Annotated in this window: 109 protein-coding genes, 2 tRNA genes, 1 other RNA gene and 21 pseudogenes (1 of these 133 running past the window's edge); 76 read left to right on the top strand and 57 right to left on the bottom strand. The window is 46.7% G+C overall.

What is annotated here, in order from left to right:
• Window positions 1–47 precede the first annotated feature (47 nt).
• Window positions 48–731 carry a cytochrome b/b6 domain-containing protein gene (locus DXE27_RS01165; RefSeq protein ID WP_128112577.1) on the top strand — a complete coding sequence of 228 codons (684 nt, stop codon included), beginning with the start codon at window positions 48–50 and terminating at the stop codon, window positions 729–731.
• Between the two features lie 6 nt (window positions 732–737).
• Here DXE27_RS01165 and DXE27_RS01160 read toward each other — a convergent pair whose 3' ends face one another.
• Complete coding sequence (locus DXE27_RS01160) at window positions 738–1,190, bottom strand: c-type cytochrome (protein ID WP_128112576.1); 453 nt, start codon at window positions 1,188–1,190, stop codon at window positions 738–740.
• Window positions 1,191–1,260: 70 nt separating this feature from the next.
• Entirely contained in the window at window positions 1,261–1,923 is a 663-nt protein-coding gene (locus tag DXE27_RS01155; RefSeq protein ID WP_128112575.1) for a site-2 protease family protein, read from the bottom strand.
• A 240-nt stretch (window positions 1,924–2,163) separates the two neighbouring features.
• Here DXE27_RS01155 and DXE27_RS08910 point away from each other — a divergent pair, with 240 nt between their 5' ends.
• The 3 genes and pseudogenes from DXE27_RS08910 to crcB form a co-directional block, all read left to right on the top strand.
• Window positions 2,164–2,301, top strand: a complete 138-nt coding sequence (locus DXE27_RS08910; protein WP_172457095.1) for a hypothetical protein — start codon at window positions 2,164–2,166, stop codon at window positions 2,299–2,301.
• Window positions 2,302–2,310: 9 nt separating this feature from the next.
• Window positions 2,311–3,090, top strand: a complete 780-nt coding sequence (ygiD, locus tag DXE27_RS01150; RefSeq protein ID WP_128112574.1) for a 4,5-DOPA-extradiol-dioxygenase — start codon at window positions 2,311–2,313, stop codon at window positions 3,088–3,090.
• Window positions 3,091–3,100: 10 nt separating this feature from the next.
• Window positions 3,101–3,455, top strand: a pseudogene (gene crcB, locus DXE27_RS01145) (fluoride efflux transporter CrcB); the annotation flags it as partial.
• A 140-nt stretch (window positions 3,456–3,595) separates the two neighbouring features.
• Here crcB and DXE27_RS01140 read toward each other — a convergent pair.
• The 9 genes and pseudogenes from DXE27_RS01140 to DXE27_RS01115 form a co-directional block, all read right to left on the bottom strand.
• The gene (locus DXE27_RS01140; RefSeq protein ID WP_269459787.1) at window positions 3,596–4,096 is read right to left on the bottom strand and encodes a tripartite tricarboxylate transporter substrate binding protein; all 501 of its coding nucleotides are present in this window, start codon (window positions 4,094–4,096) and stop codon (window positions 3,596–3,598) included.
• A 7-nt stretch (window positions 4,097–4,103) separates the two neighbouring features.
• The gene (locus DXE27_RS09960; protein WP_269459786.1) at window positions 4,104–4,517 is read right to left on the bottom strand and encodes a Bug family tripartite tricarboxylate transporter substrate binding protein; all 414 of its coding nucleotides are present in this window, start codon (window positions 4,515–4,517) and stop codon (window positions 4,104–4,106) included.
• Window positions 4,518–4,525: 8 nt separating this feature from the next.
• Entirely contained in the window at window positions 4,526–4,762 is a 237-nt protein-coding gene (locus tag DXE27_RS09010; RefSeq protein WP_197712273.1) for a hypothetical protein, read from the bottom strand.
• 45 nt (window positions 4,763–4,807) lie between these two features.
• Window positions 4,808–5,068 (bottom strand): chromate transporter, encoded by a 261-nt coding sequence (locus DXE27_RS09005; RefSeq protein WP_197712272.1) that lies wholly within the window; start codon window positions 5,066–5,068, stop codon window positions 4,808–4,810.
• Window positions 5,065–5,604: a chromate transporter gene (locus DXE27_RS01130; protein WP_128112573.1), complete on the bottom strand. Its 540-nt coding sequence runs from the start codon at window positions 5,602–5,604 to the stop codon at window positions 5,065–5,067. The genes DXE27_RS09005 and DXE27_RS01130 overlap by 4 nt, the downstream gene beginning before the upstream one ends.
• Window positions 5,605–5,642: 38 nt before the next feature.
• On the bottom strand, window positions 5,643–5,993 hold the full coding sequence (locus DXE27_RS09955; RefSeq protein ID WP_269459785.1) for an NAD(P)-dependent oxidoreductase: 351 nt from the start codon (window positions 5,991–5,993) through the stop codon (window positions 5,643–5,645).
• Window positions 5,994–6,021: 28 nt separating this feature from the next.
• Complete coding sequence (locus DXE27_RS09950; protein WP_269459784.1) at window positions 6,022–6,621, bottom strand: NAD(P)-dependent oxidoreductase; 600 nt, start codon at window positions 6,619–6,621, stop codon at window positions 6,022–6,024.
• A gap of 23 nt (window positions 6,622–6,644) precedes the next feature.
• Entirely contained in the window at window positions 6,645–8,018 is a 1,374-nt protein-coding gene (locus DXE27_RS01120) for an MmgE/PrpD family protein (protein ID WP_128112572.1), read from the bottom strand.
• Between the two features lie 56 nt (window positions 8,019–8,074).
• Window positions 8,075–8,898 (bottom strand): annotated as a pseudogene (locus tag DXE27_RS01115) (Bug family tripartite tricarboxylate transporter substrate binding protein).
• A gap of 266 nt (window positions 8,899–9,164) precedes the next feature.
• On the opposite strand from DXE27_RS01115, the pseudogene DXE27_RS01110 reads away from it, so the two are divergent.
• A pseudogene (locus DXE27_RS01110) lies at window positions 9,165–9,468 on the top strand (antibiotic biosynthesis monooxygenase family protein).
• Window positions 9,469–9,473: 5 nt separating this feature from the next.
• Here the strand turns inward: DXE27_RS01110 and DXE27_RS01105 are convergent.
• Window positions 9,474–10,253, bottom strand: a complete 780-nt coding sequence (locus DXE27_RS01105; protein WP_128112571.1) for a sulfurtransferase — start codon at window positions 10,251–10,253, stop codon at window positions 9,474–9,476.
• Between the two features lie 162 nt (window positions 10,254–10,415).
• Here DXE27_RS01105 and DXE27_RS01100 point away from each other — a divergent pair, with 162 nt between their 5' ends.
• The 5 genes and pseudogenes from DXE27_RS01100 to DXE27_RS01085 all read left to right on the top strand — a co-directional run bounded on the left by DXE27_RS01100 (window position 10,416) and on the right by DXE27_RS01085 (window position 13,913).
• Window positions 10,416–11,327: a tripartite tricarboxylate transporter substrate binding protein gene (locus DXE27_RS01100; RefSeq protein WP_231969593.1), complete on the top strand. Its 912-nt coding sequence runs from the start codon at window positions 10,416–10,418 to the stop codon at window positions 11,325–11,327.
• Between the two features lie 9 nt (window positions 11,328–11,336).
• Window positions 11,337–11,927, top strand: a complete 591-nt coding sequence (locus DXE27_RS01095; protein ID WP_128112570.1) for a carboxymuconolactone decarboxylase family protein — start codon at window positions 11,337–11,339, stop codon at window positions 11,925–11,927.
• A 66-nt stretch (window positions 11,928–11,993) separates the two neighbouring features.
• The gene (locus DXE27_RS01090) at window positions 11,994–12,671 is read left to right on the top strand and encodes a pirin family protein (protein WP_331852051.1); all 678 of its coding nucleotides are present in this window, start codon (window positions 11,994–11,996) and stop codon (window positions 12,669–12,671) included.
• Window positions 12,668–12,736 carry a hypothetical protein gene (locus tag DXE27_RS10355; protein ID WP_415064455.1) on the top strand — a complete coding sequence of 23 codons (69 nt, stop codon included), beginning with the start codon at window positions 12,668–12,670 and terminating at the stop codon, window positions 12,734–12,736. The genes DXE27_RS01090 and DXE27_RS10355 overlap by 4 nt, the downstream gene beginning before the upstream one ends.
• Window positions 12,737–13,913, top strand: a pseudogene (locus DXE27_RS01085) (50S ribosomal protein L11 methyltransferase). It abuts the gene before it with no gap.
• Window positions 13,914–13,954: 41 nt separating this feature from the next.
• Here DXE27_RS01085 and ssrA read toward each other — a convergent pair.
• The 4 genes from ssrA to ompA form a co-directional block, all read right to left on the bottom strand.
• Window positions 13,955–14,313: a transfer-messenger RNA gene (gene ssrA, locus DXE27_RS01080) on the bottom strand.
• 65 nt (window positions 14,314–14,378) lie between these two features.
• Window positions 14,379–15,074, bottom strand: a complete 696-nt coding sequence (locus DXE27_RS01075) for an HAD family hydrolase (protein WP_128112569.1) — start codon at window positions 15,072–15,074, stop codon at window positions 14,379–14,381.
• Window positions 15,071–15,769, bottom strand: a complete 699-nt coding sequence (gene ubiG / locus DXE27_RS01070; protein WP_128112568.1) for a bifunctional 2-polyprenyl-6-hydroxyphenol methylase/3-demethylubiquinol 3-O-methyltransferase UbiG — start codon at window positions 15,767–15,769, stop codon at window positions 15,071–15,073. The genes DXE27_RS01075 and ubiG overlap by 4 nt, the downstream gene beginning before the upstream one ends.
• Window positions 15,770–15,869: 100 nt before the next feature.
• Window positions 15,870–16,436 carry an outer membrane protein OmpA gene (gene ompA, locus DXE27_RS01065; RefSeq protein WP_128112567.1) on the bottom strand — a complete coding sequence of 189 codons (567 nt, stop codon included), beginning with the start codon at window positions 16,434–16,436 and terminating at the stop codon, window positions 15,870–15,872.
• 166 nt (window positions 16,437–16,602) lie between these two features.
• On the opposite strand from ompA, the gene gyrA reads away from it, so the two are divergent.
• From gyrA to cysM, 17 genes and pseudogenes are all read left to right on the top strand, one after another.
• Window positions 16,603–19,251, top strand: a complete 2,649-nt coding sequence (gene gyrA / locus DXE27_RS01060; RefSeq protein ID WP_128112566.1) for a DNA gyrase subunit A — start codon at window positions 16,603–16,605, stop codon at window positions 19,249–19,251.
• Between the two features lie 25 nt (window positions 19,252–19,276).
• Window positions 19,277–20,374 carry a 3-phosphoserine/phosphohydroxythreonine transaminase gene (gene serC / locus DXE27_RS01055; protein WP_128112565.1) on the top strand — a complete coding sequence of 366 codons (1,098 nt, stop codon included), beginning with the start codon at window positions 19,277–19,279 and terminating at the stop codon, window positions 20,372–20,374.
• On the top strand, window positions 20,374–21,453 hold the full coding sequence (gene pheA, locus DXE27_RS01050) for a prephenate dehydratase (protein WP_128112564.1): 1,080 nt from the start codon (window positions 20,374–20,376) through the stop codon (window positions 21,451–21,453). The genes serC and pheA overlap by 1 nt, the downstream gene beginning before the upstream one ends.
• 55 nt (window positions 21,454–21,508) lie before the next feature.
• On the top strand, window positions 21,509–22,633 hold the full coding sequence (gene hisC / locus DXE27_RS01045) for a histidinol-phosphate transaminase (protein WP_128112563.1): 1,125 nt from the start codon (window positions 21,509–21,511) through the stop codon (window positions 22,631–22,633).
• Window positions 22,633–23,514 carry a prephenate dehydrogenase gene (locus tag DXE27_RS01040; protein WP_128112562.1) on the top strand — a complete coding sequence of 294 codons (882 nt, stop codon included), beginning with the start codon at window positions 22,633–22,635 and terminating at the stop codon, window positions 23,512–23,514. Before hisC ends, DXE27_RS01040 begins: the two co-directional genes overlap by 1 nt.
• Window positions 23,515–23,522: 8 nt before the next feature.
• On the top strand, window positions 23,523–24,842 hold the full coding sequence (aroA, locus tag DXE27_RS01035) for a 3-phosphoshikimate 1-carboxyvinyltransferase (protein WP_128113670.1): 1,320 nt from the start codon (window positions 23,523–23,525) through the stop codon (window positions 24,840–24,842).
• 15 nt (window positions 24,843–24,857) lie between these two features.
• Complete coding sequence (gene cmk / locus DXE27_RS01030) at window positions 24,858–25,520, top strand: (d)CMP kinase (protein ID WP_128112561.1); 663 nt, start codon at window positions 24,858–24,860, stop codon at window positions 25,518–25,520.
• Window positions 25,521–25,653: 133 nt separating this feature from the next.
• Window positions 25,654–27,327 (top strand): 30S ribosomal protein S1, encoded by a 1,674-nt coding sequence (gene rpsA, locus DXE27_RS01025; protein WP_128112560.1) that lies wholly within the window; start codon window positions 25,654–25,656, stop codon window positions 27,325–27,327.
• Between the two features lie 53 nt (window positions 27,328–27,380).
• Window positions 27,381–27,719, top strand: a pseudogene (locus tag DXE27_RS01020) (integration host factor subunit beta); the annotation flags it as partial.
• Window positions 27,720–27,785: 66 nt separating this feature from the next.
• Window positions 27,786–29,009, top strand: a complete 1,224-nt coding sequence (lapB, locus tag DXE27_RS01015; protein WP_128112559.1) for a lipopolysaccharide assembly protein LapB — start codon at window positions 27,786–27,788, stop codon at window positions 29,007–29,009.
• 31 nt (window positions 29,010–29,040) lie between these two features.
• Window positions 29,041–30,405 (top strand): UDP-glucose dehydrogenase family protein, encoded by a 1,365-nt coding sequence (locus tag DXE27_RS01010; protein ID WP_128112558.1) that lies wholly within the window; start codon window positions 29,041–29,043, stop codon window positions 30,403–30,405.
• Between the two features lie 38 nt (window positions 30,406–30,443).
• On the top strand, window positions 30,444–31,373 hold the full coding sequence (gene rfaE1, locus DXE27_RS01005; protein ID WP_128112557.1) for a D-glycero-beta-D-manno-heptose-7-phosphate kinase: 930 nt from the start codon (window positions 30,444–30,446) through the stop codon (window positions 31,371–31,373).
• Window positions 31,370–32,398 carry an ADP-glyceromanno-heptose 6-epimerase gene (gene rfaD / locus DXE27_RS01000; RefSeq protein WP_128112556.1) on the top strand — a complete coding sequence of 343 codons (1,029 nt, stop codon included), beginning with the start codon at window positions 31,370–31,372 and terminating at the stop codon, window positions 32,396–32,398. The genes rfaE1 and rfaD overlap by 4 nt, the downstream gene beginning before the upstream one ends.
• A gap of 21 nt (window positions 32,399–32,419) precedes the next feature.
• On the top strand, window positions 32,420–33,034 hold the full coding sequence (locus DXE27_RS00995; RefSeq protein ID WP_128112555.1) for an alpha/beta hydrolase: 615 nt from the start codon (window positions 32,420–32,422) through the stop codon (window positions 33,032–33,034).
• Window positions 33,035–33,157, top strand: a complete 123-nt coding sequence (locus tag DXE27_RS09945) for a hypothetical protein (protein ID WP_269459783.1) — start codon at window positions 33,035–33,037, stop codon at window positions 33,155–33,157.
• A 134-nt stretch (window positions 33,158–33,291) separates the two neighbouring features.
• Window positions 33,292–33,720, top strand: a complete 429-nt coding sequence (locus DXE27_RS00990) for a ComEA family DNA-binding protein (RefSeq protein ID WP_128112554.1) — start codon at window positions 33,292–33,294, stop codon at window positions 33,718–33,720.
• Window positions 33,721–33,761: 41 nt separating this feature from the next.
• Entirely contained in the window at window positions 33,762–34,673 is a 912-nt protein-coding gene (gene cysM, locus DXE27_RS00985; RefSeq protein ID WP_128112553.1) for a cysteine synthase CysM, read from the top strand.
• Between the two features lie 13 nt (window positions 34,674–34,686).
• On the opposite strand, the gene DXE27_RS00980 is transcribed toward cysM, so the two are convergent.
• A complete protein-coding gene (locus tag DXE27_RS00980; RefSeq protein WP_128112552.1) occupies window positions 34,687–35,934 on the bottom strand; it encodes a lytic murein transglycosylase in 1,248 nt (415 codons plus the stop codon).
• An 85-nt stretch (window positions 35,935–36,019) separates the two neighbouring features.
• On the opposite strand from DXE27_RS00980, the pseudogene DXE27_RS00975 reads away from it, so the two are divergent.
• From DXE27_RS00975 to DXE27_RS00955, 5 genes and pseudogenes are all read left to right on the top strand, one after another.
• Window positions 36,020–36,939, top strand: a pseudogene (locus DXE27_RS00975) (histone deacetylase family protein).
• 59 nt (window positions 36,940–36,998) lie between these two features.
• Window positions 36,999–38,620, top strand: a pseudogene (locus DXE27_RS10350) (acyl-CoA synthetase).
• A 76-nt stretch (window positions 38,621–38,696) separates the two neighbouring features.
• Window positions 38,697–39,446, top strand: coding sequence for an electron transfer flavoprotein subunit beta/FixA family protein (locus DXE27_RS00965; RefSeq protein ID WP_128112551.1), 750 nt, complete (start codon window positions 38,697–38,699; stop codon window positions 39,444–39,446).
• Entirely contained in the window at window positions 39,447–40,382 is a 936-nt protein-coding gene (locus tag DXE27_RS00960) for an electron transfer flavoprotein subunit alpha/FixB family protein (protein WP_128112550.1), read from the top strand.
• A gap of 55 nt (window positions 40,383–40,437) precedes the next feature.
• Window positions 40,438–42,226: pseudogene (locus DXE27_RS00955) on the top strand (acyl-CoA dehydrogenase).
• 56 nt (window positions 42,227–42,282) lie between these two features.
• Here DXE27_RS00955 and DXE27_RS00950 read toward each other — a convergent pair.
• Window positions 42,283–42,627: a hypothetical protein gene (locus tag DXE27_RS00950; protein ID WP_231969590.1), complete on the bottom strand. Its 345-nt coding sequence runs from the start codon at window positions 42,625–42,627 to the stop codon at window positions 42,283–42,285.
• A 142-nt stretch (window positions 42,628–42,769) separates the two neighbouring features.
• Entirely contained in the window at window positions 42,770–43,294 is a 525-nt protein-coding gene (locus tag DXE27_RS00945) for an META domain-containing protein (protein WP_231969589.1), read from the bottom strand.
• A gap of 221 nt (window positions 43,295–43,515) precedes the next feature.
• Here DXE27_RS00945 and rpsP point away from each other — a divergent pair, with 221 nt between their 5' ends.
• The 6 genes from rpsP (at window position 43,516) to DXE27_RS00915 (ending at window position 47,491) form a co-directional block, all read left to right on the top strand.
• The gene (rpsP, locus tag DXE27_RS00940) at window positions 43,516–43,761 is read left to right on the top strand and encodes a 30S ribosomal protein S16 (protein ID WP_128112547.1); all 246 of its coding nucleotides are present in this window, start codon (window positions 43,516–43,518) and stop codon (window positions 43,759–43,761) included.
• 97 nt (window positions 43,762–43,858) lie between these two features.
• Window positions 43,859–44,425, top strand: coding sequence for a ribosome maturation factor RimM (rimM, locus tag DXE27_RS00935; RefSeq protein WP_128112546.1), 567 nt, complete (start codon window positions 43,859–43,861; stop codon window positions 44,423–44,425).
• Between the two features lie 25 nt (window positions 44,426–44,450).
• Window positions 44,451–45,197 (top strand): tRNA (guanosine(37)-N1)-methyltransferase TrmD, encoded by a 747-nt coding sequence (gene trmD / locus DXE27_RS00930; protein WP_128112545.1) that lies wholly within the window; start codon window positions 44,451–44,453, stop codon window positions 45,195–45,197.
• A 139-nt stretch (window positions 45,198–45,336) separates the two neighbouring features.
• Window positions 45,337–45,729: a 50S ribosomal protein L19 gene (gene rplS, locus DXE27_RS00925; protein WP_128112544.1), complete on the top strand. Its 393-nt coding sequence runs from the start codon at window positions 45,337–45,339 to the stop codon at window positions 45,727–45,729.
• 68 nt (window positions 45,730–45,797) lie between these two features.
• Window positions 45,798–46,535: a CoA pyrophosphatase gene (locus DXE27_RS00920; protein ID WP_128112543.1), complete on the top strand. Its 738-nt coding sequence runs from the start codon at window positions 45,798–45,800 to the stop codon at window positions 46,533–46,535.
• Window positions 46,532–47,491 (top strand): CobD/CbiB family protein, encoded by a 960-nt coding sequence (locus tag DXE27_RS00915; RefSeq protein ID WP_128112542.1) that lies wholly within the window; start codon window positions 46,532–46,534, stop codon window positions 47,489–47,491. Before DXE27_RS00920 ends, DXE27_RS00915 begins: the two co-directional genes overlap by 4 nt.
• On the opposite strand, the gene rsgA is transcribed toward DXE27_RS00915, so the two are convergent.
• Both rsgA and DXE27_RS00905 read right to left on the bottom strand, forming a co-directional pair.
• Window positions 47,436–48,449 (bottom strand): ribosome small subunit-dependent GTPase A, encoded by a 1,014-nt coding sequence (rsgA, locus tag DXE27_RS00910; RefSeq protein ID WP_128112541.1) that lies wholly within the window; start codon window positions 48,447–48,449, stop codon window positions 47,436–47,438. The two genes, DXE27_RS00915 and rsgA, sit on opposite strands and share 56 nt — an antisense overlap.
• Before the next feature lie 13 nt (window positions 48,450–48,462).
• A complete protein-coding gene (locus tag DXE27_RS00905; RefSeq protein WP_128112540.1) occupies window positions 48,463–49,713 on the bottom strand; it encodes a M48 family metallopeptidase in 1,251 nt (416 codons plus the stop codon).
• A gap of 15 nt (window positions 49,714–49,728) precedes the next feature.
• Here DXE27_RS00905 and orn point away from each other — a divergent pair, with 15 nt between their 5' ends.
• Entirely contained in the window at window positions 49,729–50,325 is a 597-nt protein-coding gene (orn, locus tag DXE27_RS00900) for an oligoribonuclease (protein WP_128112539.1), read from the top strand.
• Between the two features lie 75 nt (window positions 50,326–50,400).
• On the opposite strand, the pseudogene mog reads toward orn, so the two are convergent.
• Window positions 50,401–51,028, bottom strand: a pseudogene (mog, locus tag DXE27_RS00895) (molybdopterin adenylyltransferase).
• Window positions 51,029–51,099: 71 nt separating this feature from the next.
• Between mog and pmbA the strand changes: the two are divergent.
• Together pmbA and DXE27_RS00885 are read left to right on the top strand one after the other, a co-directional pair.
• Entirely contained in the window at window positions 51,100–52,401 is a 1,302-nt protein-coding gene (gene pmbA, locus DXE27_RS00890) for a metalloprotease PmbA (protein ID WP_415064454.1), read from the top strand.
• Window positions 52,402–52,451: 50 nt separating this feature from the next.
• Complete coding sequence (locus DXE27_RS00885) at window positions 52,452–53,534, top strand: TRAP transporter substrate-binding protein (RefSeq protein ID WP_128112537.1); 1,083 nt, start codon at window positions 52,452–52,454, stop codon at window positions 53,532–53,534.
• A gap of 61 nt (window positions 53,535–53,595) precedes the next feature.
• Here the strand turns inward: DXE27_RS00885 and DXE27_RS00880 are convergent, their stop codons facing one another.
• Entirely contained in the window at window positions 53,596–54,282 is a 687-nt protein-coding gene (locus DXE27_RS00880) for an alpha/beta hydrolase (RefSeq protein WP_231969588.1), read from the bottom strand.
• A 340-nt stretch (window positions 54,283–54,622) separates the two neighbouring features.
• Between DXE27_RS00880 and DXE27_RS00875 the strand changes: the two genes are divergently transcribed.
• Window positions 54,623–55,000 (top strand): hypothetical protein, encoded by a 378-nt coding sequence (locus DXE27_RS00875; RefSeq protein WP_128112535.1) that lies wholly within the window; start codon window positions 54,623–54,625, stop codon window positions 54,998–55,000.
• On the opposite strand, the gene DXE27_RS00870 is transcribed toward DXE27_RS00875, so the two are convergent.
• Entirely contained in the window at window positions 54,997–55,872 is an 876-nt protein-coding gene (locus DXE27_RS00870; protein ID WP_128112534.1) for an HpcH/HpaI aldolase/citrate lyase family protein, read from the bottom strand. The two genes, DXE27_RS00875 and DXE27_RS00870, sit on opposite strands and share 4 nt — an antisense overlap.
• A 182-nt stretch (window positions 55,873–56,054) precedes the next feature.
• Window positions 56,055–56,405 (bottom strand): HNH endonuclease, encoded by a 351-nt coding sequence (locus DXE27_RS00865; RefSeq protein WP_128112533.1) that lies wholly within the window; start codon window positions 56,403–56,405, stop codon window positions 56,055–56,057.
• A 66-nt stretch (window positions 56,406–56,471) separates the two neighbouring features.
• Here DXE27_RS00865 and DXE27_RS00860 point away from each other — a divergent pair, with 66 nt between their 5' ends.
• From DXE27_RS00860 to DXE27_RS00850, 3 genes are read left to right on the top strand one after another with little or no spacing between them, the layout of a single operon-like run.
• Window positions 56,472–56,741 (top strand): TIGR03643 family protein, encoded by a 270-nt coding sequence (locus DXE27_RS00860; protein WP_128112532.1) that lies wholly within the window; start codon window positions 56,472–56,474, stop codon window positions 56,739–56,741.
• Window positions 56,742–56,761: 20 nt separating this feature from the next.
• Window positions 56,762–58,273, top strand: a complete 1,512-nt coding sequence (locus DXE27_RS00855) for a cryptochrome/photolyase family protein (protein ID WP_172457094.1) — start codon at window positions 56,762–56,764, stop codon at window positions 58,271–58,273.
• Window positions 58,274–58,282: 9 nt separating this feature from the next.
• Window positions 58,283–58,408, top strand: coding sequence for a DUF2256 domain-containing protein (locus DXE27_RS00850; protein WP_331852050.1), 126 nt, complete (start codon window positions 58,283–58,285; stop codon window positions 58,406–58,408).
• A 174-nt stretch (window positions 58,409–58,582) separates the two neighbouring features.
• On the opposite strand, the gene DXE27_RS00845 is transcribed toward DXE27_RS00850, so the two are convergent.
• Together DXE27_RS00845 and DXE27_RS10215 are read right to left on the bottom strand one after the other, a co-directional pair.
• Entirely contained in the window at window positions 58,583–59,212 is a 630-nt protein-coding gene (locus DXE27_RS00845; protein ID WP_331852049.1) for a LysR substrate-binding domain-containing protein, read from the bottom strand.
• Window positions 59,169–59,354 (bottom strand): helix-turn-helix domain-containing protein, encoded by a 186-nt coding sequence (locus tag DXE27_RS10215; RefSeq protein WP_331852048.1) that lies wholly within the window; start codon window positions 59,352–59,354, stop codon window positions 59,169–59,171. Before DXE27_RS10215 ends, DXE27_RS00845 begins: the two co-directional genes overlap by 44 nt.
• A 113-nt stretch (window positions 59,355–59,467) precedes the next feature.
• On the opposite strand from DXE27_RS10215, the pseudogene DXE27_RS00840 reads away from it, so the two are divergent.
• From DXE27_RS00840 to DXE27_RS00830, 3 genes and pseudogenes are all read left to right on the top strand, one after another.
• A pseudogene (locus DXE27_RS00840) lies at window positions 59,468–60,647 on the top strand (CaiB/BaiF CoA transferase family protein).
• A 41-nt stretch (window positions 60,648–60,688) separates the two neighbouring features.
• A pseudogene (locus DXE27_RS00835) lies at window positions 60,689–61,629 on the top strand (hydroxymethylglutaryl-CoA lyase).
• 15 nt (window positions 61,630–61,644) lie between these two features.
• A complete protein-coding gene (locus tag DXE27_RS00830; RefSeq protein WP_128113669.1) occupies window positions 61,645–62,037 on the top strand; it encodes a VOC family protein in 393 nt (130 codons plus the stop codon).
• Window positions 62,038–62,062: 25 nt separating this feature from the next.
• Here the strand turns inward: DXE27_RS00830 and DXE27_RS00825 are convergent, their stop codons facing one another.
• The 3 genes from DXE27_RS00825 to DXE27_RS10205 all read right to left on the bottom strand — a co-directional run bounded on the left by DXE27_RS00825 (window position 62,063) and on the right by DXE27_RS10205 (window position 63,972).
• The gene (locus DXE27_RS00825; protein WP_128112531.1) at window positions 62,063–63,028 is read right to left on the bottom strand and encodes a sodium-dependent bicarbonate transport family permease; all 966 of its coding nucleotides are present in this window, start codon (window positions 63,026–63,028) and stop codon (window positions 62,063–62,065) included.
• 62 nt (window positions 63,029–63,090) lie between these two features.
• The gene (locus tag DXE27_RS10210) at window positions 63,091–63,360 is read right to left on the bottom strand and encodes a type 2 periplasmic-binding domain-containing protein (RefSeq protein ID WP_331852047.1); all 270 of its coding nucleotides are present in this window, start codon (window positions 63,358–63,360) and stop codon (window positions 63,091–63,093) included.
• Window positions 63,361–63,522: 162 nt separating this feature from the next.
• On the bottom strand, window positions 63,523–63,972 hold the full coding sequence (locus tag DXE27_RS10205; RefSeq protein WP_331852046.1) for a LysR family transcriptional regulator: 450 nt from the start codon (window positions 63,970–63,972) through the stop codon (window positions 63,523–63,525).
• 113 nt (window positions 63,973–64,085) lie between these two features.
• On the opposite strand from DXE27_RS10205, the pseudogene DXE27_RS08905 reads away from it, so the two are divergent.
• From DXE27_RS08905 to DXE27_RS00775, 14 genes and pseudogenes are all read left to right on the top strand, one after another.
• A pseudogene (locus tag DXE27_RS08905) lies at window positions 64,086–64,745 on the top strand (TerC family protein); the annotation flags it as partial.
• A gap of 63 nt (window positions 64,746–64,808) precedes the next feature.
• Complete coding sequence (locus DXE27_RS09480) at window positions 64,809–65,360, top strand: universal stress protein (protein WP_331852071.1); 552 nt, start codon at window positions 64,809–64,811, stop codon at window positions 65,358–65,360.
• Window positions 65,361–65,517: 157 nt separating this feature from the next.
• On the top strand, window positions 65,518–65,844 hold the full coding sequence (locus DXE27_RS00810; protein ID WP_128112529.1) for a hypothetical protein: 327 nt from the start codon (window positions 65,518–65,520) through the stop codon (window positions 65,842–65,844).
• A 295-nt stretch (window positions 65,845–66,139) separates the two neighbouring features.
• Window positions 66,140–66,457: a hypothetical protein gene (locus tag DXE27_RS08900; RefSeq protein ID WP_172457093.1), complete on the top strand. Its 318-nt coding sequence runs from the start codon at window positions 66,140–66,142 to the stop codon at window positions 66,455–66,457.
• Window positions 66,402–67,349: a TolC family protein gene (locus tag DXE27_RS00805; protein ID WP_172457092.1), complete on the top strand. Its 948-nt coding sequence runs from the start codon at window positions 66,402–66,404 to the stop codon at window positions 67,347–67,349. Before DXE27_RS08900 ends, DXE27_RS00805 begins: the two co-directional genes overlap by 56 nt.
• The gene (locus DXE27_RS09940; protein WP_269459782.1) at window positions 67,346–67,474 is read left to right on the top strand and encodes a hypothetical protein; all 129 of its coding nucleotides are present in this window, start codon (window positions 67,346–67,348) and stop codon (window positions 67,472–67,474) included. Before DXE27_RS00805 ends, DXE27_RS09940 begins: the two co-directional genes overlap by 4 nt.
• 335 nt (window positions 67,475–67,809) lie before the next feature.
• A pseudogene (locus tag DXE27_RS00800) lies at window positions 67,810–68,331 on the top strand (efflux RND transporter periplasmic adaptor subunit); the annotation flags it as partial.
• 13 nt (window positions 68,332–68,344) lie between these two features.
• Window positions 68,345–68,398, top strand: a pseudogene (locus DXE27_RS10345) (hypothetical protein); the annotation flags it as partial.
• A complete protein-coding gene (locus DXE27_RS00795) occupies window positions 68,399–68,698 on the top strand; it encodes an efflux RND transporter periplasmic adaptor subunit (protein ID WP_172457091.1) in 300 nt (99 codons plus the stop codon). It begins immediately after the preceding pseudogene.
• Window positions 68,699–68,700: 2 nt separating this feature from the next.
• Window positions 68,701–71,280: an efflux RND transporter permease subunit gene (locus tag DXE27_RS00790; protein ID WP_269459781.1), complete on the top strand. Its 2,580-nt coding sequence runs from the start codon at window positions 68,701–68,703 to the stop codon at window positions 71,278–71,280.
• 4 nt (window positions 71,281–71,284) lie between these two features.
• Window positions 71,285–71,787 (top strand): annotated as a pseudogene (locus DXE27_RS10340) (efflux RND transporter permease subunit).
• The gene (locus tag DXE27_RS00785; protein WP_197712271.1) at window positions 71,784–72,071 is read left to right on the top strand and encodes a P-II family nitrogen regulator; all 288 of its coding nucleotides are present in this window, start codon (window positions 71,784–71,786) and stop codon (window positions 72,069–72,071) included. The pseudogene DXE27_RS10340 and the gene DXE27_RS00785 overlap by 4 nt, the downstream one beginning before the upstream one ends.
• Window positions 72,072–72,221: 150 nt before the next feature.
• On the top strand, window positions 72,222–73,043 hold the full coding sequence (locus tag DXE27_RS00780) for a tripartite tricarboxylate transporter substrate-binding protein (protein ID WP_128112525.1): 822 nt from the start codon (window positions 72,222–72,224) through the stop codon (window positions 73,041–73,043).
• 18 nt (window positions 73,044–73,061) lie between these two features.
• Window positions 73,062–74,471 carry an NAD-dependent succinate-semialdehyde dehydrogenase gene (locus tag DXE27_RS00775; protein WP_128112524.1) on the top strand — a complete coding sequence of 470 codons (1,410 nt, stop codon included), beginning with the start codon at window positions 73,062–73,064 and terminating at the stop codon, window positions 74,469–74,471.
• Between the two features lie 14 nt (window positions 74,472–74,485).
• On the opposite strand, the gene DXE27_RS00770 is transcribed toward DXE27_RS00775, so the two are convergent.
• Both DXE27_RS00770 and DXE27_RS00765 read right to left on the bottom strand, forming a co-directional pair.
• Window positions 74,486–74,869 (bottom strand): PaaI family thioesterase, encoded by a 384-nt coding sequence (locus tag DXE27_RS00770; RefSeq protein ID WP_128112523.1) that lies wholly within the window; start codon window positions 74,867–74,869, stop codon window positions 74,486–74,488.
• Window positions 74,870–75,153: 284 nt separating this feature from the next.
• On the bottom strand, window positions 75,154–75,387 hold the full coding sequence (locus DXE27_RS00765) for a hypothetical protein (RefSeq protein ID WP_128112522.1): 234 nt from the start codon (window positions 75,385–75,387) through the stop codon (window positions 75,154–75,156).
• A gap of 247 nt (window positions 75,388–75,634) precedes the next feature.
• On the opposite strand from DXE27_RS00765, the gene fabI reads away from it, so the two are divergent.
• From fabI to DXE27_RS00750, 4 genes and pseudogenes are all read left to right on the top strand, one after another.
• Entirely contained in the window at window positions 75,635–76,396 is a 762-nt protein-coding gene (gene fabI, locus DXE27_RS00760) for an enoyl-ACP reductase FabI (RefSeq protein WP_197712270.1), read from the top strand.
• Window positions 76,397–76,406: 10 nt separating this feature from the next.
• Window positions 76,407–77,815 (top strand): annotated as a pseudogene (locus DXE27_RS00755) (bifunctional enoyl-CoA hydratase/phosphate acetyltransferase).
• Between the two features lie 28 nt (window positions 77,816–77,843).
• Window positions 77,844–77,990: a hypothetical protein gene (locus DXE27_RS09475; RefSeq protein WP_231969587.1), complete on the top strand. Its 147-nt coding sequence runs from the start codon at window positions 77,844–77,846 to the stop codon at window positions 77,988–77,990.
• A 31-nt stretch (window positions 77,991–78,021) separates the two neighbouring features.
• Window positions 78,022–79,047 carry an acetate/propionate family kinase gene (locus DXE27_RS00750; RefSeq protein WP_231969586.1) on the top strand — a complete coding sequence of 342 codons (1,026 nt, stop codon included), beginning with the start codon at window positions 78,022–78,024 and terminating at the stop codon, window positions 79,045–79,047.
• A gap of 148 nt (window positions 79,048–79,195) precedes the next feature.
• Here the strand turns inward: DXE27_RS00750 and DXE27_RS00745 are convergent.
• From DXE27_RS00745 to tsaE, 3 genes are all read right to left on the bottom strand, one after another.
• Window positions 79,196–79,271, bottom strand: a tRNA-Lys gene (locus DXE27_RS00745).
• Window positions 79,272–79,363: 92 nt separating this feature from the next.
• Window positions 79,364–80,710 (bottom strand): N-acetylmuramoyl-L-alanine amidase, encoded by a 1,347-nt coding sequence (locus tag DXE27_RS00740; RefSeq protein WP_128113668.1) that lies wholly within the window; start codon window positions 80,708–80,710, stop codon window positions 79,364–79,366.
• Complete coding sequence (tsaE, locus tag DXE27_RS00735) at window positions 80,710–81,231, bottom strand: tRNA (adenosine(37)-N6)-threonylcarbamoyltransferase complex ATPase subunit type 1 TsaE (protein ID WP_128112520.1); 522 nt, start codon at window positions 81,229–81,231, stop codon at window positions 80,710–80,712. Before tsaE ends, DXE27_RS00740 begins: the two co-directional genes overlap by 1 nt.
• 43 nt (window positions 81,232–81,274) lie before the next feature.
• Between tsaE and queG the strand changes: the two genes are divergently transcribed.
• From queG to DXE27_RS00720, 3 genes are read left to right on the top strand one after another with little or no spacing between them, the layout of a single operon-like run.
• The gene (gene queG / locus DXE27_RS00730; protein WP_128112519.1) at window positions 81,275–82,375 is read left to right on the top strand and encodes a tRNA epoxyqueuosine(34) reductase QueG; all 1,101 of its coding nucleotides are present in this window, start codon (window positions 81,275–81,277) and stop codon (window positions 82,373–82,375) included.
• 3 nt (window positions 82,376–82,378) lie between these two features.
• Complete coding sequence (locus DXE27_RS00725; RefSeq protein WP_197712269.1) at window positions 82,379–83,101, top strand: AzlC family ABC transporter permease; 723 nt, start codon at window positions 82,379–82,381, stop codon at window positions 83,099–83,101.
• A gap of 39 nt (window positions 83,102–83,140) precedes the next feature.
• Window positions 83,141–83,419, top strand: coding sequence for a hypothetical protein (locus tag DXE27_RS00720; RefSeq protein WP_197712268.1), 279 nt, complete (start codon window positions 83,141–83,143; stop codon window positions 83,417–83,419).
• 75 nt (window positions 83,420–83,494) lie between these two features.
• On the opposite strand, the gene DXE27_RS09470 is transcribed toward DXE27_RS00720, so the two are convergent.
• The 6 genes and pseudogenes from DXE27_RS09470 to DXE27_RS00710 all read right to left on the bottom strand — a co-directional run bounded on the left by DXE27_RS09470 (window position 83,495) and on the right by DXE27_RS00710 (window position 87,221).
• On the bottom strand, window positions 83,495–84,097 hold the full coding sequence (locus DXE27_RS09470) for a (Fe-S)-binding protein (protein WP_231969585.1): 603 nt from the start codon (window positions 84,095–84,097) through the stop codon (window positions 83,495–83,497).
• A gap of 167 nt (window positions 84,098–84,264) precedes the next feature.
• Window positions 84,265–84,699, bottom strand: a complete 435-nt coding sequence (locus DXE27_RS09465; protein WP_231969584.1) for a hypothetical protein — start codon at window positions 84,697–84,699, stop codon at window positions 84,265–84,267.
• On the bottom strand, window positions 84,665–84,799 hold the full coding sequence (locus tag DXE27_RS09925; protein WP_269459779.1) for a hypothetical protein: 135 nt from the start codon (window positions 84,797–84,799) through the stop codon (window positions 84,665–84,667). The genes DXE27_RS09465 and DXE27_RS09925 overlap by 35 nt, the downstream gene beginning before the upstream one ends.
• Entirely contained in the window at window positions 84,799–85,968 is a 1,170-nt protein-coding gene (locus DXE27_RS09460; protein ID WP_231969583.1) for an FAD-binding oxidoreductase, read from the bottom strand. Before DXE27_RS09460 ends, DXE27_RS09925 begins: the two co-directional genes overlap by 1 nt.
• Window positions 85,955–86,536, bottom strand: a complete 582-nt coding sequence (locus tag DXE27_RS09455; protein ID WP_231969582.1) for an FAD-binding oxidoreductase — start codon at window positions 86,534–86,536, stop codon at window positions 85,955–85,957. The genes DXE27_RS09460 and DXE27_RS09455 overlap by 14 nt, the downstream gene beginning before the upstream one ends.
• Window positions 86,533–87,221 (bottom strand): annotated as a pseudogene (locus DXE27_RS00710) (GntR family transcriptional regulator). Before DXE27_RS00710 ends, DXE27_RS09455 begins: the two are co-directional and overlap by 4 nt.
• Window positions 87,222–87,340: 119 nt before the next feature.
• On the opposite strand from DXE27_RS00710, the pseudogene DXE27_RS00705 reads away from it, so the two are divergent.
• From DXE27_RS00705 to DXE27_RS00695, 3 genes and pseudogenes are all read left to right on the top strand, one after another.
• A pseudogene (locus DXE27_RS00705) lies at window positions 87,341–88,167 on the top strand (pyridoxal-phosphate-dependent aminotransferase family protein); the annotation flags it as partial.
• Between the two features lie 239 nt (window positions 88,168–88,406).
• A complete protein-coding gene (locus DXE27_RS00700; RefSeq protein WP_172457090.1) occupies window positions 88,407–88,811 on the top strand; it encodes a GlcG/HbpS family heme-binding protein in 405 nt (134 codons plus the stop codon).
• Window positions 88,812–88,817: 6 nt separating this feature from the next.
• Entirely contained in the window at window positions 88,818–90,275 is a 1,458-nt protein-coding gene (locus DXE27_RS00695) for a DEAD/DEAH box helicase (RefSeq protein WP_128112517.1), read from the top strand.
• Here the strand turns inward: DXE27_RS00695 and gluQRS are convergent.
• A pseudogene (gene gluQRS, locus DXE27_RS00690) lies at window positions 90,262–91,219 on the bottom strand (tRNA glutamyl-Q(34) synthetase GluQRS). The gene DXE27_RS00695 and the pseudogene gluQRS overlap by 14 nt on opposite strands.
• Window positions 91,220–91,222: 3 nt before the next feature.
• Here gluQRS and dnaE point away from each other — a divergent pair.
• A complete protein-coding gene (dnaE, locus tag DXE27_RS00685; protein WP_128112516.1) occupies window positions 91,223–94,840 on the top strand; it encodes a DNA polymerase III subunit alpha in 3,618 nt (1,205 codons plus the stop codon).
• A 28-nt stretch (window positions 94,841–94,868) separates the two neighbouring features.
• On the opposite strand, the gene DXE27_RS00680 is transcribed toward dnaE, so the two are convergent.
• From DXE27_RS00680 to DXE27_RS00670, 3 genes are read right to left on the bottom strand one after another with little or no spacing between them, the layout of a single operon-like run.
• On the bottom strand, window positions 94,869–96,026 hold the full coding sequence (locus DXE27_RS00680; RefSeq protein ID WP_128112515.1) for a glycosyltransferase family 9 protein: 1,158 nt from the start codon (window positions 96,024–96,026) through the stop codon (window positions 94,869–94,871).
• Between the two features lie 19 nt (window positions 96,027–96,045).
• On the bottom strand, window positions 96,046–96,852 hold the full coding sequence (locus DXE27_RS00675) for a glycosyltransferase family 2 protein (protein WP_231969581.1): 807 nt from the start codon (window positions 96,850–96,852) through the stop codon (window positions 96,046–96,048).
• Entirely contained in the window at window positions 96,822–97,583 is a 762-nt protein-coding gene (locus DXE27_RS00670; protein ID WP_128112513.1) for a glycosyltransferase family 2 protein, read from the bottom strand. Before DXE27_RS00670 ends, DXE27_RS00675 begins: the two co-directional genes overlap by 31 nt.
• Before the next feature lie 10 nt (window positions 97,584–97,593).
• Here DXE27_RS00670 and msbA point away from each other — a divergent pair, with 10 nt between their 5' ends.
• Window positions 97,594–99,357, top strand: a complete 1,764-nt coding sequence (gene msbA / locus DXE27_RS00665) for a lipid A export permease/ATP-binding protein MsbA (protein ID WP_128112512.1) — start codon at window positions 97,594–97,596, stop codon at window positions 99,355–99,357.
• 14 nt (window positions 99,358–99,371) lie between these two features.
• Here msbA and DXE27_RS00660 read toward each other — a convergent pair.
• The 9 genes and pseudogenes from DXE27_RS00660 to DXE27_RS00620 form a co-directional block, all read right to left on the bottom strand.
• Window positions 99,372–99,542 (bottom strand): annotated as a pseudogene (locus tag DXE27_RS00660) (Rne/Rng family ribonuclease); the annotation flags it as partial.
• Between the two features lie 78 nt (window positions 99,543–99,620).
• Complete coding sequence (gene rng, locus DXE27_RS00655; RefSeq protein ID WP_128113667.1) at window positions 99,621–101,075, bottom strand: ribonuclease G; 1,455 nt, start codon at window positions 101,073–101,075, stop codon at window positions 99,621–99,623.
• Window positions 101,076–101,080: 5 nt separating this feature from the next.
• A complete protein-coding gene (locus DXE27_RS00650; protein WP_128112511.1) occupies window positions 101,081–101,698 on the bottom strand; it encodes a Maf family protein in 618 nt (205 codons plus the stop codon).
• On the bottom strand, window positions 101,691–102,134 hold the full coding sequence (rlmH, locus tag DXE27_RS00645; RefSeq protein WP_128112510.1) for a 23S rRNA (pseudouridine(1915)-N(3))-methyltransferase RlmH: 444 nt from the start codon (window positions 102,132–102,134) through the stop codon (window positions 101,691–101,693). Before rlmH ends, DXE27_RS00650 begins: the two co-directional genes overlap by 8 nt.
• Window positions 102,135–102,156: 22 nt before the next feature.
• Window positions 102,157–102,546 (bottom strand): annotated as a pseudogene (gene rsfS / locus DXE27_RS00640) (ribosome silencing factor); the annotation flags it as partial.
• Between the two features lie 47 nt (window positions 102,547–102,593).
• The gene (locus tag DXE27_RS00635; RefSeq protein ID WP_128112508.1) at window positions 102,594–103,283 is read right to left on the bottom strand and encodes a nicotinate-nucleotide adenylyltransferase; all 690 of its coding nucleotides are present in this window, start codon (window positions 103,281–103,283) and stop codon (window positions 102,594–102,596) included.
• The gene (gene hemF, locus DXE27_RS00630) at window positions 103,280–104,191 is read right to left on the bottom strand and encodes an oxygen-dependent coproporphyrinogen oxidase (RefSeq protein ID WP_128113666.1); all 912 of its coding nucleotides are present in this window, start codon (window positions 104,189–104,191) and stop codon (window positions 103,280–103,282) included. The genes DXE27_RS00635 and hemF overlap by 4 nt, the downstream gene beginning before the upstream one ends.
• Before the next feature lie 41 nt (window positions 104,192–104,232).
• Entirely contained in the window at window positions 104,233–105,510 is a 1,278-nt protein-coding gene (gene purD, locus DXE27_RS00625; RefSeq protein ID WP_128112507.1) for a phosphoribosylamine--glycine ligase, read from the bottom strand.
• Between the two features lie 40 nt (window positions 105,511–105,550).
• Window positions 105,551–106,270: a YebC/PmpR family DNA-binding transcriptional regulator gene (locus tag DXE27_RS00620; RefSeq protein ID WP_128112506.1), complete on the bottom strand. Its 720-nt coding sequence runs from the start codon at window positions 106,268–106,270 to the stop codon at window positions 105,551–105,553.
• Window positions 106,271–106,414: 144 nt separating this feature from the next.
• Here DXE27_RS00620 and DXE27_RS00615 point away from each other — a divergent pair.
• Window positions 106,415–106,499 (top strand) — tRNA-Leu (locus DXE27_RS00615).
• 38 nt (window positions 106,500–106,537) lie between these two features.
• On the opposite strand, the gene DXE27_RS00610 is transcribed toward DXE27_RS00615, so the two are convergent.
• The 3 genes from DXE27_RS00610 to lptF all read right to left on the bottom strand — a co-directional run bounded on the left by DXE27_RS00610 (window position 106,538) and on the right by lptF (window position 109,808).
• On the bottom strand, window positions 106,538–107,479 hold the full coding sequence (locus DXE27_RS00610; protein ID WP_128112505.1) for a CysB family HTH-type transcriptional regulator: 942 nt from the start codon (window positions 107,477–107,479) through the stop codon (window positions 106,538–106,540).
• A gap of 62 nt (window positions 107,480–107,541) precedes the next feature.
• Window positions 107,542–108,696 carry an LPS export ABC transporter permease LptG gene (lptG, locus tag DXE27_RS00605; RefSeq protein WP_128112504.1) on the bottom strand — a complete coding sequence of 385 codons (1,155 nt, stop codon included), beginning with the start codon at window positions 108,694–108,696 and terminating at the stop codon, window positions 107,542–107,544.
• The gene (gene lptF, locus DXE27_RS00600; RefSeq protein WP_128112503.1) at window positions 108,693–109,808 is read right to left on the bottom strand and encodes an LPS export ABC transporter permease LptF; all 1,116 of its coding nucleotides are present in this window, start codon (window positions 109,806–109,808) and stop codon (window positions 108,693–108,695) included. The genes lptG and lptF overlap by 4 nt, the downstream gene beginning before the upstream one ends.
• A 149-nt stretch (window positions 109,809–109,957) precedes the next feature.
• Here lptF and DXE27_RS00595 point away from each other — a divergent pair, with 149 nt between their 5' ends.
• Window positions 109,958–111,500: the 5' portion of a leucyl aminopeptidase gene (locus tag DXE27_RS00595; RefSeq protein WP_128112502.1), read on the top strand. 68 nt of this gene lie beyond the right edge of the window; only the first 1,543 of its 1,611 coding nucleotides appear in the window; the start codon lies at window positions 109,958–109,960; the stop codon falls past the right edge of the window.

Genomic DNA, 111,500 nt, shown 5'->3' with positions numbered 1-111,500 from the left:
TTCTTCTTAGTTTAAGGGAGAAGCTGCTTTATCCTTATCCTTAAGGTATGAAAAAAATTATTCGCGTCTGGGATCTGCCAATTCGTCTATTTCACTGGTTACTGGTGCTCTGTATTGTTGGCAGTTTAATTAGCGTTAATCTTGGCGGTAATGCGATTGAATGGCACGCCTATTTTGGTTATAGTGTCTTGACCTTATTGGTATTTCGCATTGTTTGTTGGGGTTTGATTGGATCCAGGCATGCGCGCTTTGCCTCCTTCCTCCCGAATAAAAAAGCAATCCTTGATTATTTGCAGGGAAACTCACCGCGCGTGCTTGGGCATAACCCAATAGGCGCATTGTCTGTTTTTGCTTTGTTGTTTGCTTTAATGGTGCAGGTTGTTACCGGCCTATTTGTAGATGATGAAATTGCTTTTCAAGGGCCTTTGGCAAAATATGTATCAAGCTCGGCAGCTTCATTTCTCTCTGAGATTCATGAGGGTAACCAAGTGGTGATTTATACCTTAGTCACCATTCATATTGCCGCGATTTGGTATTACAAGAAGTTCAAGGGCGAAAATTTAATTAAGCCGATGATCAGTGGCGACAAAGAAATTGACCCAAGCGAAGAGGCAAATTACTTGCCTGCTGACTTGGGTCAAGACTCCAAGGATGGAGCACTACAACGCGGCTTTGCTTTGTTGCTTTTAAGTGTGATCGGGGTAGTGGTGGGTTATTTCATTACGAAGTAAGAATTCTTACTTCTTCTTGAAGTCATCATGGCAGCCTTTGCAGGTTGCGCCTGCTGCACCAAATGATTTCTTGATGCTATCTAAATCACCAGACTGGGCAGCCTTATTAAGATCTACTACAGCTAGTTGCATTTTGTCAGCCGCTGCCTTGAACTTGGCGTTATCAGACCAAATATCAGATTGCGCTTTGCCGCCTTCAGTGCCTGGACCAAAAGCTTGCCATGGCAAAGTGGAAAGCGTTGCAACAACTGCTGCATTCTTGGCTACATCATCCTTGTTGTAAGGGGCCTCGCCTTTAACAACAGCGCCAATTTTTCCAAAAGAATTAGCCATGACGGTGAATGCGCTTTGGCGATACTTAATAGCATCTTCTGAATTTTTAAATTGAGCAAATGCTGAACCAGCACCAATTGCTAAAAAGGTTGCGGTGCTTGCTAAGACTAGTTTCTGTAATTTCATGGATATTCTCCTTCGGCCAATGAGGATTGCTTGGGTTCAGCATATCCCAGAACAACATTTTTTGCTGTACTTAAAAAATCATTCTTAAGGGGCTGGTTAGCAAAAGGATGAGCCATTCAAAGAAGCTCATGAGTGGTTGCATCCAAAGGGTTCCAATCACTCCTGTAAAGACAAGTGCGAGCACAATAAAGAACCCCCATGGTTCCAGTCGGTCAAGAGCGATCGACTGACGGGCTGGCAGAAGGCTGGACAGAATGCGACCGCCATCTAGCGGGGGTAGCGGAAATAGATTGAACACTAATAGACCCAGATTCCAGGTTATACCTGCTTGGGACATGGAAATCAGAAATTTCTCATTCGCTCCAAAACCCACCAAGACGATTAAAAGGGTTAGCCAAATAAGTGCCTGGATGAAATTCGAGCCAGGGCCAGCCAATGCCACCCAAATGGAATCGATTCTGGGGTTTCGGAGTCTGCCAAAGTTCACGGGTACCGGTTTAGCGTAACCCACTAAAAAAAGGGGGGCGGTGAGAAGAAGCACCAAGGGAATGAGGATGGTTCCCACTGGGTCAATGTGTTTTGCAGGGTTTAGGCTGACTCGACCGAGCATATAAGCGGTGTTATCCCCAAATTTTCGGGCAGCAAAACCATGGGCTGCTTCGTGGATCGTGATGGCAAAAATCAGGGGAATCGCATTAATTGCGACGACTTGGATAGAATAGTCGATAATCATGGCAATATGATACCCATAGAAGCTCAAAGTGACTGACGAAAAGAAACCCGATTCAAAAACCCCAGTAAAAGCGGTAGCAGCTAAGCCGCCTGCACGCCCACCCGTCCCAAAAGGACCCTCTGGCCCAGCTGGAAGGCCTCAGGCAGGCTTTGGCGGGGGAAAAGGCATGATGCGCAAGGCTGGTCGCGGGCGATAGTGGATAATTACCCTATTCATTAATGTGTTTACAGAGGATTTAGCATGAACGAATGGCATAACGAATCTAAAGAAGAAGTTAACAAAAAGATCATTACCTTGATCGTGATGTTGGCAGCCGCTACAAGCTTGGCTATTTTGTTTGCATTGGTTGCAGCTCATACAGGTTACGTATTCAGTTAACCAGCATTAATGACTAGCCATCGCCAACCTGCAATATTTGCTGGCCATGGCAGTCCGATGTATGCCATAGAGCCAAACCGTTATACGGCGGCTTGGTCAGCTCTAGGTAAGTCATTAAAGCGCCCTGATGCTATCTTAGTGATCTCGGCACATTGGGTAACTCGAGGTGTATGGGTTACTGCGATGCCAAAACCAAAATCCATTCATGACTTCGGCGGTTTTCCGCAGGCATTATTTGATATTCAGTATCCAGCGCCTGGAAGCCCTGCTTTAGCTGATCGCGTACAGGAGTTATTAAACGTACCGGTAGTGCTCGAAGAAAATGAGTGGGGTATTGACCATGGCGCATGGTCTGTTCTGAAGTATCTTTATCCTGATGCCGATATTCCGGTCGTACAGTTAAGTCTGGATGGCTCAATGTCAGCGCGTGAGCACTATGAGCTAGCCAAGCCGCTACGTCCACTGCGCGATGAAAATATCTTGATTTTATCTAGCGGTAACGTGGTCCATAACCTGCGAACCATTCATTGGCAAGAAGATGCCCAACCTTATCCATGGGCCACAGAGTTTAATCATTTTTTTACCTCAGAAATGCGCGCTAATCACCATGACCCTTTGATTGATTGGGAGGATTTTGGTGATGCAGCACATCTTTCTATTCCGACGGCGGAACATTATTGGCCCGCTTTATATACTCTGGCTTTACAACATGAAGACGAGCATGCAAAAGTCTATATTGATGGAATCGAAATGAGTTCAATCAGCATGTTAGGTTTTTCAATTCAATAGAGAACTGATTATGTGGCTATCTATCTTTGCAATTTTCTTTGGCGCAGGCCTAGGCGCATTATTAAGAGCGGGCTTTAATTTTTTAACGGTTGGGCGCAGCTTCTGTGATTCCGTTGGGAACTCTTGCGTCAAACATGGTCGGCGGTTACCTCATTGCTATTGCTTTCTTCGGAAATAATCCCAATCTCTCACCTGAGTGGAAGCTTTTTGTGATTACTGGTTTTCTGGGCGGCTTAACAACTTTCTCTAGTTTTTCTGCCGAGGTTGTTGGGTTTATGCAGCGCGGTGAACTTAACTGGGCTTTAGGCACAGCATTGCTTCATTTGGTAGGTTCGTTGGTATTAACTTTCCTAGGCATTCTGACTTATACCAGGCGCTCAAATAAAATTGGGGACTTATTAGCCCCCAATTTATTCTCGCAACATTTATTTAGTGCATATCACTTACTCTGGCTTAATGTTTGTCGCCTTAACAACAGCACCCCATTTTTGAGATTCTGATTTGACTAGCGCTGCAAAATCAGCGGGGCTGCCTCCACCAATCTCATTGCCTTGTGAAAGGAAAGCATGAGCTCACGCAACTGAGGATCCTTAAGCGCTTCGTTTGCAGCTGCATTTAATTTGTCAATAATGGCTTTGGGCGTACCTTTTGGTGCAATCAAGCCCTGCCAGTTGAGCACCTCAACCTTTGGATAACCTACTTCTGCAAAACTAGGAACGTTGGGGAGTAAAGGTGAGCGCTTCTTGCTGGTAATCGCAATCGGACGTAATTTATCCGCCTTGATACTAGGCATCGCAGAATACATTTGGTCAAACATCATGGTGACGTTGCCTGCCATAAGGTCAGTTAAGCCTGCTGAACCACTCTTATACGGTACATGAATCATGTTGATCCCCGCATTTTGTTCAAAGATTTCTGCAGAGAGTTGATGGCTACCACCGATGCCGCCGGATGAGAATGTGAGCACTCCAGGTTTGGCTTTAGCTGCATTCACAATATCTTGCACAGTCTTGTTAGGGGGAGTCAGGATTGACCACCAGTACCAAAGGACCTTTTTCAATTAAAACAATCGGTGTTAAATCTGTCTCTGGGTCATAACGCAGGTTTCCAAAGAGTGTTTTATTGACTGCCATAGGAGCAAAGTTACCCATACTAATGGTGTAACCATCTGGAGCGGCTCGAGAAATGTATTCGGTGCCAATATTTCCGCCGGCACCAGGCTTGTTATCAACAATAATCGGCTGCTTCAAGATGACGCTCATCTTTTGCGCGATTTGACGGCTACGAGAATCTGCGCCACCCCCTGCGCCATAAGGAACGATGAAGTTAATAGGCTTGGTGGGATAGGCCCCCTGAGCAATAGAGGCAGAAGAAAAAAGCGTGCCAATACTTAGTAGACAGCAAGAGAGTGATTGAATCAGACGCATACTTATCCTTAAATTCTTAGGTTAGATAAAGAGCCAAAAATTCCCAAAACTCCGCCTATAGCAATGAGATACAGCGGGTGCCAGCGAGTGAATACTGTAACGCCAATAGTACCTAAAGTTAGCGCATAAGCAGCGGCAGTGTGATTAATTTGGAGTGAAATCTGCCAGGCAGCAGAAAGAACCAGTCCAACCGCTAGGGCGCCGGCGGCAAATTGGATGGCTCGTTGTTTTTGAATATCCTGCATCCCTTAGATGGAGCGTTGCAAGAAGTAGATCATGATGGAAGAGGGCTAGGCAATAGCCAGGGTAGCGATAGCGGCGCTGATAACTCCGCCTACCTTCCAGCAGCCAATGAGCGTTACCGTCATCAGATTAGGTCCTGGCGCTGCTTGGGCAATCGCAAAGTAATCCGCAAACGTTTGGCCATTGATCCAGTGCTTTTGGTTGACGGAAAGATCATATAGGGTCGGAAGAAGTGCGTTAATGCCGCCAAATGCAACCAAAGAAAAAGCAGAGAGCTTTAGAAAAAGACTCAGTAGCGTACTAATCATTTCTTCACCTTCTTCCAGGCTAGAAAAAATGCTAGAGGAGATGCAATAAGTACCACCCAGCCTAAACCTAAGTGAAAATACGTAGCCGCAAGAATCGTGAGGAAGATCACTGAAAGCATAGGCGGGTAATTGAATTCAGCGCGCATCATCTTAAAGCCGGTGCTCGCAATTAAACCAACGCCCACAGCTGAAATCCCGCGCAATAATCCTTGAACAACGGGCATATAGCTGTTGTAATGCTCATAAAGTATGCCCAACAGAATTACCAGAGCCACTGGTCCGAGCAGCAGGCCCATCACCGCGGCAAATGCTCCTGGAATGCCTGCGAAACGAGTGCCTACGCAGACGCCAAGGTTAATAATATTGGGGCCCGGTACAATTTGGCAGATGCCGAGCATGGCGCTAAATTCTTCGGCGGTTAACCACTTCTCTTCTTCCACAGGCGTGCGGCGCGCCCAAGGCAGAACACCACCAAAACCAGACATGCCAATTTTGCTAAATCCAAGGAAGAGCTGTTTCGGGGTTAGAGTTTTCAAAGATGGTTAAAAAATGAATTTAAAAAATAGCAAAAAAACTATTGTGGCTTAAATGGATGTGGAGCGGGCTTATTTTCTAGCCAGGCCTCTAAGGTTTCGGTGATGCCTTTAGAAAACGTAGCAAAAATGGGTTCTGCAATAAATCCAAGATGTGGGGTCACCAAAAGATTTTTGGTGTTACGCAAAACGTCTTTCTCTGGAAGCGGCTCAACATCAAATACATCTACTGCGGCTTGACCAGGTCTGCCATCGGCCAATGCATTTTGTAGATCCATCATATTAATTAGCGCAGCACGAGACGTATTGACTAGTATGGAATCGGGGCGCATGAGGGCTAATTGATCGGCGCTGATTAGTCCTTTGGTGCCCGGTCCTGCCACTAAATGCATAGTGACGACTTTAGATGTTTTTAGTAACTCAATCTAAGCTTACTGCCTTTGCGTTCTTGGCAGTAGCGCGCTCAGGCGTCATGCGGGGACTCCAGGCTACAACCTCCATGCCTAGGGCGGCACCAACACGTGCTACGCGACTTCCGATGGCGCCAAGACCCATGATGCCCAGTCTTTCGCCTGATAGCATTGGGAGCAAGGAGAGCTCATCTCGCCATCCTCCAGATGAAATCAGTTTGTTCTCTTCTATCAGGCGCTTTGATGCTCCTAAGATGAGTGCCCAGGTAAGTTCAGCAGTTGTTTCCTTGGAGGGGCCGCCAGGCGTACAGGCCATTGGGATGTTGCGTGAGACTAATGCGGATGCTTCTAGGGTACCGTTACGCTCCCCAGTAAACATCAGAAATTTCAGCTTGGGTAAGCGCGCAATCATGGCCTCGTTAAATGGGGAGCGATCACGAACAATGGCTATTGCATCTGCGTCTTTCACTGCTTCATATAGCGCCTCATCCCTTAAAGGCTCATGATGAATAGTGAGATTAGCCTGCTGATCTAACTTATCCCAATTAGAAATGCGACGTAGGGCACGTTCGTAGTCACCCAGAATAACGATGTTTGGTAGTGAGGCCATAAGTAAAGTGCTTTCGAGTGAAATTAATCTGGAGTGCAAAGACTCAAAATTTTCTTGAGATCAGATGCTTGACCAAGTTTCCACAAGGCAGCAATCAACTGACGTGCTTTCTCTTTGCCAATTACAGGCTCAGCCAAGCTAGTGAACTTCTGTTCCAAATTTGCATCGCTCATTGGGTTCTCAACAGAGCCAATCGCATTCTTCACAAAAATATGCACTTCTTTGTCATTCTTGAGGAATGCTTTGACATCAACTGAGGCTTCGCTAATAGAGGTATCTGTCGTTGCATTCACCTTGGCACGCAATGCCACAACATCTGGACGATTTACGATGTCATCGGCGTACTCTCCTTCACCGGCTTGACCAAACATTAAGCCGACGGCACAGCCGTGATACACGCCGAACTTACCTTCGAGACCATCTTTGGGTGTCTTCTTAACGGTTAATTCGAGAACGAGTGGGTGTACACGTAATTCAATACGCTCAACGTCTTCTGCATTCACGCCTTGCGCGCGTAGTTGGGCGCATGCATCAATTGCTGGGTGAATCACAATGCCGCAAGCAAAAGGTTTGTAGGTATTCAATGAAATCTCAAATGACTTACCAAGATTGCGATCGATTTCAGTCCAATCACATTTCGTAGAAGCAGTTTGCATATACCCACGACCTGCTTCAAGTGCTTTAGGGCTAGCAGTAAAGCCGTGCTTGGCAAGGAGTGCGGAGAGTTGGCCTGCGCGTGCAGCGCCACCTGGATGGAAAGGTTTGGTCATCGTTCCAAACTGCTCACGCATACCAACTGGTTGAGAGGCAGCAATGCCGAGTGCCATAGTAGTTTTTTGTAAATCCAGACCCATCAAGCGTGAACATGCTGCAGCTGAGCCGAGCATGCCAGTGGAGCCAGTGATATGCCAACCACGGTGATAGTGATCGGGGTACATTGCGTTACCAACGCGGCAAGCAACATCAATACCCAAGACGAGCGAGTCAATGATTTGACGGCCATTTGCATGGATGTGCTCTCCCAACGCCAGGATTGCTGAAGCTACAGGGCCAGCTGGATGGATAACTGTCTTTAGATGGGTGTCATCAAAGTCAAAAGTGTGTGAGCTAATGCCGTTAATTAAAGCGGCACCACCCATATCTACCTTGTCCTTGCGTCCCAAGATGCTGGCTTGAGGCGCTGGCTGAAATTCACGAATAGCTGCCAACGAGGATTCAACGCTCTCATGGTTTGCAGCGCCAATAGCGCAACCAAGCCAGTTTAAAAAAGTGCGATGCGCTTCATGATCAACCTCAGGTCTCCATCCTTGGCTTGGATGGGCGGTAACAAACTCAGCTAAAATTTTGGTGACTGATGGTGCATTTAGGCCTGCTGCAGCGGCAATAGCGTGTGACACATCGGCATTCCTATAATTTATGTTGTGTATTTTTAGGTAAATGTAAGACGAAGAATTTATTCAATTTCAATAGTGCGTTCTTTGGCCACTTTGGCCCAGCGTGCGATATCTTCTTTGATGTAGTTAGCAAACTGTGGTGGCGTCATTGGCATTAAGGTCATCGCTTCGCTGGTCATCTTTTCAGAGAACTCAGGTAATGCCAAAACCTTGTTCAACTCCGCATTGAGTTTGGCAACAATTGCTGGGGGTAATGCTGGGGGTAAGTTAGCTGGGCCAACCAATCCATACCACTGTTGACCATCAAAGCCGTTATATCCCAATTCTTTAAAGGTAGGAATGTTTGGCGCTGCTGAACTACGCTTAGCGCCTGTATAATTACCAAGCCTCGCACGCGATTGGTATTGATGTAAGGGAGAGCAGCGAATAGGGTTGGGAACATCGCCTGTGTCTGTCCAGCAAGTAAATCGGTATAGGCGGGGCCAACGCCACGATAAGGAACGTGAACCATAAATATTCCTGCGGCTAGCTTTAATTGCTCCATACCCAAGTGAGTCAGGGTTCCAGGACCCGCTGATCCGTAACTGAGTTTGGCGGGATTCTTTTTGGCGTAATCAACAAACTCTTTAAAGTTTTTAATTGGCAGCTCTGGGTTGATGATCAACACATTTGGTGTTGCATCAATCATGCCAATTGGCGTGAAATCTTTAATCGCGTCATAAGGTAATTTTCGAACCGCTGGATTGGTTCCGTGGGTCCCGACATAGGCAATCATCAGTGTGTAGCCATCAGCAGGTGCTTTTGCGGTAGCTTGAGAGACGATCGCTCCACCACCGCCACCCATGTTTTCAACAATGACTGGTTGGCCAATCGAGCGAGACATTTTTTCAGCAACTGCGCGGGCAATATTATCCAAGCCGCCGCCAGCAGCTACTGGTGCTATCAGTTTGATTGGTTTGACAGGGTAAGCAGGGGTTGGAGTTTGCGCTTGAGCGCTAAACGCTGCAAATAGGAATGATAAAAAAATCGGCACTAGCCGATTGCTTGATTTAGACATGTCTCGAGTCCGTTTATTATTTATATTAATGTGGTGATGCTTCGCCACTTTACTACTATTGATAGAAAATCTTTTTTGACCAAGGAAACCCCATGATTTTGGAACATTGCGACCTAGAAATCGACCCAGCCAAGCAGCAAGAGTTTGAAGAGGCCATTTTGCGGGGCGTAGAGACGGTGATCTCAAAAGCCAAGGGTTTTCGGGGGTACAAGGTAAACACATAGTGTGGAAACCCCTTCCCGCTATTTGTTGCTAATTTACTGGGATACCCTAGAAAACCATACTGTAGATTTTCGGGGTTCAGAAGCCTTTGCAGACTGGCGCGCCATTGTGGGCCCCTTCTTTGTGAAGCCCCCTTTTGTAGAGCATATGACTTTGGTGGGCAAATCCGCTTAGTTTAATTAGCTGGATTTTTCCGCCTTCAGTTTTTTCCGTACAGAAATTTCTACGGGAATCTCATCTAGATTGGGCTCTAATGCTTCGCGCTCGTCAAAGACAAAGCAACTGCCTTTGTAGTGCGCAGAGCCTACTTCCTCAAAGTATTTCAAAATTCCACCTTCTAATTGGTAGCTATGTTGCATGCCAATTTCTCGCATATAGAGACCAGACTTTTCACAGCGAATGCCACCAGTGCAAAAACTCACTAGAGTTTTGTCTGCTAATTCATCTTTGTGGGCGGAGATAGCTGCTGGAAATTCTGTGAACTTTTCAATATTGAAGTGAAGGGCGTTTTCAAAAGTTCCGTAATCGACTTCAAAGGCATTTCGTGTATCAACCATGACCACCGGGCGTCCCAGGTCGTCTGTACCGCGGTCAAGCCACCCTTGTAATTTTTTTGGAGCAATGAAATTCGCGCGACCTTTTTCGGGGCGAATGGCCGGATGATTCATCCGAATAATTTCATTTTTGAGTTTGATGAGCATCTTTTTGAATGGCTGCTCATCCGACCAACTCTCTTTTGCTTGGAGTGGTTTAAAGCGAGGATCTAAGCGAAGCCAGCCTAAAAATCCGCGCAGTTCAACGGTTTTGCCTGCGAGAAACATGTTGATGCCTTCACCAGTGAGCAGAATGGTCCCCTTTAATTGGCGACTATTACATTCGTCTAGCATCTTGGCGCGCAACTCCGGCAGACCATCAAGACTGACGAATAAATAGGCGGCAATATTTAAAATAGACTTCATTGTTTCTCTCACTTAGCAACCCTCACATTATCGAGCAAACAGGCCTAGGGGGTGGTAATCTTGAGGTCTTATTAAAATCCATGCTGTATTTAGCAAAAACGGCCAAAAGAGCCCTATTTTTAGCCTTATTGGCAGTTAGCGGCTGGTGCCCAATCCGCTGGAGTGGGGTCTTCTTGGCCCACTCAAAGGCCGATTCGCTTAATCGCTGTATTCCCCCCTCGTGGCTCTGTAGATCAGGTGGCCCGCGTATTGGCTCCAGCCTTGCAGGCTGAGCCGAAACAAAATGTGATTGTTGAGAACATAGGCCGTGCTTCAGGCTTGATTGGCACCTCAGCCATGACTCGCTCTGATCCGGATGGATATACCTTCGCGGTGGTGTTTGATACTCATGGCGTTAATCCAAGTCTGAAAGACAAGCTTCCGTACGACACCATTAAGGATATTGCCCCTGTCATTTTGGTTGGTACATCACCAATGGTTTTGATTGCGAGCAAGAAGTCTGGCATTACTAGCTTTAAGCAGCTGGTAGATATGTCCAAGACAGGCAAACAATTTAGTTATGGCTCGATTGGTATTGGTAGCTTAGGTCATTTAGCGATGGCGCGCCTTGCTAAACAAGCAGGTTTTGATTGGAATCACATTCCTTATCGCGGTGGTGGCCCTTTGATGCAAGATGCCTTGGGTGGTCAAGTTGAATTGGCTGTAGGTTCAGAGTTTTTGGTAAAGCCACACGTTGATAGCGGCGGCGTCATTCCTTTAGTGATTACTACAGCGAAAAGATCTCCTTCCCTGCCGAATGTCCCAACGATTTCTGAAAGCGGCTTCCCAGGCTTTAGCGCTCCTGCTTGGTGGGCGGTTTTAGCTCCCGGCAAAACACCACCTGCTGTAGTAGATGCAATGAATAAGGCTTTGAATAAGGCCTTAAAAACCTCTGCAGTTGCCGCGAAGTTCAAGTCACAAGGGATTGATATTGTTGGCGGGACACCCGAAGTTGCCCGTGAATTCATAGGCAAGCAAATTGGTGTCTGGGGTAAGTTTGTGATTGAAAACAATATTAAAGAAACTGGTCAATAAAAGGTTGTCATGTCAGAACGTTTAATTTCGTATCAGCCGATGGATTTGGCGGAGCCAGCTGAATTGGTTGCCGCTATTCGCAAAAGACGTGGCGGTCAATTTATCAATCTAGATCGCATGCTGTTGCATAGCGTACCTATCGCAGAGGGCTGGAATCATTTCATCGGCGAGATTCGTAATAATTTATCCTTGGACCCTAAGTTACGTGAACTAGCAATGTGCGGTGTCGCTGTTCTAAATGGGGCGGAGTATGAGTTCTTTCATCATGCACCTCCCTTTAAAAAAGCGGGTGGTACTGAGGAGCAGGTTGAAGGTTTGCGACTCATTGGACGGGAAAATTTCCCCAGAAATCTTTTCTCCCAGGTGGAGAATGATGCCGCGGATTTAACCTTTCAGATGACGCGCAATATTAAGGTGGATCCTGAGCTCATGAAGCGCTTACAAAAGACACTGGGTAATACCGACGCCGTAGAGTTGGTGACAGTCATTGCTGCGTACAACATGGTCTCACGTTTCTTGATTGCTCTGGACGTCAATCCTGAAGACCGACACCATGATCCGCAACATCCAAACGATTATTCCTGGTATTGCCACCTCTGATGGTGCGGGCGTTAAATTACGCCGCAGTATTGGGGGACAAAATCAAGTCAGACTAGATCCTTTTTGATGTTGGATGAATTTTCATCAAATGATCCGAACGATTATGTGGCGGGTTTTCCGGCTCATCCGCATCGGGGCTTTGAAACAGTAACCTACATGCTTGAAGGCCATATGCTGCATGAAGATCATTTGGGCAATCAAGGGCATTTGAAGACTGGCGGTGTGCAGTGGATGACGGCAGGTCGCGGCATCATCCATTCTGAGATGCCGCAGCAAGTCAGTGGTGCTATGCGTGGCTTCCAGTTGTGGATTAACTTACCTGCCAAAGAAAAAATGAAGCCCGCTGGATATCAAGATATCCAAGTGGAAGATATTCCTAAGACGGCTCTGGCTAATGGCGGTTCTGTAAAGGTTATTGCGGGTTCTTATGAGTGTGATGGCAAGGTGATTAATGGACCCATTCAAGGGATCACCACGGCACCGATATTTTTAGATGTGCACTTGCCTCCAAATTCGGAATTCGAGCATCGTATTCCGAAGGAGCTCAATGCATTTGTCTATATTTATGAAGGCAATTTAGAGCTTGGCGGCCCCATGCGTGAAGTGCCTAAGCAGGCTGCCATTGTTTTGGGCGATGGTGATCGGTTAAAGGCTAAGGCGGGCACATTGGGCGCGCAATTTATTGTTCTCGCTGCATTGCCTTTGCATGAGCCTATCGTGCAATATGTGGTCCATTCGTCATGAATACACGCGCTGAGATCGAACAAGCGATTGATGATTATCAAAATAATCGTTTTGTGATTGCCTAGGTGAGTCAAACTAATTTGCTTCAATGGCTTGAGGGTGAGCAAGGACGCTCTGCTCGATGGCGTTCTGAGAATGGTATTGCTCCGCATAAAAAAATTCAGCTAGCTGATGACACCATGACTGCAGATGTTGCATATCGCCTCGCTTGCGAAGGAACTGCAATGCTATACAAGGGCGACTTTCAGAATGCGCGCCAACTCTTGCAGGCCTTAGTCAGAAGAGTAGATAAACCTCCCAAAAAATCCAAAAGGGCTGATCGGGTTGAAAAGGAAAAGGCCAAGAGCGCTTTAGATGTTTTCAATCTACATCGACTCTCACAATCGCAACGTGCTCGTATTTTAGGGATGCTACTTATTCAGATTAATGCTGACCACAGCATCCCCTTAAGGCGTGCTCCCGAGGTTACTCAAGCTTGTCTTGAGGCATACGGAAGTCAGGATGAGTCTTATGTGATTTCTTTACGAGAATTGTTGGGCGTAATCAGCGCCCATGAGTGGCGTAAGAAGGGTGTTCAAGTTCTTACTAGGGATAATGAAGAGGTTCGCATTCATCCTCACTATGGTGTGTTCTCCCCGGTCCGCGGAGAGTATATCGAGCTAGTGCTAAAAACACCTTTGCCCGAGGTGATCAAAAATGAATCTCTTGCATTTGACATTGGCACAGGAACAGGTGTTTTATCGGGGGTGTTGGCAATGCGCGGCATTCAAAAGAATATTGCTACCGATTTAGATGATCGAGCGATTGCTTGTGCGAAGGAAAATGTTGAACGCTTGGGTTTGAAGTCTCAGATAGAAATTCAAAAGACTAATTTGTTTCCAGCAAACAAAGCTGCGCTAATTGTTTGCAATCCCCCTTGGCTACCTACCAGCAAGACCAAGCTCTTCACTGGAGCATGCGGTATATGACCCGGATAGACAGATGCTAAAAGGCTTTTTAGGCAATCTCAAAGATCATCTTTTGCCCAACGGTGAGGGCTGGTTGATTCTTTCTGATTTAGCTGAGCGCTTAGGTTTGCGTACGCGAGAGGCTTTGCTTGATTGGATTGAGCAAGCTGGATTAAAGGTGTTGGGGCGCACTGATACTAAGCCAACACATAACAAAGTATTTGATAAGGCCGATGCATTGCATGCCGCTCGCTCTAAAGAAGTTACTTCATTGTGGCGATTGGGCGTTAAATAAAAAACAAAACCCCTCTAAAAATCAGAGGAGTTTGCTTTTAATGGTGGAGTCGGCGGGAATCGAACCCGCGTCCGCAAATCCTCCACAACAAGTTCTACATACTTAGTCATATCGTTTGATTTAATTAGTTAAGCACGGACTGACACGTTCTTCGCTGACGATTCACTAAATTTTCGAATCATTCCCCGTGACATGAAATGATCTTATCTCTTGTAAATGACCCTGATCTAGCTTGCGCTAGCTGACCCAAGAGAGAATCAGTTCAGGGGCAACCGCAATTAAGCGGCTAGTGCGAAACGTTCGTCGTTTGCAGTTAAAACATTCCCATTGATTTACGAGATAACGGGTCCTCGGTATGCCCTTGATGCTTTGTAATCCACGTCGAAACCATGTCGACCCCGGAGTTCATGCATTGGAACTCCTATTTTAAGGCTCCAAGCCTTAAATTGCTTGATATCTTTTGGTTTATTCCCTATCGGGACTATCGGGAAAGATGATTTGCAGTAAATCAAGGGGGCTATGTGCGATGTAATCGGCTCCCCAGGCCTCTGGAGGCTCTTTACAGCCGCAATATCCATAGGCGGCTGCGACAGTCTTCATACCAGCAACTTTGCCGGCAAGAACGTCTCTAATGTCATCGCCAACGTAGATAGACTGTGTAGGGTCGATATTGGCGGTTCTGGCGGCATGCAGTATGGGTTCAGGATGCGGCTTTGAATATGGGGTGGTATCGCCAGAAACCGTAGAAACGGCACGCTGACGCAGACCCATGAGGTCTGTTAAGGGAATGGTAAAGCGCTCACTTTTGTTGGTAATGATTCCCCACGGGAGCTTTGCAGCATCCATTTGGTCTAGCAAATGATCAATTCCATCAAATAATTTGCTATCCACAAGCAATGCTTTTTCGTAGTTACTAAAAAACTCATCGCGTAAGGCAATGAAATCTGCATGGTCGGGGGCAATTCCAAACGCACCCTCCTCAAGTAGGCCGCCTCGTGCACCGGCTGATGCGTAAGGCCGGAGGAATGTATAGGGCTTAGGAGATAAATTACGCGCTACAAGCAGTTGATTGGTAGCGGCTACCAAATCCGGCGCTGTGTCAGCTAAAGTGCCATCTAAATCGAAAAAGATGCCTTGATAAGGGCTTGATGCATTACTCATGGGTATTGCTTCTTTACGGCAATCATGTAGTTCACATCCACATCATCGCTTAGGCTATAGACCTGAGTGAGTGGGTTGTAACTTAAGCCTTTTATGCCGACCATCTCTAGACCTGCATGACGAGTAAAAGCCATAAGTTCTGAAGGTTTAATAAATTTAGCGTACTCGTGAGTGCCCTTTGGGAGTAATTTGAGAATGTACTCGGCGCCAATAATGGCAAATAAATAGGATTTTGGGCTGCGATTCAGTGTGCTGAAAAATAGTGTGCCACCCGGTTTGCAGAGCTTGGCACAAGCACGCACTACGGATGCGGGATCAGGTACGTGCTCCAACATTTCCATACAAGTCACTACGTCATATTGTTCTGGTTGTTCATCAGCAAGCGCTTCTGCGGAGATAGAGCGGTAAGTGAGATTGGCGCCCACTTCTAATGCATGCAATTCTGCAACCTTGAGCGCCTTTTCGGATAGATCGATGCCAGTTGTTTCTGCGCCTGATTGAGAAATAGATTCCGCCAAGATGCCGCCACCGCAACCAATATCAACAACCTTCTTACCCTCTAGATTGACAAAGGATTTGATCCAGCCCAATCGCAAAGGGTTAATTGCATGCAATGGTTTGAATTCGCTATTAGGATCCCACCAGCGATGGGCGAGGGCGCTAAATTTGGCGATTTCAGATTGGTCGACGTTCATATGGATTGGGCAAACAGATTGCTAATGGAGAAGTTTATGAATATGAATAGCGGAAATAAAAAAGCCCGCTAGAAGCGGGCTTTTTTACAAGTAAAGTGAATTACTTAGCTGCTGTACCAACAACTTCGATGTCAGTACGGCGGTTCTTAGCGCGGCCTTCAGCAGTTGCATTTGATGCAACTGGATTGCTCTTGCCTTTTGATTCTGTGTAGATACGGCTACCGTCAACACCTTTGCTTGTCAGGTAAGTCTTAACTGACTGAGCACGACGCTGACCGAGGGCCATGTTGTATGCATCTGTACCAACGCTGTCAGTGTTACCAACAGCAATGATTACTTCTAGCTTGATTTTCTTCAAGTCAACAGCGATCTTGTCCAAAGTAGCTTTACCTTCTGGTTTCAAGTCAGACTTGTTGAAGTCATAAAGTGTGTCAGCTTGCAAAGTGATTTTGCTTTGGCTAACGCCAGAAGCTGCACCACCAGTCAATGCACCGTCACAACCTTTAGCTGCAGTAGCAGGTGTCCAGCTGTTATCACGCCAGCACAATGCGCCGTCGCCGTTTTTCCAGTTCAAGCCAGAGCTGTTTTCCCAGTTATCAGATGCAATTGCTGCAGTAGCAGAAACAGTGATAACAGAAGCCAGCAACACTTTTAGGGTTTTGTTCATTTTTAGTCCTCAAAAATCTCTTTTTTTAATTAACTTTAAATGTAATTCGCCCTACCTTGATGCAAAAAACTGCAAAGCGACACATCTCAATTTCGTACAAACTGACAGAATCTTAGCATAGGGCCTACCTGTCATCAACCTGTCATCAAAATGATATTATTTCCAGATGGAACAAGCCGCTAAAGAAACACTACCAATATCCCTCGAAGACGAAATGCGGCGGTCCTATTTGGACTACGCAATGAGCGTCATCGTCGGCAGAGCCCTGCCAGACGTGCGTGATGGCCTCAAACCGGTTCACCGCCGGGTCTTATTCGCGATGTATGAATTAAACAACGATTGGAACCGAGCTTACAAAAAATCTGCCCGTATAGTTGGCGATGTAATCGGTAAATACCATCCGCACGGCGATTCTGCGGTGTATGACACCATCGTTCGAATGGCCCAGGATTTCTCTCTGCGCTATATGCTGGTTGACGGGCAGGGCAACTTTGGCTCCGTAGACGGCGATAACGCTGCTGCGATGCGATATACCGAAATCCGCCTACGCAAGATCGCACATGAGCTTTTGGCCGATTTGGACAAGGAAACTGTTGATTTTGGGCCGAATTACGACGGTTCCGAGAAAGAACCCCTGATTTTGCCTGCCAAAGTGCCTAATTTGCTCATAAATGGCAGCTCTGGCATTGCTGTGGGCATGGCGACCAATATTCCTCCCCACAACCTGGATGAGGTGGTTACAGCCTGTTTACACGTGCTTCACAACCCAGAATGCACGATTGATGAGCTCATTGAGATCATCCCAGCCCCCGATTTCCCGACCGCCGGCATCATTTATGGCGTTCAGGGTGTCCGTGAGGGCTATCACACTGGTCGCGGCCGTGTGGTCATGCGAGCTAAGACTCACTTTGAAGATTTGGATAAGGGCGCGCGTCAAGCCATCATCGTTGATGAGTTGCCATATCAAGTGAACAAAAAGAACTTGCTCGAGCGTATCGCCGAGTTAGTGAATGAGAAAAAAGTTGAAGGCATTTCTGACTTGCGTGATGAGTCAGACAAATCCGGTATGCGCGTTGTGATTGAGCTCAAACGCGGTGAGGTGCCTGAAGTTGTTCTGAATAATTTGTACAAGAGCACTCAGCTGCAAGATAACTTCGGTATGAACATGGTGGCCTTGGTAGATAACCAACCACGCTTGTTGAACTTGAAGCAAATGCTTGAGTACTTCTTGCAGCATCGTCGTGAAGTTGTTACACGTCGCACAATTTTTGAATTGCGCAAAGCACGCGATCGCGGTCACGTCTTAGAAGGCTTGGCTGTTGCGTTAGCTAACATCGATGAGTTCATTGCGATTATTAAAGCTGCTGCAAACCCTGTCATTGCTAAGCAGGAGTTGATGGGCAAAGCTTGGGATTCGTCGATGGTGCGCGAGATGTTGGCGCGTGCTGAGACTGATACGCCAGGCGGCCGTAACGCCTATCGCCCAGAAGGATTGTTGCCTGAGTACGGCATGCAAACTACTGGCTTGTATCGACTCTCCGATAGTCAAGCACAAGAAATTTTGCAAATGCGTTTGCAACGTTTGACAGGTCTTGAGCAAGACAAGATTGTTAACGAATACAAAGAAGTAATGGCAGAGATTTCTGACTTGCTTGACTTGTTAGCGAAGCCAGAGCGTGTAACTCAAGTGATTGAAACTGAATTGAAAGAAGTTCAATCTGAATTTGGTATTGCTGGTGGTGATACAGGTCGTCGTTCATTTATTGAAATGAATGCAACCGAACTCTTCACTGAAGATTTGATTACACCGCAAGATTTAGTGGTGACACTCTCAAATACTGGTTATATGAAGAGTCAGCCGCTGAGCGAGTACCGCGCACAAAAACGCGGTGGTCGAGGCAAGCAAGCTGCTGCTACTAAGAACGAAGATTGGATTGAAACACTCTTCGTTGCAAATACGCATGACACAATCCTTTGCTTCTCTGATCGTGGTCGCATGTATTGGCTCAAGGTATGGGAAGTTCCACAAGGCAGCCGCACTTCTCGTGGCAAACCGATCGTCAATATGTTCCCGTTGATTGAAGGCGAGAAGATCACTGTGATTCTCCCAATCAAGGGTTATCAGGACGATCAGTATGTATTTATGGCTACTAGCTTGGGTACTGTGAAGAAGACGCGTTTGTCTGACTTCTCTAACCCACGTAAAGCCGGAATTATTGCGGTTGACTTGAACGAAAACGACTTCTTGGTTGGCGCTGCCATTACTGATGGCCAGCATGATGTGATGTTGTTCTCTGATGCTGGTAAAGCAGTGCGTTTTGACGAGAATGATGTTCGCCCAATGGGCCGTACCACACGTGGTGTGCGCGGTATGAACCTAGGTGAAGGTCATCAAGTGATTGCGATGTTAGTTGCCCCAGCGGAGGCTGCGGAAGGTGTTGAGGCGGCCGTGGTTGATGCAAACGGTATTGCCATTCCAAGCAGTGTGTTGACTGCGACAGAAAACGGTTTCGGTAAACGTACCCCAATCGCTGAATACACCCGTCATGGCCGTGGCACTAAGGGCATGATTGCCATCCAGACTTCAGAGCGCAACGGTAAAATTGTTGCTGCCGCCTTGGTATCTCCGGAAGATCAAATTATGTTGATCACTACTGGTGGTGTCTTGGTGCGCACACGCGTTTCTGAAATTCGTGAGATGGGTCGCGCTACTCAAGGTGTTACTTTGATTAACGTAGATGAAGGTACGCGTTTATCTGGCTTGCAGCGTATTGCTGAAAGCGATTCAGATGACGATACGGCAGGTGACGCTTAAGCGTCACCTCTAGACTAGACACATCATGACTTTTGACCGCCGCATTTTTAATTTCGCTGCGGGGCCTGCTACTTTGCCAGAAGAGGTATTGAAGCAGGCTGCTGATGAAATGCATAATTGGCGCGGGCTCGGTACCAGCGTGATGGAAATTAGCCATCGCAGTAAAGAGTTCATGGAAGTGTATGAGGAGGTCATTCAAGATCTTCGTACGCTTATGAATATCCCTGATACATACGAGATCTTGCTTTTGCAAGGTGGCGGCCTTGGTCAAAATGCTGCTATTTCAATGAATCTCATGCCTTTGGCAAAGAATGGCCCCAAGGCTGATTTTTTGGTAACGGGTATTTGGTCAGAAAAATCATACAAGGAAGCGCAAAAATATGGCACAGCAAATTTAGCTGCATCATCTGCTGCAGAAAAATTTAATACGATTCCTGCTAGATCCACTTGGCAGCTATCAAGTGATGCAGCTTACGTGCATTACTGTGCGAACGAAACTATTGGCGGCGTAGAGTTTCCAGATGTGCCGGATGTCGGCGATATTCCACTGGTTGCTGATATCTCTAGCAACATTCTGTCCAAAGAGATGGATGTGAATCAATGCGCTGTTTGGTTTGGTGGAGCGCAAAAAAATATCGGACCTTCTGGCGTAACTATTGTGATCGTACGCAAAGATCTTATTGGCCACAGCATGGGTATCACACCAACGATTTGGGATTGGTCTGTGCAAGCCAATACGCAGTCCATGATTAATACCCCCCCTACGTTCTCGATATACATGGCGGGCTTAGGCTTTAAGTGGTTACTTCAGCAGGGCGGCGTGAAGTCGATTGAAAAGCGGAATCAAGAAAAAGCAGATTTGCTATACAACTTCTTAGATCAAAGTAGCTTGTATGAGAATCACGTTAGCAAAGAATATCGTTCACGCATGAACGTGACTTTCTTCCTAAAAGATGAGAGTCTGAACGCTGAGTTTTTGGCGCAATCTAATGCTGCCGGTTTGGTTGCTCTGCGCGGTCATAAAGCTGCGGGAGGTATGCGTGCCAGTATTTATAACGCCATGCCTATTGAAGGTGTAAAAGCCTTGGTTGAATTTATGCGCGACTTTGAAAGGCGGGCTTAATGAGTACTGAAGAACAGCACTTGACTCCCTTGCGGGAAAAGATTGATGCTTTGGATACGCAGATTTTAGATTTGCTGACACAGCGCGCAAAAGCTGCGCAAGAAGTTGGTCATGTCAAAGGTGGTTTTGCTTCACCAGTGTTTCGTCCTGAGCGTGAGCGCCAAGTGGTTGCCCGTCTACAAGAAATTAACGCGGGTCCTTTACTTCCAGATGGTATTGCTGCCATTTGGCGTGAAGTGATGTCTGCATGCAGAGCTTTAGAAGCGCGTCAAACGATTGCTTACCTTGGGCCTGTAGGAACATTCTCTGAGCAAGCGGCGCAAACCTATTTCGGCCATTCGATTGCCGGCCTACCTTGCGCAAGCTTAGATGAGGTGTTTAAGGCGGTAGAGAAGGGTGCGGCGCAATTCGGTGTCGTTCCTGTGGAAAACTCTAGCGAAGGCGCAATCTCACGTACCTTGGATTTATTGTTGGATTCTTCCATGCGTATCAGTGGTGAAGTTGTTCTACCGATTCGCCATCATTTGTTGACTAAGAGCGGTAACTTAGACGGTGTGACAACGGTATGTGCGCATGCTCAAGCATTGGCGCAGTGTCAGCAATGGCTGAGCGTGCATGCTCCGCAATTAAAGCGTCAAGCCGTTAGTAGTAATGCAGAAGCGGCACGTATGGCGGCGAGCGACCCGAGTTTGGCTGCAATTGCCGGAGATCCTGCGCAAGAAGCTTATGGCCTACAAGCGGTAGCCGCACAAATTCAAAATGATCCTCACAACCGCACACGTTTCGTTGTTGTTGGTAACTATGCATGCCAATCAACCGGTAAAGATCAAACCTCTTTGGTGCTCTCCGTAGACAATCAACCTGGCGCTGTGCACCGCTTGCTTGCGCCCTTAGCTAAGCATGGCGTCTCCATGAATCGCTTCGAGTCTCGCCCGGCGCGCAAAGGCACTTGGGAATATCACTTTTATATCGACATTGCTGGGCATGCTGATGATGCCAAAGTGGTGAAGGCGCTTGAAGAGCTCAAGGGCGTTGCCGCTTTCTATAAAAATCTTGGTTCTTATCCGCACTGTGCGTGATTGAGTGTGAAAAATAGATTAATCAAATAGCAATTAAAAAATTAGCAAAACTCGAATGACATCCAAATCCAAGATTGGCTTAAAACATATTCATGCAATTGCACCTTACGTTGGTGGGCGTCCCATCAGTGAGGTTGCTCGCGAATATGGCCTTGATGAAAACAAGATTGTGAAGTTGGCGTCCAACGAAAATCCATTGGGTATGCCTAAGTCCGCGAAAGAGGCGATGCTCAAGGCAGCGAGTGATTTGGGCCGATACCCTGACTCCAATGGTTTTGAGCTCAAGAATGTTCTCGCTACGCGCCTGGGGGTGCCAACCGCTTGGATTACCTTGGGTAATGGCAGTAACGATATTTTGGAATTGGCAGCCCGGGCTGTGGCCCAAGCAGGCGATGAGGTTATTTTTTCTAAGCACGCTTTTGCTGTTTACCCTTTGGCAACCCAAGCGGTTGGCGCAAAAGCGATTGAAGTGGCCGCTACTGCAATTTATGGCCATGGCTTACCGGCCATGTTGGCTGCAATTAAAACATCCGGTGATAAAGCTAAATTGGTCTTTGTAGCTAACCCAAATAATCCTACTGGCAGCTACTTAACTGAGAAAGAAATTGAAGATTTCTTGGTGGCAGTTCCATCCAATGTGGTGGTGGTGCTTGATGAAGCTTATAACGAATACCTTACCCCAGAGCAGCGCTACGATGCGATAGCTTGGGTAAAGCGTTTCCCAAATATGATTTTGTCGCGTAGCTTCTCTAAAGCTTATGGTTTAGCGGGGCTTCGTATCGGTTACGGAGTTGCCCAGCCGCATCTAACTGATTTATTGAACCGTATACGTCAACCATTTAATGTAAATAGTCTTGCGCAAGCTGCAGCGATTGCGGCGTTTCAAGACAAGGCATTCTTGCAGCAAGGTTTTGAGTTAAATCGCGCCGGCTATACACAGTTGACCAATGCCTTTGATGGACTTAACTTGAAATACTTGCCATCTGCAGGTAATTTTGTATTGGTAAAAGTGGGTGATGATGATCAAGCGGGTGCACGAATCAATCTAGAGTTACTGAAGCGCGGCATCATTGTTCGTCCTGTTGGTAACTACGGATTGCCGCAGTGGCTGCGCATCTCAATAGGCTTGCCAGAAGAAAATGCCGCTTTTATTGCAGCCTTGAAAGAAATACTTTCCTAATGACCATCATTAACCCAGCAAGCAATTACGGTACCGTCACCATTGTGGGTGTTGGCTTAATCGGCGCTTCGTTAGGTCTAGCGCTCAAGCAAGCTGGAGTGGCAACTAAAGTTCTGGGTGTGGGTCGTAGCAAAGAGAATTTAGATCAAGCAAAAAAGATGGGTGCGATTGATGGTGTGGTTGATTTGGTTGAGGCTGCCAAGCAATCCGATGTGATCGTGCTTTGCGTGCCAGTTGCGCAAATGCGAGCAGCGTTTGAGACGATTGAGCCGCATCTTGAGCCGCGCACCATGATTACCGATGCAGGCAGCACCAAGGGTGATGTTATTTTGACGGCCAAAAAAGTGCTTGGTAAAAAGGCTTGCCAAGTTGTACCGGCTCACCCAATAGCGGGTGGCGCTCAGCACGGTGCCAGTGCTGCAAAGGCAGATTTATTCAAAGGTAAGCAGACCATCATTTGTCCTTTACAAGAAAATTCTCCGCAAGATACGGCTTTGATCACTGGCTTTTGGGAGAGCATTGGCTCTGAAGTAAAAAAGATTGGCGTTGTCCAGCACGATGCAATTTACGCGGCGGTTTCCCATCTTCCGCATCTCTTGTCTTATGCCTTAATGGCTAGCGTGGTGAATTCTGAAGACGCCGAGCAGAAATTAAGCCACGTTGGTGCGGGCTTTAAGGATTTCACGCGCATAGCAGCCTCAAGCCCAGAGATGTGGCGTGACGTTTGCTTAGGTAATCGTACGGCTATCTTGAAAGAGCTCGATCAATACTTGTTGATCGTGAATCACATGCGTAAGCTCATCTCTGAAAATGATGGCGCAGGCTTAGAGAAATTATTTAATAAGGCTAGCAAAGCACGTCAAGATTTGGATGTGCTTTGATGAGTGGTTTGCCAGACATTCAGATTGGCCCATTCAAGCGCGCACAAGGCGCGATTGTTTTGCCGGGATCCAAAAGCATCTCTAATCGTGCCCTCCTACTAGCTGCGTTATCCACTGGCACAACGACTCTGAAGAATTTGCTGGATGCTGATGACACGCAGGTAATGCGTAGTGCATTGCGTCAGTTGGGTTTATCGGTTACCGATCAAGAAAATCATGTTTGTGTAGCTGAGGGGTGCGGCGGTCAATTTCCTGTGCGTGAAGCGGACCTCTTTATGGGTAATGCAGGTACTGCGATTCGTCCACTTACTGCAGCTCTTGCGATGCAAGGCGGTAACTATCGCTTATCCGGTGTTGCCCGTATGCATGAGAGACCGATTCGTGATTTGGTTGATGGCTTACGTCAGGTAGGCGCAAAGATCGATTATGAATTGCAAGAGGGTTACCCTCCAATCAACATTTCAGCGGCAGATATTCAAATCAAAGATGTCGTGAAGGTGCGTGGCGATGTCTCGAGCCAGTTCTTAACGGCATTGCTCATGGCTTTGCCTTTGGTGGCTAAGGAGCCGGTACGCATTGAAGTCATTGGCGAGTTAATTTCACGCCCTTACATTGATATTACTTTGAAGCTCATGGCGCGTTTTGGTGTCACAGTAGCTTGCCCTGATAAGCAATCGTTTGTCATTCCGGCGAAAACTTCGGATGCGGTTTATAAGAGTCCAGGTCAGTTATCGGTGGAGGGGGATGCTTCATCAGCCTCTTACTTCTTGGCCTTGGGCGCCATTGGTGGCGGCCCTGTGCGGGTCCTGGGTGTTGGCAAGGACAGCATTCAAGGCGATGTCGCTTTTGCTGACGCGCTTGCTCTGATGGGCGCAAAAATTACTACTGGTGAAGATTGGATTGAAGTTGCTGGCGTGAAGAATGCGAGCGGCAAATTAAATGGCATCACCATTGACTGTACAGAAATTCCGGATGCAGCAATGACGCTTGCGGTAGCTGCATTATTTGCAGAAGGCCCAACTCGCTTAAATAGCATTGCTAGTTGGCGTGTAAAGGAAACAGATCGCATTGCGGCCATGGCCAAAGAATTAAAAAAAGTTGGTGCGATTGTTGAGGAAGGCGCCGACTACATTGTTGTGCAAGCCCCAGCATCTGTAAGTAACTGGAAGACGCCAAGTGAAGGTATTGATACATACGATGATCATCGTATGGCGATGTGCTTCTCGCTTGCTGCGTTTGGTCCAAATGCTCTCAAGATCAATGATCCCAACTGTGTGGCAAAAACATTCCCCACCTACTTCGCTGAGTTTGCGAAAGTGGTGAGCTAAACCTATTCTATTTTTATGAGTCTTCCACCGGTCATCGCGATTGACGGGCCCACCGCCTCAGGCAAAGGAACTGTCGCCTCATTAGTTGCCGAAAAGCTTGGATTTCATTATTTGGATAGTGGGGCCCTTTACCGTTTAGTGGCTTTAGCAAGCGAAAAGCAAGGAATAGACGTCAAAAATGGCCCAGAATTAGGCTTTTTAGTTCCTAAGTTATTGATTTCATTCAAAAATAGTAAAATTTTTCTCAATGGCGATGATGTTACAGATGCTATACGTGTAGAAAATATTGGCCTTAGGGCCTCTGCCTTGGCTGTCCATCCAGAAGTTAGGGCTGCTTTAGTAGGTCTACAACGTAGCTTTCGCCAGTTACCAGGCTTAGTGGCTGATGGCAGGGATATGGCCAGCGTCATATTCCCAGACGCAGTTTTGAAGGTTTTTCTCACTGCAACCGCCGCCGCCAGGGCCAAGCGTCGCTATAAGCAATTGATAGATAAGGGAATTTCTGCTAAACTTGAGGACTTGCTGCAAGATTTGCAAGAGCGCGATGCCAGAGACAGTAGTCGAGGTGCAGCACCCTTGTTAGTTGCAGACGGTGCAAAAGTGCTTGAAACATCAGATTTGTCGATAGATCAAGCAGTTAAGACAGTTTTAGATTGGCATCAATCTGCAATTGCTTAGTTTTGTAGTAAGTTGTACGCAGTAGTTTTGGTGTCTTAAGAAACTCCACAACGCGACTTTTTCATTAGCGTGTTTCTTTAAGACTTTTTTAACCTAACCCGTCGGGCCTTCTGACGGCAAAAAGTGAATACACATGTCTAAATCATTTGCAGAATTATTTGAAGAATCATTAACCCGATCGAATATGAAGACCGGCCAAGTTATTTCGGCTGAAGTTCTTCGCATCGACCATAACTTCGTCGTTGTTAACGCTGGCTTAAAGTCTGAAGTGTTTATTCCTGTTGAAGAATTCCATAACGACGCTGGCAAGATTGAAGTAGCTCCTGGCGATTTCGTTTCTGTTGCTATTGACGCTCTTGAGAACGGCTATGGCGACACAATCCTTTCCCGTGACAAAGCAAAACGCTTGGCCTCATGGATGAATTTGGAAAAAGCTCTCGAGCAAGCTGAGATCGTTACCGGTACTGTTACTGGTAAGGTTAAAGGCGGCTTGACTGTGATGGTTAACGGTATCCGCGCATTCTTGCCTGGATCACTCGTTGATACACGCCCAATCAAAGACACCAGCCCTTACGAAGGTAAGACGATGGAGTTCAAGGTTATCAAGCTTGACCGTAAGCGTAACAACGTAGTGTTGTCACGTCGTGCTGTTGTTGAAGCTAGCCAAGGTGAAGAGCGTGCTAAGTTGATGTCTAACCTTAAAGAAGGCGCTGTTGTTACTGGCCTCGTTAAGAACATCACTGATTACGGCGCATTCGTTGACCTCGGTGGTATCGATGGCCTCTTGCACATCACTGACTTGGCATGGCGTCGCGTGCGTCACCCAAGCGAGATGTTGACTGTTGGTCAAGAAGTTACCGCGAAGATTTTGAAGTTCGATCAAGAGAAGAACCGTGTTTCACTCGGCGTGAAGCAACTTGGTGATGATCCTTGGGTGGGTATCGCTCGTCGTTACCCATCAAATACCCGTTTATTCGGCAAGGTAACCAATTTGACTGATTACGGCGCATTCGTTGAAATCGAGTCTGGTATCGAAGGTTTGGTTCACGTTTCCGAAATGGATTGGACTAATAAGAACGTTGCTCCAAGCAAAGCTACTGCATTAGGAACCGAAGTTGAAGTAATGGTTCTGGATATTGATGAAGACAAGCGTCGTATTAGCTTGGGCATCAAACAGTGCAAAGCAAACCCATGGGAAGAGTTCTCACGTTCACAGCGAAAAGGCGACAAGCTTTCTGGTGTAATCAAGTCAAGCACTGACTTTGGTGTGTTCATTGGCTTGCCTGGTGGTATCGACGGTTTAGTTCACCTCTCAGACCTCTCATGGAATGAGCCAGGCGAAGAAGCTGTTAAGAAATACAAAAAAGGTGATGAAGTTGAAGCCATCGTATTGGCAATTGATGTTGAGAAAGAGCGTATCTCTCTCGGTATCAAGCAATTGTCTGGTGACCCATTCAACAACTACACATCTGTCAGCGACAAGGGTAGCCTCGTAACTGGTACTGTGAAAGCGGTTGATGCTAAGGGTGCAACTATTCACTTAGCTGATGAAGTTGAAGCTTACTTACGTGCTTCTGAGATCTTAACAGATCGCGTTGAAGATGCACGCAATGTATTGAAAGAAGGCGACAGCGTAACTGCAATGATCATCAATATTGATCGCAAGTCACGCGCAATCAATCTTTCAATTAAAGCAAAAGACAGCTCTGATCAACAAGATGCAATGAGCAAGCTCCAAGGTGATGCGCAGTCTGGCACAACCAATTTAGGTGCTTTGTTAAAAGCAAAATTGGACAATCAAGGCTAAATCAATATCGCCGCTTTCCACTGGGGGAGCGGCGATTTTTTTATTGATAGATCATGACAGATCAAGAGCAACAAGCAATTACCCGCTCCGAACTAGTGGAGAGTCTTGCGGAACAGTTTCCGCAGCTTCTGCCTAGGGACGTAGAGTTGGCGGTAAAAACATTGCTGGACACAATGACCCATGCTTTGGCTGAGGGTAAGCGTATCGAGCTGCGCGGCGTAGGAAGCTTTGTGCTTCATCATCGTCCTGCGCGCACTGGCCGCAATCCAAAGTCCGGCGAGAAGGTATTGATTCCAGAGAAGCGCGTTCCACACTTTAAGCCAGGCAAAGAGTTGCGTGAGCGAGTTGATTACAAGCCATTGAAGCAGGCGGGCCCCAAAGAGGGTTCTGGTGCCTAATATTCAAGCTAAACCTCAGTGGTCCATTCGGGCCATTTTTTTATTTAAATCCTGCCTAGCATGATTCAGCTATCTGCATCTTGGCTATTGCTATTGCTATTGCTATTGCCCATCATGTTTGGTGTTGGTTGGATGGCTGCGCGTTGGGATTTGCGCCTTGAAAATCGCATGGATGAGCGTGAACGCATGCGTCAGCAACGCTCTACATTTAAAGGCCTTAGTCTTTTATTGAATGAGCAGCCAGATCAAGCAATTGAAACTTTAGTCAAGATTGCGCAACTGGACCCTGAGACTGTTGAACTTCATTTTTCATTAGGGAATTTATTCCGTCGTCGCGGAGAGACTGAACGTGCCATTAAGGTTCATCAGCATTTAGCAAATCGCGATGATTTAAAGCCTCGTGATCGCGATCATGCTGCTTACGAATTGGGTCGTGACTTCTTGCGCGCTGGTTTGTTAGATCGCGCTGAGTCTTCCTTAAATCGCGTGGGTGAGGGCAAATTTGCTGTGCCTGCTAAGGAAAGTCTGCTGGAAATGTATCAGGTGGAGCGTGATTGGAAAAAAGCCATCATTGCTGCAACTGAGTTAGAAAGCTTGCAAGGTAAATCACATCAAACTGAGATTGCCCAATTCCACTGTGAGTTAGGTCAGGATGCTTTGCGCCGCAAAGATCTTGCTGAGGCTGAGCAGCCTATTCAGCGTGCCTTACAGGCTGTTCCGAATCATGCGCGTGCCTTGATACTGCAAGGCGACTACTTTATGGCAACTGAGCGTCCAGCACAGGCGATCGAGGCTTGGAGCGTGATTGCGAACTCCCATCCTGCCTACATGCATTTATTAGCCGATCGCTGGATGTTGGCGCATACCGAGTTAGGTAAAACTGATGAAGGTTTGGATCGTTTATGCGAGCTATTGAAGACTCAAGCATCAGGTGAGCTTTTGGATATTGTCCATAAGCAGCTCATGAAAATTCGGGGTCCTCAAGCGGCCAATGTGATGTTGTCTGAAGTGATTCAACACTCCCCAAGCTTAAGCGCCTTATCAAAGTTGGCTGAAACGCGTTTGGCGATTGAAGAGAACGGCGCGCATCCAGAGAGAGTGATTGAGCTTCAGTCTATCTTAAATATTTTGCGTCAACGTACAACAAGTTTGGCTCGCTATACCTGTGGCAATTGCGGTTTCCGCGCAAGACGGTTCTATTGGCAATGCCCTGGCTGCAATCACTGGGAGGCATACTCCCCAAGACGAAGTGAAGGTGTCGCACCTAGCGGCCCTTCAATGTAATCTCGAAATTTAGCAATCATTAGGAGTTCATTTGAAAGTCACTATCATCGGCAGCGGTTATGTAGGTTTGGTTACTGGCGCATGCTTGGCTGAGCAAGGCAACAATGTTTTTTGCCTGGATTTGGACCCTAAAAAAATTGAGATTTTGAATTCTGGCGGCGTTCCAATCTATGAACCTGGCCTAAAGGAAATGATTGAGCGTAATCGTGCCGCCGGCCGTTTGCAGTTCTCTACCGATATTGCTGCTTCTGTTGCTCATGGCGATATTCAATTTATCGCTGTAGGCACGCCTCCAGATGAGGACGGCTCTGCAGACTTGCAATACGTTGTTGCGGCTGCACGCAATATTGGCCGTCATGCAGCCACACCTAAAGTGATTGTTGATAAATCTACTGTTCCAGTGGGTACTGCTGATAAGGTTTCAGCCGCCATCACTGAGGGGTTAGAAAAAAGAAATTTACCGCTAGATCTTTGCTCGGTAGTATCGAATCCAGAGTTCTTAAAAGAAGGCGCTGCCGTTGAAGACTTCATGCGCCCGGACCGTATCGTGATTGGTACTGAAAATACTCCTGCTGGTTTGCGTGCCAAGGAGCAAATGCGCAAGCTGTATGCCCCGTTTAACCGTCATCATGAGCGCACCTATTACATGGATGTGAAAAGTGCAGAGCTGACTAAATATGCTGCTAACGCCATGTTGGCAACACGTATTTCTTTTATGAACGAGTTGGCGAATTTGGCTGACTTAGTAGGTGCGGATATTGAAGCTGTTCGCCAGGGTATTGGATCGGATTCTCGAATTGGTTTTGGTTTCTTGTATCCAGGCACTGGCTATGGTGGATCATGCTTCCCAAAAGATGTGTCCGCTTTATCTAAAACTGCGAAAGAGCACGGCAGAGAGTTAAAGATTCTGGATGCGGTAGAAGCGGTGAACGAGATTCAAAAGTACGTTTTGGTTGAGAAGATTGAAAAGCGCTTTGGCAAAGATTTGTCGAATATGAAGTTTGCGTTGTGGGGATTGGCATTTAAGCCCAATACCGACGATATGCGCGAAGCACCAAGTCGAGTCATTATTCAAGAATTGGTTAAGCGTGGTGCAACGGTAGTGGCGCATGATCCTGTAGCCATGCCCGAAGCAAAACATTGCTTAGATTTAGACTTCAAAGACAATCCTGCGGGCCTGCAAAAGGTTTCCATGGTTGCCGATCCAATGGCTGCTTTAGATGGATGCGATGCATTGGTGATTGTTACTGAGTGGAAAGCGTTCCGTAGCCCTGATTTCGAGCAAGTGATGCAAAAGCTTACTCGCCCAGTGATTTTTGATGGCCGTAACTTGTATGAGCCACAAGCCATGAAAGACTTGGGTATTGAGTACTTTGCCATTGGCAGACATAATTAAGCAGCTGATATTAAATAGATAAAGATACTTAAAAGCACATGGAAAAAGCCAACCGAGAACAATTCTCCCAAACGCGCTTGCTCGTAGTTGGGGATGTCATGTTAGATCGTTACTGGTTTGGCGATACCAATAGGATCTCTCCTGAAGCGCCTGTGCCGGTAGTGCAGGTTGGGAAAATTGATGAGCGCCTTGGTGGCGCTGCCAACGTAGCCCGTAACGTCGCTGCTTTGGGCGCTAATACAACCATCTTGGGTATCGTTGGCAATGATGAGCCAGGCAAGCGAGTGGTTGAGTTGCTCAAGTCTGGCGGCGTAGATAGTCGACTCGAAATTGACGCCCAAGTTCCAACGATTGTGAAGTTGCGTGTTATTGCTCGTCAGCAGCAACTGATTCGCTTGGATTTTGAAGAAGCCCCCAGTGAGAAAGCACTTGCCCACAAGTTGGAGCGTTTTGAGAAATTGGTTGGCGCTGCAGATGTCGTGATTCTGTCTGATTACGGCAAGGGTGCATTAGGGCAAGTTGCCCACATGATTGAGCAAGCAAGAGCCCAGAAAAAAATGATCTTGGTTGACCCTAAGGGGGAAGATTATGAAAAATATCGCGGCGCAACCGTTTTAACGCCAAACCGCAGCGAGTTACGTCAGGTGGTTGGCAGCTGGACAAGTGAAGAAGATTTGACCAAAAAAGCACAGGATCTCAGAAAGTCATTAAATCTTGAGGCTCTATTGCTGACACGCTCTGAAGAGGGTATGAGCTTATATACCGAAGCTGGTGTAAGTCACGTTAAGGCGCAAGCACGCGAAGTGTTTGATGTGTCTGGTGCGGGTGATACAGTAATTGCTACATTGGCGGTTGCATTAGCGGCTAAATGGCCATTAGAAAAAGCGATGGCGCTTGCTAACCGTGCCGGTGGTATTGTGGTTGGAAAATTGGGTACTGCAACCGTTACTTCAGAGGAATTACAGTGACTATTATCGTAACTGGAGCCGCTGGCTTTATTGGCGCCAATATTGTTCAAGCGCTCAATGCGCGTGACGAGAAAAATATTATTGCAGTAGATGACTTACGTCCTGCAGATAAATATCGCAATTTAGCTGATTTGGACATCATTGATTATCTCGATAAAGATGAATTCCTTGAGGCCTTCCGAAGCGGCAAGCTGGGAAAAGTTGAGGCAGTGTTTCATGAAGGAGCTTGCTCCGATACTATGGAAACAGACGGCATTTTCATGATGGCGAATAACTACCGCTACACCATGGATTTGTTGGATATCTGCACAGCTCAAAAGGTACAGTTACTCTATGCCTCTTCAGCAGCAACCTATGGTGGCTCTGATGTATTTGTAGAAAGCCGCGAGCATGAGAAGCCGCTCAATATTTATGGCTACTCTAAGTTCTTGTTTGATCAAGTGATGCGTAAGCGCTTTACTGAAAAGGCCAATACTGCTCAAGTGGTTGGCTTTCGCTATTTCAATGTATATGGCCCTCGTGAATCTCATAAAGGCCGCATGGCATCAGTTGCTTTTCACCAATACCACCAGTACAAAGCCAATGGTCACGTAAAACTCTTTGGTGAGTATGGTGGTTATGGGCCAGGCGAACAAAGTCGTGACTTTGTATCGGTCGAAGATGTGGTGAAGGTCAATTTATTCTTCTTGGATCATCCAGAAATCAGCGGCATCTTCAATTTGGGTAGTGGTCGCGCACAACCCTTTAATGATGTTGCCCATGCAGTTGCAAATGCAATGCGTAAGCTTGATAAGGCAGCGCCTGCAAGCCTGACAGAGTTGGTAAAAGAAAATGCGATTGAGTACATTCCGTTTCCGGATGCACTCAGAGGAAAGTATCAGTGTTTTACTCAAGCAGATTTAACTAAGCTTAGAGATGCTGGCTATTCAGAGCCTTTCCTCAATGTTGAGCAAGGTGTAGGGCGTTACATTGAATGGCTTGAGGCCAATGCTGGATTCTTGGCTAACCCTTTACTAACCCTTTAGATAGCAAATAAGACTGTACCAATGAAATTTTTCTTAGCGATTGCCATTTGGGTAATTAGCTTTGGTGTTAGTGCTCAAGTTTTTGATGTCCCTCATGCGGATGAGGCTCCTACAAAAACTTTATTAGTCCAACCCTCAAAACCACGTGCTCTAGTGCTGTTATTTCCGGGTGGTGGTGGCATAGCAGGCATCTCCGATAGTGGTGCGGTAAGAAGTAAACATACTTTTGTTCGCTCTTTGGGGATGTGGGAGCAATATGGCATCGCAGCGGTGCTAGTGGATAGCCCATATGACTTAGGCGATCTGCGCAGAGGCAATCTACGTGGCCGCCAAGACCATCTGACAAGAGTGGATGAGGTGGTTAAGTTTTATAAAGCTAAATTTGGTTTGCCGGTGTGGATATTTGGCCATAGCATGGGTAGCTCCACAGCCACTTATTATGCGAATGAATTAGGCGCATCAAAAGGCACGCTTTCTGGAATTATCATTGCAGGAACAATTTATAGCGCATCCTTGAATGATGAAGTAAGCCTTCCTGTGCTTGGCATACACCATGCTCATGATGGATGCGCTGGTACTCCCGTTGTAGCAACCTCCAGAGTCATTGAGGGCAGGCCCTCTAAATACGTTTCTTAGTTGGAAATTATTGAAGGCGGCATCTCTGAAGGTGGTGTATGTGAATCCTTTGCTTACCATGGCTTTAATCAAACTGAGCCCGAGTTTGTGAAGCGCGCTGCTCAATTTATCTTGAGCCATTAATTTAGCAGGGCGTCAGTAAATACCGATTTAGTTGCTGGGGACCTAATTCGCTCAACCAATCTTCCGCATTCTCGTTGTAAACGATCCACGCGCACTTTGTGTCCGTGGATTTTTTATTTACTTCAGGAGAGTACATGAATATAAATTTCAATTTGAGTGACTTAAGAGGTCTAGTAAGGGCCGCGGCTTTGGCCATCGCATTTGCAGTAGTTCCCTATGGTGCTTATGCATCCCCAGTTAACGTGAATACAGCCACTCAGTCAGAGCTTGAAGGTATCAAGGGAATTGGTCCAGCCAAGGCAAAGACTATTATTGCGGAGCGTTTAGATGGCGGCCATTTTCAGGATGCCAATGATTTGCAGAAGCGGGTGCGTGGTATCGGCATGAAGTCGGTTGAGAAAATGGTGGATAACGGCCTCACAATTGAAACCCCCAGTTCTTTTCGTGAGCCTAATGGGCGTGCAAAAAAGAAGGAGGGCGGAGCTAGTGGTCGACGCAATTCTCGTGGTCAAGCTGGTACTCGCCATCAGCCGGAGCGTTCGGGGTCAACTCGACGAAATTAAACCCTTTCGGGTGTAGTGGCGCTTATGGCTAAAATGGCTTTATGAGCAAACCTTCTTACCTGACGATTTCGCAAACTGTGGGCAATACGCCCTTAGTTCGCCTACAACGTATTCCCGGCCTTGAGAATGAGAATCGTGGCAACGTCATCCTGGGTAAGCTAGAGGGTAATAATCCAGCCGGGTCGGTGAAAGATCGACCTGCGCTGTCGATGATCATGCACGCACAAGAGCGTGGAGAAATTAAACCGGGCGATACCTTAATAGAAGCTACCAGTGGGAACACGGGAATTGCTTTGGCAATGACTGCAGCTATGCTGGGTTACAAAATGATTTTGGTGATGCCTGAGAACCAAAGTATCGAGCGTCGCCAAAGTATGGCCGCGTATGGCGCGGAATTGATTCTAACTGCAGCTTCTGGTGGTATGGAATTTGCCAGAGACTATGCTCTGCAATTGCAAAGAGAAGGGCGCGGTAGATTGCTTGATCAGTTTGCTAATCCTGATAATCCAAGAGCGCATATAGAAACTACTGGTCCTGAAATTTGGCGAGATACCGATGGACAGATAACGCACTTTGTATCTGCCATGGGCACCACTGGAACAATCACGGGAGTCTCTACTTATCTCAAGTCAATGAATCCTGAGATTCAGATTATTGGTGTGCAACCAGAAGAGGGTTCACAGATTCCGGGAATTCGTAAATGGGCGCCCGAGTATTTGCCAAAGATTTATCAGGGCGATAGAGTGGATCGTATCGAATATGTCACGCAAGTCGATGCAGAAGAAATGGCGCGACGCTTAGCCGCACAAGAGGGCATCTTCTGCGGGATCTCTGCTGGCGGGGCTCTGGTCGTGGCCTTACGTATTGCCCGCCAGGTTGAAAATACGACGATTGTCTTTATTGTTTGCGATCGCGGCGACCGCTATTTATCTACAGGGGTGTTTCCAGCCTAAGCCCTGTTAAGACTTAGGTCGTCTTAGCCTTTTTCTTTACCCCAGATTTTTTAGCCTTAGCCTTTTCACTGCCCGCCTTGGGTGTTACTGCCTTTGAGGGTGCTTCTACTGGCACAACACTTTGATTCTTGTAGCCCAGAGCCTCTGCAAATTCAGCAACACTTTGTGCGTAGAAATTACTGCGGTTGTATTGAACAATCGTTAAGAAATTATTAAGACCCACAAAATATTGCGCTTGATCAAGACCATCTTTATCGGGGTATGGTAAGTCAACAATAAATGCCTTACTTTGGGGTTCAACACCGCCACTTTGTAAATCACCTTGCTGCTTTGTCAAAATTCCACGATCAATCAATTCTTGTACTGTGTACTTTAATTTCGGCTCACCGTCAGCCAATTCTTTGGCAGCTGGTATAGCATTTGTTTGAGCTGGGAAGGAGATCGGCATTCCAGCCTGCCAGCCATGTTGCTTCATAAAGTTTGCGACACTCACAATCGCATCTTTGGGGCTTTGCTTTAAATCGATGCGCCCATCTCCATCGCCATCCACTGCAAAGTTGCGAATACTGCTGGGCATAAATTGCGGTAGGCCAATAGCGCCTGCATAAGAGCTATTTTGGTTGAGACAACTGCTAAACCGGGAAGAGCTCATGCCCTGGGTAGTATTGTGGGCAGGTAATTTGCCCCCTGCCTCAGTCCAGCAGAGCAGAATCAATTCCTTGAGCTGGTCTTTGAAAAGCTGTTCTCTCGCTGGCTTATTTGGGGTCTCTGGGTAACTAAAGGCTAGAGTGGATAAAACATCCTTTACGCGAAAGTTGCCTGTTTGGCGTCCATAAATCGTTTCAATGCCAATAATCGCAACGATGATTTCGGCTGGAACCCCATATTCCTGTTGGGTTTGGCTCAAAAAGGCCTGATTCTCGTCCCAAAAAGCTCTGCCGGCCTTAAGCCTGACAGGTTCAATAAAGCGCTTGCGATAAGCCAGCCAATTTTTCTTAAATGTGCCCGATGGGGGTAATACCAATTTGCGTATGGATGGAAACGTTTTAGCCTCTAGAAAGCCTGTTTCTAGGGCTAAAAGGGGTATTTCTTGAGTCTGGGAGACCTGATTCAATAGCTCATTCAGATTTTGGCTAAAACGGGCCTCAGTAACCGCATCGTCAGACTGGTTTACGATGGGCTGCTGCTGTTGAGTTTGTTGGGTTGGGGTGCTAGAGCAGGCCGTAAGGACTGCAGTAAGGCAGGAGACGCGAATATTCATGCGCAGGGTATTGGATATTTGAGAATTGAACACGTTGTATTGGATTATAAAAAACTACAGTTTTGCTATTAGGGATTTTTGAGTAATGACAACAGGATACATAACTCATCCAGACTTTCTGAAACATGAGATGGGAAGCCATCATCCAGAGTGTCCTGAACGAATTCAAGCGATTAATGACCAACTCATTCGCAGTGGGGTTGATCGCTTCTTGCATCACTTGGATGCTCCGCTGGCCACCGAGGATCAGCTCGAGCTAGTCCACAGCCCTGATCATGTCTCTTTTGTGCGTGACCGCGCCCCTGAGAGTGGTTATTTCATGCTTGATGGCGACACCATCATGAATCCACATACCTATAGAGCCTCTCTTCGCGCTGCCGGTGCAGCGATTGCGGGCGTGGATGCTGTCATGAAGGGCGAGGTTGAGAATGTCTTTTGTGCCGTACGCCCCCCGGGCCATCATGCTGAGCCAACCCGTTCAATGGGCTTTTGTCTGTTTGATAACGTCGCCATTGCTGCGCGTTACGCCATGGAAGCTTACGGCATTAAACGTGTAGCAATTATTGATTTTGATGTGCATCACGGCAACGGAACAGAGGCCGCCTTTTTAATGACCCGAATGTCATGATGTGTAGTTTCTTTCAGCATCCTTTTTATCCTTATAGCGGCCTTGATCACGCTAACAATATGGTGAATGTGCCATTGCCTGCGGCTACTCGAGGTGATGTAGTGCGCTCGATTGTGGAAGAACGTTGGTTGCCTGCTTTACGTAATTTTGAGCCTGAGTTGATTATTATTTCTGCGGGATTTGATGCGCACCGCGAAGACGACTTAGGTCAGATGGGTTTAGTTGAGGATGACTACGCGTGGATTACAAAGCGCCTTAAAGAAATCGGCAATCAATATGCGCAAAACCGTATCGTGAGCTGCTTAGAGGGTGGCTATAACTTATCTGCATTGGGTCGCAGTGTAGTTGCGCACATTAAGGCTTTGGCTGATATTTAAATGAGCCATTAAATCAATCTAGCAAATTTAAAAGTAATACTGATTATCAAAGGTCCAGGATGGCAAATATTTATGAACAAGGTTTGGAGCGTAACTCCGCAAACTTCACGCCGATTACACCACTTTTATTTTTAGAAAGATCTTCAGAGATCTACCCAAATAAAACCGCTGTCATTCATGGCAAATTACGCCAGACCTGGAAGCAAACTTATGAGCGTTGCCGTCGCCTTGCTAGCGCTTTGCAAAAGCATGGCATCGGTTTGGGGGATACCGTAGCGGTAATGTTGCCAAATACCCCACCAATGGTGGAGGCTCACTTTGGTATTCCAATGGCGGGCGCTGTATTGAATGCGCTTAATACTCGCTTAGATGCTGAGTCTGTGGCATTCATGCTTAATCATGGTGAAGCCAAAGTGGTCATCGTAGATCCAGAGTTCTCGGTTGTTATGAAAAAAGCAATTGAGATTGCGAAGAAGGATTCGGGCCGCGAATTTTTAGTGATTGAGGTTGAGGAAAAAGAATTTGATGTGCCTGGTGAGAAATTAGGAAAACTCACTTATGAGGCTTTACTTTCTGAGGGAGATCCAAATTTCGCATGGCAAGTGCCTGCAGATGAATGGCAAGCCATTTGCCTGAACTACACCTCGGGTACGACTGGCAATCCGAAGGGTGTTGTGTACCACCACCGCGGTGCAGCCATTAACGCCATTTCCAATGTGTTGGATTGGGATATCAACAAGCATCCTGTATATCTTTGGACCTTGCCCATGTTCCATTGCAATGGCTGGTGCTTCCCATGGACGATTGCTGCGCGTGCGGGTGTCAATGTCCGCTTGCGCCGCGTAGACGCGCAACATATTTTGCCGCCATTAAAGAGCATGGTGTAACCCACTACTGTGCGGCGCCGATCGTGCACAACCTATTGGTTAATGCGCCCGATGAACTGAAGGCTGGCGTGCCTGCAGGCGTCAAGGGTTTGATTGCGGGCGCTGCGCCTCCCGCTTCCATTATTGAAGGCATGGAAAAGCTTGGTTTTGACTTAACGCACGTATATGGTTTGACCGAGGTTTATGGTCCTGCAGCTGTGTGCGTTAAACAAGATGAGTGGAATGATTTGGATATTGGCGAACGCGCTCGTTTGAATGCTCGTCAGGGTGTGCGTTATCACATGCAACAGGCGATTTCTGTATTGGATCCTGAAACCATGGGTGAAATTATGTTCAAGGGCAATCTCGCCATGAAGGGTTACCTGAAGAACGAAAAAGCAACTAAAGAAGCTTTTGAGGGCGGTTGGTTCCACTCTGGTGACTTGGCTGTCATGAATCCTGATGGCTATGTGAAGATGAAAGACCGCAGTAAAGACATCATTATTTCTGGCGGAGAAAATATCTCCTCTGTTGAAGTGGAGGATGTGCTCTATCGCCACCCAGCAATCAATGCCGCTGCAGTTGTCGCTAAGCCAGATCCTAAGTGGGGCGAAACACCTTGCGCTTTCTTAGAAATCAAACCTGGTGTTGAGGTCACGGCTGATGAGATCATTGCCCATTGCAAGCAGCATTTGGCGGGCTTTAAGGTGCCTAGAGCCATTGTATTCTGCGAGCTGCCTAAGACCTCGACTGGCAAGATTCAGAAGTTTGAATTACGTAAACAGGCTGGATCTGCCACCGCTATTGATGTCTAGGAATTAGGTATCAGGCCGGATAAATTAGGTATCAGGCCGGATAAAATAGATCATTAACCATTATTGAGAATTCCAAATGAAAATCTTAGTAGCAGTAAAGCGCGTTGTTGATTACAACGTCAAAATTCGGGTGAAATCAGATAACTCTGGTGTTGATCTTGCTAACGTCAAGATGAGCATGAACCTTTTTGATGAGATTGCTGTGGAAGAGGCAGTGCGTTTAAAGGAAGCGGGCACTGCAACTGAAGTGGTTGTGGTTACGGCTGGTGCAACACAGTGCCAAGAAACACTTCGCACTGCATTAGCCATTGGCGCAGACCGCGCTATCCTCGTTGAAACTGATGCTGAACTGCAGCCTTTAGCAGTAGCCAAGATTCTCAAGGCACTTTCTGAGAAAGGGCAAGCGCAAATTATTATTCTTGGTAAGCAAGCAATTGATGACGACAGTAATCAAACCGGCCAGATGTTGGCAAGCTTGATGGATATTCCACAGGCAACCTTTGCATCTAAAGTGGTGGTGGCGGATGGTAAAGCTACTGTGACTCGTGAAGTCGATGGTGGATTGGAAACCATTGCCCTATCTTTGCCAGCCGTAATTACAACTGACTTGCGTTTGAACGAGCCACGTTATGTGACCTTGCCAAACATTATGAAAGCCAAGAAGAAGACGGTTGATATCGTCAAGCCTGAAGACTTGGGTGTGGATATTGCTCCGCGTCTCAAAACACTCAAAGTAGAAGAGCCGCCTAAGCGCTCTGCTGGCGTGATGGTTGCTGATGTAGCAGCCCTTGTAGAAAAACTCAAAAATGAAGCGAAGGTGATCTAAATGGCTGCACTTGTTATTGCTGAACACGACAATCAATCTTTAAAAGCGGCGACCCTCAATGCGGTAGCAGCTGCTTTGCAGTGCTCTCCAGAGGTAGATATTTTGGTTGCTGGTAATCAATCCAATGCCGCTGCTCAATCTGCCGCAAAAATTGCGGGCGTACGTAAGGTCATTCAAATTGATGCAGCTAATCTCGCTGATCAATTAGCTGAGCCTTTGGCGGCGCAGATCCTCTCTATTGCTAACGGCTACAGCCATATCTTGGCACCTGCAACTGCGAACGGTAAGAATGTATTGCCACGCGTTGCTGCTAAGTTGGATGTTGCTCAGTTATCGGACATTACTAAAGTAATCTCTGCAGATACTTTTGAGCGTCCCATTTATGCGGGTAATGCGATTGCCACTGTTCAGTCTGCCGACCCAGTAAAAGTGATCACTGTGCGCACCACTGGTTTTGATCCGGTTGCTGCCACAGGTGGTTCCGCCACTATTGAAAAAGCAGCGACGGCTGACAGCAAAGCTTCATCATCTTTTGTTGGTCGTGAGTTAACAAAATCAGATCGTCCAGAATTGACTGCTGCCAAGATCATCGTATCTGGTGGTCGTGGCTTAGGTTCGGGCGAGAAGTATGAAGAGTTGATTACACCATTGGCTGATAAGCTGGGCGCTGCTCTAGGCGCCTCACGTGCAGCGGTAGATGCTGGTTATGTTCCAAATGATTACCAGGTTGGGCAAACCGGCAAGATTGTTGCGCCACAGCTTTATATCGCAGTAGGTATCTCTGGCGCTATTCAGCACTTGGCGGGTATGAAGGATTCAAAAGTAATCGTGGCAATTAATAAAGATCCAGAAGCGCCAATCTTTGGCGTGGCAGATTATGGTTTAGTCGCTGATCTCAATACTGCAGTACCAGAGTTAACCAAAGCCTTAGGTTAAATCACAAATTCATTGTTTGAAATTCGTTAGTCGAATTGATTAAAGAGGAGTTGTAATGCCATACGTAGCCCCCGTTAAAGACATGCTGTTTGTTATGAACGAACTAGCGGGGCTATCTGATGTCGTGGCTTATCCCTCATACGCAGACGCAGGCGCCGATGCAGATTTAGCGCCAGCAATTCTGGAGGAGTCTGCAAAGTTCAATCAAGATGTAGTGGCGCCTCTCAATTGACCGGGCGACCAAAACCCTAGCCCTTTTAAGGATGGCGTTGTTACGACAACTCCTGGTTTTAAAGAGGCATTTGAGCAGTTTGCTGCCGCTGGCTGGCAGGGCGTTATACATCCTGCTGAGTTTGGCGGACAAGGCTTGCCAAAGTTAATTGCAACCGCTTGTTTTGAAATGGTTCACTCCGCTAGCTTGTCATTTGCTTTGTGCCCAATGCTCACAGACGGTGCGATTGAGGCGCTTCTGACTGCTGCTAGCCCAGAGCTGCAAGAGCGCTTTGTGCCGAATATGATTTCAGGCGAGTGGACTGGATCCCATGTGTCTGACTGAACCGCAGGCTGGTTCCGATTTGTCGATGGTGCGCGCACGTGCGGTGCCAGAAGGCGACGGAACTTACAAAATCTTTGGCACCAAGATCTATATTACTTATGGCGAACACGATATGGCAAAGAACATTGTCCATTTAGTGTTGACTAGAACACCTGATGCGCCAGAGGGCGTCAAGGGGATTTCATTATTTGTTGTTCCTAAATTCTTAGTAAATGCCGATGGCTCTTTAGGCAAGTGCAATGATGTGCATTGTGTGTCTATTGAACATAAGCTTGGTATTAAAGCTAGCCCGACGGCCGTCTTGCAATTTGGCGATCATGGCGGCGCCATTGGATATTTGGTTGGCGAGGAAAATCGCGGCCTAGAGTACATGTTTGTCATGATGAATGCCGCCCGCTTTGCAGTGGGGATGCAGGGTATTGCGGTTGCAGAGCGCTCTTATCAAAAGGCAGTGCAGTACGCCAAGGATCGCGTTCAGAGTCGTGATTTAGCTGGTTCTCCTGGCCCAGTAGCCATCATTCATCAGCCAGATGTAAAGCGTATGTTGATGACTATGCGTGCTTATATTGAGGCCTCGCGTGCATTGGCTTATTACGCTGCAGCTGCTTACGATGCCCAACACGCCGCACCAGATGAAGCAGAGCGCAAGGCCAATCAAGCTATTTATGAGTTCTTAGTGCCGATTGTGAAGGGCTTCTCTACAGAAATGTCGATTGAAGTTGCAAGCCTTGGTGTGCAAGTGCACGGCGGTATGGGCTTCATCGAAGAGACTGGCGCTGCACAACACTATCGCGATGCTCGCATTTTGACAATCTACGAAGGTACGACCGCTATTCAGGCGAATGACTTGGTCGGCAGAAAAACTGTACGTGATGGTGGCGCTACCGCTAAATTGTTTGGTCAGAAAATTGCCGAAACCGAAAAGGCATTAGCTGCTAGCGGTTCTGTAGATGCCAAAGCAGTTCTGAAGCGGCTTAGTGCGGCACGTGCTGCGTTTGATGAGGCTGTAGGCTACATCGTTGCGAATGCAAAGACAGATGTAAAGGCGGTGTATGCAGGTAGTTTTGCTTATTTGCGTCTATCTGGCTTGGTATTGGGTGGCTGGCAAATGGCTCGTGCATTACTTGCTGCTGAGCGCTTGCGTGATAGTGATCCTGCTTTTTATGGCGCCAAGACTGCAACAGCCCGTTTCTTTACGGAGAATTTAATGCCACAAGCGCAAGCGCTAGCTACATCTATTGTAGAAAGCGGTCACTCAACGAATGCGCTAGAAGTCGAGCAGTTCTAGAGCGCATAAAAAAACCGCTCCAAAGAGCGGTCTTCGAAAAGAAAAGCTATCTGCAATTATTGGGATAGCTTTTTTGCTTCATAAATCTGAGAGATAAAGAATTGCTCAAACGAAACCGCTAGGAATGTCATCATGACACCGGCGCCAAAGACTAGCGAGAAAATCACGGTCAAGATGACTGGCCAGCCAGAGCGTGTGCGGCGTTGTTCTTCGATGCCAGGATTAAATTGCGCATCCCATTTATCGTCTGGGCGTAAACCAAAGGCAATCGTAGTGAGCCAGCTGGCTTCAATCGCGATAAAGCCAAAGGTAATTAATACCCAGCCTGGCGCCGAATGAAAGTGCGCTGCTTTCAAAATAGTCCAGCCAGCAAGACCACCGATCAATGCAAATAATTGCACCCAAGCCCAAAATGATTTCAGGCCCTGTAAATAAAAACAATTCAGGCCGCTGCCTGGAAAAAATAATCCGAGCGCGCAAAAAATGAGTTTGGACTTTTTCATGAATCTTTCTGGCTATTAAATGTTGGGTTACTTTAATTCTTTATTTATTAGGGCGCTGAGTAAAACTGAGCACTTCGCGATCAGCACCAATCATAAGTAGTTGATCGCCATTACGCACAATACTGCGGTAGTCATTCAGCTCATACAAGAAATCATTTTCCAATTCCATGCGTTGTGGAGCGCAGGCCATCTTTGTGCTGGCAATTTGCTTGAGCGTAAAACCATGAGAGTCCTCATCTAGTGAAGCAGTAAAGCGATTGCAACCAGTGGAGCCACTGACGCGCTGACCATTGGCATCAAAAACGATTTGGATGGGGTTGCTGGCCTCTCCCTGTGGGATCTGACGTGTGCGCACCTCGCCATTGCTGTTGGGGGTTAGGTTCCAGCGCGTGAGCTCCCACTTGGTGTTCCGCAGCTCGGCGCTCGGAGGGCTGGTTTTTGCATTACAAGGAGGGATGACATTGGCGCAGGCAGTTAAAAGCCCAAGTGACAGGCCGAAAACCATTAAAAATAGGCTATTTAAGGGGTTTCTAGATGGGCTGGTGGCCGTTAATTTAGTGGGCATAATTACGTAAGTTATTGTTTTATATGTATTTATTATCAATTTGTCAGATCTATTCTACTGTCTTGGGCTCTTAAATAGGTGGAAGAAGTAGGGGTTTTCGTCTAGAATATGAGGTTTTCCGCTCTACCGTACAAGTTGGTGAGCTGGAGCCCAAAGTTTTTTGTAGAAATTTCATTGGGTTGTAATCAACCTATTTTCATTTTAGATTTTAAGGAATAAGTATGGTCGTCATTCGACTGGCACGCGGCGGTTCTAAGAAGCGCCCTTTTTACAGCATCGTTGCTACTGATAAGCGCAACCGTCGTGACTCGAACTTTATCGAGCGTATTGGTTACTTCAATCCACAAGCAGCTGCATCTGAGCAAGCAATGCGTATTGCTCAAGATCGTTTGACTTACTGGACTGGTGTTGGTGCGCAAGTATCACCAACCGTTGTTCGTTTGATCAAAAACAATCCAGCTGTTTAATATTCATTTACTAAAAACTTCATCTTTGCGATGGAGTTTTTAGCGGCAGGCAGGATTTATCAGTAGTTCTATTTCGGGAAAATAAGGTGTCTTACCAATGAGCACGCCTTCCCTAAATGATTTGATTGAGCTTGGCGCTATCTCTGAGGCGCAAGGTTTGCAAGGGCAAGTGAAGGTTAGACCTCACTCATCAGAACCCGTTGCACTTTTATCTTCTAAGAATGTTTGGCTTTCCCTGATTCCACGTCGGGCTGCTGGCGTTTCTGCGTCGCATGAAGAGGCTTCTCTTACGCAATATAAAGTCAAGAGCGCCAAAATGCATAGCGGCAATGTAGTAATTGCATTAGATGGCGTGAATGATCGTGATCAAGCGCTTGCTTTAAAAGGTGCGCGCATTTTGGTGACGCGCGATGCATTCCCGAAGGCGGATACCGATTCTTATTACTGGGTTGATCTTATTGGATGCAAAGCAATCAATCTGCAAGACGAAGTTCTTGGTGAGGTGATTGACGTTACCGAAAATAGTGCGCATGGCGTCATTGCGATTGGCACCCCAGAGACCAAAGAAGTTAAATACTTGGTGCCATTTGTCAAAGAGGTTGTGCAAAACGTCGATTTGCCAAATAAAACCATTAGCCTGGACTGGCAGTCTGACTGGCAGTAAAACTCAAAGATAAATCGAGACTGATATGCGCTTTGATGTGGTGACCCTATTCCCTGAAATGTTCTCTGCTCTCACGCAGTGGGGTATCACAGGGCGCGCATGTGAACAATCATTGGCTAGCGTTCACCTTTGGAATCCTCGAGACTTTTGCTCTGATCCCCGTAAAACGGTAGATGATCGGGCGTATGGCGGCGGCCCCGGCATGGTGATGATGGCTAAACCGCTGGAAGATACCGTTGCAGGAATTAGAGCCTCCCATGATGCGGCAGGCGTTAAAAGTGGGCCAATTTGCTTGCTAGCCCCACAGGGAGAGCGCTTTTCTCAGAAGATAGCTACAGATATCCTCAATTACGGCAATTTAAGCTTTATTTGTGGGCGGTATGAGGCTGTAGACCAGCGTTTTGTCGATCGAAATGTCGATTTACAGCTTTCTATAGGGGATTTTGTGCTTTCTGGGGGTGAAATTCCCGCAATGGCAATGATGGATGCAGTGATTAGGCTTATTCTAGGGGCCCTAGGGGATGGCGAATCTGCCACCCAGGATAGCTTTATGAACGGCCTTTTGGACTATCCACACTACACTCGCCCTGAAATATATGAAAATTTATCCGTCCCGGACGTGCTTTTAGGCGGACATCACGCTAAAATAGCGGATTGGCGTCGGCAGAAGTCTTTAGAGCTGACGTTCAGGTTGAGGCCGGACTTAATTGAATCGGCTAGAGCCAAAGGGTTGCTAACCCGAGAAGATGAACAATTTCTTCGCTCGCTGTAAATACTCTTCGTAGTGTGCGGTAGTGATTAGGTGGTTTGATTTTTTGGTTTAGTGAAATTGTTTTAACCGCATCCTCTGTTAGGTCCGTTGATTTATATATCTCGGGATTAAACGCTAATAAGATGTTTAAGGATTAAAAATGAATTTAATTGAAAAAATTGAGCAAGAAGAAATTGCTCGCTTAAGCGCTAACAAAGTATTGCCAAGCTTTGCTCCTGGCGACACAGTAGTAGTTAGCGTTAACGTTGTTGAAGGTACACGTAAGCGTACCCAGGCCTTTGAAGGCGTTGTGATTGCCAAGCGTAATCGCGGACTCAATTCCAGCTTTATCGTGCGTAAGATTTCTTCTGGTGAAGGCGTTGAGCGTACTTTCCAAACATACTCACCATTGATCGCTAGCGTTGAAGTGAAGCGTCGCGGTGATGTACGTCGCGCGAAGTTGTACTACTTGCGTGATCGTTCTGGTAAGTCAGCACGTATTAAAGAAAAGCTTCAAGCACGTGTAAAACCAACAGCCGCTATAGCTGCTTAGTAATCGCTGCTTTGATGCAAACAGAAAAGCGGCCTAGGCCGCTTTTTTTGTTGCCTTAGAATATAAACATGCCCAAGAATCCAATACCCGAAGAGAATGCGATTAATGTCGCTGCGCCTCCGGGATTTGATGCGCAAGCGATCCCGATTCATCAGGTGTGCGCTCATGAGAAGAAGGTGGCAAAAGAATTGCTGGAGCCAGCTGGTTTAAAAGCGCGCTTACAGTTTCCGCCAGAGTGGCAGCCAGAAATCACTGACGAAAATCGTCATGTGGTTGCTGCAGACATTATTTCTAAGCGTCAGGCTGCTGACAAAGTAACAAAAGCAGCAGTACTCATTCCATTACTATTAAAAGAAGATGGCCTGTCAGTGCTGCTGACACAAAGAACCAACCATTTGCGTGATCACGCTGGGCAAATTAGTTTCCCTGGCGGGCGTATGGACCCCGAGGACCAAAATCCGAATGACACCGCCCTAAGGGAGAGTGAAGAGGAAATTGGTTTGGACCGAAAGCGGGTCGAGGTAATTGGGCATTTACCAGAATATTTGACAGTTTCTGGCTATAGCGTCACACCAGTAGTAGGATTAGTCCAAGCTCAGGCAGAATATGTCTTAGACGAGTTTGAGGTGGCGGATGTATTTGAGGTCCCTTTAAGCTTTTTATTGGATCCTGCCAACCATCAAGTGAGATTGTGGCAAAGTGAGCAGGGTGGTCGCCGTTTTTATTCAATGCCTTATGAGAACCGCATTATTTGGGGTGCTACTGCGGGAATGTTACGTAACCTATATCATTTATTAAAAGTATGACTTTCTTTTCTATTCTCTTCGCCCTCATTGCTGAGCAATATCGCCCAGTCACTTCAAACCATTGGATTGCGCGTATCAGTGCGCGTTGGTTAGATTGGGTAGCCGGTGAGTTTGGCGGCAAGACGGAAAATGGCGCGAGCCCAGTTGGTGCGCGCATGGCCTGCTTAGTCGCTTTTGTTCTCCCAACCTTTTTGGTGTTCATGGTGTATGTCACCTGCATGGTGACTTATCCAATTCTTGGTTTTCTGTGGAACGTAGCCATCGCATATTTGTTTTTTGGTTTCCGCCAATTTAGTCATTCGTTTACCGCGGTCCATGAAGCAATTGAAGCACATGATTTACCTGCGGCCCGTATTGCTCTTGGCGAGTGGTATGGCCCAGATCTAGACACTGCAAACTTGACAGAGTCTGAAGTGATTTCATTGGCTCTTGAGCGCGCCATTATTGGTTCACACCATCATGTGTTTGGTGTGTTGTTCTGGTTCATGATGCCAATGGGTCCTGCAGGCGTTGTGCTGTATCGGTTAGCAGATCTTGCATCTCAACGCTGGTCTGAGCGTGGCGATTACAACCTAAGCGAATCATCACGTCATTTCTTCTATGTACTCGATTGGATTCCTGCACGCATTACCGCAATGGGCTTTGCGATTGTTGGTAACCTTGAAGGTGCTGTTTATGGATGGCGCTATCTCACGCAAAAATGGTCTGACTCTTTATCTGCGGTGATTTTGGCGGCCGGTAGTGGTGCACTTGGAGTGCGCTTGGGTGAGCCGATGAGTGAGCCAGATAGCGATGAAGCATTGCGTATGGCTGAAGCTGGTGAGCCAGTAGTCTACGAAGTGGGTTTAGAGCCTACCGAGCGTACGATGCGCTCTGCAGTGGGCTTGGTGTGGCGCTTGGTTATCGCTTGGATGGCTTTGTTGCTAATGCTGACCATCGCTCTTTGGCTTGGCTAATACCCTGAATTTGCGTATCGGCAGTTTTTGAGTCCGAGCGAAGTTGTCTAAATAGCGCCAGTCTTTCTGGCGCTATTTCATTTTTGTCTACAGCATCACGCACTGCGCAATCTGGCTCAGATTGATGGACACAGTTATGAAAGCGACACTTGCCTAATAAATCTTTAAATTCCCTAAAGGCATGCTGTAGCTCACTTACTGACATATGGGCCAAACCAAATTCCTGAAAACCAGGGGAGTCAATTAAAGCACCAAGCTTGCCATCAGCATTTCTACCCCAAGCCTCTGGGAGCTCAAAGTAACGGCAAGCAGTTGTTGTGTGCTTGCCGGTGTCTAAACGTACTGAGTATTCTTGGGTGAGAGCAGCCGCATTTGGCACCCACGCATTGAGTAAGCTAGACTTGCCCATGCCGGACTGCCCAACAAAAACAGAGACCTTGCCTTCTAGTGCTGGGCGTAATGAATCAATAGATGCCGAATCAAACTTAGCAGAGACTTCGCTTACCGGGTAGCCCATGCGTTCATATGGTGCAATGATCTTGCGTGCATGTTCGAGGTTATCTTTGAGGTCGCATTTATTTAGCAGAATGTGTAAGCCAATTTGATTGGCCTCAGCAGCTACTACAGCCCTACCCAGCAGATCTGGAGAGAACGCAGGTTGGGTCGCAAGCACCACCAGGATCTGATCAACATTAGAGGCAATAATCTTGCTCTTGAAAGCATCGGATCGATACAGAATATTTTCACGTGGCTCAATCTGAATAATGCGCGCCTGATCTGCAGAAGTCATTTCCAGTAGCAGGCGATCGCCCACTGCGCCAACGTGTTGTTTTGCTGGCGTACTTACTTGTATCAATGGACCGCTTGGGGATTCATTACCGTGGGTATCCGGCAATAAACGTTGCGCTAAATAATACCTTCCATAGGATGCAGTGAGTAGCGCGTGAAAATGTTCCATGTTGTGCTATAACTTAGATAAAGCGCTGTAAGTTGGCAATACGTAGTGGGGCCGGAGGATGCGAGCTATAAAAAGCGGTATAGATCGGATCGGGCGTCAGTGTTGAAGCGTTATCTTGATACAGCTTTACGAGTGCAGAGATCAAATCTTTTGCAGACGATTTTTCTGCAGCGAAACCATCAGCTTCATATTCGTGTTTGCGCGAGGCGAGACTCGATAGCGGCGTGAAGAAAAAGCTAAATACTGGTGATACCAACATAAATAAGGCCAAAGCCAAGCCGCCGTTATAGCCGTTAAGGTTGGGCATAACACCGAGATCGGTATAGAACCATACTTGAGTGCTAACCCAGCCCAGTAGGGCAAACATACCAAAGCTCAGCGCAAAAGAGACCAGTAAGCGTTTGCGAATATGCTTGCATTTAAAGTGGCCAAGCTCATGTGCCAAAACAGCCTCGACTTCACCAGGATTGAGTTTTTCAATCAGAGTGTCAAAGAACACAATCCGCTTGGCTTTACCCATGCCGGCAAAGAATGCATTGCCATGCGCGCTACGCTTACTGCCATCCATGACAAATAATCCCTGGCTTGCAAAATCACAGCGTGTGAGCAGCGCTTCAATCTGAGTTTTGAGAGGGCCGTCTTCCAATGCTTGAAACTTATTAAAGATAGGGGCGATGAAGGTTGGGAAAATCCACTGCATTAATAGGCTAAAGACCGTCAATACAGCCCACGCCCAAAGCCACCATAAGTCACCAGCTTGCGCCATCAAGGTGAGGATCACCCACAGTAGAGGAGTGCCAATTGCACCGCCTACTGCCATGCCTTTAAACATATCGGAGAAGAATAATTTTTTCCCCATGCGGTTAAAGCCAAAACGTTCCTCAAGATGGAATTGTTTGTACCAAGAAAATGGGATATCAATGATCCCGGAAATAATGACAATAGAAACAAGCAGGGCAATTTGCTGTGCAATTCCTTCGCCCAAAAACTGAAGTAATGCCATATTCAAAATCTGAAGCCCACCTAACAAGGTGAAACCAATTAAAATGATAGCGCTGACCCCATTCTCTAAAATACCAAAGCGTAATTTGGCAATGGTGTAGTCAGCGGCTTTCTGGTGTTCGGCTAAAGTGACTTTTTCAGCGAATTCTGCTGGAACCGCCTGGCGATGCTGGGCAACATACCGAATTTGGCGTTGGGACAACCAGTGGCGAAGGCCAAAACTGGTAATAAAAGCGACTAGAAAAACAATTGTGAAGGTCATGAGATCATTATAGATGTGAGCGAACAAACAAACATTGCGGCGACAGCGCCGGCCAAGACAGCATCAGCCAATGAGCATCTGATTTGGGTGGATATGGAAATGTCGGGTTTAAACCCCGAAACTGAGCGAATTCTGGAAATTGCCATCATTGTGACCGATGCCCATCTCAATACCATCGCTACCGCTCCGGTATGGGTGGTTCATCAAGATGACGCAATCTTAGACGCGATGGATGCGTGGAATAAAGGCACCCATGGACGCTCTGGTTTGATCGAAAAGGTTAAAGCATCTACGATGGATGAAGCAACAGTAGAAGCGGAATGCATTGCTTTTTTAAAGAAATACATCAAGGCAGGTATTGCTCCGATGTGCGGTAATACGATCGGTCAAGATAGACGTTTTATGGCCAAGTACATGCCCAAGCTTGAGGCCTACTTCCATTATCGAAATATCGATGTGTCTACTCTGAAAGAGTTGTGCAAGCGCTGGCACCCTGAGTTGGTTAAGGGATTTACGAAGAAGCAGGCCCACACTGCTTTAGCGGATATTGAAGAATCCATTGAAGAGCTTAAGTACTACCGAGAAAAGTTTATTGTCCCTTTGCCGGAGTAAGAGGGTTGGGATGTAAATGAAGATACAAAAGCAAAAGGCCCGCACTGCGGACCTTTTTTATTCAGTTCAGACTAATTATTTCTTGATAGCACTTTTGGGTCTAAAGACTTTAATGACATCTTGATTGGACTCAATGTAAGGTCCGCCCATTAAATCGATGCAATAAGGCACCGCAGCAAAGATTCCGGGAACAATCGATTTACCTTCGCCATCCTTTAGCCCTTCTAAAGTTTCTGTAATAGCTTTAGGTTGCCCGGGCAAGTTGATCACTAAAGCGGCGTGGCCATCAATTTCGCGTAAAACAGTAGTCTGTCTGGAGAGGATGGCGGTAGGTACAAAGTTCAGGCTAATTTGGCGCATTTGCTCGCCAAAGCCAGGCATTTCACGGGTTCCTGTATCACGGGTGGCCTCCGCGGGGTGACATCGCGGCGTGATGGTCCTGTGCCGCCTGTAGTTAAAACCAAGTCGCAGCCCAGCTCATCAATCAATTCGACGATAGTTTCGGTGATGATTTCAGATTCGTCCGCAATAAGCCGTTCATGAAAGACGCAGGGGTTGCTAATCGCCTTCATGAGCCATGTTTGCAGGGCAGGAATGCCCTCGTCTTGATAGAGACGCCTTTGCTGGCTCTGTCGGATATTGAGATGAGGCCAATTTTGACCTCATTCGGGGTGGTGCGCTTCCAGGCTTCGTTATGCTTCATGTTGATATTCTAGCTATTATTAGGACATGTTTACATATACATCTACCCAGTTTCAAGAAATCATTGATTTCATGCTGAAAGAGGCCAAAAGAAGGGGGGCCTCAGATGCGGTTGCCGAAGTTTCGGAAGGTCAGGGCCTTTCTGTCACTGTTCGCAAGGGTGAGGTTGAGACAATCGAGCAAAGTCTGGATAAGCAGGTTGGTGTGACGGTATTCCTGGGCCATCATCGCGGTAATGCAAGTACCAGTGACTTTTCTAAAGAATCTCTTAAGGCAACAGTCGACGCTGCCTATCACATCGCACAACATACGGCTGAAGATAATTGCGCTGGACCTGCAGAGCGAGAGCTCTTAGAAAAAAATCCATTAGATCTCGATTTATTTCATCCATGGAATATTGATGCTGCCCATGCCGTAGAGATTGCGCGCACTGCAGAAGGTGCTGCATTTGCAGTAAGCAAACAAATTCAAAACAGTGACGGTGCATCTGTTTCCGCTCACCATGCGCATTTCATGATGGGAACCTCGCACGGATTTATGGGTGGTTACCCATTCTCACGCCATTACATTTCTTGTGCGCCAATCGCTAGTGAAGGTGGTAAGCAATCCAATATGCAGCGTGATGATTGGTATTCCAGTTCACGCATACCGCAAGAGTTGGCGGATCCAGCGGCTATCGGTAAGTACGCTGCAGAGCGTGCTTTATCAAGACTAAAGGCAAGATCCTTGACTACGCGTCGTTGTCCTGTCATCTTTGAGGCGCCTCTAGCGGCAGGCCTTTTAGGTGGCTTAGTTCAGGCTGTTTCAGGTGGCGCTTTGTATCGGCGCTCAAGTTTCTTGCTTGATAGTTTAGGTAAGCAAGTATTGCCAAAGCACATTAGCCTTTTTGAGGACCCACACCTAAAGTCTATGACAGGTAGCGCGCCGTTTGATGAAGAGGGTGTAAAGACAGGCGCTAGAACTGTAGTGGATAAGGGGATATTGGAAGGTTATTTTCTCTCGACCTATTCAGCTAGAAAGCTGGGTATGAAAACTACCGGTAATGCTGGTGGATCGCATCACCTCACACTCAAAAGTAAGAAGACGCCTAAGGGTGGATTACCGGCCCTGCTAAAAGAAATGGGTACAGGTCTATTAGTAACTGAATTGATGGGCCAGGGCGTGAACTACGTTACCGGCGATTACTCAAGAGGTGCTTTTGGCTATTGGGTGGAGAACGGGGTCATTCAATACCCTGTTGAAGAGGTAACCATTGCGGGTAATCTGCGCGACATGCTCTTAGACATTGCGCTGATTGGCTGTGATACCTTAATCCGCGGCACCAAAGAGACTGGCTCTATCCTGATTGGATCGATGACGGTTGGCGGAAAATAATTGCCACTACTAAATTAGTGAATACAGAAGAATACTGAAGGGAGATATCCATGCAAAGACGTTCATTTTTAAAGAAAGTAACTATTGGCGCTGGTGCGGCAGCCTTAGCGGCCCCATCTATTGCGCAGAGTTTGCCAACACTCAATTGGCGCTTGGTTTCTAGTTTTCCGAAGTCTTTAGATACCTTGTTTGGAACGCCTGAGGTATTTGCTAATGCATTGCGCAAAGCGACGGATGGCAAGTTCAACGTTAAAGTATTTGCAGCAGGTGAGGTAGTGCCTGCCTTGCAAGTCTTGGATGCAGTTCAAAATGGCACGGTTGAGTGTGGCCATACCGCAAGCTACTACTACTTAGGTAAAAACAGCGCATTCATTTTTGATACTGCAGCCCCATTTGGTTTGACTGCACGACAGCAGTCCGCTTGGATGCTTCATGGCAATGGTATGAAGCTCATGCGCGAGCTTTATGCAAGCTACAACATTGTGAATTTCTTGGGCGGTCAAACGGGTACGCAAATGGGCGGTTGGTTTCGTAAGGAAATTAAATCCCCAGAAGACCTCAAGGGTCTGAAGTTCCGTATTGCTGGCTTTGCTGGTCAAGTATTAGCCAAGCTTGGTGTTGTTCCACAGCAATTACCAGCTGGTGAAATTTACTCAGCCCTCGAAAAAGGCACGATTGATGCTGCTGAATTTGTCGGCCCTTACGATGATGAAAAACTTGGTCTTGCAAAAGTAGCGAAAAATTATTACTACCCTGCCTTTTGGGAGGGCGCTGCAGGCCTTTCTTTCTTGGTCAATAAGAAACAATGGGATGCATTGCCACCTTCTTATCAGGCCGCCTGGGAAGCTGCTTGTTTTGAAGCACACACAGATATGTGCGCTAAGTACGATGCGCTAAACCCGCCGGCCTTACAACGTCTTTTACAGAATGGCGCCGTACTTCGTAAATTCAACACCTCAGTATTGGATGCATGCTTTAAGGCCGCCCAAGAAACCTACGCTGAAGAGTCCGCCAAGAGCCCTCAGTTTAAAAAGATCTTTGAGGATTACCGCGTATTTAGAAATATGGAAGCGCAATGGTTCAACGTTGCTGAGCAAGCCTTCTCGCAATACAGTTTTAGTAAGAAGCTTTAAAGGAATGCTGTCATCAAAAAAGGACTCATATGAGTCCTTTTTTATTTTCACCTATTGAGTCTTACTTTCTGGCTAGCACCTGCTGCAGGTAACGAGAAATACCTACTAACTCCTCACGATTCACTGAGTGCTCCATGGGGTATTCATTCCAGCTGACCTGGTAGCCTAACTTTTCAAGTAGGGCGCATGAAGTGCGGGCGCGCTCTGGGATGACAACTGCGTCATATTCGCCATGCGCCATAAAGATTGGCGTATTTTGGTTGGCAGAATGTTTTTCGGTATTTAAACTCATCGCTAAAGGTAGGTATCCTGATAAAGCCATGATTCCGGCAAGTTTATGTGGGAACCGCAAGGCTACATACAGTGTCATAGCGCAGCCCTGTGAGAATCCTGCTAACACAATCTGATCGCATGCAATGCCGCGACTTGCCTCGTGCTCAATGAGTTGAACAATAGAGGCGGCTGATTTTTGAATGCCAGCAGCATCTTCTTGATCCATCAAATTTCTGCCGATAATGTCATACCAGGCTGGCATGACATAACCGCCATTGACGGTTACCGGCATGCTCGGTGCGCTCGGAAACACAAAGCGAATACCTGGGCAGCCAGTCAGATCCAATTCGGGAACAATGGGCACAAAATCATTGCCATCGGCGCCCAGCCCATGAAGCCAAATCACAGCTGCGCTAGGATTTGGCGAAGTCTCTAATTCAACACAAGGTAGCAAGTCCATCTGAGGTCCATTCATTAAGAGCAACCCGTATTATCAACTCATATACGCACTTTCACTAGTGTGGGCTTCAGCCTCAATGGGGTGTAAGATGTTTTGAACAGTGTTCAATGTGTTGAGGAGCTTTGTATGAAGCCTTTCTATATAGATTATCCCCAGGAAAAAATAGAAGAGCATCAGCACGCCTACCGATGTCAGCACTGCAAGATACCGACTACGGTTATTTTTGGCTTGCTTGAGAATCATGCTGAAGATTGTCAATATCGATTGCAGCAGGGTAAATGGACTCAGATTGAAGCTAGGCTAAAACCCCGCAAAAATCACTTTGATGAACCCCCCATGTTGATGAGGTAGATTAATGAAAACATATCCAATTGCACTTGAGTTAACTGTTTGGTTTGATTTGGGATTGAATCAGTATGAGGTGTCGATCGATGAGGCCTCTAAGATATCGATCAAAAGAACGGATGATGTTTTGCATAGCAGGGAACTGTTGGCCACTGAGGTGCAGATGCTCATCGACGCCATTAATGCGATTAATGTCCCCGTGACTAGTGAGGTAAATAGCGATCCATCAAGCAAGCCCTCATCCAGCTATGAGCTCATTATTGAATCAGCGCATTTCTCCCTGGAGTTCAATTGGGAGAGTTTGGATGTTGAGGCTAGCAAGTCCAACACATTTGATTCTGTAGTGAAGTTGGCTAGCCTAGTGCAAAGCCTAGATTTAGATCATTAATTTTCCGCGGTCTTTGCGATAGCACTCGCTAGAGCCAGTATTCTTTTGGCATCTTGGATGTGAAGCTCCTCGATCAACTTGCCGTTGAGCACCGCAATACCTGCTCCCGATGCAATTGCAGCGTTATAGGCAGCAATTCTTTCTTGCGCTTCTGCGATTTCTTGTGGCGATGGACCAAAGATCTCATTGGCAGCTTTGATTTGATTGGGATGAATCAAGGTCTTGCCATCAAAGCCCGTATCTCTGCCTTGAATGCAGGATTGAATTAATCCAGCTTCATCATCCAAGGAAAGGTGAACGCCATCAAGTACGCACAGGCCATATGCTCTAGCGGCCAATACGGATAGAGAAAGTGCGGTTTGCGTTTCAATGCGATTGGGGGTGTGGCGCGCGTGTAAATCTTTTACAAGATCTGATGTACCCAGCACTAGTGCCTCCAGCATGGGGTGAGACTGAGCAATTTCAGATAAGCTAAAAATTGCCTTGGGCGTTTCAATCATGGCCCAGATTGTCATACTTGTGGGAGCGCCTAATTTATTCAGAAGGTTTGCTACTTCTTGCGCTTGCTCAGCAGACTCTACCTTTGGCAAAACAATGACATCCGCCTTGCTATTGGCAAATACCTTGAGCTCATCAAGCCCCCATGGGGTATTAAGGCCATTAATCCGAACAACAGCCTCTCGGTAGCCAAACCCAGATTCCAGTGCCTTGAGAATATTTTCCCTGGCGGCTGATTTTGCGTCTGGCGCGACGGCATCTTCTAAATCGAGAATCAGGGAATCTGCGGAAAGCGTTTTGGCTTTTTCCAGAGCGCGCGTATTGGCGCCAGGCATATACAAAACTGAACGGCGTGGTCTGTTGGTATTCGTCATTGTGAGTAAAAGTTACTGAGAGGGCTCATTTAATAAGTCCATGACAGGGTTAAAAGGTTGGCGAAACAATCCAGCTGAGTAACACGGGCTCATAGAAAGAGCTAGTAAATAACGCCAATTAAAGTCATTACCTACAGGCTAAAGCCTAAAGCATTTTGACGCCAAAACAAAAATCTTCTGAATTAATTAGATTTTAATCGAACACTTTTGCGAGTTTTTTCATAAAAGCTATTTGGTTTGCTTTTTATCCAGCCAATAATGAATTTTTGCATTTCGGGGTGCTCTTTTAGGATTGCGGCGTTATTAAACGTAACGGCCAGCTCCGTTTCTGTAAAAAGAGCATGAATTTGCTTATGACAGATGCGATGCAGAAATTCAGTGGTTTTACCGCCTTTAGATTTTGGAATAAGGTGGTGGGCATCTTTTTGTGACTTCGGTATCTCTCTATCGCAAATCGGGCAAATGTCAGGCCCCTCCCTGACGGCATGGGGTGATTGAAGAGAGAGAAGTTTTGAGCGAATTTTTCCGATCATTTGAGCGGCTGGGGCTGGGTAAATTGCGGTTCTGCCAGTTTAGTAAATAAGTCTTAAACTTGCACGATGCCTAAATTGTCCAGAGAGTCTCTATCCGAGTCCGACATCTCCCGCCTGATAGAAATGGCGTGGGAGGATCGCACCCCATTTGATGCGATTGAGAAGTCCTTTGGACTCTCAGAGTCAATGGTGATTGAGTTAATGCGCAAGGAGCTGAAGCGGGGGTCTTTTGAGCTCTGGCGCAAGCGGGTCACAGGCAGAGCCACAAAGCACATGGCATTACGCAGTGATGATGTCAATCGAGCCTACTGCCCAACACAATATAAAAATAAATGAGTTAAACAAGAAGACTCTTTTTGATTCTGGGAGATCAACTCGATCTACAGAGCGCTGCCCTAAAAGACTTTAATCCAAAGACAGACGAAGTGCTGATGGTTGAGTCGGCGAATGAAGCTAGTTATGTGGGGACCCACAAATCCAAGATTGCATTATTTTTATCGGCTATGCGACATTTTGCAAAGTCGCTAGAGGATCTGCAATATCCACTCACTTATATTAAAGAGTCGCCACTATCCATTATCGAAGTCTTAAAAGAGCAATTGCTCCAAAAAAAGATTACACATTTCGTCTGCGTAGAGCCGGGTGAGTGGCGCCTCAAAATTGCCCTTGAGGACTTGGCTAAAGAAAGCGGTCTTCAAATGGATATGCGCGATGACGATCATTTTTTCTGCTCGCACCAAGAGTTTGTGGCGTGGACAGAGGGTAAGAAGGAGCTTCGGCTAGAGTATTTTTATCGATTGATGCGCAAGACGCACGGAATTCTGATTGACGCAGACGGCAATCCTGAAGGCGGCCAATGGAATTTTGATCAAGATAATCGCAAGCCATATCCTAAAAGGGGTCCGGGCATTATTGATGCCCCTGCATCATTTGAGACCGATGCAATTACTCAAGAGGTGTTGGCGTATGTGCAGAAGGTCTACCCAGATCATCCTGGATCCTTGGAGCATTTCAATTGGCCGGTAAATAGGGAGCAAGCATTAGAGGCGCTGGGGTATTTCGTTGAGTACCGCCTCAGGAACTTCGGCGTCTACCAAGATGCGATGTGGACAGATACACCTTTTGGTTGGCACTCCATCCTATCTAGCTCGCTTAATCTGAAGCTGTTAAATCCACGCGAAGTCATTGATGCTGCATTGGCTGCTTGGAAAAAATATTCATTGGATTTATCGACGATCGAAGGATTTATTCGACAGATTCTGGGTTGGCGTGAGTTTGTACGAGGCATGTATTACTTAGATATGCCCAAGATGGCTCAGGACAATTATTACGAGCATCAACGCACTCTTCCGCAGTGGTATTGGACCGGTAAAACGCAGATGGCCTGCATGCAAGATGCTGTAGGTCAGACTCTGAAATACGGCTACGCACATCATATTCAACGCCTGATGGTGACCGGTAACTTTGCGCTCCTGGCAGAAATACTTCCTGCACAGGTTTGCGATTGGTATCTGGCGGTATATGTAGATGCCATTGAATGGGTGGAGCTCCCGAATACTGCCGGCATGGCCTTATTTGCTAATGGGGGTCGTTTCACCAGCAAGCCATATATCGCCAGTGGTGCATATATCAAACGCATGAGTAATTACTGTGATTCTTGCAAATATAAGCCAGATGTTCGCTTTGGGGAACAGGCATGTCCGGTTACTACCTTGTACTGGAATTTTTTAATCAAGCATCGTGAGCAATTTGAAGCTAGTCCACGCACCCGATTAATGACGGCCAATTTGAAGCGCATTAGTCCAGATGATCAAGCAGAGATACAGGTGCATGCCAATAAAATACTCGGTCACTTAGACGACCTTTAGGCTGAACTGATGAAATCCTCATTCAAGGGAAACAAGAGCTTCTTGCCCAGCAAGATTTGCGTAGTGTGCAAAAAAGAAATGGCCTGGAGAAAATCCTGGGCTAAGAACTGGGGAGAGGTGAAGTATTTGTTCTGACGCTTGTCGCAAGCAAAAGACTTCACAAGGCCAAAGCTAACTGGCGCTTTAAAGAAGAAATCTACCCGAGCAGATGCTGGCTTAATAGTGTGGTAGCGGGGGAGTGATTGATGCCCGCTTTGGTTGCTACTAGTAAGTTACGTTTTGCCCAAGGGTCTTCAAGTGGAATGGCTTTTAAGCCCAAGGCTTTGATTTGGGCAGCACCCCAACACCTAGGTTGACTGCAATCATTTGACACATCGCAGCGTAGCTGCGCACCTGGATACGCAATTTCATTTGCTTGCCTAGTTTCTCTGCACATCTGGAGGTGAGCTCAAGTAGCGAGCTGCCTCTATTGAGCCCTACGAAATCGTATTGAAGGCATTCTTCAAATGAGACACTTTTTCTTTTGTTTAAAGGATGCGTTTTACAGCAGGCGATAACAAGCTCATCATTGCCCATCACTTGGGTTTCTAGCCCTGAAGTGCTTGGGCCTTCAGCAAATACACCAATATCTGCAATGCCATCCATGAGTGCTTTGACAATGTCACCACTCAATTGCTCTTCTACTTCAACCTGAATTTCAGGATTCACTTTTAAAAAGCTTGCTAAAGCTGAGGGAAGAAACTCAGTCAGGGCTGACATATTCGCCCAAAGCCGGACACTCCCTTTTACACCTTTGGAGTATTCGCCCAATTCATTGCTGAGTTGCTCAAAGCCCTGAAACAACCTTAAGGCATGTTGCATGACCGCATGGCCAGCATGGGTGAGGGTTACCCCCTTAACAGAGCGGTCGAGCAAAGCCATGCCCACTTGTTTCTTCAAATTCCGAAATACGCCTACTGGCTGCAGAAAGGGCTAGATTGCATTCATTGGCACCCTTAGTAATGCTCCCGGATTGAACGATGGAGCAGAAAAGCTTAAGGGTAACAAAGTCAACTCTGGCGGGGTTTAGCGGGGATTTCATGGGGTCATTCTACCTATACCTTCGCAAAATGAGAAGGATGAGGCTAAAAATAGCAATTTTCAACATGTAGTTGGCAGGGTAACTTTGTATAAATGCATATTTCAGAGGAAATCATGGAGCCATTATCAAAGTTAAAAGTCATAGAAATGGGGCAACTCATTGCCGGGCCGTTTGCTGCAAAAACATTGGCTGATTTTGGTGCGGATGTTATTAAGATTGAGCCACCCAAAGTCGGTGATGCACTGCGTAAATGGCGCCTCTGTTTGGCGGCAAGTGCAGTCGAGAAATAAAAGATCTCTATCTCTGGATTTGAGGCAAGCTGAAGCACAAGACATCGTGAGAACTTTGGCGAAAGAAGCGGATGTCTTAATCGAAAACTTTCGTCCTGGAACATTAGAGGATTGGGGGCTTGATCCACAAGCGTTAATCAAGCTCAATCCAAAGTTGATTGTTTTACGTATTAGTGGATACGGTCAGACTGGTCCATATAGAGACAAACCTGGTTTCGGTGTAGTGGCTGAAGCTATGGGTGGTTTGCGCCATCTCACTGCAGAGCCTGGAAGAGTGCCCGTGCGTGTGGGTATTAGTATTGGTGATACCTTGGCATCTTTGCATGGCGTAATTGGAATTTTGTTGGCCTTGCAAGAACGTCATAGCAGCGGCAAAGGTCAGGTGATCGATATTGCGTTGTATGAAGCGGTCTTCAATTGCATGGAGAGTTTGCTGCCGGAGTACAGTGCGTTCGGTGAGGTGCGACAAGCGGCAGGCAGCGCTCTACCTGGTATTGCCCCAACTAATGCCTATCAATGCGCTGATGGTGGATATGTATTGGTTGCCGGCAATGGCGACAGCATTTTCAAGCGCCTGATGACGGCTATTGGGCGAGAAGACTTGGGTAGTGATCCGCAATTGGGAAACAACAATGATGGTCGCGTCAAACGCGTAGTCGAGCTTGATCATGCGATTGGCGAATGGGCAAAAACGGTTAGCACTGATAAAGCATTAGAAATTTTAGATTCTGTTGCGGTACCAGCAGGCCGCATCTATACCGTTGCCGATATCGCAAACGATCCGCACTATAAAGCTCGGGAAAATATTCAAACTATTCAAATGCATGATGGAACTAAGTTGGATGTACCGGGCGTGATTCCAAAGTTATCACGTACACCGGGATCGATAAAGACGCTGGCTCCGGATATTGGCGAAAACACCGATGAGATATTGAAAGGAATAGGCTTAAGTGATGCACAGGTCTCTTCCCTGAAAGAGCGCGGTATTGCATTTACAAAGTAACTCAATTGAAAAATACGAAAAATTAAGATAAAGAAAAAATTATGACCAGAATTTATTTCAATGATGTAGTAACGAGAGATGGCTTTCAGATTGAGCCTAATTTCATACCGACAGACGACAAGATCAAGTTGGTGGATGAGTTAAGCGCTTGTGGATTTGCAAAAATTGAGGTGACTTCGTTTACTTCGCCTAAATCTATCCCGATGCTGCGCGATGCCGAAGAGGTAATGGGTCGTATTCAGCGGGTTCCAGGTGTTGAGTACACCGTATTGGTTCCCAATCTGAGGGGGTGCTAAGCGCGCATTTGAATCCAAGGCCGACGAATTTAATCTAGTGATGTCTACCTCTGAGACTCATAACCTGGCCAACCTCAGAATGGGTAGAGAAAAGAGTTTTGCAGGGCTAGCGGAAGTTATTAAATTTGTTGATGGCAGAACACCAATCAATGTTTCGCTCTCCACTTGCTTTGGCTGCCCTATGGAGGGTGAGGTTCCGCAAGTAGTTGTCGAGGGATTTGCGCAGCGCTTCGCAGATCTTGGTATTCGAGGTCTAATTATATGCGACACCACTGGCATGGCCAATCCGGATCAAGTGAAAAAAATGTGTGACGCTTTGCAAAAACAATTTCCTAATCTCCAATTAACTCTGCACTTTCATAACACCAGGGGCACGGGTCTAGCCAATGTTCTAGCAGCAAGTCCAGTCGGGTATTATTGTGCGATTTGATGGATCTCTGGGTGGCTTAGGTGGCTGCCCTTATGCACCCGGAGCAAGCGGGAATATTTCAAGTGAAGATGCGATTCATATGCTTGATGCAATGGGCTATGACACTGGTATCAATATTCCTAGGTTATTAGCGCTCGCTAAAGAGTTACCTCAAATTGTGGGTCACCCTGTTCCAGGCCAGGTAGCAAAGGCAGGCAGCACATATACGCTGCATCCCGAACCAGATTACGTAGATGAACTTCGCCGCGCTCAATAAGAAGGGGAAATGAATATGATTGACCATTTAGATCATTTGGTGCTCACCACTGCAAAAGAAGCAGAGTGCGTGGATTTTTATACCCGCGTTCTTGGAATGAAGTTGGAATCTTTTATTGGTGGCACACCACCTGTTGAGCGCAAAGCGTTTAAGTTCGGCAACCAAAAGATCAACCTCTACATCAAAGGTAAGGAATTTGAGCCCAAGGCAGATACTCCGACCCCGGGATCGCTTGATCTCTGTTTTATTGCTGATCGACCTCTAGAAATGGTGATTGAAAAACTGGCCGCAGAATCCTGGCCGATTATTGAAGGTCCAGTAATTCGTACTGGTGCCACACAAAAAATTAACTCGATCTATGTAAGAGATCCAGATCAGAATTTAATTGAAATATCTGAACTCATTTAAATATTGGGTGTAGCCTACAAAATACTTACATGAGTTGCTTGGCTAGTAAAGTGTAAAGCGGTATACCTAGAATGATGTTGAAGGGGAAGGTGATTCCTAGAGACATCCCCATGTAGAGCGCTGGATTTACTTCGGGTAGCACGTGACGCAATGCTGCAGGAACGGCAATATAAGAGGCGCTCGATGCCAGTACCATTAGCAAAATAGTATTTCCGAGTGGCAATCCAATTAATTTGCAAAGCACCAAAGCAAGCAATGCATGAGAGAGGGGTGAGCCCAGCGCGTATAGCAAGGTGATAGCAGGTTTTCCCTTGAGACCCTTTAAATTTCTGGCGGCCATCAAACCCATGTCTAGCAGGAAGAACGCTAGCATGCCTTTAAACAGATCAATCGAGAATGGCGCCATCAATTTTTGTCCAGCATCACCGCTCACCAGGCCAACCACCATGGACCCTAGCAGTAATAATTGCGCACCATCGGTAAATGACTCATGCAGTATTTTTGAGATGCTTGTTGCTTGATGTGCCTTAGGGCTTGGTGATTGAGAGGACCGAGCTTTATTTGCTAAAACAATCGCAAGAATAATGGCGGGCGACTCCATGAGTGCCATGGCGGCGGCCATATGACCACCGTAGCTAATATCAAATTGATCTAAGTATTGGGTGGCCGTAATAAAAGTAACGGCACTGACAGATCCGTAAGTTGCAGCAATTGCGGCTGCATCAAAAGCATTTAAGCCTCTTCTGAGAATGAGGTAGCCAATGATTGGGATGATGATGGCTAGAAAAACTGCAAGACCCAATGAAAACGCAATCTCGCTTGTAAATCCAGACTTATGTAGCGCAAATCCACCCTTCAGTCCCAGCGCCATTAATAAATATAACGATAAGAATCTGGAGATTTGTGGTGGTATTTCTAGGTTGGACTTTACGCTCCCTGCAAACACCCCAAAGATGAAAAATAGAATGGCGGGGTCAAGGAAATTAGTCATGATTCCATTCTATGGATTTAACCCTTTTTAGTCTTACCTTCATAAAATCTAAGGCCCTTGCATTACTTTTTCTTAATAATTGCTTCAACGAGTGGGCGCTGAATTTTTTTCTCAGATCGAATTGCGTAAAAGTACTCGAAAATGTCATCGCACTTGCCAAGCAGGTGAATCTCGTAGGTTTCTTTCAAATCTTTTTCAATCAAGCTTCCAGCCGGAAATGCTCCTGGTCCGCTAGCAGCAAAGGTCTTTAGAAGGGCGCTATCTTCAAACTCGCCAACAATATTGGGGATGATATCGATTTTGACAAACCATTGATCGATTAGTGGGTGCACTGTGGAGTGTGATGTTGGTAGCAAAATCGGTAGATCACCAAGACACTCTGGAAAACTTTTTTGCTCATTTTTAAGAGCTGCTTTGGAATAAACCAGGCAATAGATGTCTTGGTGAGTTCTTCGCTATAAACGTTTAAATTCTTATTATTTGGAGCGGGGCGATCAGCCAAAATTAATATCTAGCCGATGCAGTGCTAAATCTGCCAGTAGATCTTCAAACTCACCTTCGTGGGCAATCAATTGAACATCTTTGTGTTTTAGGATAGGTTCTAGCAACTGTCGAGTCACTAGCTTGGGTAGGCCATCTGATACCCCAACAACAATTTTGGTTTTAGGGGAATGTGCCGCATCTCTCACGGCTTCCGGAAGTTTTTCGCCGATAGAGAAAATCTGATCTGCAATTTTCAAGGCGGCAAATTCAGATTCCGTGAGGGCGATACCGCGTCCAGCGGGCTTAAATAGTAAATATCCAAGAGATTTTTCAAGCTCGTGAACTTGCGAACTGATTGTCTGAATGGCCATGTCTAGACGCTCAGCTGCCTTAGACATACTGCCTTCTTTGGCTACTACCCAGAAGTAATAGAGGTGTCGATAGTTATATGTATTGGCCATATTCAGGTTTTTTCGAAATATATATATCTGCTTTTAGCTAAGCGCAAACCCCTCTACATTAACCCCATGAAAAGCCATGGCATTCATGTGCTTATGACATCGACATAGAGGTTATTCAATTGGAACTATTTAGCCCTGAATTTTTTTCGGCCTTGCTAGCAATTGTGGTGATTGACCTAGTTTTAGCTGGAGACAATGCAATTGTGATTGCAATGGCCGCTAGAAACCTTCCCGCACATCTCCAGAAAAAAGCCATTGTCTGGGGCGCTGTTGGTGCGATCGCAGTGCGAAGTGCAATGACGCTTGCAGTCGTGTATCCACTAAACATACCCAGTTTAATGTTGATCGGTGGTTTGCTCTTGGTTTGGATTGCTTACAAGTTGTTAAATCCTACAAAAGATGGAGATGGAGATGGAGAGCACGATCATGCCTCAACGAGTTTTTGGGGTGCAATGAAAACGATTGTGATTGCCGATGTAGTGATGGGTTTAGATAACGTATTGGCTGTTGCAGGTGCCTCTCATGGCAGCTACGTTTTAGTAGTGCTAGGTTTGTTAATTAGCATCCCGGTAGTTATTTGGGGCTCAACACAAATTCTCAAGTTAGTAGAGCGATTCCCGTCGATTACGTATTTAGGTGCCGGTGTCTTGGCATGGACTGCAGCCAAGATGATGATTGCTGAGCCCATCGTTCAAGATTTGCTTGGAAACCCTGTCCTGGAGTACGCAATTCAGGCGCTAGTCATCATTGGCGTCCTGGGCGCTGGGTTCATTAGGAGTAGATTGGCGCTCAAAGAACTCATTGCCCTGGCTGCAGTTGACACCGTTGTATCTGAAATGCTGCCTGAAAGGCAGTCTTATAACCTAGGAGATAAATCCATGAACAAAATACTTATCCCAGTTGATGATTCTAGTAATACTTTATTGGCTTTAAAGCATGCGGTGAACACTTACGGTAAAAATCCTGCAACTGAATTTCATATCTGCAATGTGCAGCCCGGAATGTATAGGCATATCAGCAAATTCATTAATAAAAATACTATTTATGAATGGCAGGCGGAGCGCGCAAAACTGGCTGCGAAGACTGCCGCAGATTTTCTGGAGAGAGCTGGCGTCAACTTTTCATTTAACTATGTTTGTGGCGATAAAGGGGAAGCGTTGCGTGATGAAGCCTCTCGTTTGGGATGCAGTCGCATTGTGATTGGGTCGGCCAAGAAAAATACGCTGATGAGATTATTTGAGAACTCAACAACCGCTAAATTGTTGGAGACCAGCAATATCCCAGTGGAGGTTGTGACTGGCAGGTCCGTATCCGCCATGGAGCGTTGGGGTATTCCTGCCATTGGAGCGGGTGCCGCAACTGCCCTGATGGCGGCAATCATTGATTAGTTTTCTGTTTTGCAGCACTCCTATTGACCCTCTTTTTGAGGGTCTTTTTTTTGCTTAATACTCAGTAAAAAGCAGAAATAATACCCATAAAATTCTGCTTTATTAAGAATATATTCAAGCCTATATTGAACCCATGATGTTTTTAAAGGAGAAAATCATGGATGTCATTCTTGAGTCAAAAGAGTTGCCTGAACCAGAGCTAAAAACATTTACTGAAAATAAGGTGAAATTTTCATTAAAACGCCTCATTTGGCTGGTTAGAAAAATTAAGGTGAGATATTCATCTGTATCCCAGTCAAATACCGCATGTAATCAAAATTGCATTATTGAGCTACAAACCTTTGATCATCAGACAATTGAGGTTAGCGTTACGGCTCGAGATAAGAAGGTGGCGTTAGAGATGGGCATGAAGAAGGTTTATAAACACGTGCAGAAAGTCTTTCATAAGGCTCAAAAATATGGACGTATGTCTAAAAATGTTTAAGTTTAAAAACTTATTCTTAAACTAAGTATGATCTAATTAGGTCAATATACGGGGAGTAGCCTGCCCAAAAATGGGTCTCATATGTCGACATTACGACTGAAAAGTCCGGTGTACGGGTAATTTTTAAGGCAAGACCATTTAATTGAATAAATAAATGGCCAATTTGAACCGCATATTCCACCCACCCTTTCTGGGCATCTTTTTGTGCTTAGGTGCCCTAATTTGGGGAGCGCTCAGACTTTCTAAGCTCTTGGCTGGGGATAATCAATATTTAAATACCATGAGAGTGGGGCGCATGTTTTTGTTTCGCTGGCTAATGATTGGCTCTATCGGCATAGTCCTTACTACGCATGCAGTAGCGCAAAATCAAAAGTCGTACACAGTAAATGATTTAATTTTTATTGCGCTCGAGTTAAGCCCTCAAGCGCTGGCTGCAAGAGATCAATCTAAAGCTGTCAAAGGTCAACTCTCTACTACGGGCCCTTTGACCGTTGGCAATGTTTCTTCTTGGTCGGTTACACAGCCATTGGATATGCCTTACACCCGTTTCCCCAAGAGTGAATGCTGCAGAGGCGAGTTTGCGCTCTGCAGAAGCAACGCGTCTAGCTTTTGAGATTGAAACTATTTCAAAAGTACAGCAGCGCTACTACGAGTTAATGCGTCGTAAGGCTGAGGAAAAGGCGGCAGAAGAAGACTTAAGTTTGACAAAACAAATTCGTGATCGCATGCAAGTTCGTTATGACGTTGGCGAGACGGCGCGCTTTGAATTGATTCGAGTGCAGACAGAGTTTTTGAATGCTCAAATTGCAGCTGAATCTAGCAAGTTAAGAGTAGAGCAGGCTCGCAGCGCTCTACGTCAGGTCGTTGGCCACGTATTGCCAGATAACTATGTGGTTGTTGTGGAGCAGCCCAAGATTGAAACCCTGCCCCCATTGACAACCTTATTGGCAGAAATTCAGTCGCAAAGCCCTGAGTTGCAAAAGGCAAAAGCTGATGTTGAGGCTAGCGAATCAAGATTAAGTTTCGAGAAAAACTCCCGTTTGCCACGCTTAGCGTTTAAGGCTTCGCAGTACAACGATCCAAACTTTACCGATCGGCTTTATGGTTTGCAGGTGAGTATTCCCATCTGGGACTTTAAGGGCGGTCAAGTAGCTGAAGCAGAAGCGAATGCATCGAAGGTCAGGAATCAGTTGAATGCGCAAAGTCAAAGCCTAGATCAGCAACTTGAAACCGCTTACAAACTCTACCAAATGGCCAGCTATCAGCTCAAAGTTTTAGATCAAGAAGTGGTGCAGCTTGCGGCAAGCGCACAAAGGATTGCGGAAGTTTCTTATCGTTATGGTGAGCGAGGCATGCTCGAGTATCTGGATGCTCAAAGAACATTTAGGGCTGCCAGAAACGATTTGATTCGAGCCAGATTTGATTTGGCTTCTGTGACTACGGAAATTCAGAGATTAAGAGCAAACCCAGATTGGCTTGTCAAGATAGAAAGTGGAAAGCAATGAAACCAGAAATTGCAAGCTTGATTGGAAAAGTGAGGGTATGGAAGACTTTCATTGTTAGAAAGGTGAAGGCCTATTCAAAGCAGTGGTTGGACCAGGTCATCCAAATTCAAAGTGATTGGTACTAAATCGCACATCAATGGATTGGTAGTCATGCACCATCGATTACAGGCCGTTATGACACTTCGCCGCATTGGCTTAAGAGGGGATTATTTTATTTACCCTGGGTATGCGCATTCATGATCACCTTGAATTACTTCAACGTATTTGATCGTAGCCCCGCCGTGAAATCGGTGCAAGATCCTAACGTGGTCGTAGTGAACGAGGACCTACATAAAATGATTGCTGATGGGAAGGCTCTGAATGCTCCATTTATAGAGGAGCTGCGCGCGTCTGGGCGCATCGACTTTAATGAGCTCTACCTTTCACGTATCGGCGCTAACGTTACTGGAAGGGAAGGGTATCTGAAATTTTGGCGGTTCCTGGACAGATGGTGAAGCAGGGGGATGTACTCGCAAAAATTACCTCAACTGAGTTAACTCAATCCCAGTTGACCTATTTAAAAGCTAAGAGTGCTAGTCAATTGGCCGATCAAGCCGCCAATCGCGCCAAAATTTTATTTAAAGAAGATGTTATTGCGCTTGCTGAGCTGCAAAGACGAGAAGCTGAGTCTAGCAGTGCTAAGGCAGAATTTCGTGCCGCCAATGATCAGTTGCGTGTGCAAGGGATGGATCAAGCTAGCATAGATCGCCTGGCTAAATCTGGTGTTATTGAATCCATCAATAATGTGATTGCTACGATTCCCGGTGAAATTGTTGAGCGTAAGATTAATAAAGGTCAGGTTGTGCAACCCGCAGATGCATTGTTTATTGTGGCTGACCTGAGTACTCTTTGGGCTATTTCTGAGGTGCCAGAAAGCAATGCTTACTTGATGCGTAAGGGGCAAAAAGCTTCCTTAATTATTCCTGCTTTGCGCAATCAGGAAATTGAAGGCACATGTGGCACATGTGGATTCAATTGTGAACCCCCAAACACGTACTGTGGTGGTGCGCATGGAATTGGCAAACAATGAAGGCCAAATTAAGCCTGGCATGCTGGCCACGATGCTGATCGAAAGCCAGCCAATTGAAAAGTTGGTCGTCCCTGTTGGCGCTGTTGTGCGTGAAGATAATCACGATCACGTATTTGTTCGCTTGGATGATGAGTTGTACCGCATGGTGCCAGTAAAGCTTGGGCCAGAGGGCAGAGGCTATCGCTCGGTTATCTCCGGCTTGAAAGAGGGCCAAGAAATAGCTGTCGAAGGTGCATATCATTTAAATACTGAGCGCAAACGTCAGCTAAGTGGCGGCTAAACATGATTGAAAGAATTGTCCGTTTATCACTACAGCAACGCTTATTGGTTGTTGTTATTGCATTATTAGTGGCAGGACTGCTGGCGACTAAGCGTTTATCGGTTGATGCCTTCCCTGATGTGACCAATGTGCAGGTGCAAGTGGCTGCCGAAGCTCCTGGTAAGTCACCGGAAGAGGTTGAGCGTTTTGTCACCATCCCAATTGAATTGGGAATGACGGGGCTGCCTGGTTTAACGGAGATGCGTTCTTTAAACCGCAATGGAATTTCAGTGATTACTTTGGTGTTTACTGAAAAAACCGACATTTATTTTGCGCGGCAACTGGTTACTGAGAGATTGATTGAGGTTGCCTCAAAAATGCCAGTCGGCATTACGCCAGTATTGGCGCCCCCATCTACTGGACTTGGGGAGGTCTACCAGTACACCTTAGATCATCCATCCGATCGCCATCGGGAGCTGACGGTTGATGAGCTTTCAGATCGTCACGCTGTGCAGGACTGGATTGTTCGGCCGATGCTGCGTTCTATTCCTGGGGTGGCAGAGATTAATACTCAGGGTGGTTATGCAAGGGAGTATCAGGTCTTAGTAAATCCTGAGCGTTTGCGTCACTACCAAGTAAGCTTGCATGAAGTCTATCAAGCGCTTGCTCGCAATAATGCGAACTCAGGTGGCGGTCAGTTACCTAGCTATGCAGAGCGTTACTTGATTCGTGGCCTTGGCTTGATTACTAAGCCTGAAGATATTGGCAAGATCATCCTCAAAGAAGTCAAAGGCATTCCGGTCTATGTCAAGAACGTAGCAGAAGTCACGATTGGTAGTGAAATCCGCCAGGGCGCAGCTATAAAAAATGGTTACACAGAGAGTGTTGCTGGCATTGTGCAAATGATCCGAGGGGGTAATGCGCGTGAAGTAGTTAATCGCATTAAGCTCAAAGTAGAAGAGATTAACGAAGGGAAGTTGCTGCCTGACGGTCTACAGATTGTGCCTTTTTACGACCGCACAGATTTAGTGAATGCAGCCATGTTCAACGTGGCGAAGGTATTGGTCGAGGGCGTCATACTGGTCATTATTTTGCTCTTCCTCTTCTTGGGTGATGTTCGTTCCTCGCTTATCGTGGTGGCAACGCTGTTGCTTACACCACTCTTAACTTTCCTGGTGATGAATCGCTATGGCATTTCAGCGAACCTAATGTCATTAGGAGGCCTTGCGATCGCGATTGGCATCATGGTAGATGGCTCTGTCGTGGTGGTAGAGAACACCTTTGCCAAGTTGGGCGAGCGACTTAAATCTGGGGAGTCTAAAAACAGGATCATCTTAGAGGCGGCATCGGAAGTTGGTAAGCCTGTGTTATTTGGTGTAGGCATCATCATCTTAGTATTTATGCCTTTACTCTCATTGGAGGGTATGGAGGGCAAGATGTTTGCTCCGATGGCAATTACGATTGCAATTGCGTTAACCATCTCCTTAATTCTGTCCTTTACCTTATCACCTGTGCTCTGCTCTTATATCTTGAAGGACGGTGGTGAAGATGACGCCAAAGTTGTTAAGAAAATGCGCGCTCCTTATGAGCGTTGGCTGCATTGGAGCCTGGCCAATCCTAAGTTGGTTGTAAAGCGTTCGTTAATCGCTTTAGGCATTAGCTTGGTGGGATTTGTTTTGCTAGGCAAGGCGTTTATTCCAGTGATGCAAGAAGGCTCAATTACTCCTGTTATTGTTCGGGCACCAAACATCTCCTTAGATGAGTCTATTAAATTGGAGTTTGAGGCCATTAAGCGCATCATGACCATTCCTGGTGTTGAGATGGCAGTCTCCCGTTTGGGTAAGGGTGAGTCACCAGCTGATCCTGGTCAGCCCAATGAGTCTGACCCCATTGTTACTCTTAAGCCTTTGGGTGATAGGAAACTAAGTCAAGAAGAAATCGCACAGCAAATTCGTGAAAAGCTTAAAACTCTTCCTGGAATTGAGCTGGCGATTTCACAGCCAATTGCAGCCAGAGTAGATGAGATGGTTTCTGGTGTGCGGTCACAAGTAGCCGTCAAAATATTTGGCGATGACTTGGTAATGCTGCAGAAGTTAGGCTCACAAATTGGGCAAATTCTGACCAAGATGAAGGGTAGCAATGACTTGCGCATTGAGCAGGCATCTGGCCAGAACTATCTCAATATCAAAATTGATCGTGATGCGATTGCGCGTTACGGAATCAATGTTTCTGACGTCAATGAAGTAATTGAAACAGCCATTGGTGGTAAGCAGGCAAGCACAGTTTACGTTTACGAAGGCGAAAGGCACTTTCCTTTGGTATTGCGTTATCCAGCTTCCTATAGAAACAAAATCGATGCTATTGAGAACATCGTGCTGCACTCTCCCGACGGCGCTCAGGTTCTGATGCGTGACTTAGCGGAGATCTCTTTAATCGAAGGCCCTGCGCAAATTTCACGCGAGTCTGGAAGACGTCGCCTGGTAGTTGGCGTTAACGTTGAAGGGCGTGACTTGGGTGGATTTGTTAAGGAAGCTCAAGAACTCATTGCAAAAAAATATAGAGTTACCTCAGGGCTATACATTGCAATGGGGCGGCCAATTTGAAAATATGCAAAGAGCGATGGCTCGTCTTATGATCATTATTCCGCTGACCATCTTGGCAATTTTCTTCTTGCTCTTTAAATCTATTAGGTTGGCTGGCTTAATTATTTTGGTGCTGCCATTCGCCTCAATTGGCGGTGTATTCGGTTTATTTATTACTGGCGAATATCTCTCCGTTCCTGCAGCGGTTGGATTTATTAACCTATGGGGAATCGCTGTATTAAATGGCGTTGTGCTGATTTCATTTATCAAGCAATTACGCGAAGATGGCTACAGCATGGACGATGCCTTCTTCATGGGTGTGGACATCGCTTTAGACCGGTCATGATGACTGCCTCGGTGGCTATGTTGGCTTTAGTTCCAATGTTGTTCTCAGGCGGCCCTGGATCAGAGGTTACCCGTCCATTGGCAGCTGTAGTGATTGCTGGCTTAATCACATCTACAGCATTAACGTTATTAGTGTTACCTGTTTTATATAGATGGTTTGAAGATAAAGAGGTGGAAGCATGATGGAAGTCAAAGCAGTAATACGCCCAAATAAACTAGCTGCATTGCGAACAGCTCTTTTGGGTACACCAGGATTTCCTGGGATGACTGTTTCAAAGGTTGAGGGCTGCAGCGCATCTTCAAAGACGAATAAAACAACTATCAAAGATGAATTAACCGACTACTCTGCAAAGGTGCGCGTAGAAATAGTCTGTAATGTAGAAATTGCCCCAGTTTTGATGGATAGAATTGTTTCGGTTTGCCAAACTGGCCAAATGGGTGATGGGGTGGTGCACACCAGTACCTAAAGCATTTTTCATCGCCAAATCTTCGGGATAAGTTATTGGGAAAGATGGATTTGAAGAAAAGCCACCCTCGGGTGGCTTTTTCATAAACGGCGTCTTAATAAGCGAATTGAATGGTGTAGTATTTTGCAATACAAAAAACAAGGCCATTAAATGACATTAGCCCTTCCTCCCAAACCCCAAAGCTTGCGTGAGTATGTCGAGGCTTACCTCAAGCAGGCGATCGTAGGCGGTAAATACAAGCCTGGGGATAGGCTGATTGAGCGTGAAATCTGCGAGCTTTTAGGTGTTAGTCGTCCACCAGTAAGGGAGGCGTTACGCCAACTTGAGGCGGATAAATTAATTACCCATGAACTTCATCGTGGCCCAGTGATCGCCTCGGTATCTTGCGAGGAAGCAAGTGAGCTCTATGCGTTTCGTGCTCTGCTCGAGAGTTTTGCGGTGGCTGAGTTTTCTCGTCTTGCATCGGATGCACAAATTAAGGAATTGGGCCTCGCAATTAAAAAGTTAAATGAAGCGGCTAAAAAAGTAGACAAACAGCCTTTGCTCGAAGCCAAATCTCTGGTGTACAAAATCATATTGGATGGTTGCGGCAATCAGTTAGTCAGCGAGAGTTTGAATAAACTTTTGGATAGAGTGAATATTCTTCGTGGAACATCATTGCTGCAGCCAGATCGCTTTAGCTCCTTGCCTACTGTGCCAACGTTCAGTCAATCGGGCATTCCTGGCTTTCAGTTATCAGTGTGGCATGGCCCATATGCGCCAAAAGATACTCCTAAGCCAGTGATTGATCGATTTGCAAAGGCGCTCAATATTGCACTAAAGGACCCTGTTTTGGTTTCGCGCTTTACTGAAATGGATGCAGCGGTGGCAATACCCGCCATGGCTAATCCTGCTGCACTCTCAAAATTCTTGGCTGCTGATATCGAAAGATGGAAAACAGCCATGAAAAATGCTGGTGTTAAGCCGCAATAATCATAACTAACTATATAAATGAAAAACTCAGAATCAATGGTATCCAAGACTTTTGCAGTCATTAATCCTGCAACTGGAGAAGTGCTGGAGCATGTTCTCAACATGGGTGCCGTTGAAACGGAGTTTGCCATTGATAAGGCAAATGCAGCATTGCCAGCATGGCGTGCAAAGACAGGAAAAGAGCGCGCCATTATTTTGCGACGTTGGTTTGAGTTAATGCGCAAGAATTCGGACTATTTAGCAGAATTAATGTGCAAAGAGCAAGGCAAGCCTCTGCCTGAAGCGAAAGGTGAGCTGTCTTACGCAGCATCTTTCCTTGAATGGTTTGGTGAAGAGGCTAAACGTGTTACTGGCGCAATCCCAAGCTCCACTTGGGGTGACAAGCGGATGATGGTGCTCAAGCAGCCCATTGGTGTATGTGCCTCAATTACTCCGTGGAACTTTCCGTTAGCAATGATTACCCGCAAGGTTGCACCCGCTATTGCAGCGGGTTGCACGATTGTGATTAAACCTGCAGAGCAAACCCCACTCTCCGCCTTAGCCTTGGCTAAGTTGGCCCAAGAAGCAGGAGTTCCGGATGGCGTAATCAATATTATTACTGCGGATTCTGTAAATTCAATCGAGGTGGGCAAGGTGATCTGTGACTCCCCAGTCGTAAGACACCTCTCATTTACAGGGTCTACCCCTGTGGGAAAAATTCTCATGCGACAGTCTGCCTCTACAGTCAAGAAACTTGGCTTGGAATTAGGTGGGCATGCGCCATTCATCGTGTTTGAGGATGCGGATCTAGACGCAGCTGTTGAGGGTGCGATGCAATCAAAGTATCGCAATGCTGGGCAAACTTGCGTATGTTCAAATCGCTTTTATGTTCATGAAACTTTTTACGATCAATTTGTTCAAAAGCTAGGTAAGGCTAGTAGCGAGCTTATCGTTGGGAATGGCATGTCAGATGGCGTGCATCAAGGGCCATTAATTGACGAAGATGCCGTGCAAAAAGTTGAATCTCATATTGCCGATGCCGTGAAGCATGGCGCAAAAGTCATTTCTGGAGGCAAGCGCCACCAGTTGGGAGGATTATTTTTTGAGCCAACGGTTTTGGCTGACGTTACAGAGAAGATGCTGATTATGCGGGAGGAGACATTTGGCCCGGTAGTGGCGATCACGCGATTTAAGACGGAAGCGGAAGTTATTGCTGCAGCAAACAATAGCGAGTTTGGTTTGGCTTCGTATTTCTATAGTCGCGATATCGGCCGAATCTGGCGTGTTGCTGAGGCGCTCGAGTACGGTATGGTTGGTGTTAATAGCGGTGTCATCTCAAATGAGGTTGCACCATTTGGCGGAGTTAAGCAATCAGGCTCAGGTCGCGAGGGTAGTTCTTGGGGTATGGATGAATATCTTGAGATGAAATACGTTTGTATTGGATTGTAAGTAAGTAGTCTCTATTAGCGGATGTATTTAAAGGTTCCAACACCAGTAGCTAGCAGCGTTGAAGAGTCTAACCACACCTCGCCCCGTGCAAAATAAATACCGCGTCCTTTGCGTTCAATAAAGCCCTTGGCTGTGAGCGCCTTGCCTTCAGCAGAATTTAGAAAATTGGTGGTGATTGAGAGGGTGACATTTTTCAGTGCTGGCTCTCCAGGCGCTACATATAGACCCGCATAGCCCAATACGGCATCCAATAAGGTGCACATCACTCCACCCTGAATTCTGCCGATTCGATTTTGCAGGTTTGGAGCAATCTCTAGTTGCATCTCCGCATAATCAGGTCGCCATTCCGTAAGGGTGACGCCAAGGGATTCAAGAAAAGGGTTATCGATTTGATGCATATTGGATTTACTTAATGTGACGATTGTTAACCGACCAATTTTACATTTGATTTCCTGAATGCTGATGCTTAAATTGAAAAGCGAAAGGAAGTGCGACCAATATTTTTAGCTTAATTGGGCTTATAAAGGGGTGACGCGATGGGACTCTATTTTGAAGTCACAAATTTTCGATCAAAGCCTTCCCTAGCTTTTGTATAGCCGGTGGGTCGGGCAATATTGAATTCGAACTCGCAACCAGTGGATTTAAAAGTCCGCAGCCCTCTCTGATGCCGAGCAATTTTTATCTATCTACTGGACGTTAATTCAATGCTGATTTTTCCTCTTAAGGTGATAAGATCCTTCAGAGTTTCACGCTTATGAAAATGATCGTGCTCATGATCAATCTCTTGCAGCAAAAATTGATGTAGCGGTGCATGATTGGAGAGATCAAGCTTTAGTGCAAACGCGAGTCGATCGATTTCTTGATTGAGTTGATGGACCACGGATTCAAACTCATTGTCTAGATACGGCCTATCCATGTGACTCGCGTAATTACAGTAGTTGATCGATTCTTTTAACCAGGATTTTCTCAATGGTTATATAAATGAAAGTTATATTTCATTATATCTAGAAGACTTAGATGAGCTCCGGATTTGGTCTTATTTTCGTCTTATTTGCCGCTTATAATCTCTTATAACTGTAGTGCAAGATTGGTTAGGGAGGGCATCTCTATATGGGCCTTTGCTTCATGTTACTTTTAGATATGCAGATTGAAGAATGAACCAAATGTTTAGTTTAAGCGGGAAAAAAGGCCTCATTCTTGGGGTGGCAAATGATCAAAGTATCGCCTGGGGATGTGCGCTTATGGCTAAGCAGATGGGTGCGGAGATTATTGTTACCTGTCAAAATGAAAAGGCAAGGCAGTATGTTGAGCCTCTCACCAATGCTGAGAGGATTGGGCTAGAGGTCTGTAATGCGGAAGATGTCGGCGCATTAGAGGCTTTAGTGAATAGTGCGGTCAACAAGTTGGACCATTTTGATTTTGTAATTCACTCTATTGCATGGGCACCGTTAGAGGATCTTCACGGGCGTGTAATCGATAGCTCTAGCATTGGGTTTTCTAGGACTATGGAAGTTTCCTGCCATTCCTTTGCCACGCTTGCGAAGTTATGCGCCCCACATATGCCTTCAGGTGGCGCTCTATTAACGATGAGTTATTTGGGTGCTGATGAAGCAGTTCCTCATTACGGTTTGATGGGCCCAGTAAAGGCGGCGCTAGAATCTTTGGTTCGATACATGGCTGTCGAATTGGGGGGTAAAAAAATTCGAGTTCATGCCGTTTCACCTGGCCCCATACTAACGCGCGCAGCTTCAGGCATTGATCACTTTGATGAGCTCATGCAAACTGCAGTCAACCAATCTCCGCTGGGAAGGTCGGTTCGACTTGAGGAAATTGCTAGTCTATCCATGTTTTTATGCTCCGATGGAGCATCAGGAATGACCGGTCAAACCATCTATGTAGATGGTGGTTGCCATGCTATTGCTTAAAGGAAATGCAATGAATACCAACACAGAGGAGAATGTGCTGATTGAGAATATTACGTATGATGAACTCAGCATTGGTCAAAGTGCTCGCTTATTGCGTACTTTAACGCTTGAGGATATTCAGGCTTTTGCTGCTGTCTCGGGTGATACAAATCCAGCACATCTCGACCCTGAGTATGCTAACGACACTATGTTTCATGGCGTTATTGCACATGGTATGTGGGGCGGCGCATTAATATCCGCCTTACTGGGAACCAAGTTCCCGGGTCCTGGAACCAATTACTTGCAGCAGGACTTGCATTTTTCAAGACCTGTTCGGATTGGCGATACTTTAGTTGTAGTCGCTACAGTGAACTCTAAGGATGATGAAAAAAATCATGTTGAGCTTGACTGCGTGGTGCACAACCAAAATGGTGAAAAAGTCTTACATGGCACCGCTCGCATTATTGCTCCTACGAAAAAATATCACGACCTCGATTAAGCGCTCCCCATATTCAGATTTTTGATCCCGAGGCACGTTTTCATGCCTTATTAGAAAAAGCCCATCATCTTGAGTCAGTATTTTGTGCGGTAGTACACCCATGTGATGCTGAGTCTTTGATGGGCGCTGTTGATTCTGCAGTAGCAGGACTTATTAAGCCTATTCTGATTGGCCCGTCCAAGAAAATTCAAGCGATTGCGCTTGCCTCATCTATTGACATCACTCCATACGAGCTCATTGATGTTCCTCATAGCCATGCTGCTGCAGATAAAGCGGCAGAGATGGCGGTGGATCATAAGGTGGAAATGATGATGAAGGGCAGCCTGCATACAGATGAGCTCTTGCATGCCATATTGGCGCGCCCTCAGTTAAGAACCGGCAGAAGAATGTCACATGTGTTTCGTTTTGACATTCCGATGTATAGCAAGCCATTGCTGGTGACTGATGCTGCGCTCAATATTCATCCGACTCTCATGGAGAAGGTCGATATTATTCAAAATGCAATCGATTTTAGCGTCATCATGGGCGCGTCAAATCCCAAGGTGGCAATCTTGTCTGCGGTTGAGACAGTGAATCCTGATATCCCCTCTACGATTGAGGCTGCAACACTTTGCAAGATGGCTCAACGTGGGCAAATTAAGGGCGGCATCCTGGATGGCCCGTTGGCGTTTGATAATGCAATCTCCTTACATGCAGCGCAAATCAAAGGAATTGATTCTCCTGTGGCGGGTGATGCGGATATTTTGAATGTCCCCGACTTAGAGTCTGGGAACATGCTAGCCAAACAACTTGAGTATTTTGCTGGGGCCAGCGGAGCAGGCTTGGTCTTGGGCGCCCGAATTCCAGTGGCATTAACAAGTCGAGCTGATGGCCCGCGAGCTAGAGTGGCATCTGCATTACTGGGTTTATTGGTAGCTCATTCGTATCGCCCTAAAGACTAATTACCTCTGAGCAATATAAGGCGCTGAAATGGCAATCCTCTCCGTAAATGCAGGCTCATCAACCATCAAGTTTGCCATTTACCCGGTTGAAGATGGCGTTGTGAAGCCTTCGATTTTGGTCGGTAATTTTGAGGGCTTAGAACCTCATTCATGGCTCACCAGTTCTGCATTATGACTACAACGGTGTAGCCGAGACAGTGCCATTAGTGAACGCGTCAGCAGACCCATTTACATCTGCATTAGAACAGCTCAAAGAACTCATTATTTCTTTGCCCAAAATCCCAAAGATTGATGCTATTGCGCATCGCATCGTACATGGCGGTTTGTCATATGCCGATAGCGTTATCGCTAGCGATGCAATCCTAGAAGATTTAAGCCAGTTGAATTCCCTTGCGCCCTTGCATCAACCCCACAACATTGAGGGGGTCAGGGCATTTGCAAGAGCGTTCTTGGACACACCGCAAGTACTGTGCTTTGATACCGCATTCCATCAGACCATTTCCGGGACGGCATCTGCCTTTGCGCTGCCAAGAGAAATTAGTAGCCTAGGTGTTAAGAGGTATGGCTTCCATGGACTTTCGTATCAATACATTATGGGGTCTTTGTTGAATTGCTCGAGTCGCGCAAAAGGGAAAGTGCTTATGGCTCACCTGGGTAATGGGGCAAGTTTGTGCGCAGCTATAGCTGGTAAAAGCATAGCAACTACCATGGGATTTTCTGCGTTGGATGGCTTGATGATGGGGACTAGGGCTGGATCATTGGATGCCGGAGTGATCTTATACCTCCTTGAGAAAGGTTATTCTCATGATCAACTAGAGCAGTTGCTATACAAGAAAAGCGGCCTACTTGGTGTGTCTGGCATCTCAGCTGATATGCGTAAGCTTAGGGCTAATGCTGAGCCATTTGCGCAAGCTGCAATTGAATTATTTTCCTACCGAGTTGTACGTGAATCTGGTGCAATGATTGCTTGTCTCGGCGGCTTGGACGTCATTGACTTTAGCGGCGGCATAGGGGAGCATGATTCACAGCTGCGCCAAGATGTGATTGAAAAACTATCTTGGCTAGGCATCAAGCTGGATCAAGAAAAAAATCGAAATGCATGCAAGGATCAGATTGTCAGAATTAGCGCTGAAGACAGTTCAGTTGAGGTTTGGGTTGTGCCTACTGATGAAGGCATGATTGCAGCCCGTGACGCACAAAAGTTGCTCGAAAAAGATCGCGTTAGCAGGTGATAATGCGCCTCGACATAGATCTCATGTTTGATGCGATAGAAAGCCCCTCTAATTCGAGCATGGATAAGCACCCAACTTCGAACGATTGATTCTTTAAAGGCTGGAGCGGGGAAAAGAAAAAGCCACCCGAGGGTGGCTTTTGTATAACTGGTGGGTCGGGCGAGATTCGAACTCGCGACCAACGGATTAAAAGTCCGCTGCTCTACCGACTGAGCTACCGACCCAGAGTTAATCCATAAATTATAGCAAGAAGTTTCTTTCTTAGTGTTCCTCGGGTCTGTGGGGCCTGCCCGTCAGCCCTTGTAGTTACAAGTGCCTAGGAGTTGACCCGTCTGGCGACAGGCGGATTTTTGGAAAAATACTCCTTAATTCCTCTCAAAATGGCCTCTGCAATACGATCCTGGTAAGCGTCATCATTTAATCGCGCTTCCTCTTGGGGATTGCTAATAAAAGCGGTCTCAACGAGGATGGAAGGAATATCTGGGGCCTTTAGAACCGCAAAGCTTGCTTGCCCTACCTTGGGCTTGTGAAGAGTTGCAAATCCACCGATTTGCCTCAAGATCGAATTACCTACCTGTAGAGAATCTTTAATCTGGGCTGTGGTCGACATGTCTAGCAGTAGGTTGGCAACTTGACGATCCTGAGTCTTGATATTGATGCCCCCAATTAAATCTGAGGCGTTTTCTTTATTGGCCATCCAGCGTGCAGTTGTACTACTGGCCCCCATTTGAGAGAGCGCAAAGACTGAAGCGCCTCTGGCATTTCTTTCGATGAAAGCGTCTGCATGAATGGATACGAACAAATCGGCCTCTACGCGTCTCGCTTTTTGTACTCTGACATGCAGCGGCACAAAGTAGTCGCCATCTCTGGTCAAGAATGGGCGCATATAGGCTTCGCCCTCAATCTTGTCTTTCAGTCGTCTAGCAATAGCCAGGACCACATTCTTTTCTCGAGAGCCTGCTGCACCAATGGCGCCTGGGTCTTCGCCACCATGGCCAGGATCAATCGCAATTGTGATCAGTCGTTTGTACTTGGCAGGCGCTGGCGCTTCCTTCGTTTCTGGGATGGCCTGGGCAACTGGTGCGGATGGCGTCTTAGCGAGTTCTTTTTCTTTCTTGGCAGCAAATTGAGCAATCAAATCTATTTCTTCGTTTGATTTCTCAAGCGCACTTTCTTTTTTGGCGCTGCTTCTCACTAAAGCCATCAGCGGATCTGGCGGGGTAGTTGGATACAAGTCAAATACCATGCGGTAGTTGTATTCAGCCACAGGATCAAGTGTGAAGAGTTGCGGCTTGATGGGTTCTTTTAAATCAAACACTAAACGCACAACACCTGGCTGAAATTGTCCAACTCGTACTTGTGAAATATAAGGATCGTTCGGTTTTACTTTGGCAACCAAATCTTTGAGTGTCGGATTAAGTTCAAGTGCTTGCACATCAACTACCAGGCGGTCTGGATTAGTCAGAATCTGTTGCGTAATCGGTAACGGTGTATCTGACTCTAAAGTCACGCGTGTGTAGTCCTCGGAGGGCCATACACGAACACCCATAATTTTGGCGCCCCAGGCGATATCTACCTCGGTAAGCAGTAACGCAAAGCTCAAGAACTTTGCGGAAGTTTTGAGATGTTGCCTTCTAGTGAGGTTTATTTTTTTGCCGCTCATCAATTAGTAGCTTCTATTACTTCAAGTACTTTTTTGCCCGCATCCGAAAGTGCGTTCATCTCAATAGTGCGCTCATTTTCATCTGCACCAGCCGCTAACTTCATTTGAAGATCAAATGCGGGAAGGGTGCCCTCTGCTTTTTCAGGCCATTCAATGAGACAAAATCCTGGCACATCAAATAACTCTGCAAATCCAGCCTCTTGCCACTCGAGTGGATCACGCATTCTATAAAGATCAAAGTGATGGGCGGTAAACGAATGTTTGTCGCTGACTAGCGGATACGGTTCGCAAAGGGTATAGGTAGGGCTCTTTACTTTTCCACTGTGGCCTAGGCTTTGGATTAGATGTCTTGCAAAGGTCGTTTTACCAGCCCCTAGATCACCCTCTAGGGAGATGTTGAGGTGGATACCTGGAGTTTGGTGAATGGATTGCTGCAAACTGGCGGCAAGATGCTGGGCTAGGGCAGCGGTTTCCGCTTCCTGCCTACAATGTTGCTTTAGTGATGCCAGTATTTTTGTCATTGCCCCTAGTTTATTCAATTATTGAGCTACATTCTCTATCAATATGTCTTTATCTGCGACTCCAAACTCTTTAGATGAGGCCAAGTTACGAACTTGGCTGGGGGAGCAGGCCGCAAATTTAGGGTTTGACGGCTTACGTATCACCAATACGCATTTAGGCCTTGCTAGTGAGCGTTTAAATCAGTGGCTGGCTGAAGGTCGCCATGGCCATATGGACTACATGCAAAGGCATGCAGATTTACGGTCTGATCCCGAGCTCTTAGTGCCAGGAACCGTCAGAGTCATTTGTGTATCAATGAACTATCTTCCCCCTGAATTTGAGATTGAGCGGGAGTGGGGGCGTTTAGAGGATCCTCAGCAAGCTGTGGTATCGATGTATGCCAGAGGGCGCGATTATCACAAGGTTCTGCGCAATCGCTTACAAGAGTTTGCCAAATTGATCGAAGAAAAAATTGGTACCTTTGGCTACCGCGTATTTACAGATTCTGCTCCCTTGATGGAGGTGGAGTTAGCACGAAAAGCTGGTCTAGGATGGCGCGGTAAGCACACGCTATTACTCAATCGAGAATCTGGCTCAACATTTTTCTTGGGTGAGATCCTGGTGGATGTGCCATTGCCAATAGATCAAGAGCAAGAAGAGCATTGTGGAACTTGCACATCATGTATTGATGTCTGCCCTACGCAAGCTATCACTGCGCCATATCAGCTCGATGCTAGACGTTGCATCTCTTGCTTAACTATTGAGAATCCAGAATCGATTCCGGTGGAGTTTAGAAGTGCGATGGGCAATCGTGTTTATGGCTGTGATGACTGCCAGTTAATTTGCCCTTGGAATAAATTCTCAAAACGAACACAGCTGCCTGACTTTGCACAGCGCCATAGTCTAGGCCAGGCCAGTCTTATGCATCTGTGGTCCTGGACCGAAGCAGAGTTTGAGCAACGCCATGAGGGTAGTGCTATTCGTAGAATTGGCTACAGCAGATGGCGGCGTAATTTAGCAGTAGCGATGGGTAATGCTCTTGCGAGCGCTAAAGTAGATGGTGCTGATAAGGAAGTCATTCGTGCGGCCTTAAACGAAGCCCTTTCTACCGCAGATGAACTGGTGGCTGAGCATATTCAGTGGGCCTTAAGCGCTTACAATTAAGTCATGTCATCTGCAGACCAACCATTTATTGACCCTAGTGAAATCGCATTAGAAGGATCTGCGGCTGAGCGCTTTAAAAATCGTCATGATGCATTTTGGTCTAGCATTCGCGATGCCGCTGGTGCCCCTGCATTGGTTCTCTTCGCAGGCATGGTTGGTTTTGATATTTGGTTTACATCTGCAACGAGCTTATTTATGTTTGCCCTCCCTGGGCAAGTGGTGTTGCTGGAAATGGCTATTACCGGTTCCTCTGCTATTGCGATTGCCTTGGCGGTCACGTTAACGGCCACCCGTTTTATTACGATGACGGTGACGCTCTTTCCGCAGTTTCATCATCAGGATCGAAATCGAAGTCTCTATGCTTCTGTGCACCTCTTAGCTATGACTGCTTGGGCTATCTCGATGCGTGAGTTTCATTCAATCGAAACGCGCCATCGCCTTAGCTACTTTGTAGGTCTTGGCTTGGTGTGTTGGCTAATTTCTGTTCCAGGAACAATTTTGGGTTATTTCTTGGCGGGAATGGTGCCTCCCCCTGTAACCTTAGGGCTTGTATTTATTAATCCTTTGTTCTTCTTGTTGACCTTTACTGAAGTAAAGCCCTGGATTAATCGAATTGCTATTCTGATGGGATGCATTTTTGGACCAATATTTTTCTTTATCGACCGTGATACTAGTTTGCTAACCGCTGGTTTGGTCGCTGGCACGCACCATCGCTTACTTTATTGACCGAAAATTCTTGCGCAAGAAAGCAGAGGTGATAAGCTGATGAATATGATTCAGAGCGCGCTAACTGGCTGGGGTCTATGGGTTGCTTTGGTGGGAGCCTGTTTAGGCACCTATTTCTGTCGTGCAATTGGGGTGACGCTCTCGCAGCGCATTAACCAAGATAGCGAGATCTTTCGATGGTTGGCGGCTTGTTACTTACGCTATGGTTGCTGCACTCACTGTGCGCCTCATTGTTATGCCTTTGGGTTTGCTGGCAACTGTTCCTTTATGAATCCGAATATTAATTTGCGTCTTGAGTATCGCCGTCATGATGTCTAAGCCAACACGTCGCTTAGTGCCAGCCTTGTTGACTGGCACTATTTTGATGGGTCTCCTACGGAGTGATTCGCTAAATCATTGCTGTGGCGAATCACCATCCCAAAGCATTGAGTATTTAAAGGTGCGCCGCCAGAATTCTGGCGATATGAACCGCTTCTCTTTGTGTGCCATCGGCAATCTGGTGACGACAGCTAGTGCCATCCGCAACCACCAGCTATCAGGCGATTTACGAATACTTGGCAATAAGCTGGCTTCAGCCATTTGCTTAGATACTTCAATGTGCTCAGCTTCATATCCAAAGCTACCAGCCATACCGCAGCAAGAAGATTCAATTAACTTTGGCTCCGCATTCGGAATCAGTTTAAGCAGTTCCATAGCAGGGGTAACGGCGGCGAAAGATTTCTGATGGCAGTGACCATGAAACAGTACCGGCTTATCAGACGCCTTCAGTTTCAACTGAAGCGTACCAGCTTTAACTTCACTTGCTAAAAACTCTTCTAGCAATTGCGCTTTCTTAGATACGCTTACTGCGCGTTCACCAAAGCCCATCACGAGCGCTTCATCTTTTAAGGTGAATAAGCAAGAGGGCTCTAAACCAATAATTGGAATGTTCTGATCTGCATAAGGCGCTAAGTGGTCAACTAATTCACCTAGGGTGGCTTTGGCTTTATCTACCATGCCTGCCGCAAGATAGGTTCTGCCGCAGCAAAACTCTTTTGAGCAAGTATTTTCTGTGGGGCTTGCTGAGTTACTTTGATTCTTTCTTCTTGGGAATGTGAACGCGATAACCGGCAGCCTTTAGTACTTTCAATGCAGCGATGAGGTTCTCATCTTCAAAGTAAGCATTAAAGGTGTGTATCTGCCAACAGTACAACGCCCTTGCCATCAGCATTGCTTGCCAACTGATCTGGAGTGAATTGGTAAGTATTTGCTTTCTTCTGATTCCAGAAAGTCTTTGTCTTCCAAACAGGCAGACTTCTTTGCGCAGAAATACCCATGGCCCACTCTTGCAGCTTTGCAATCGGTGCAATGTGATTGCGTAAGTTCAAAATTGCCGGCAAGAATGGAATGGCGCTAATCGTGCCTGCATATTTAGGAAGATAGGCAACGGCTAAATCGCGCAATGAGTGGCCTACACGCTTCTTATAAGCAGAGAGGAACTCAATCTTCATCTTGGCCATATCCACGCCAGTTGGACATTCACGGCGACAGGCCTTGCAACTCACGCAAAGCTCCATCACCTCTTTAATGGGCATCGCTACCGAGTGGTGAAGATTCATCTTTGATATTGAGTTGATTTGAAAGCGCAAGACGTAGCGTGTTGGCTCTACCGCGGGTGAGGTGTTTTTTATCGCGAGTAACGCGATAGCTTGGGCACATTACTTCAGCGTCAAACTTACGGTTACGGCAGTGGCTATTGCACATCTCCACTGCTTTAGCCAATCCCATTGCTGTGGGTCGCCGCCTGTACCGGGCGCAGTGGTTTCTTCGGTCACTGGATCGTTCTGCACATTCCATGCCGACCAATCGAGCGCTGGTTGCAGTGGAATCACTTTATAGCTTGGCGGAAATCTAAAGTTGATGGAGTCATCCATCTTCGGAGGATTCACAATCTTGCCTGGATCAAATGCGTATTTAATTTCTGCGAGGGCTTCAGTGATCTTGGGGCCAAACTGCCAAGAGATCCACTCGCCACGACAGAGGCCATCACCATGCTCGCCGCTATAGGCGCCTTTGTACTTGCGAACCAATGCGGATGCCTCTTCTGCAACGGCACACATCTTCTGTGCGCCATCTCTACGCATATCCAAAATAGGGCGCACATGCAATGTGCCTACGGATGCGTGAGCGTACCAGGTGCCACGTGAACCATATTTAGAAAACACATCCGTCAGCGCCTGGGTGTAATCGGCCAAGCTCTCGAGCGGTACAGCGCAGTCTTCAATAAAGCTGACCGGCTTACCGTCACCCTTGAGGCTCATCATGATATTTAAGCCAGCTTTGCGCACTTCCCATAAGTTCTTTTGCAAGTTTGCATCCGGCATAGCCACTACAGAGCCAGGTAAACCTAAATCACTCATCAATTCTTGCAAGGCTTTTAGCTTTTCCAGTAAGGACGCATGTGCTTCACCAGAAAACTCTACTAACAAGATTGCTTCAGGTGTTTGGGCCGTGTGATCAATAAGAGCGGTTTCAATGGTTTTCTTAAAGCTGGGGTTGCTGCGTGCCAAGTCAATCATCGTGCGATCAACGAGCTCAACAGCAGTAGGGCCGAGCTTCACAATATGCTGAGCGCTATCCATTGCCTTGTAAAAGCTAGCGAAGTTCACAATGCCCAACACTTTATGTTGCGGCAAAGGGGCTAGGTTGACGCTGCCATCTTGGGTGTAAGGCAATTCACTTTGGGGGTTGAAGATAGCGAGGTTATATCCCGCTACCCGTCTTAATACTTTTGGAAAATGGGCCTCAATCTCAGGTGTTAGGGTATGGGCTAGATTTTTTACAAAATCACCCAGCTCTTTTGCAGCACCAGAACTAACTGTTGGCATAGTTACCAAATTGCGCTACTTGACCATTGGCAAGCCAGGCATCTATTCCTAATACGTTGTGCACCATATTGCCATAAGCAATCGAGCGGCTACCGCAAGAGTTGTTGCCTGCCATGCCGCCAATAGTGGCTTGTCCCGCAGTAGAAACATCCACCGGATACCAAAGACCATGTTGCTTGAGTGAGCCATTCAGATGGTCGAGTACGATTCCGGGCTCAACTTCTACATATCCTTTATCAAGATTGAGATCTAAAACGTTTCTGAAGTATTTGGTGTTATCAATAACGAGTGCTGCACCAGTAGTTTGACCGCATTGGCTAGTGCCGCCTCCGCGAGGCAGGACAGGAACGCTCAGTTCTGCAGCTATCTGAATAGCGCTTGCAATATCTTGTGCAGTCTTTGGAACAAAGACTGCAACAGGCATCGCTTGGTAGATTGAGGCATCGGTTGCATAACGCCTGCGACTAGCACTATCAGTCATTACTTCACCAGAGGTCTCCTGACGCAAGCGCTTAGCCAGTTGGGCTTGGTCCACCATGAGTTCTTTAAGGTCTAAGGGCTTATTCATGACTTCACTGTCTCCGTAGACATTTCTGATTTGAGTAGCTGGGCAACAACATCACGCTTATTTCTGACGTATTGAATCATGATTTTGCGCATACGGGCGCTGTCACGGGCCTTTAAGGCATCCAACATTTCTTGATGCTCTTCTACAGCCTTCTCCCACTTAACGCCATCTTGATTGGATCGAAAGCGTAGTGCTTCAATACGGGCATTAACCTGGGTAAAGAGTTTTGAAAGAACGGGATTATTGGCTGCTTGATTAATGAGGTGATGAATGCGTAAATGGAGTTTGTAATAACTTGATAAATCACGTCTTGCATAAGAAGCCATCATTTCATATTGAAGCGCCTCTAATTCAGAGAGGGCGGCATCGCTAATATTATTGGCAGCCAATTCTCCAGAAAAACCTTCCAGATCTGCAATCACATCAAAAGTATTTAAAACGCCATCTCAAGACTGAGTTGCACAGCAATCGCACCACGATTGGCAATGAGCTCTACCAATCCTTCGGCGGCTAAGCGACGAATTGCCTCTCGAATCGGGGTGCGTGACACATTGAGGCTCTCAGCCAATTCACGTTCATTGAGTTTGCTGCCCGGTGCGATCTTGCCCTCGACCAAAAGGGATCTGAGCTTCTCGAAAGTGGCTTCATGCAAATTTTGTGAATTTGGCTGCTCTAGTACTGTCATGGATCAACCCTTAGCCTTAGGCTTATTAATTTGTATACAAAATGGAAATTTCTACAAAATTGTCATATAACTAGCAGCAGAAATAACTACCTATAAACACTTTAAAAGTGAGACAAAGCATGTTGAAACTTGATAACCACGCATCAGGACGCCATTTTTTACATATTCCTGGTCCGAGCCCGGTACCTCAACGTGTATTACGCGCGATCAGCCATCAAACCATCGATCATCGTGGTCCAGAGTTTGGTGCGTTTGGCCTGAAGGAAGGTATTGGACGGCATTAAAAAGATTTTTAAAACCGAACAACCCGTCATTATTTACTCTGCATCCGGACGGAACGGGATGCCTGGGAAGGTGCGTTAGTAAACGTTCTCAATCCTGGCGACAAAGTGTTGTTCTATGAAACTGGCCAGTTTGCAAATTTGTGGCGTGCGCTTGCAAAGCGTCTAGGCTTAGATGTGGAAGTGGTTGGTAAGGCAGGTCAAGATAGTTGGCGTTGGGGTGTTTTGATGCTTCTGTGATTGAAGAGCGTTTACGCAAAGACACACAACATGAAATTAAAGCAGTTTGTGTAGTGCATAACGAAACCTCTACAGGCGTTACATCAAACATTGATTGCTGCTGTTCGAAAAGCGATTGATTCCTTAAAGCATCCAGCCTTATTGCTCGTGGATAGCGTGTCTGGCTTGGGTTCAGCGGACTATGAGCATGACAAGTGGGTGCAGATGTCACGATCTTTGGCTCACAAAAAGGCTTGATGTTGCCGCCGGGCATTGGTTTTAACGCCTTGTCACCACGCGCAATCGAAGCTAGTAAAAATAACAAAATCCATAAATCATATTGGGCTTGGGATGAAATTCTCGAGTCAAATAAAACGGGTTACTGGCCAACAACACCAAGTACTAATCTCATGTACGGTTTGCATGAAGCAATGGATATGATGATGGCTGCTTTAAGCGGCGTTGAGATGAGCTTGGGCTCCATGGGCTTTAAACCCAAGGCTAGCGGTGTAGTTGCAGCCCAAGAATTTCTCAAATAACCTCAAATAATCAATTAGTTGGGTGGAGACAGGGTGTAGTTGGGCTTGCTGAGCTGTAAGTCTAGCTACACCCCTTATAATTCAAGTACTTATATAGAAGTGCGTTAATCAAATACACCATATTCGAGACAGAAAGATTAAACATATTGGCTACTAAACCTTACTTAACTCAAGCTGATGTTCAAAAGATTTTGGATGCAGCAAACAAATATGCCGCCGCAAACAATTTGGCGGTGACTATTGCTGTTTGTGATGACGGTGGTCACATGATGGGCTTAATTCGTCGCGATGGTTGCGCTCCTTTGTCTGCTTATATTGCACAAGAAAAGGCACGTACCGCTGCAATGGGTAAACGCGAGACTCGTGTTTACGAAGAAATTATTAATAATGGTCGCCATGCTTTTTTATCTGCCCCGCACGTATCAGGCATGTTAGAGGGTGGCGTCAATATCGAGGTAAACGGGTTTACCATCGGCGCAGTCGGCGTTTCCGGCGTTAAATCTGCGGAAGATGCTGAGACCGCTAAGGCCGGCATTGCCGCCATCATGTAAGTTACCTTGACAAATACTGCTACTAAAATAAATTCTTCTCCGGGGGTTGGCGATGCCGCTACTCCCAATACCGTTAGCGAAACTAGCGCTGCTAGCGTTCCCGCTCCAGTCACAATTACTTTTGCTGACTTTGGCCTAGATCCGAAAATTCAAAAAGCGGTTCTTGAGCAGGGATATAACACTCCCACTCCAATTCAAGCTCAATCTATCCCGCACGTATTAGCGGGAAGTGATTTGATGGGCGCAGCACAAACCGGTACAGGCAAAACCGCCGCCTTTGTATTGCCGATCATTCAAAAGATTTTGCGTCACGCTAGTAACAGTGCTTCACCGGCACGTCATCCTATCCGCGCTCTAGTCTTAACGCCTACACGCGAGTTAGCCGTGCAGGTGGCTGAGAATGCTGCCAGTTATTCCAAACATACGGATTTACGCGCTGCGGTTGTGTATGGCGGCGTGGATATGAAAGAACAAGTTGCGATCCTGCGTAATGGCGTAGAGATTCTGATTGCTACCCCAGGACGTTTACTCGATCACATTGGCTCTAAGGTTGCCAACTTATCTCAGGTAGAGATTTTGGTGTTGGACGAAGCTGACCGTATGCTCGACATGGGTTTCTTGCCCGATCTGCAACGCATCATCAATTTGATTCCTGCGCAAAGACAGACTCTGTTGTTCTCTGCAACTTTCTCTCCAGAAATCAAAAAGCTCGCTCAAAGTTATTTGCGCACTCCGGTAACGGTAGAGGTGGCACGTCAAAACGCTGCTGCCGATACGGTAAAGCAGGTTGTGCACATGGTTGCTTCTGCTGACAAGCAGCGCGCGATTGTTAAAGTTTTGGAAGCCCGCACACGTGCTGGTTTATCACGCCAATGCATTATCTTTACGAACAGCCGTTTGGGTTGTGCAAAATTATCCCGTGCTCTTGAGCGCGATGGCATTAAAGCGGGTGCGATTCATGGTGATAAGAGTCAGGGTGAGCGCACTTTAACTTTAGATGCCTTCAAATCTGGTGCAATCGAAGCGCTAGTAGCAACTGACGTTGCTGCGCGTGGCTTGGATATTCCAGATATGCCTTGCGTGATTAATTACGAATTACCTTATAACGCAGAGGACTTTATTCACCGCATCGGCCGTACAGGTCGCGCGGGTAGCAAAGGTAATGCGATTGCTTTGGTGGATGTCAGCGAGAAGCGTTTGCTCGACGATATTGAAAAGTTGATGAAGCGTAAGCTGGACGTGAAGCCTTTGCCTGAAGGTGCACCTTCACAAAGTCGCCCATCATCCAGTAGCTCGAGCAGTACACCGGCAAAAATGTCTGGCCCCTTCTTCTATATGCCTTATGAGCCGGGTTCAGCACCTGCAGCATCAGCGCAATCAGCAAAGCCTGAAGAGAAAAAAGTGGGTATTACGCCCGCCAAGCCTGCAGTTGGTGCTTTATTAGGCGGCTTTAAGAAAAAGTAGGCCATGCATGAGTGGCTGCTAGTAGCCACTCAGCAATAGTGACATTCTGCCCATCAGGCAAATCTTGTAAACCCAAATGGATGGCTGCTTTGCGTAATTCAAGCAGAGCATGCTGTTCATCTTTCGTATTGATCTGCGTTGCTAAAGTTTGCTTGCTCAATTTTTCGCCATGCTCATCTAGTACCAGCGGTAAATGCAAATACTCTGGCATTGCATAACCCAGCTTATTTTGAAGATAAATTTGCCTTGCAGTATTGCTGAGTAAATCTTTGCCACGTATAACTCGTGTAATGCCTTGTTCAAAATCATCGACCACCACAGCAAGTTGATAGGTAAATAGCCCATCATTTCTCCTGAGAACAAAATCCCCAACTTCTGTATTGAGATTCTGGCTTTGGGTACCGAGCGCCAAATCCTCAAAATGAATGCGGCAATTCTCGGGAAGGGCTATCCGCCAAGCTTTTTTGGAATCCCCTGGGGTTTCAGTGGGATTGTTAATGAGGGTGGTGGGGCGGCAGGTGCCTGGATAGACTACTTCTTGGTTGCGGGGGGTCTCAATTCCTCGGCTTGCCAGGGTATTGGCAATAGTTTGTCTGGAGCAGGTGCAGGGATATAGGCAAGAGAGCCGATTTAAGCGCTCTAAAGCCTGCTGGTAGTCCGCTTGTCGCTGTGACTGATAAAACGACCTCACCATCCCAGGACAGGCCGCAGGAAAGCAATTGGGACTGAATTTCTTGGGCTGCCCCAGGTGCGCATCGCGGGGTGTCTAAATCCTCGATTCTGAGCAGCCATTTACCCCCATTTTTACGGGCGTCTAACCAGCTTCCCAGGGCGGCAACGAGGGATCCTGCGTGAAGCGGGCCGGTGGGCGAGGGAGCAAATCGCCCGCGATAGCCGTCGGCTGGGGGCGGAGGGTTTTTGAGCTTGGACACAGCTAAAATCATCTCATGGCTTCACCCCGTTTTGTACATCTTCGCATTCATTCCGAGTTTTCAATTACGGATGGAGTCGTGCGCATTGATGATGCGGTTGCCGCAGCCGTCAAAGATGAAATGGGCGCCTTAGCCATTACGGATTTAAGTAATTTATTTGGTTTGGTGCGTTTTTATACTGCAGCCCGCTCCAGCGGCATTAAGCCGATCGCTGGTGCTGACGTTTGGGTGAGCAATCCCCAGGACCCAGACCAGCCTCACCGTTTATTACTTCTGGTGCAAAACCATTCGGGCTATCTCAATTTATGCGAACTGCTCAGTAGGGCGTCTTTAGATAATCAATCGCGTGGTCGAGCTGAAGTGGATTCAGCATGGTTTAGTGAGCCTGCTGCTAAAGCAGAAGACAAAGTAGCTAAACGCACTTTATCTTATGGTTTGATTGCGCTCTCTGGTGCGCGCATGGGTGAAGTGGGCACTGCGCTATTAGCGGGCCAAGAAGATCAAGCTAAGATTATTGCAAGACGCTATGAAAAATTATTCCCAGATTCATTTTACATAGAAGTACAGCGTGGCGGAAATCCTCAAGATGAGAAGCAGCTACAACTAGCATGTCACCTCGCTAACGAATTAGATTTACCAGTAGTGGCAACGCACCCAGTGCAATTTATGCAAAGAAGCGACTTTACGGCGCATGAAGCACGGGTTTGTATCGCTGAAGGGGAGTTGTTAGGCAACCCACGCCGCACCAAAAAGTTTAATGATGAGCAGTATTTCCTCACCCAAGAGGAGATGGAAAAGCGCTTTGCAGATTTACCAGCCGCATTAGAAAACTCCGTAGAAATTGCTAAGCGTTGCAACCTCTCTTTAGTCTTGGGTCAGCCACGCCTGCCAGATTTTCCGACGCCACCTGGCATTACGTTGAACGATTATTTATTGCAGCAATCGGAAATTGGTTTGAAGCGCCATATGGAACGCAACTTCCCAGATCCCCAAGAGCGTGAAAAAGAAATGACGCGCTATCAAGAGCGTTTGGTTTTTGAGGTGAAGACGATTTCTCAAATGGGCTTCCCGGGTTACTTCTTGATCGTTGCAGACTTTATTAACTGGGCCAAAAACAATGGCGTGCCTGTTGGTCCAGGCCGTGGATCTGGAGCGGGCTCCTTAGTAGCGTATTCACTTGGCATTACCGATTTGGATCCATTGCGCTACAACTTACTCTTTGAGCGCTTCTTAAATCCAGAGCGGGTATCCATGCCCGACTTTGATATCGACTTTTGTCAGCACGGCCGTGACCGTGTGATTCAGTACGTAAAAGATAAGTACGGCAAGGATGCGGTAAGTCAGATTGCTACCTTTGGAACGATGGCTGCTAGAGCGGCGATCCGTGACGTTGGTCGCGTGCTGGAGCAGGGTTATAACTTCGTCGATGGCATTGCTAAGTTGGTTCCGAATAAGCCAGGTCAATACATGACCATTGAAATGGCGAAAAAAGAAGAGAAACAATTGGCGGAACGCGAAAAGAATGAAGATGAAGTGCGTCAACTGCTTTCATTGGCGCAACAACTTGAGGGTATGACTCGCAACGTCGGTATGCACGCTGGTGGCGTATTGATTGCGCCAGGACGCCTCACAGATTTTTGCCCGCTCTACACGCAGGAAAGTAAAGATCAAGACAGTAGCTCTGTCATTAGTCAGTTCGATAAGGACGACGTCGAAGCGATTGGTTTAGTGAAGTTCGACTTCTTGGGCTTGACCACCTTAACGATTTTGGCTGCAGCAGAGCGTTGGATTAAAGCTTTGCATGCTGATCGTAGAGATTGGAATATCGGCGAAATCCCACTGGATGATGAAAAAGCCTTTGATGTTCTAAAGCGTGCCAATACAGTCGCAGTATTCCAGCTAGAAAGCCGCGGCATGCAGGGCATGCTTCGTGAGGCTAAGCCTGACCGCTTTGAAGACATTATTGCCTTGGTGGCTTTGTATCGCCCAGGTCCAATGGACTTGATCCCAGACTTTATTGAGCGTAAACATGGGCGTCAAAAAGTTAAGTATCCAGACCCTCGTATTGAGCCAATTCTACGTGAGACCTACGGCATCATGGTGTATCAAGAGCAGGTGATGCAGATGGCGCAGATGATTGGTGGCTACTCATTAGGTGGCGCCGATATGTTGCGTCGTGCGATGGGTAAGAAAAAACCAGAAGAAATGGCGCAGCATCGCAAGATCTTTAGTGATGGTGCAAAAGCAGGCGGCATCTCTGAAGGCAAGGCAAACGAGATTTATGACTTGATGGAGCGCTTTGCGGGCTACGGATTTAATAAATCCCATGCTGCTGCTTATGCACTCTTGGCGTATCAAACCGCCTGGTTGAAGGCCTATTACCCTGCAGAATTTATGGCGGCCAACTTATCGCTCGCCATGGATGACACCGATAAGGTGAAGATTCTGTATGACGATTGCTTGACAAATAATATTCGTGTTTTCTCGCCTGATATCAACACGGGCGTGTATGAGTTCACACCATTGCGCGCACCGGATGCTGCACCTGATTCTCCTATTAGCCATGTTCGCTATGGTTTGGGCGCGGTTAGGGGAACGGGGGAGGCTGCAATTGAGGTCATCGTTAAAGCGCGTGAAGAGGGTGGGCCCTTTAAAGACCTGTTTGATTTCTGTGCCCGCGTAGATCGCCGTCAAGTCAATCGTCGCGCTATTGAGGCCTTGATGCGCGCTGGCGCTTTTGATAGCCTTTACCGTGACTCAGTGCCAGCCGGTGGGAATTTATACGACATTCGCTCTACATTGCTCGCCTCATTGGCTAGAGCGATTGAGGCTGCAGAACAAGCGGAAGCCTCGATTCATCAAGTGAGCTTATTTGATGTAGCTGGCGAAGAAAATCGCCATCTCCCAGAATTGGTCCGTGAGCCAATCTGGTCTGAGAAGAAACGTCTGCAAGAAGAAAAGACCGCTTTAGGTCTTTGCTTAACGGGGCATATGTTTGATGCTTATCGTGAAGAGACATCACACTTTATTCGTCAGCCATTATCAAAAGTAACTGAAGGTAAAGATCAGTTGATTACCGGCATTATTACCTCGGCGCGTATGTTGACTGGTCAGCGTGGCCGCATGATGATTGCCACCATCGACGATGGGACTGCTGCACTCGAAGTCACTTTATATAGTGAAGTTTATGAGCCAAATCGCTCATGGCTGAAAGAGGATGAATTACTCGTTGCTAAAGTAAACGTTACGCCCGATAAATTCTCTGGTGGTATGCGAGTTGTATCCGAGGCCGTGATGGATATAACGGGGGCTCGTATGCGTTTTGCACGTAACGTTCACGTATGCATTGATTCAGCCATTGATTTGAAAATGCTCCGCAGCCAAATAGGCCCGTATTTGATGGCTAATCGTGTGCGTGACCCGAAATTCGGTGCTCCAACCCCACCAACACCGGGTTCTAATGAGGGTGTCAAAGGCTTGCTGCTTACTGCCGCCGTGACTACCAGTGGGGGTGCTTGCTTAATGCAGTTCCCCGAAGAGTTGCGCATCTATCCAGATGACGCTTGCTTACAAAGCCTTAATCAGATTCTGGCTTCCAAACAAAAAGATCCTGTACAGGTTCAGTACCACTAAATTAGTGCGGCAAATTTAGCGCCAGCAATTAGTCCTGCAAAACCTTTTCAACTGCAGCAATCACTTGGCTTGACTCTAAGAGATCCAAGCATTCACTATTACTATCCGCTTTATCAAGGCAGCCTGCCTTGCGACAGGGTACACATTCGCCTGGGCCTTGCAGAATCGTGACGTTACCTACGGTTTGAGTGCGAGCCCGCAATTGATAGGGTTGTTCGCCCACAAAGCCATTAGGCCATGGGCCAAAATTCGTTGGCGGAGTTGCCCCAAACAAGGTAATGGTCGGCGTATTGCAAGCCGCTGCCAAATGGGTAATGGAGGTATCTACACCGATATACAGCGCCGCACTGCGCAATAGAGTGCCTACCTGCGGGATAGATAGTTTTCCGGCAGCATCAATAACTTTGTTGCGCGTTTCATCGTCTAGCAAAGAAACGATATCGTGATTTAATTGCACATCTTGTTTTGCTGGAGATGCGCTCAATACAACTTGGTAACCAGCCTTAACTAACCAGGCAATGAGTTGTTGCCAATGCGCTAAAGGCCAGCGTTTATAGGCGGTTAATGGCCCCGGATGAATCACTACATAAGGTTGATTCAGTGCGTTGGTTATTTGTGGGGTTAGGGGCTCACCAGCAGGCGGTGTGACGGAGATGGGTTTGCTAAATAGTTCCGCAGGGCTTCTAAAGAAATTCTCTAGCAATCGCAGTTTTTCAGTGATGACGTGTTGTTTAAAGTAATCGACATCTACGGTATGCATGCAGATAAATTTCTTCCAGACATTTTGCTTATCGCTCTTATTTCTTTTGCTCTTATCTTTGGCATCCTTGCCCTGAGGGTGCCCACCCAACACGCCAACCCTTCTAAAGGCGGCCACCAAGCCATAGATGTATGCGCGATCACTAGGTTGTGTCACAACAGCTAAGTCATAACGTTGAAACAAGCGGTTAAAGAGTGAGAGATATTCACCAAAGCTGGGACGATCTGATGTTTCGATGATTTCGCTGATATCTGGGTTGCCGTGCAACATATCAACCTTGCCGCGGTAGCCTAGAAAATGAAACTCGGCATCCGGCCAAAGCTCTCTGGCTTTGCTAATGAGTGGGGTGGTAATCAGCACATCGCCAATTTGCCGAGTAGCAATAAACAATACTTTTTTTGGCTTGAGCGTGGAATGAGAACTCATATTGGATGTGTTCAATTGTTTAGATGGCTTTAGTTAGAATCTTTTCGCGCACGCGACGGGCATTTTCGGCGGCATTGCTCCGATCGTGGATTTTATGAAAGAGATGCAGTACTTCGGTTGACCAAGAGCCTGATTTGCGTTGGATGTGGTGACGCTGTAAACGAAATACAAAATCAGCGTCTTCATGACCCCAGCCGGTCATGCTTTCATCGAATCCATTAATGCTTTCAGCATCGGCTTTCCAGCAGGCCATATTGCAACCTTTAATGCGGCGCCAGACAAATTTTTTGTAATCACGCCATGAGCCATTGCCTAGTTTGATTTTGAGCGGCCAGTATTTATTAATTCCACCGTTCAAACGCTTGCCTATGAGGTTCGAGCAAAAGCGCGCAAAATCCCATGTGGACCAAGAAAGTAATTCTTTGGTGAGTGTTTCATTGAGCAAGATGCGACTACCGGTAATCAAATAATTCTTTTGGGCGAGAGCTCGGTGGTTTGCAATAAAGTCTGGCTGCACAATGCAATCACCATCCAAAAAAATGAGATAGCTACCGTGTGCTGCTGCGATGGCTTCGTTCAAAATCTTCGTTTTCCGAAAGCCCTGATCTTCTTGCCACAGGTGGGTAATGGAAATAGAGTGCGACTCCTTAAATGACTCAATCACCCGCTTGGTGCTGTCTGTAGATCCATCGTCAGCGATGATGATCTCAAACTGCTGATCAGTTTGTGTGGCAAGTGATTCTAGGCAAAGCTTCAGTGCTTGCGGCCAGTTATAGGTCGCCAACAAAATCGAAATCATTTGCCTGCATCCTGATTCAGTTGCCACAGCTTAATGTAGCGATAGTAAGTTCCTTGGCCGTTGGATACCGCCAATGCAAATCCCTGAGGACCATCTAAGAAGCCGGCGCGCAAGATATACGTCCGGAAAAAAGCCCAGGCACCATGAAGTACTGCCTTCAAAGGAGAGCTAGTTTTGCCTTTGGCGAATGCCTGCTGTGCGGAAGCAGTCGAATAGCGATCTAGTTTTTGCAATACCTGCGAGTAATTCATGAAGCTGTAGTGCAACAAGGGGTTTTCAAGTTTTGCCACTTGGCCATTAGGTATGAGCCGCTCATGTACCAAATCATCAGAAAAGCGGGCGGTCCCTCTTTTAAAAAGACGATCTACATAATCGGGGTGCCAACCTGAATGACGAATAAAGCGTCCGCAATACCAAGATAGGCGAGGGATAGCAAAGCAATCCACATGGGCGCTATGGTGAATGGCAGTCAGAATCTCGGACCTGAGGGCTGGAGTGAGGCGCTCATCGGCGTCTATCGATAAAACCCAGTCACCCGTTGCCAGGTCCAAAGCCCTGTTTTTCTGGGGGCCAAAACCTGGCCAGTCAGCCGGCTGGGAGACCTGGGCCCCATGGCTTTTAGCGATTTCTAGGGTGCGGTCTGAGCTATTGGTATCAACGACCACGATCTGCTGGGCAATCCCCTCCAGAGAGGCCAGACAGGCTTCCAGATTGGCCTCTTCATTGCGGGTGATGAGTATGACTGATAAGGCGGGCATAATTCATTATATGAATGCTCAAGACCGTACCGCCTTAAATCGCTTAATTACCTATCTTAAGCCCCATATTGGCCTCATTATTGGCTCTTTGGTGGCCATGGCCTTTGTGGCAGTTGCGGAGACCTCAATTCCGGCTCTGATGAAGCCTTTGTTGGACCGGGGATTTACTGGGCAACTCAATAGCAAGCTCTGGCAGGTGCCAGTCTTCTTGGTTGGTTTGGCGGTAGTCCGTAGCCTGGCTCAGTTTCTCTCTAACTACTTACTGACTCGTGTCATTAACTCAGTGCTTCTCAAGCTACGCGAGCAAATGTTCCAAACGTTGCTAAATGCAAGCACCGCTTTTTTTCAAAAAAACTCCGCCTCTAATTTGATTAATGCAGTGGTGTTTGAGGTTAATAATGTATTGACCATTATGGGTGGAATGCTCATCAGCCTGGTGAGGGATTCCCTCACAGTCATCGGCTTGATGGGCTACTTGATTTATCTCAATTGGAGATTGACTTTAGTAGTGCTCATTATTTTCCCGATGATTGCGTTCATTATGAGCAAGATCAATCGTCGCCTCAGGTCCCTTAATCGTGAACAACAAACACTCACTAGTGATTTGGCATACATCGTTGAAGAAGCTGCTGCTGGCTACAAGATTGTTAAGGTGCATGGTGCTGAGCAGTATGAGATGAATCGCTTTGCTGAAAAAGCTGAGCGCTTACGCCAGTTTGCATTGAAGTCTGCTGTGGCTGGCGGCCTGAATCAGCCTATTACTCAGTTGATAGCCTCTATGGCCTTATCGGTGGTTTTGGTTATCGCCTTGATGCAGTCTGCCACTGAGGGCACTACGGTTGGTGGTTTTGCATCCTTCATTACTGCAATGATGTTGGTGATTTCACCTTTAAAGCATCTCGCTGATATTAATCAGCCTTTACAACGGGGTCTTACTGCTGCTGAAATGATTTTTGGATTAATGGATCAACCGTTTGAAGAAGATGAGGATAGACGGCTCTCTATGAAGTCCTTGGACAAAGCAAAAGGAGCCATTCGTTTTGAGAATGTTGGATTCTCGTACGAGCAAGAAGTGGGGCGACAGGATGCCTTAAAGGATATCAATCTGATAATCAAGCCTGGTGAAGTCGTCGCTTTTGTTGGGCCTTCTGGCGGTGGCAAATCTACCTTAGTGAATTTGTTGCCACGTTTCTTAAAACCTACGAAAGGCCATATTTTCTTAGATGACGTTCCTCTAGAAAATATTGTTTTAGCCGACATCAGAAAACAGATCGCCTTTGTCAGCCAGGATGTGATTCTGTTTAACGACACGATTGCAGCAAACGTAGCCTATGGAGCTAGTGCTCAGCAAGAGATTGATCGTGGGCGTGTGATGGAGGCCCTTGAAGCCGCCAATCTGACTGCCATGATTAAAGAGTTGCCTGATGGCATTGATTCAATGGTTGGCGATAACGGCAATCGTTTGTCTGGCGGGCAGCGCCAGCGTTTAGCAATTGCACGCGCAATCTACAAGAACGCGCCAATCTTGATTTTGGATGAGGCGACATCCGCATTAGATTCTGAGTCAGAGCGTCAGGTGCAAGATGCTTTAGAGCGCTTAATGGCGGGTAGAACAACTTTAATCATTGCACATCGCTTATCTACAATCGAGCACGCAGATCGTATTGTCGTGTTGGAGCATGGCCAAGTAATTGAAAATGGATCGCATGCTGATTTGATTAAGCAAGATGGTCTTTATGCCAACCTGCATCGCATTCAGTTTGCGAATGCCTAAAACTAGCTCAGATTTTAACTAAGAACGATGTCGTATTGCTCTTGGCGGAAGGTGCCTTCTGCCTGGAGTTTGATTGGCTTGGCAATGAAATCACCAAGCTGTGCCAAGAACTGACTTTCTTCTTCTAAAAATAGGTCAATGACATCTGGTGAGGCCACGATCCTAAATTCTYGTGGATTAAATTGACNTTTGATTAAGCAAGATGGTCTTTATGCCAACCTGCATCGCATTCAGTTTGCGAATGCCTAAAACTAGCTCAGATTTTAACTAAGAACGATGTCGTATTGCTCTTGGCGGAAGGTGCCTTCTGCCTGGAGTTTGATTGGCTTGGCAATGAAATCACCAAGCTGTGCCAAGAACTGACTTTCTTCTTCTAAAAATAGGTCAATGACATCTGGTGAGGCCACGATCCTAAATTCTYGTGGATTAAATTGACGGCGCTCTCGCACAATCTCACGTAGGATTTCATAGCAAACCGTTTGGGCGGTTTTCACCTCACCTTTGCCCATGCAGGTTGCGCAAGGTTCACATGTGATGTGGACTAAGGATTCACGGGTGCGCTTGCGGGCCATCTCCACCAAACCCAATGCAGAAAAATCACTCACCGAAGTGCGTGCATGATCGCGGTCTAAATTGCGCTTGAGTTCGTGCAAGACAGACTCTTGATGGTCTTTGCTGACCATATCAATGAAGTCAATGATGATGATGCCGCCTAGATTGCGTAAGCGCAGTTGGTGCGCAATGGCTTGCGCAGCTTCTAGGTTGGTTTTGAATACGGTGTCATCGAGATTGCGTGCGCCTACATAGCTGCCAGTATTTACGTCAATCGTGGTCATCGACTCAGTCTGATCAATCATGAGGTAGCCACCTGATTTCAGTTCTACACGACGGCCTAATGCCTTGTTGATTTCGGCATCGACATCAAATAGTGTTCGTTCACCGCGATGTAGTGATAACTTGCCCAATAGATTGGGCATATACAAATTGGTAAATGTTTTGAGTTTTTCAAAGTTTTCGGCCGAGTCCACCTGAATTTGGGTTGTATCTTCACCAGCCACATCACGCAATACCCGTTCCGCTAGACTCAGATCCTGGTAGAGGAGGTTGGGGGCGGCCTTCACCTTCATTGCTTCACGTATGTTTTCCCAAGTGGTGCGCAGATAGTGCATATCGTGCTGAAATTCACTGTCGCTTGCATCTTGGGCGCTGGTGCGCACAATGATTCCACCTTTTTCATCGGTAGCCATGAGGCTGGCTAAGCGAGCTTTGATCGCCGCTCGTTCTTCGGGCTGATCAATTCTTTGGGAGACGCCAATATATTTTTCGGTTGCAGGATCGCTGCCTGCAGGCGGCAGGTAAACCAAATTACGACCAGCAATACTTAATTGGGTTGTGAGGCGCGCACCTTTGGTGCCAAGTGGATCTTTTAAGACTTGGACCAAAATCGTTTGGCCTTCAAAGAGTAATTTCTCGATTTGCGCTTGAGGATTATTTTGGGTGATGTCTGCCACATGCATAAATGCAGTGCGCTCTAACCCAATTTCCACGAATGCTGATTGCATGCCCGGTAATACTCGTACTACTTTTGCTAAATAGATGTTGCCAACGATTCCTCGTTGACGTGTGCGTTCAATTTGCAGCTCTTGCACTGCACCTTGCTGAATTAAGGCTACCCGTGTTTCTTGGGGGGTGATATTGATCAGAATTTCTTCATTCATATGCATCAGACTCGGGCGCGCTCTAGAAGTAGGGCTGTTTCGTAAACAGGTAAACCCATGATACCGCTATAACTTCCTCGGATCGAGGGTATGAGTGCGCCACCTAGCCCTTGAATACCATAAGCACCAGCTTTACCAAAAGGCTCGCCACTAGCGATATAGACCTCAATTTCCTTAGGGGATAGTTGGGCAAACTGCACCTCAGAAATTTGGGTGATGTGTGTAGGTTTTTCGTTAGGGCTTGCCGTAATAGCTACGGACGTAAGCACTTCATGAATCTTGCCACTCAGCATCGTCAAAATACGCGCCGCATCAGCCGCATCGGCTGGCTTCCCCAGAATTTCTCCCTCTGCGCTATTAGGAAGGCTCACAGTAGTATCGGCACACAAAATAGGCGCCCAAGGAAGGTTTCTTTTTTTCCAGCGCGCTAAGGCTGCAGCACTCTTGGCCAAAGTAACACGCTCCACATATGCGCGTGCTCTTTCATGGAGGAGGGGCGTTTCAATGCCTTCGCTATCTTCATCTGCATCGGGTAGCAGCATTTCAAAGTGGATGCCAATTTGCTTTAAGAGATCTTGGCGACGCGGACTTTGTGAGGCGAGGTAAATAAATGGATTACTCACGATGGTAGGGGTGTCCTTGCAAGATGGTCCAGGCTCGATAGAGTTGTTCTACCAATAAGACCCTGGCCATCGCATGTGGCAGCGTGAGGCTGGATAGTCTCCACATCGCCTGTGCATTCGTTTTGAGGCTAGTATCTAAGCCATCAGCCCCGCCAATGAGGAAGGTGATATCAAAACCTTCTTGGCGCCAATTAGCCAGCTGGGTTGCTAAGTTTTGAGTGGTTTGATCTTTGCCACGTTCGTCCAGGGCAATAATTCTGGAGCCCTTCGGAATAGCCGCAGCAATTTTGATAGCTTCTTTAGCGGGCGTAAGGTCGGGCTTAATTTCTTTGATATCGATACTGCAGTCTGCAGGCATACGCTTAATGTAATCCTGGGTTGCAGTGGCAACCCAGTCTGGCATCTTGTGACCAACAGAAACAATGGTTAAGCGCATTGATGCCTACAACGAAAAATTATTCGTCGTCGTCCTCAGATTCGCTAGCTTTAACTAAGCCCTTGCTACCAGCCAGCTTCACGCGCACTGGTTTAGCACCCCACATACCTTCAAGCTGGTAATAAGAGCGCAGCATCGGCTGCAGAATATGCACAACAATATCGCCGCAATCTACCAAAACCCATTCGCCGGTTTCTAGGCCTTCGACAGAAATCACCTCACCACCTTTGGTATTCACCTCTTCTTTAACGGACATCGCTAAAGAACGGGTTTGGCGGTTACTGGAGCCAGTGGCAATGATGACGCGATCAAACAGTTCGCTCAGTTTGGTGGTGTCATAAACGCGAATATCTTGCGCTTTAACATCTTCAAGGGCATCAATAATGACGCGTTGTAATTTACGTAAATCCATGGTTTCTCTGCAATATTTTTCTAATGTTTAGGGTGATCTTAGCTTGATTACTGATACAAGCCCAGATTTGTAATGATTTCAAGGGTATGGGTTGGGATTTGCTCGGCTGCAATAGCACTCCGAGAGCTAGATTTGAGGCGATCTCGTAATTCAGTAGAGGATAGATCGATATTGAGGCTTTCATCGATATATATGAGGCCAGCAGCGCTTTTTTCAAGGGCGGCGATATCTTTTGTTAGATGATCTTTTAAGAACCGCTCTACCCCAGGGCTGATTTCTTGGCTTAAATCGTAATGCGGTCTAGTAGCAACCGCAAAATTGACATATTGACTGAGTTTTTCCCATGAGTTCCAGCTTGGAAGGGCAACGAGAGAATCTGCTCCCATTAACCAAGTCAGGCCGGCATTTTCTCCAAAGCGTTCGCGCAAAGCCTTAACGGTATCAATTGCATAACTGGGGCCGGCGCGATCAACCTCTATGCGGTCTACGCCAACCTGTGCCGAAATCTTGAGATATAAGAATGCACGTGCTAAATCAATGCCAGCAGCTTCCGTGAGTTGCAGGCGAGTTTCAGCAGGCGTGATGCCAGTGCCTTTTTGCCAAGGCTCACCACTCGGAATCAATAGAACCGCATCTAAATGCAAAGCTTTAGCAAAATGCGTGGCTAATCTGAGGTGACCCACATGCGGAGGGTCAAACGTTCCTCCCAGAATGCCGATTTTATTTACTTTGCTCAAGCTAACCAATCGCGGGGCTTTAAGTAATAGTCATATAGCTTAGCTTCAGGCGTGCCAGGCTTTGGTTGCCAGTTGTACCACCATTGAACTACAGGCGGCATGGACATCAAAATGGATTCAGTGCGACCACCAGAGTGCAATCCAAAAATAGTGCCTCGGTCAAAGATGAGGTTGTATTCAACATAGCGACCGCGACGATATTCTTGGAAAGATTTTTCTTCGGGCGTAAATGCGTCTTTGTAGCGACGCTCAACAATGGGGAGATAAGCATCAATAAATGCGTCACCAACTGCACGTGTCATCGCAAAGCTTTTCTCAAATCCAAGTTCGTTGAAGTCGTCAAAGAAAACACCGCCAATGCCACGAGGCTCTTCGCGATGTTTTAAATAAAAGTACTCGTCACACCACTTTTTAAAGCGTGGATAGAGTTCTTCGCCAAATGGATCTAAAGCGTCTTTAGCGGTTTGATGGAAATGCCTGCAATCTTCATCTACACCGTAATATGGAGTGAGGTCAAAGCCACCACCAAACCACCACACCGGCTCTTTGTCAGGTGCTTGCGCAATAAAGCAACGCACGTTCATATGGGTGGTTGGTACTTTAGGGTTATTGGGGTGAAACACCAGCGAAACTCCCATAGCCTCAAAGCTACGACCAGCGACTTCAGGGCGATGATGTGAGGCAGAGGGCGGCATTTGATCGCCGCGCACATGAGAAAAGCCTACACCACCTTTTTCTAGAATATTGCCGCCATCCAAAATGCACGTGCGCCCATAACCTTTTAATTTACTGTCTTCGGGTTTATGCCATTCATCAGCAACAAAAGCTTTTCCATCCAGTGTGCTCATGGCGCTGGTGATGCGATTCTGTAAACCCAAAAAATAATCTTTTAGGGCTGCAATATCAATTTGGGTGTGCTGGTCTGACAAGGAATTTCTAGCTTTAAATGTTATTTGATTGCGCGGTAACCAATATCTTTGCGGTATTGCATGCCATCAAATTGAATTTTATTAATGGCATCGTATGCTTTTTGTTGTGCGCCACGTACGGTGTCTGCAAGACCAACAACGCACATCACGCGTCCGCCCGAAGTTACTACCTTGCCATCTTGTAGTTTGGTGCCAGCATGGAAGGTAATTTGATCTTCGGTGTCTGCTGGAATGCCGGTAATGACATCACCTGCGCGTGGGGTATCGGGATAGTTGTGTGCAGCAAGGACTACGCCTAAGGCGGTGCGACGATCCCACTCCAACTCAACTTCATTGAGGGTGCCATCAACGGCATGGTCTAGGGCGTTCACGAGATCGCTACGTAAGCGGGCCATAATCGGCTGCGTTTCTGGGTCTCCCATGCGGCAGTTAAATTCCAGGGTTTTTATTTTTCCATCGGGCGAAATCATCAGGCCCGCGTATAAGAATCCTGTGTATGGAATGCCATCTGCTTCCATGCCTTTGACAGTTGGCATGATGACTTCACGTAAAGCGCGCGCATGAATTTCTGGAGTAACCACTGGAGCAGGGGAGTATGCGCCCATGCCACCAGTGTTTGGTCCTTGATCGGCATCGAGCAAGCGTTTGTGATCTTGGCTAGTTGCCAAGGCAAGAACATGTTTGCCATCAACCAAAACAATGAAGCTTGCTTCTTCGCCAGTAAGAAATTCTTCGATAACGACTCGAGCCCCAGCGTTGCCTAATTTGTTATCTGCCAACATCATGTCAACCGCAGCGTGTGCTTCTTCTAAGCTCATGGCTACTACTACACCCTTGCCTGCAGCCAAGCCATCCGCCTTAATCACAATCGGAGCGCCTTTGGTGTCGATATATGCATGCGCCTCTAAAGCATTTGAAAAAGTTTGGTAGTCAGCCGTGGGGATGCCGTGACGCTTCATAAAAGCTTTGGAGAAATCTTTCGAAGACTCTAATTGAGCAGCCAATTGAGTTGGGCCAAAAATACGCAAGCCATTATTGCGAAATACATCAACAATGCCAGCGGCTAGCGGAGCTTCTGGGCCAACAACTGTGAGATGAATCTTTTCGCGTTTAACAAAGTCAGCAAGCTCTTGCAAGCCGGTGATCGGAAGGTTTTCAATCCCCGCAGCCATTTGCTTTGCGGTAGCGGTGCCACCATTGCCTGGTGCTACGTATACGGTTTGCACTTGTGGAGATTGCGCCAATTTCCAGGCGAGAGCGTGTTCGCGTCCACCAGATCCGATTAAAAGAATTTTCATAGCAGCTATGTTTAGTAGTTAGGTGTAGTAATAAGTAGACTTACAAAGATGCGTTCGTGAATACTTCTTGAACGTCATCCAGATTCTCAAGAGCATCTAATAGTTTTTGCATACTTTCAGCTTGTTCGCCTTCGAGTGCAATTTCTGTTTCAGGGCGCATGGCAACCGTTGCTAATTCAGCCTTCAGGCCAGCGCTAGTGATTGCATCCTGTACCTTAGAAAAGTCGGGCACTGGCGTTAGAACTTCAAGTGAGCCGTCATCATGGGTGATGACGTCTTCTGCCCCAGCATCCAAAGCAACTTCCATCAGTTGATCTTCGTTGGTGCCTGATGCAAATAACATTTGTCCGCAATGCTTGAAGAGGAACGCAACTGATCCCTCGGTTCCCATATTGCCGCCATTTTTATTAAAGGCGTGACGCACTTCGGCAACGGTACGGGTGCGATTATCAGTTAAGCAATCAACAATGATGGCAGCACCATTCATGCCATAACCTTCATAACGAATCTCTTCGTAGTTCACACCCTCAAGCGAGCCAGTGCCGCGTTGAATCGCTCTTTGCACGTTGTCGTTAGGCATATTGGCATCTTTAGCCTTATCGATTGCCAGGCGTAAACGTGGGTTAGCTGTGAGGTCGCCACCGCCTAATTTGGCTGCAACGGTGATTTCTTTAATGAGTTTGGTCCAAATCTTGCCGCGTTTTTCGTCTTGACGACCTTTGCGGTGCTGAATATTGGCCCATTTCGAATGGCCGGCCATACGGGTAAGTCCTTTTAATAATTTGGCTACAAGACCTCACTTTAAGGGGTTCTGGGCCCAAGTGAGGCAGTAGTCCGCCATTTTTTGTTACACTCTCACCTCTTAGTAGTAACAAAGTAAGCAGAATTTCCACTGCAAACACCTGCCTCGGTGATGGAATTGGTAGACGTGCCGGACTCAAAATCCGGTGCCGCAAGGCGTGGCGGTTCGAGTCCGCCCCGAGGCACCACTCAAATGACGGTTCTGTCTTTGAGAAGCTCCAAAAAACTAGATTTCGTAAGTATCCGATTCGTTCGACATCGCCTGCTCAACAATTTTCTTAGTGAGCGTTGGTGAGAACAGTTCAATAAAGGTATATACAAAAGAGCGTAGATAGGCCCCTTGTTTAACACCAAGATGCGTTACGTTATTGCCAAACAAATGGCCCGCAGGAATTACTTTGAGGTTGCGATCTCGATCTGGATCGTAAGCGTGCCCCGCAACAATGCCAATACCCATTCCTGTTTCTACATACGTTTTAATTACGTCAGCATCAATAGCTTCCAAAATAATATCTGGTGAAATATTTCTTTGAGCAAAGGCAGTGTTGATTTTGCTGCGACCTGCAAATGCCTTGTCGTAAGTGATGATTGGGTATTTAGCAATATCCTCAAGCGTAAGTGTTGCTTGGTTTAGAAGGGGGTGACTTAGAGGAACCATCAGTACGTGCTGCCACTGATACCCTGGTAGCGCCAGTACGCCTGGCATGTTGGCAATGCCTTCTGTAGCGATGGCGATATCTGCGCGATCATGCGTCAGTAATTCTGCAATTTGACCGGGACTACCTTGCTGAATACTCACCTTCACTTTTGGAAAGCGCTTGGTAAATTCGGTTAATACTTTGGGAAGTGCATAGCGTGCTTGTGTATGCGTGGTGGCGATCACAAAGCTACCTTGATCTTGACTGGCAAAATCCTTACCGACTCTTTTGAGCGTTTCTACTTCATCGAGGATGTGCTCAATCGAACTCAAAATCCGTTTGCCTGGCTCTGTTAGGGAGCGAATACGCTTACCGTGGCGGCGAAAGATTTCTACACCAAGTTCGTCCTCGAGTTCAATGATGGCTTTAGATACTCCTGGCTGGGAGGTAAAAAGCGCCTTAGCAGCGGTCGTTAAATTGAAGTTCTGTCGAACGGCTTCGCGCACAAAGCGGAATTGATGAAGATTCATAAGGATTCCTATCTATATATCTACAAAGATATAGGAATCAAATTCTAAATGAATTTTAGGTATTAGGCCTTAGAAACCCTGCGCAGTGCAACCAAGGCAAAGAGGAAGTACACCAAGGGAGGCGTCAGGGCCGTTAAGAGCGCCGGCCATGAGCCAAGTAGACCCACGTTAGAAAAGAGCGAGTTAAATAACTGAAAACTCATACCGAGCATAATCCCGCCAAACACTTTGAGGCCCACACCCCCAGCGCGCACTTTCATATAAGCAAAAGGGAGCGCTAAAGCGAGCATCACAAAAATCGTAAACGGATAAACCACCTTTTTCCAAAAAGCAATCGCGTGGCGTTGCACGTCTTGTTTGTTGTCGCGCAGGTGGGATATGAAGCGACCCAGACTCACAATAGACATCTTTTCTGGACTAATTAGCAAGGCACTCAAGATCTGCGGCGTCACCTCAGATTCCAAAGTCAGAATAGGGTGATTAAATGTTTGCGCAGAAAAAACTGGGTTTAGTGGATCGGTCTGCTTGGTTTCTTTGAGGCGGGTTTCTGTGACATCGTTTAATACCCAAATGCCAGTTTCATCGAAATAACCAGAGATGGCGCTTCGAATGGATAGGAGATGATAGGAGTCATCAAACTCGTACATTCGAATATTGCTAATTTCATTATCTTTATCAATTTTTCCGACGTTGACATACCGAACGCCTGGGCGTACGGGGCCGCTACCATCTGCATCGCGCAAACGGTCCTTAACCCATACGCCCGTTCTAAATTGAGAGGCGTAGGAGGAGCCTAGTGCTTTCATCCGAATTTGGTCAGACTTCGCTTCCGTATAGGGGCCCACCCATTCACTCATGATGAGTGCGAGGACCACTAGTGGAAGTGAAATTTTGGTGAGTGTAATCAGGCCGCGTTTGATGTCGAGGCCAGCAATACGCAAAATCGTAAATTCGGATTGACTAGCGAGCATGGCAAAAACATAAATACTGCCAATGAGACCAGCAATGGGAATAATTTCAGAGATGCGGCTCGGTGCCTTCAATAGCACATGCAAGAGAGCAAGCGGCAGGGTGTATTGACCTTGTACGGATCCGAGCTCGCTCAAAATATCGAAGAATAAAAATAGGGCTACCAGTGCAAACAAAATAAAGCCGAATGCTGGATAAATTTGCTTTGCTAAATACCGCTCATAAATGAATGGGAACAGGAATTTCATTTTTGACCGAAAGATGCTGGAAGCTGACGACGCCACCATTTCACAGAAGGATTAATGCGGTTACGAATAAGTATCGTCGCCATGAGAAATGCCAGCAGATGGATTGGCCAAATGCCTACGAAGAATCCTACTTTTCCTTGCGATACAAAGTTTTGTGTCAAGTTCAGTAGGTTGCTATAGATTAAATAAATCAATACTGCATAGAACATCGCCGTGTAGTTGCCAAGCCGTGGGTTGACATAAGCTAGTGGAATTGCGATTAGTACTAGCCCGAGCGCCATGATTGGGAGGCCGATGCGCCATAGCAACTCCGCCAGGTTGGCGTTGACGATGAGTGGGTCCGAATTGTTAAATAACTCAAAGACAGTTTTTTCACGATCGCGTGGCGGCGGCGCTATCGCATTCTTACCCTGAATTTTGGTGGTGTATTCATTGAACTCCAAAATCCGAAAATCGGGCTGTGTGGGTTGCCCCTCATAGCGTCGCCCATTATTAAGAACAATGGATTTTTCTCCGCCTGACGAGTTCTGAATAAAGCCGGTAGATGCTACAGCAATGCTTAAGCGGCCATTCTTTGAATCAGCCACAAAAATATTCTTCACTTCGCTTTTATCGACATCCAACTCCTCAATAAAAAAGACGCGCTCAGCCTTTGCTGATTCTTTAAATTGCCCAGCACTCACCATGGATACGTCATCGCGTTGTTGGAAGCGTTGACTAATGAGGGTTGACTCACGATTAGCCCGCGGCCATACAAAGAGCGCTAGTAAAGCAATCACAATGATGAGTGGGGTGGCAAACTGCAAGATCGGTTTAATTAGATTGCTGATGCTCAGTCCACTAGCAAACCAAACAATCATCTCTGAATCTTTGTACCAGCGAACTAGAACAATCAGCGTGGCGACAAATAGTGATACTGTAAGCAGAACCGCTAAGTAGCCTAGTGTGGCAAGGGCAATTAAAACAATGGCATCTTCAGGGTTTACAGCGCCGTTTGCGGCATACCCCAAGATGCGAATCACCAGGGTTGTGACCATGATGGTGACCAAGACCAAAAATACGCCACCAGTCGTAAAACTGAGTTCTCGGCGCAGGGCTTGTTTAAAAATCATGGACGCTTATTTGGCTATATGGATACGGTTATTGGTGGGGCGTAAATGGCTTATATTGGTGCATGTAAGGGAGCTTATTCTCATCTCGGAGGATAATGGATAAACATCCTTTTACCCCCTTGAATCGACACAAAATACCGTAATAGATTATGACAATTCAATTTAGTACCAAGATTTTCCCTCAAGCCGACCTAAGAAGCGTAAAACAGCTTAAATCGAGCCTTAAAACCCTATTGGCGAATAGCGCTGACTGTGTGGTGCTGGCTTATTCCAAAACGGATTTGGACAGTTTTATTGGGGTGAAGGGCGCCAAAGCCAAGTCAGGTTTTTTGGTTGAGCTGGACGCACTATTGGGCGGCTCAGTAACGCACGCCAATGTGGTGGGTGACTTGGACGTTCAGCAAGCCTCTATCTGCATGCTGCGAAGTGAAAAATCTTGGGCGGCAAGCGGCGTTAAGGCAAAGCGTATTTTGTTATTAAGTTTAGGTGATGTTCACCTCGCAAGTGAACGCAGTCTGACCACCTATTCCAAGATTGTACGTGCTGCGTTGAAAGCCCTTAGTGGCGCATCGATTGAAAATGCTTTGTGGTTCACCCCTAGTTTTGCCTTGGGTCACCAATCTGAATTTATTGCTGAAGAAGTGCGTTTAACTATTCAGTATGCAGGTGATCAGTCATATCGCTTTGGTGTACGTCAGCCGGCGATGAAGTTCAAAGCAAAAGACAAGGCTGATACCTTTAGACATTTAATCTTCGCTGGCAATGATGAATGCGCCAAAGAGTTGAAGGCGGCTGTTGATCAGGGTATTGCAATGGTGGAGGGTATGAATCTTGCAAAAGACCTCGGTAATCTCCCGCCTAATGTTTGCACGCCAACTTATCTAGGCAAGTCGGCGCAGGCCTTAAGTAAAAAAGCCGGCCTCAAGGTCGAGGTGCTTGGACGTAAGCAAATAGAAGCTTTGGGTATGGGCTCATTTTTATCTGTTGCGAAAGGCTCTGATACGCCACCACAATTTATTGTGATGCGTCACCAGGGTGGAAAAACAGGGGATGCACCAATTGTCTTGGCAGGCAAGGGCATTACTTTCGATACCGGCGGCATTTCATTGAAGCCTGGTGAGGCTATGGATGAGATGAAGTACGACATGTGCGGTGCTGCGTCTGTGATTGGCACTATGTACTCCATTGGTTTGATGAAGTTAAAGAAAAATGTAATTGGCGTTATTCCTACCTGCGAGAACATGCCGTCTGGTCAGGCCACTCGTCCTGGCGATATTGTGAAAAGTATGTCGGGACAAACGATTGAGATCTTGAATACAGATGCTGAGGGGCGTCTCATTTTGTGCGATGCGCTGACTTATGTAGAGCGCTTCAAGCCAAAGGCCGTAATTGATATTGCCACCCTCACTGGCGCCTGCATTATTGCTTTGGGTCACGTACATAGTGGTTTATTTTCTGAAGACGAGGGATTGGTTTCTGCTTTAACAAAGGCTGGCCAAACTTCTTTAGATACGGTTTGGCGTTTGCCGTTAGATGCTGCCTACCATGAGCAGCTCAAATCTAATTTTGCTGATGTAGCCAATATCGGCGGTCGTCCAGCGGGTAGCGTTACAGCAGCATGCTTCCTTTCGCGCTTTACAGAGAAATACAAATGGGCGCATTTGGATATTGCTGGTACGGCCTGGAAGAGTG

Source organism: Polynucleobacter necessarius (assembly GCF_900096755.1).
GTDB lineage: Bacteria > Pseudomonadota > Gammaproteobacteria > Burkholderiales > Burkholderiaceae > Polynucleobacter > Polynucleobacter necessarius_K.
This window is presented reverse-complemented; position numbering and strand designations above follow the sequence as displayed.

What these genes read in the sequence shown, in the direction of transcription:
- DXE27_RS01165 (WP_128112577.1), top strand. Translation starts at nt 48, where the DNA reads ATGAAAAAAATTATTCGCGTCTGGGATCTGCCAATTCGTCTATTTCAC.
- DXE27_RS01160 (WP_128112576.1), bottom strand. Translation starts at nt 1,190, where the DNA reads ATGAAATTACAGAAACTAGTCTTAGCAAGCACCGCAACCTTTTTAGCA.
- DXE27_RS01155 (WP_128112575.1), bottom strand. Translation starts at nt 1,923, where the DNA reads ATGATTATCGACTATTCTATCCAAGTCGTCGCAATTAATGCGATTCCC.
- DXE27_RS08910 (WP_172457095.1), top strand. Translation starts at nt 2,164, where the DNA reads ATGAACGAATGGCATAACGAATCTAAAGAAGAAGTTAACAAAAAGATC.
- ygiD (WP_128112574.1), top strand. Translation starts at nt 2,311, where the DNA reads ATGACTAGCCATCGCCAACCTGCAATATTTGCTGGCCATGGCAGTCCG.
- DXE27_RS09960 (WP_269459786.1), bottom strand. Translation starts at nt 4,517, where the DNA reads ATGCGTCTGATTCAATCACTCTCTTGCTGTCTACTAAGTATTGGCACG.
- DXE27_RS09010 (WP_197712273.1), bottom strand. Translation starts at nt 4,762, where the DNA reads ATGCAGGATATTCAAAAACAACGAGCCATCCAATTTGCCGCCGGCGCC.
- DXE27_RS09005 (WP_197712272.1), bottom strand. Translation starts at nt 5,068, where the DNA reads ATGATTAGTACGCTACTGAGTCTTTTTCTAAAGCTCTCTGCTTTTTCT.
- DXE27_RS09955 (WP_269459785.1), bottom strand. Translation starts at nt 5,993, where the DNA reads ATGCATTTAGTGGCAGGACCGGGCACCAAAGGACTAATCAGCGCCGAT.
- DXE27_RS09950 (WP_269459784.1), bottom strand. Translation starts at nt 6,621, where the DNA reads ATGGCCTCACTACCAAACATCGTTATTCTGGGTGACTACGAACGTGCC.
- DXE27_RS01105 (WP_128112571.1), bottom strand. Translation starts at nt 10,253, where the DNA reads ATGAAGTCTATTTTAAATATTGCCGCCTATTTATTCGTCAGTCTTGAT.
- DXE27_RS01095 (WP_128112570.1), top strand. Translation starts at nt 11,337, where the DNA reads ATGTCAGAACGTTTAATTTCGTATCAGCCGATGGATTTGGCGGAGCCA.
- DXE27_RS01090 (WP_331852051.1), top strand. Translation starts at nt 11,994, where the DNA reads ATGTTGGATGAATTTTCATCAAATGATCCGAACGATTATGTGGCGGGT.
- DXE27_RS01075 (WP_128112569.1), bottom strand. Translation starts at nt 15,074, where the DNA reads ATGAGTAATGCATCAAGCCCTTATCAAGGCATCTTTTTCGATTTAGAT.
- ubiG (WP_128112568.1), bottom strand. Translation starts at nt 15,769, where the DNA reads ATGAACGTCGACCAATCTGAAATCGCCAAATTTAGCGCCCTCGCCCAT.
- ompA (WP_128112567.1), bottom strand. Translation starts at nt 16,436, where the DNA reads ATGAACAAAACCCTAAAAGTGTTGCTGGCTTCTGTTATCACTGTTTCT.
- gyrA (WP_128112566.1), top strand. Translation starts at nt 16,603, where the DNA reads ATGGAACAAGCCGCTAAAGAAACACTACCAATATCCCTCGAAGACGAA.
- serC (WP_128112565.1), top strand. Translation starts at nt 19,277, where the DNA reads ATGACTTTTGACCGCCGCATTTTTAATTTCGCTGCGGGGCCTGCTACT.
- pheA (WP_128112564.1), top strand. Translation starts at nt 20,374, where the DNA reads ATGAGTACTGAAGAACAGCACTTGACTCCCTTGCGGGAAAAGATTGAT.
- hisC (WP_128112563.1), top strand. Translation starts at nt 21,509, where the DNA reads ATGACATCCAAATCCAAGATTGGCTTAAAACATATTCATGCAATTGCA.
- DXE27_RS01040 (WP_128112562.1), top strand. Translation starts at nt 22,633, where the DNA reads ATGACCATCATTAACCCAGCAAGCAATTACGGTACCGTCACCATTGTG.
- cmk (WP_128112561.1), top strand. Translation starts at nt 24,858, where the DNA reads ATGAGTCTTCCACCGGTCATCGCGATTGACGGGCCCACCGCCTCAGGC.
- rpsA (WP_128112560.1), top strand. Translation starts at nt 25,654, where the DNA reads ATGTCTAAATCATTTGCAGAATTATTTGAAGAATCATTAACCCGATCG.
- lapB (WP_128112559.1), top strand. Translation starts at nt 27,786, where the DNA reads ATGATTCAGCTATCTGCATCTTGGCTATTGCTATTGCTATTGCTATTG.
- rfaE1 (WP_128112557.1), top strand. Translation starts at nt 30,444, where the DNA reads ATGGAAAAAGCCAACCGAGAACAATTCTCCCAAACGCGCTTGCTCGTA.
- DXE27_RS00995 (WP_128112555.1), top strand. Translation starts at nt 32,420, where the DNA reads ATGAAATTTTTCTTAGCGATTGCCATTTGGGTAATTAGCTTTGGTGTT.
- DXE27_RS00990 (WP_128112554.1), top strand. Translation starts at nt 33,292, where the DNA reads ATGAATATAAATTTCAATTTGAGTGACTTAAGAGGTCTAGTAAGGGCC.
- cysM (WP_128112553.1), top strand. Translation starts at nt 33,762, where the DNA reads ATGAGCAAACCTTCTTACCTGACGATTTCGCAAACTGTGGGCAATACG.
- DXE27_RS00980 (WP_128112552.1), bottom strand. Translation starts at nt 35,934, where the DNA reads ATGAATATTCGCGTCTCCTGCCTTACTGCAGTCCTTACGGCCTGCTCT.
- DXE27_RS00965 (WP_128112551.1), top strand. Translation starts at nt 38,697, where the DNA reads ATGAAAATCTTAGTAGCAGTAAAGCGCGTTGTTGATTACAACGTCAAA.
- DXE27_RS00960 (WP_128112550.1), top strand. Translation starts at nt 39,447, where the DNA reads ATGGCTGCACTTGTTATTGCTGAACACGACAATCAATCTTTAAAAGCG.
- DXE27_RS00945 (WP_231969589.1), bottom strand. Translation starts at nt 43,294, where the DNA reads ATGCCCACTAAATTAACGGCCACCAGCCCATCTAGAAACCCCTTAAAT.
- rpsP (WP_128112547.1), top strand. Translation starts at nt 43,516, where the DNA reads ATGGTCGTCATTCGACTGGCACGCGGCGGTTCTAAGAAGCGCCCTTTT.
- rimM (WP_128112546.1), top strand. Translation starts at nt 43,859, where the DNA reads ATGAGCACGCCTTCCCTAAATGATTTGATTGAGCTTGGCGCTATCTCT.
- trmD (WP_128112545.1), top strand. Translation starts at nt 44,451, where the DNA reads ATGCGCTTTGATGTGGTGACCCTATTCCCTGAAATGTTCTCTGCTCTC.
- rplS (WP_128112544.1), top strand. Translation starts at nt 45,337, where the DNA reads ATGAATTTAATTGAAAAAATTGAGCAAGAAGAAATTGCTCGCTTAAGC.
- DXE27_RS00920 (WP_128112543.1), top strand. Translation starts at nt 45,798, where the DNA reads ATGCCCAAGAATCCAATACCCGAAGAGAATGCGATTAATGTCGCTGCG.
- DXE27_RS00915 (WP_128112542.1), top strand. Translation starts at nt 46,532, where the DNA reads ATGACTTTCTTTTCTATTCTCTTCGCCCTCATTGCTGAGCAATATCGC.
- rsgA (WP_128112541.1), bottom strand. Translation starts at nt 48,449, where the DNA reads ATGGAACATTTTCACGCGCTACTCACTGCATCCTATGGAAGGTATTAT.
- DXE27_RS00905 (WP_128112540.1), bottom strand. Translation starts at nt 49,713, where the DNA reads ATGACCTTCACAATTGTTTTTCTAGTCGCTTTTATTACCAGTTTTGGC.
- pmbA (WP_415064454.1), top strand. Translation starts at nt 51,100, where the DNA reads ATGCTGAAAGAGGCCAAAAGAAGGGGGGCCTCAGATGCGGTTGCCGAA.
- DXE27_RS00885 (WP_128112537.1), top strand. Translation starts at nt 52,452, where the DNA reads ATGCAAAGACGTTCATTTTTAAAGAAAGTAACTATTGGCGCTGGTGCG.
- DXE27_RS00880 (WP_231969588.1), bottom strand. Translation starts at nt 54,282, where the DNA reads ATGAATGGACCTCAGATGGACTTGCTACCTTGTGTTGAATTAGAGACT.
- DXE27_RS00875 (WP_128112535.1), top strand. Translation starts at nt 54,623, where the DNA reads ATGAAAACATATCCAATTGCACTTGAGTTAACTGTTTGGTTTGATTTG.
- DXE27_RS00870 (WP_128112534.1), bottom strand. Translation starts at nt 55,872, where the DNA reads ATGACGAATACCAACAGACCACGCCGTTCAGTTTTGTATATGCCTGGC.
- DXE27_RS00865 (WP_128112533.1), bottom strand. Translation starts at nt 56,405, where the DNA reads ATGATCGGAAAAATTCGCTCAAAACTTCTCTCTCTTCAATCACCCCAT.
- DXE27_RS00860 (WP_128112532.1), top strand. Translation starts at nt 56,472, where the DNA reads ATGCCTAAATTGTCCAGAGAGTCTCTATCCGAGTCCGACATCTCCCGC.
- DXE27_RS00850 (WP_331852050.1), top strand. Translation starts at nt 58,283, where the DNA reads ATGAAATCCTCATTCAAGGGAAACAAGAGCTTCTTGCCCAGCAAGATT.
- DXE27_RS10215 (WP_331852048.1), bottom strand. Translation starts at nt 59,354, where the DNA reads ATGAAATCCCCGCTAAACCCCGCCAGAGTTGACTTTGTTACCCTTAAG.
- DXE27_RS00830 (WP_128113669.1), top strand. Translation starts at nt 61,645, where the DNA reads ATGATTGACCATTTAGATCATTTGGTGCTCACCACTGCAAAAGAAGCA.
- DXE27_RS00825 (WP_128112531.1), bottom strand. Translation starts at nt 63,028, where the DNA reads ATGACTAATTTCCTTGACCCCGCCATTCTATTTTTCATCTTTGGGGTG.
- DXE27_RS10205 (WP_331852046.1), bottom strand. Translation starts at nt 63,972, where the DNA reads ATGGCCAATACATATAACTATCGACACCTCTATTACTTCTGGGTAGTA.
- DXE27_RS09480 (WP_331852071.1), top strand. Translation starts at nt 64,809, where the DNA reads ATGCTGCCTGAAAGGCAGTCTTATAACCTAGGAGATAAATCCATGAAC.
- DXE27_RS00810 (WP_128112529.1), top strand. Translation starts at nt 65,518, where the DNA reads ATGGATGTCATTCTTGAGTCAAAAGAGTTGCCTGAACCAGAGCTAAAA.
- DXE27_RS08900 (WP_172457093.1), top strand. Translation starts at nt 66,140, where the DNA reads ATGTTTTTGTTTCGCTGGCTAATGATTGGCTCTATCGGCATAGTCCTT.
- DXE27_RS09940 (WP_269459782.1), top strand. Translation starts at nt 67,346, where the DNA reads ATGAAACCAGAAATTGCAAGCTTGATTGGAAAAGTGAGGGTATGGAAG.
- DXE27_RS00795 (WP_172457091.1), top strand. Translation starts at nt 68,399, where the DNA reads ATGGAATTGGCAAACAATGAAGGCCAAATTAAGCCTGGCATGCTGGCC.
- DXE27_RS00790 (WP_269459781.1), top strand. Translation starts at nt 68,701, where the DNA reads ATGATTGAAAGAATTGTCCGTTTATCACTACAGCAACGCTTATTGGTT.
- DXE27_RS00785 (WP_197712271.1), top strand. Translation starts at nt 71,784, where the DNA reads ATGATGGAAGTCAAAGCAGTAATACGCCCAAATAAACTAGCTGCATTG.
- DXE27_RS00780 (WP_128112525.1), top strand. Translation starts at nt 72,222, where the DNA reads ATGACATTAGCCCTTCCTCCCAAACCCCAAAGCTTGCGTGAGTATGTC.
- DXE27_RS00775 (WP_128112524.1), top strand. Translation starts at nt 73,062, where the DNA reads ATGAAAAACTCAGAATCAATGGTATCCAAGACTTTTGCAGTCATTAAT.
- DXE27_RS00770 (WP_128112523.1), bottom strand. Translation starts at nt 74,869, where the DNA reads ATGCATCAAATCGATAACCCTTTTCTTGAATCCCTTGGCGTCACCCTT.
- DXE27_RS00765 (WP_128112522.1), bottom strand. Translation starts at nt 75,387, where the DNA reads ATGGATAGGCCGTATCTAGACAATGAGTTTGAATCCGTGGTCCATCAA.
- fabI (WP_197712270.1), top strand. Translation starts at nt 75,635, where the DNA reads ATGTTTAGTTTAAGCGGGAAAAAAGGCCTCATTCTTGGGGTGGCAAAT.
- DXE27_RS09475 (WP_231969587.1), top strand. Translation starts at nt 77,844, where the DNA reads ATGGCAATCCTCTCCGTAAATGCAGGCTCATCAACCATCAAGTTTGCC.
- DXE27_RS00740 (WP_128113668.1), bottom strand. Translation starts at nt 80,710, where the DNA reads ATGAGCGGCAAAAAAATAAACCTCACTAGAAGGCAACATCTCAAAACT.
- tsaE (WP_128112520.1), bottom strand. Translation starts at nt 81,231, where the DNA reads ATGACAAAAATACTGGCATCACTAAAGCAACATTGTAGGCAGGAAGCG.
- queG (WP_128112519.1), top strand. Translation starts at nt 81,275, where the DNA reads ATGTCTTTATCTGCGACTCCAAACTCTTTAGATGAGGCCAAGTTACGA.
- DXE27_RS00725 (WP_197712269.1), top strand. Translation starts at nt 82,379, where the DNA reads ATGTCATCTGCAGACCAACCATTTATTGACCCTAGTGAAATCGCATTA.
- DXE27_RS00720 (WP_197712268.1), top strand. Translation starts at nt 83,141, where the DNA reads ATGAATATGATTCAGAGCGCGCTAACTGGCTGGGGTCTATGGGTTGCT.
- DXE27_RS09470 (WP_231969585.1), bottom strand. Translation starts at nt 84,097, where the DNA reads ATGGTAGATAAAGCCAAAGCCACCCTAGGTGAATTAGTTGACCACTTA.
- DXE27_RS09465 (WP_231969584.1), bottom strand. Translation starts at nt 84,699, where the DNA reads ATGAATCTTCACCACTCGGTAGCGATGCCCATTAAAGAGGTGATGGAG.
- DXE27_RS09925 (WP_269459779.1), bottom strand. Translation starts at nt 84,799, where the DNA reads ATGTGCCCAAGCTATCGCGTTACTCGCGATAAAAAACACCTCACCCGC.
- DXE27_RS09460 (WP_231969583.1), bottom strand. Translation starts at nt 85,968, where the DNA reads ATGCCAACAGTTAGTTCTGGTGCTGCAAAAGAGCTGGGTGATTTTGTA.
- DXE27_RS09455 (WP_231969582.1), bottom strand. Translation starts at nt 86,536, where the DNA reads ATGAATAAGCCCTTAGACCTTAAAGAACTCATGGTGGACCAAGCCCAA.
- dnaE (WP_128112516.1), top strand. Translation starts at nt 91,223, where the DNA reads ATGGCTTCACCCCGTTTTGTACATCTTCGCATTCATTCCGAGTTTTCA.
- DXE27_RS00680 (WP_128112515.1), bottom strand. Translation starts at nt 96,026, where the DNA reads ATGAGTTCTCATTCCACGCTCAAGCCAAAAAAAGTATTGTTTATTGCT.
- DXE27_RS00670 (WP_128112513.1), bottom strand. Translation starts at nt 97,583, where the DNA reads ATGCCCGCCTTATCAGTCATACTCATCACCCGCAATGAAGAGGCCAAT.
- msbA (WP_128112512.1), top strand. Translation starts at nt 97,594, where the DNA reads ATGAATGCTCAAGACCGTACCGCCTTAAATCGCTTAATTACCTATCTT.
- rlmH (WP_128112510.1), bottom strand. Translation starts at nt 102,134, where the DNA reads ATGCGCTTAACCATTGTTTCTGTTGGTCACAAGATGCCAGACTGGGTT.
- purD (WP_128112507.1), bottom strand. Translation starts at nt 105,510, where the DNA reads ATGAAAATTCTTTTAATCGGATCTGGTGGACGCGAACACGCTCTCGCC.
- DXE27_RS00620 (WP_128112506.1), bottom strand. Translation starts at nt 106,270, where the DNA reads ATGGCCGGCCATTCGAAATGGGCCAATATTCAGCACCGCAAAGGTCGT.
- DXE27_RS00610 (WP_128112505.1), bottom strand. Translation starts at nt 107,479, where the DNA reads ATGAATCTTCATCAATTCCGCTTTGTGCGCGAAGCCGTTCGACAGAAC.
- lptG (WP_128112504.1), bottom strand. Translation starts at nt 108,696, where the DNA reads ATGAAATTCCTGTTCCCATTCATTTATGAGCGGTATTTAGCAAAGCAA.
- lptF (WP_128112503.1), bottom strand. Translation starts at nt 109,808, where the DNA reads ATGATTTTTAAACAAGCCCTGCGCCGAGAACTCAGTTTTACGACTGGT.